The organism is Sorangium sp. So ce1014 (genome assembly GCF_051521505.1).
Classification (GTDB): domain Bacteria; phylum Myxococcota_A; class Polyangia; order Polyangiales; family Polyangiaceae; genus Sorangium.
In genome coordinates this window covers 6,440,928-6,556,270 of record NZ_CP150356.1, presented here as the reverse complement: position 1 = coordinate 6,556,270, position 115,343 = coordinate 6,440,928, and the positions used below count along the sequence as shown (strand labels likewise).

Sequence of the window (115,343 nt, the reverse complement as noted above, 5' to 3'; positions counted from 1 at the left end):
GGTCGGATTCAGGCGAGATCCATGCTGCGGTCGTCGCGAGGCACGGAGCGATCTTGAAAGAGGCAAGGCGTTTCGCGCCTTGTAAACCAGCTCAGCGCGCCTCGTTACGGCCCCTCGGTACGCCCGCATGCTCAAGGTGCCCGACCTCCTCGCCGTCCTGCAGCAGATCGTGCGGCGGGCCATGGCCATCCTCTCGCGCGCGCCGCGCGGCAGCCTGCTCGTCCGCGAGGGCGACCGCTTCGTGGCGCGCGCGCTGGTCGGGTTCGACGCGCCTCCTGGACACGGTTCGCACATGCCGGTCGCGCCGGTGCTCGCCGGCGACGGGGCCGCGCTCGCCCACGCGACGCCCGAGGCCGTGCGCGGGAGCTACGTCGTCGATGCGCGCGCGTGGTATCGGGCGTACCTGCCCTTCGCGCTCGAGATCGGCGGCGCCGTCCCGGAGGGGGCCGGCATGCTCGTCGCGCCCATCCAGATGTACGGTGAACCGGTCGGCTACCTCGCCGTCGAGCAGGCGACCCGGGAGTCTCCGGACGAGGCGCGCCGCGCCACGATCGAGGTCCTCGCGGACAGCGCTGGCGACGCGCTGGAGCGCCACCGGCTCTATGACGACAAGGCGAGCTCGGCGCAGGAGATCCGCCTCTTCGAGAGGCTGATGAACGCGGTGGGCACGACCGTCGAGCTGCACGACCTCATCGAGACCATCGCTCACGGTATCAAGAGCGTGCAGCTCGATCCGGACTGGAGCACCGTCGAGCTGTGGCTGCTAGAGGAAGACAGCCTCGCGCCTGGCCGGGGCGACCGCCGCGCCCGCGTGTACCGGGCCCCGGCGTCGGAGCCGACGACCTACTGGCAGAACGTCCGCGCCGGCGCCGACAGCGCCGCGCGGCCCCTGGGCGTCACCGTGGACTACCGGACCGGCCACGGCGGCCAGGGCGAGGGCTCGCAGCGCGCCCTGCTCGACGAGGCGATCCGCCGGCGGGTGTCCGGCATCCTCATCGCGCCCGCCAACCCCGAGAGCGCGGAGGAGGCGTTCCGGCAGGCCGCGGAGGTGGCCATCCCGGTCGTCGTGATCGACACGCCGCCGATCCCGGGCAGCCGGGCGCCGCTCTACATCGGGACGGACAACGTGGCGTCGGGCAGGCTGGCGGCCGAGATGATGAAGCGGCTGCTCCCGGGCGGCGGCGTCGTCGCGGCCCTCGGCGCCGTGGACCTCGCGCTGGGCGTCCGCGAGCGCGTCGAGGGCTTCTGCGCAGCCGCGCTCGGGTCGAACCTCACGGTGCTGCCGACCCTCGCGTGCGACTGGGATCAGGCGGCCGGGACGCGGCTCGCCACGGCGGCGCTCGAGGCGCGGCCCGACGTCGCCGGCGCCTTCGGGGCCGCCGCCGACAACGGGCCGTCCTGGGGGCTCTCGGCGCGGGCCCTCGGCAGGGCCGGAGAGCTGAAGGTCGTCGGGTTCGATCTCATGGCCGGCACGGTCGCCCTGCTCCGGCAGGGCGCGATCCACGCGACGATCGTCCAGCGCGAGCACGACATGGGCTTCCGCGCCGTCGAGGTCATCCACCGGATGATCACGCAGGGCATCGAGCCGACCCTCGCCGAGCTGCCGCCCTCGCGCGTCGTCCACACCGGCGTCGATTGCGTCACCCTCGAGCGGACGCCGTGGTCCACGACGCTGAGCGACTACCTCACGCTCGACGCGGCCCGCCGCGTCGCCGTCGGGCAGGGCGGTCGGGGCCCGTCGGTCGCTCCTGCGCTGGAGATCCTGCTGATCGGGTTCCCGCCCCCCTCGCGCTCCGTCATCGAGGACCAGGTCTCGATCCCGGCGGGCTCGCTCGTGGCCCGCGCGATCGAGGCGGGCAGCCCGCTCGTGATCGACCCTGACGAGGGCGAGGCGCGCGCGGACGCCGCCCTGCCTCCTCCCCACGCCGGCGCGCGCACCGCCGTCGCCTTGCCCCTGCAGGCCCGGGGCACCGTCCTCGGCGCCCTCGTCCTGAGCAGCCGTCACAGCGGAGCGTGCCGGCAGGGCGACGTGTCATTCCTGGTCCGCGTCGCCGGCACGGTGGCGGTCGGCGTCGAGAACGCCCGGCTGTTCCGCCGCACCTCCGAGCGGAGCGCGGCGCTCGAGCGCGCCAACGAGCAGCAGGCGGCGATGCTCCAGACGATCCGCCAGCTCTCGAGCCCCGTCGTGCCGATCGCGGACGGCATCCTGGTGATGCCCGTGGTGGGCGTCATGGACGCCGAGCGCTCCGGCGACTTCATCGAGTCGATGCTCCGCGCGATCGACGCTCAGCGCGCGCGCGTCGTGCTGATCGACGTCACCGGGATGGCGGTCGTGGACGCGTCGGCGGCGTCGCAGCTCGTGAAGGCGGCGCAGGCGGCCGCGCTGCTCGGCGCCGAGGCGGTGCTCGTCGGCATGAGGCCGGAGGCCGCGCAGATGATGGTCGCTCAGGGCCTGGACGTCGGCGCGATGGTGACGCAGGCGAACCTGGCGCGCGGCTTCCGCTACGCGCTCGCGAGGGCGCGCCGCCGCACGGCGACGCGCGGCTGATCCCGGCGGGCGGCTACCCGGCGCCGGCGGTGGGGGGCGCCTCGAGCGGGCTCGGCGGCGCGGCGCTCGCCGCGGCGGTGCGCCGCACGCGCCGCTGCTCCTGGACGATGTGCACAACCTGGTCGAAGACGACCGCGATGAGGATGACCGCGCCGATGATGATGAACGTCCAGTTCGGGTCGAGGCGCCAGATGCGCCGGACGCCGCCGTCGCTGTAGCGGACCTGGAACATGTTGATGCCGTTGTCGATGACCCGCATGATCGCCGCGCCGATGAGGATCCCGAGCGCGCTGCCCTCGCCGCCGCGCAGCGAGCAGCCGCCGAGCACGGCGCCGGCGATCGCGTAGAGCTCGTAGCCCATGCCGACCTGCTGCGACATCTGGCCGATGTAGGACGCGTAGCAGACGCCGGCGATGCCGCCCGTCGCCGACGAGATGACGTACGTCAGGACCTCCACCCGGTTCACGTTGATGCCCGAGTACTCGGCGGCCTCGCGGTTGCCGCCGAGCGCGAACATGTAGCGCCCGAGCACGGTGAAATGCAGGACGTAGGCGCCGGCCGCGAGGACCGCGGCGAAGATGACGACCGGGTAAGGGATCAGCGCGTCGCCGCCGACGTGCAGGAGCCCGCCGTTGGCGAGGCGGAGGAACGGCGAGTCGCCGAAGCTCAGCGTTCCGCCCTCCGCCACCGCCTGCGACAGGCCGCGGACGAGCAGCATGCCGCCGAGCGTGACGACGAACGGCTGCAGCTTGAGCCGCGTGATCAGGAGCCCCTGCGCGAGCCCCACAAGCACCGCGGCGGCGAGCGCCACCGGCACGCCGACCCAGAGCGGGTAGCCGAGGCACCCCATCCCGGACGACGAGAGCTTGGCGAGCAGGACGCCCGTGAGGCCGATGACCGAGCCGATCGACAGGTCGATGCCGCCGGTGATGATGACGAGCCCCATGCCCAGGGCGAAGATGCCGAGCATCGAGATCTGCCGGGAGGTGTTGACGACGTTGGACTGTCCGAGGAAGTCGGGGTTCGAGATCCAGAGCCCCGCGCACATCACGACGAGCACGAGGCTCATGCCCAGCTCACGCTTCATACCGCCACCTCACCTCCCGTGACTCCCGTGACTCCCGTGACTCCCGTGACTCCCGTGACTCCCGTGACTCCCGCGCTCCCCGTCATCAGCGCGGCGATGCGCTCCTGGGTCAGCCCCTCGCGCGGGAGCACGCCCCGGATCCGCCGCTCGTGCATGACGACGACGCGATCGCTCATGCCGAGGATCTCCTCCATGTCGGAGCTGACCATCAGGAGGGTCATCCCCTCGTCGACCAGCGCGGCCATGTGCCGGTAGATCTCGGCCTTGGTGCCCACGTCGATTCCCCGGGTCGGCTCGTCCAGGATGAGGATGCGGGGGCTCATCGACAGCCATTTCCCGAGGACGACCTTCTGCTGGTTGCCGCCGGAGAGGTTCACCGCCCGCTGGTCGAGCGTCGGCGTCTTGATGCGGAGCCGCGCGACCTCGTCGCGCGCCACGCGGCGCTCGGCCTCGCGGCGGAGCCACCCCCAGCGGCTGTAGCGGGCGAGGCTCGGCAGCGACGTGTTCTCGACGAGCGTCATCGGGAGCACGAGCCCGTGCCGCTTGCGATCCTCGGGCGCGAGGCACACGCCGCGGTCGATGGCGTCGCGCGTCGAGCGCGGCAGGTAGGGCGCTCCCCCGAGCGTCATCGCGCCGCCGAGCGCCCGGGTCGCCCCGAAGATCGCCTGCATCAGCTCGGTGCGCCCCGAGCCGACGAGCCCCGCGAACCCGAGGACCTCCCCGGCGAGCGCGGTGAAGCTCACGCCCGCGGGGGCGCCGGGCACGAGGAGGTCGCTCACCACGAGCGCGGGCTCGCGCGGCGGGCGTTCGCGCTTCTCCGGGAAGTAGCGGCCGCTGAGCTCCCGCCCGACCATCATCGTGACGATCCTGTCGTGCGTCGCCTCGGCCCGCGGGAGGTCGCCGACGTGCCTGCCGTCGCGCAGCACGGCGATCCGGTCGGCGAGGCTCATCACGTCGTCCATGCGGTGGGAGATGTAGATGATGCCGATCCCGTCTTCGCGGAGCTTGCGGACGATCGCGAAGAGCTCCCGCGACTCGCCCGCGGTGAGCGATGACGTCGGCTCGTCCATGATGATGATCCGCGCGTTCACCGAGAGCGCCTTGGCGATCTCGACCATCTGCATCTGCCCCGCGGTGAGCGCCGAGACGGGCGTGGCCTGCGGCAGCGAGAGGCCGACGCGCCTCATCAGCGCCGCCGCCCTCGTGCTCAGCTCCTCGCGCCGCAGCGGGACCAGCAGGCGGCCGCTCGACCCCTCGTTGCCGAGGAAGATGTTCGCGGCGATATCGAGGTTCGGCGCGAGCATCAGCTCCTGATGGATCAGCGCGACGCCGAGGCGCCTGGCCTCGCGCACCCCGCGCAGCGCGACGGGCGCCCCGTCGATGACGATCTGCCCCTCGTCGGGGGCGCACGCCCCGCCGAGGATCTTCATGAGCGTGCTCTTGCCCGCGCCGTTCTCTCCCACGACCGCGAGCACCTCGCCGGCGCGCAGGGAGAGAGAGACGCCGGCCAGCGCGGTGACGCCCGGGAAGCGCTTGACGATCCCGCGCATCGCGAGCAGGGGGACGGGGGGAGAATCGGGGGTGAGCGTCATCCGCAGGAGCGAGCGCTCGAGCGCGGAGGTGGCCGTCGCTCGAGCCGCCGGGGGACGGGCTACTTCTTCAGCTCGACGAGCCTGGCCTTGAAGTCCGTGACGTTTTGCTTGTTGATCACGTCGACGCCGGTGTCGACCATCTTGTTCGGGGGAATGGCGGCGATGGCCGCGTCGCCCTTGGTGGCGAGGTCGTGCATCCACTTGCTCGACAGGTAACCGAACTGGAACGGCTTCTGCACGACGGTGCAGGCGACGGTGTCGTTCTCGATGCCGCTGAGCGTCGCGTCCTCTTCATCGAACACGGCCGGGATGACCTTGCCTTTCTTCCCGAGCGCCTCGACGGCGGCGACGATGGCCGGCCCGTTGTACGACCAGAGGCCCGTCGCGACGTTGAGGTCCGGGTGGGCGTTGAGGATGTCCTCCACGTTCGCGCGCGCCTTGGCGCGATCGCCGTTGTCCTCGCGCTTGTCGACGATCTGGATGTTGTGGGGGGTGACCGCGTCGTGGATGCCCTTGAGGCGCTGGGTGGCGTTGTCGACGGCGAACATGCCGACGAAGACGGCCATCTTCCCGCCGTTCGGCAGGAGCTTCACGATCTCGTTCCCGAGCGCCTTGCCGGCCTCGTAGTTGTTCGTGCCGATGTAGAGCAGCCGGTTCGACTTCGGAGCATCGGAGTCGAACGTGATCAGCTTGACCTTCTCGGCGACCTTGTTGAGCACGGCCACCTGATCGTTCGGCGCGAGGACGGTCACGCCGATGGCGTCGTAGCCCTGGCTGGCGAGGCTCTCGAGGATCTGGTTCTGCTCCTCGGGTGTGCCGTTGGGCGGCATCTTGATGTCAACTTGAATCTTGGCCTCTTGCTCGTACTTGTGGACGCCGGCCAGCGCGATCTTCCAGAACTCGCTGGAGCCGCTCGTCACGAACGCTAGCTTGACGACCTTGGCCGTGTCCTGGCTGACTTTGCTGTTGCCGTTGTCAACGACCTCGCCCCCACCTCCCTGATCGCAGCCTGCGATCCACGCCATCGACAGCATGGCGAACGCTGCACACGCGAGCTTCCAGAGACCCTTGTGATGATTCACGGCAGTTCTCCTCTGTTCGTCCGCGACAAGCGCGCGTCGAGACGATGCCGCTGAACCGCGACATCGGTGATACCCCGAGGCGATGCTAGCGACTCACCGCGACGATGTCGCGCCTCGTCTGGACGACCCAGGCGGAATGTTCGGCGGAAGCGCCGGGCCATCAGGCGCGGCAGAGGCGTGCACGAGCCGCCTGCCCCGCAGAACAACCGATGACGGGCGCTCGCGGTGTGCGATGCGGTACGGCGATTTCAGGGCGCACGTCACCTCCTTGTGCGGGCGCCGCTGAGGATGTGTCCGCAAGGCGGCGACGTCGTGCGCCCGAGGCGCACCGGGGGCCGTGTCGGGATCGCGCGGATACGCAGTTGCCGGATGGGGAGGAGGGGAATAGGGTAGGTGGAGGGGAACGGGAGGGGGAGTGAGAACGGAAGCTGTTGTGGAAGTTGTGGTTGGCGCCGCGAGGGAAACGCCCTAGAATCACGGATCGTGTTAACACCAAAGCAGGCGCAGAGTGCTTCTTTGTTTCTCTGCGTGACGTTCTTTCCGAACGAGCGGCTGTCCACGGCGGTCTTGCGGCTGGTGTCCAGCTTTTGCGGCCAGGTGCTGGACGACGCGAATGTGAGCTCGCGGTTCTACATGGCCGCGCACGAGCTCGCCGAGAACATCACCAAGTACTCCTCCGGCTCTCGCGTGAGCCTCGAGCTCGCGCTGGAGGAGGACCAGAGCTCGCAGGTCATGAAGATCCGCGCGCGGAACGAGGCGTCGCCCGAGCGCCTGCGCGAGGTCGAGAGGCAGCTCATCGCGCTGAAAGCCGCGAGCGACCCGGTGAAGCACTACGACCAGCTCATCACGGAGACGGCGATGATCGAGGGGATCTCGGGCCTGGGCCTCGCGCGCGTCCGGGCCGAGGGCGGGCTCGACATGGACTACACGATCGAGGGAAACGAGCTGACGATCATCGCGCACGCGCCGATCGGGCGATGGGGAGCAGAGGAGCGGGTTGAAGCTTGAGCCCGCCCTCGGCCGAGCTATCAAGCCGATGAAACCTGTACGATCCGCCCTGCTCCCTGCCGTCCTGCCGACGGTCGTCAAGCGCCCGCGGTAGAACGGCGGGGCGCTGGGCGGGCGACGAGACAAGGTTGGGCGCTCGAGACCGGTCTCATGGCCCCCCTCGCGCGATCACGACATCCTGGTCCGCTGGTGGCCTCAATGGCAGGCCCTCTTGAGCCCGCGATACGTGACGCGCTGCTGGCAGAGGAGATTGCAGCTGCCGACCGGGCCTGGCTCACCGCACGCGACGTCCTCCAGCAGGTACACGTTGGATGCGTCCTGACAGGGCCCGCCGGACTCGCAGCGGACCGCGGGGATCTGCGGCTCCTCATGACCGCTGCAGTCATAATCGAAGCCGCCCCCGGGGCGGATGGGCGTGTCATGGAACGTATTCGGCTGGTCGGGGTGGACCTGCGCATGGTCGTCGTCGCAATCGGTGCCGCCGTCGCACGTGGTCGACGGATAGCCGTCCTTGTCCGCGTCGCAGTCGACGATCCCGCCGCCGCTCCCGCCCGAGCCCGAGGTCGCCCCGCCGCTCCCGCCGCCGCTCCCGCCCGAGCCCGAGGTCACCCCGCCGCTCCCGCCGCCGCCGGAGGCCGCCGCGCCCCCGCCACCCGCCGCGTCCGACGCCGCGGTGGCGCCCGCGCCGCCGCCACCAGAGCTCGCTTGCTCGGTGAAGACGGCGTCGGGGAAGCTGCACCCCGCGCTCAGCGCGGCAGTCGCAGCGGGCAGAGCGACGAGCGCAAAATATCGATGAGGCAAGGGCATCCCTGCATGGTCGGCAGGGTTCCCTCCCGCGTCAACCGTCCGTCGAGATGTGCAGTGCGGCAGTCCGGTCTCAGCCCCTCAGGTACCGTGTGGTGGAAGTGTCGCAGCGGCTCTGCTCGGCGCGCCGGGGGCGCCGCGGCGGAAGGTGGACGACGCTTCGGCCTGACGGTGACGCGGGAGCGCCGGCCAGGCGCGCGGCAGGTCGTAGAAGCTGTCTCCATGGCCCCCGTCGACGCCGAGCGCGTCTCGACGCCCACGGTCGCTGTGTCCCGACGGCGACGGTTCCGGTGCGCGAATCATGAAAGAAACGGCGCCGACGGGATGCGGCGTACGGCACGCGGGTTGCTGGCGCGCGCCGCAGCATGAACGGTGGCGAGCGTCTTCGAGGGGGGAGTCCGGCTCCGGGCACGTTCGGGCCGCGTCGGGGCCGGAATCTGGTCGCTCTTGGGCTCAGCCTGTGCGCGTGCGGGCCGGCAGCGAGCGCTCCCTCGCAGATCCCACGAAAAGCCGGAGCGCTCGGGCCGGCTGAAGCTGCCGCTCCGAGCGCGGCCGCGCCTGGGGCAGGGAGAGCGTCGCCTCTCGATGCGGTCGCGGCTGTCACGCCGCCTCGCGGCGCGGCTGCGGTCCCCGTGCTCGAATGGCGGCTTGGAGAGTACGCCGCGCGACCCGAGCCGCTCACGCCGGCGCGCACGGAGGCCGAGCTCGGCTGCGAGGCCATGGCGGCGGACGCCGCGAATCCGCCGTTCTGGGTGATCGAGGTGCCGAAGCCCCTGCGGCTGTGGGCCAGCACGGGGCCGTTCCCGTCGCCGGAGCTGACGACGACGCGCGCGCTGATCAGCGTGCAGGCGATGTCCGATACAGGCCCAGGGGACGTGCTGGCGTGCGGCCCGGCGCTGTCGGTGGAGCTCGCGCCGGGCAGGTACGCCCTGCGGGGCCGGGTTCGCTCGGCGCAGTACACCGAGTCAGGCGTGCCTCCAGGCATCGATGGGTTCGCGTACCGGATCAGCGAGCTCGCCGATCGCGCCTGTCCGACGGACCTCGCGACCCGCGGTATTCACGATTGGGACGGCCAGTTCCCGTTCACGGTGGACACCGATCTGGATCTGAACGCCGATGGCAAGCGGGACGTCCGGGTCGAGTACCAACCGGGCTTCATGAATCCCGGCACGCGGCTGCTGGTGAAGGAGGAATACCCGCGCTGCCTGCGGGTGGTGGCCGATTTGCCCGCGCGACTGCGCCCGCTTCCGACGAGGAAGCACGGCTTTTCGGATCTACGTCTCGGCTTCTGGAGGCTCCATCCCGTGGATGGCTTCGGCGGGCGCATGGTGATCGAGTACGACGGCAAGTACGACGCTTCCACGTCGGCCTACGACGTGAATCGATTCGTCCGCTGTCGCGATGGCTATCCAGGCGAATCGCCGGCGGCGGACCGCGAGCGCGAGCGGCTCTGCGAGCGGTGGTTGCGGAGCAACGACGACAGCGCCGTGCCCTACGAGCTCGTCGAGCGCTGGCTCGGCGTGCCGGCGTATCGAGACAGGCTGGAGAACCCGACCGAGCTCGCAGGGACGCAGGCGACGGCGCTGCTGCGGGCGCTCGACGCCGAGGGGGTCCGCTGGCAGTACGGCGCCGTCCGGGCGTGCGAGCCCCGCGCCGGAGAGCGCGCGTGGGTCTTCGGTCTTGAGCTCCACGCGCAGCACGATCCGCCGCAGGCGTGGAGCCGAGAGGCCTTCGTCGTCGTCCGGCAGCCCCGCGGGCAGCCCGCCCGCGTGAGCGCGGTGCTCGACGCCTCACCGTGCCCGGTGGCCGATGTGCCGAGCGACCTCGAGTCGTTCGTCGATGCCTGGCTCGAGAAGCCCTGGCGCGAAGCCAGGTCCGCGGCGAGCGGCTCGCCCGGGCTGAGCGCTCAGCACCGGCGCCTGCAGCGCGCCCGTGCCGCGGAGCGCATCGAGCTCGCCGACGTGTCCGGGTGCGCCACGCCGCCGCACGCCCCCGCGTGGCTATGGACCGCTCGGATCCCGGCGCCGCCGGCGCTCTCCGAGTACATGAGCAGCACGCCCACCTACCTCGTCATCAGGCGATCTGCCGCCGGTTTCGTGGTGGACAGCAGCACAGAAGTCCGCCCGCCGCACTGCTCGTCGTAGCTGGAGGAGCGCTCACCGCCTGCGGGGAGGAGCCTCTCCAAGGGCCTTTGCTCCCGACCGCGGCGCCTCTCCCCGTGGGTCTCGCTCCGGCGCCGGCGCGCGCCCCGCGGCCGCCGTGCGCCTTGGAGCCGCCCCGCGGCGGCCGGAGAGGGCCCGGGTCAGCCCTTCGGCCAGCGTCGCCGCGGTGTCGAGGCCGCCGAGCTCGATGTCGAGCTCGACAAGGGTCCGCGCCAGCGCGGGCGAGACGCCCACGAGCGTGCAGGACGCGCCGAGGAGCCGCGCCGCGGAGGCCGCCCCGACGAGCTGCGCGGCGGCCCGGGCGTCGAGCGCCGGCACGCCGGTGATGTCGAGCAGCACCTCCGCCGCCTGCTGCGCGGCGATCGCCTCGAGCAAGCGCTCCAGGAGCGCGTCGGCCCGCGCGTCGTCGATCATGCCCACGATGGGGAGACAGAGCACGCCGTCGGCGACGCGGATCACCGGGACGCTCATCGCCTGGATGGCGTCGCGCTGCGCCGCGATCAGCCGCACCGTCTCCTCGAGCTCCCGGTTCCGCGCCTCCAGCGACGCCTGGAGCGCCCGCTGATCCTCGATCAGGGCCTCGTACTTGTGCTGGATCTCGGCCGCCTCCGGGACAGCGAACTGGATCATCACGCCCTCGAAGCCGTCCTCGGCGTCGCGCACCGGCACGCCGAAGGAGCAGACCCACACGGATCCGCCGCCCCTGCCCGTGAGCTCCTCGACAGCGTCGGTGTCGTAGCTGATCGGCGGTATCGTGACCTCCTCGCCGCGGAAGAACCGCTCGACGTGCGGCATGATGCCGTTCTCGACGAGCTGCGGGTCCTCCAGCATGTTGTAGTTCATTTGCAAGAAGGCCTCGGCCGGGGCCCGCCAGAGCGCCTCCCATCCGGGATTGACCTGCTGCGTCCTGCCGACGGGGCGGTGGGTCGACACGCTGAGGCAGCGCGCCGCCATCAGCGCCCGCCACCTGCGGGCGTCCGCCCGCAACGCCTCCATTTCGCGCTCCATCGCCTCCACGCGGCGAGCCAGCTGAGCGCGATCCTCGTCCCCCTCGTTGCGCATACGACGGAGTGTTCCCGAGCGGCGCCGCGCTGTCCAGCGTCGCACCGGGCGAGCGTCAGGCAGCCGACATCAACGGAGCGTCGCGACGACGAGCGCAGCCGGGCGGCGCTCGTGGTCAGCGGTCCGCCGAACCATCGCGTGACGGCGCGCACCACGCTCCCGCGCCTCATCGATCCAGGCTATCCTCCGCGGCCATGCAAGCCTGGTCGATCGAATGGAAAGGCGCCCTCCGCGAGCACGTGGCTTTTTAAATCGCATCATGGAAGCAAGTCGGGCCGACACGAAAAAATATCGCGTTCCCGTACAAATGATTTCATGCTGAACTGTTCTTCGCGAGGGCATCCCACACACCCCGCGTCGGCGGATTCATGCCCGCGCTTGCGGCCTGCTCGCGGCGGCGCGATCGGTGGCAGGTGCGGAGCGGCGCCTGGCGCGGCTTGAGAGAGAGGAGGAGCAGATGACGGATTCATCGATGGAGACTCGGGTCACCGAGGTGGCTGATGGCATGTACCAGCTCCACACCCCGGTGGGGACCGGCGAGGCGGCGTTCTCGTTCAACCAGTATCTCCTTGTCGACGACGCGCCGCTGCTCTTCCACACCGGCTCGCGCTGCCTCTTCCCGGCGGTGCGCGCGGCGATCGCGCGGGTGATGCCGGTCGAGCGGCTTCGTTACGTGGCGTTCTCCCACTGCGAGTCGGACGAGTGCGGCGCCATGAACGAGCTGCTCGACGCCGCCCCGCAGGCGGTGCCGGTGTGCGGGCGGATCGCCGCGATGGTCGACGCGGACATGTTCGATCGCGCGCCGCGGGCGCTCCAGGAGGGCGAGGTCCTCGATCTGGGCCGGCGGCGGGTGCGCTGGCTCGACGCGCCCCACCTGCCGCACGGCTGGGAGTGCGGCTACCTGTTCGAGGAGTCCACCGCCACGCTGCTCTGTGGCGATCTCTTCACGCAGCCCGGCGCCGACCACCCCGCGCTCACGCGCGACGACGTCCTCGAGCCGAGCGAGGCCATGCGCCGGGCGATGGACTATTACGCACACGGCCGCGATGCGCCCCAGCTCCTCGAGAAGCTCGCGGCCACGTCCCCCCGCATGCTCGCCTGCATGCACGGCCGGGCGTACGAGGGCGACGGGGCTGCGCTCCTGCGCGAGCTCGCTCGCGCGCTCGCCGGCGCGATGTGAAGCACCATCGCGCTCGGGGTCCGCGGGCGCGGCGAGCGCTCAGCTCAGGTCGGGCTCGGGCTCTGCCTGCGCCTTTCGCTTGGCGCTGGCCGAGCGGGCGCGCTGCTCGGCGCGCCGCGCTTCATTCGCCGCGTCCTCGTACGGCGAGAGCAGCCGGTCGCGGAGGAGCGCGTGCGTCTCGTCTCTCTCGTCGTCGTACTCGGCGTGTACGTGGACCATGAGCGTGCCGTAGGCCTCGTGCCACGCCTCCACGGCCTTGATCGCCGGATCCGCGCTCTTCGCCTCGGTGACGCCGAGCTTCTGGCCGTACAGCTCGGTCCAGCGCCGCAGGCGGCCTGCCTCGGCCGAGAGCCCGAGTCGCTGCACCGCCGCCTTCACGTCTTTGCGAGGATGCACCCGCTCGGCATGAGCCGGCGGGCGAGAAATGCGGATCTGGCCATCCGGCCGGGACATCGCGCTCTCTGTGCTCCGACAAGCGCCCAGCACGTATTCGACGCGCGGCTGCGAGCCGAGGCGCGTCCCCCCATGCGGCCGTGTTATCATCGAAGCTTGTGTGAGGTGAGTCCACGTCCACTTGTCGCGCCCGTGTAGCGCTCGGGGCCCGGCGGTCGGCTGACGAAATGGATCGACCTCGGGGCGGGCAAGTGGATCGCAGCATGCAGGCAATTTCCTGCAAGGAGGGGGTCGCCGTCGCGGCGTCGATGCTCGCCGCGCTGCTCGCGCGTGACCTTCATGCCCGCCTCGAACGGCTCGTCGAGAACACGGCTGTCGCCGCCAACGACACCGCACGCGACGCCGTTCCCCCCTGCGCCGCCGCCACCGCCCCGTAGGCCCACGCGCACGGCGCTGCTCGTGATGCTCCAGGTGAGCCGCTGCCTGCCGACCCTTCTGCTCCTCGTACGCGCCGCCCACGAGGGCGATGCTCGCCTCGTCCGCCACACCACCCGCGACCTCGCCACACGGACATGCTCCGCGCGTCCCGCGACCGCAGCCGCGGCCGTCATCCCCGCCCGCTCCGCCATCTCCAAGAAATCGCCGAGCCGCTCACGCAGCCCAGGCCGCGTGACCGCAGACGGGCGGCCCGATCGCGCTGCATCTACGTCCAGGCGCCGATGTAACCGCCGAGGTGCGCCTACATGGTGCAAGAACAGAGAAGGGCGGCTTGACAGCCCGTCCGAGGACCCCAAGTGCGAAGTGTACCGATGCAATGCCTCAGTCCCACCGAGCTGCGGGACTGGCTCGACGGAGTGGACCCAAGCCATGCGCTGATCTTGCGGCTGTTCAGGGGGGAGACATGACCACCGAAGCAAAGTGGCCCATCTATTCGTTGAAGCTGAAGAAGCGAACCGAGGTGGCCGAACGAACGCTGGAGCTCCGGTTCGACAAGCCCGCGGAGATGAGCTTCAAGGCCGGCCAGTTCATGGACCTCACGCTGATCGAGCCTCCGGAGACGGACGCGGAGGGAAACGCGCGTGGCTTCTCCATCAACAGTGCACCGGACGATACCGAGCTGATTTTCACCACGCGCCTTCGAGATACCGCCTTCAAGCGCGTACTACAGACGATGCCGCTCGGAACCGAGATCAGGGTCGAGGGTCCGTTCGGCAATCTCACGCTGCACAACAACGCCAGCCGACCGGCAGTCCTCTTGGCGGGCGGGATCGGCATCACCCCGTTCCGCAGCATCGTGCGATGGGCCGCGCATGAAAAGCTGCCGCACCGGATCCTCCTCTTCTACGCCAACAGGCGTCCAGAGGACGCTCCGTTCCTGAACGAGCTCCGCGACCTCGCGCGGGAGGACCCGAGGCTCACGTTCATCCCGACGATGACGCAGATGAGCCGTTCTCACCTGCCCTGGAAGGGGGAGACCGGCTACATCGACCACGCGCTCATCGGGAAGTACCTGCAGAGCAGCACCTCGCCGGGGAACCAGATCACAGGACCGATCTATTATCTGGCTGGTCCACGCGCGATGGTCGCGGGCCTCCGCGCGATGCTGAACAAGGCCGGTGTCGATGACGATGATATCCGGACGGAGGAATTCACTGGCTACTGACGCGAACCCGAGCAGATGCCCGCACGATCGATCCCTGGAAACGCCGCCACGTACCCCGGCGAAGCGGCCGCGCAAGGGCGGCTCAGCACCCGAGCACCGTTTCACCTCGAGGCGACCGTGCGCGTTTTGCAGCGACGACCGGCAAACCCGGTCGAGGTCTGGGAGCGAGAGCGCTACCAGCGGGTAGTGGCGACGGGCGACGATCTCGCGCTGGTCGAAGTGGAGAACCACGGGACTATCGACAGCCCCGATGTTCGGTTTTTCGTCCGAGGAGGCGACCCTTCCACCGCCACGATCGCCGGGATCGAGCGGACCCTCCGTAAGGTGCTCGGCCTGGAGTTGGACCCAGAACCTCTGCAACATGTGGTCGAGGCCGAGCGCCGGCTCCGCGCCACGGCGCTCGCACTGCGAGGCATGCGACCCCCGCGGTTCGCTGACCTCTTCGAGGCGTTCGCGAACGTGATCCCCTTCCAGCAGCTGAGCCTGGACGCCGGTATCGCGATCGTCGGCCGGCTCGTCGAGCGCTTCGGCAGGTACCTCGATCAGGGCGGTCGCCGCTTCCGGGCGTTCCCCACGTCCCAGGCGATCGCGGAGGCTCGTCTCGATGCGCTGCGGCGATGCGGCCTGAGCGCCGTGAAGGCCGAATCGCTCCGGCACGTCGCCCGAGCGATCGAGTCGGGTGAGCTCTCGGAGCGAGGGATCTCGAGCATGACCACCAGCGATGCGCTCAGGATCCTCGACGAGCTACCGGGCATCGGCCCCTGGAGCGCCAGCCTGGTCCTGCTTCGGGGTCTCAGGCGTCTCGACGTGTTCCCGCCGGGCGACGTCGGTGCCCTACGCGGGCTCAGCGGGCTGATGGAACTTCGGCCTGGAGCGTCGCTGCGGCGCACCCTGGCGAGCTTCGGCGATCGCCGGGGCTATCTCTACTTTTTCGCCCTGGGAGGTGGCCTCCTCGCGAAGGGCCTCATTCACGCGGCGCCGCCGTCAACGTCTGCTCGCCCTCGGTGAGCTTGCGCCGCACGCGCCAGGGGACCGTTCGCGAGTTCTCCGCCGGTAGATGGTTGACGATCACGGGCTTGTCGCAGAAGAAGGGAAGAGGGCGCATGGCAAACGTGAAGCGACGGACGACGACGGGGAGAGTGCGGACCGCGCACCTCGGCGCCAAGAGGGCGGAGCCAGTGCGCCTCAAGCGGGCTTACGAGCGGCCGGAGGCGACGGACGGATACCGGGTGCTCGTGGACCGGCTGTGGCCGCGAGGCGTGCGCAAAGACGCGCTCGCGATAGACGTCTGGATGAAGGAGATCGGGCCGAGCGATGAGCTCCGCCGCTGGTTCGGTCACGACGCCGCGCGATGGGACGAGTTCGCGGCGAGCTATCGCGGCGAGCTCCGCCGGCAGCCAGCCGCCGGGTTCGTCGACGTGCTCGTCGCGCTGGCGAATCGTGGGAGGCTCACGCTCGTGTATGGCGCGAAGGATGAGCTTCACAATCAAGCGGCCGTCCTCCGCGAGGTGATCGAGCAGAGGGCGCACAGAACCCGCGCCCGCTCTCAGACTGCCAAGAACGCGGCCGAAGTCGCCCCCCTGGCGCAAGGTCGGGCTCTCGCGGAACCACGCCCTACCTCGTCGAGGAGGCGCCCCACGGGCGCTGCGAAGGGGCGCGCTGGAGGTGGTGCGCCGCGCACGCGGCCAACCGGCTCACGACTACGCTCGCAGTAACCCGAAAGCGTACGCGGCTGGAACTGCCACCGCGTGGCGTGGTGCAATTTGCGTGATGGAAGATCGGACATGCAGAACGGGCAGAAGCAGGTTGGCAAGCGCGAGCCGAAGCGGCGCGAGGAGGGTACCCCGGCGCGGCGCAGCGTGAAGCGTCCACTCGACAAGCAGGCAGAGGAGCGGGTCCAGCCCGTCGACGTCTTGCGCGACGTCGTGGACGAGGCGTCCTGGGACTCGTTTCCCGCGAGCGACCCGCCTGGCTGGACACCCACCAGAGCGGGCCTGTAGCGGCCGGCACGCTCTCTCGGCCGGCGGGGAGCCAGGCCCGCGACGTCAGGTCGAGAACCCCCAGGGCCGCATCGCGCGCCGCACCGTCCGCGTCGTCTCGGCACCCGAGTAAACGTGCGTGTGGAGATGGCCCTGGTGGCGCTCGCACCACAGGTTCGCTCCGCCGCTCCGGTTGCGCGCCACGAGGCAATCGGGGCAGGGCGGCTCGATCTCCGGCACGCGCCAGGAGTCGTCGTGGTGCTTGTCGCGCACGACGCAGACAGGGCACCCCGCGGTCCGCACGACGCGCTCGGCGACCGAGCCGAGCAGGACGCGCTTCACGCCGGTGCGCCCGTGCGTGCCCACCACGATGAGATCCGCGTCGACGTGCGCCGCGAGCCAGACGATCTCCCGGGCCGGATCGCCCGTGAGGAGGTGCGTGACCACGCGCTCGACGTGCGCGGGCCGCGACGGCACGGCGAACTCGTTGACGACGCTCGTCGCGAGCTCCTGGAGCCGCTGCGCGGTGTCCGCGGCGCTCGAGGTCCGGGCGAGGCCCTGCATGCTCAGCATCTCCGGCTGGCTGTCCGCCACGGTCACCACGTGGACCTCGCCGCCCGTCTCCTCCGCGTTCGCCAGCCACAGCGCGCGGAGGAGCACGCCCCGGCTCGCGGGCGAGAGGTCCACGGCCGCAAGGACGTTGAACGGCCTCGTGTCGCTCGAAGTGCTCGAAGAATTCGATTCCATGGCTTTCTCCCCTGCGATGTCCGCGTGTGTGTTCGTGATCGATCCGCACGATACGCAAGGAGCGTGCCTCTCGCCGTCTCCGCGTCGCGGCGCCAGCACACCGCGAGGAGCAGCTCGGGACGCAGCGGATGCGCCGGCCAGCGCACCTGATGCGTGGAATGCCAGGAGGTGTCGAATCGGGGCGGAAGCGGGCGAGCCCCACGCCGCCCGCCGGGGGCGCTCAGCCCGCCGCCGGGCCGGCCTTCCGCTGCGCGCTGTCGCAGACCCAGCGGACCACGCCCGGGAGCACCCCCTGCGCGATCGCGCCCACGCGCGAGCCGAGGTCGGGGTAGATCTCGAACCGGCCGCGCGCCATGCCGTCGGCCATGCTGCGCGCCACCGCGTCCGGCTCCAGCGTCTTCACTTTGCCCGCGATGGCCTTGGTCTCCGCGGGCTTGTACCGGTTCTCGAACGCGAGCTGCGGCGTGTCGGTGTCGGGCGGCATGCACACGCTCACCCGGACGCCGTGCGGCCACATCTCCGCGCGAAGCGACTGCGAGAAGCCGATCAGCGCGAACTTGCTCGCGGCGTACGGCGTGTAGCCGTAGATGCCGACCACGCCCGCCAGCGACGAGACGTTGAGCACATGGCCGCTGCCGCGCGCCACCATCGCCGGCAGCACCGCCTTGCACAGGTGGACGGCGCCGAAGAAGTTCACGTCCATCATGCCGCGGAACTCCTCGATCGGCAGCTCGAGGAAGCGCCCCGGCATCACGATGCCCGCGTTGTTCACGAGGTGATCGATCGGGCGCTCGGCTATCCGCGACTCCATCGCCCGCGCGACGTCGTCCGCCCGGCTGATGTCGAGCTCCAGGACGTCGACCCGCGCCGACGGGTGCTCCCGCCGGATGCCCACCGCCGCCTCGTCGAGGAGGGCGCGGCGGCGCGCGACAAGCGTCACCGCGGCGCCGTAGCCGGCGACCAGCCGCGCGAACGACAGGCCGATGCCGCTCGATCCGCCGGTGACGAGAACGCTCTTGCCCTGGAAGTAAGTTCGGGTGTCCATCGGCGGCGGAACCTACCCCAGGAGAGCGTCAGGCGCGAGATGCTCGTGCGGGGCCCGCCCCGGAACGCCTCAACGGGCAGCCACAGGCTTGAGGACCTCCCGACCGAGCTTGTTGAGCCTCTTCCTTTGCTCACCTGGTCAGCTCCTTCTTCATGCGCTTCAGTCCAGCGCGCTGCGGGCCATGGATTCGAGTTCAGAACACCGTACGGAGACGATGAGCCGTCGTGACGCGCATCCTGCGGACAGGGCGTTTTGCCCCGCTGTGGTGAAAATGCGCGGCCACACCCCAGCGCAGATCCGCCAGGGTGACAGCGCACGCGAGCCCGCCGCGAGGCGAGCCCACGCAAAATCGAGCCCGCCGCGAGGCGAGCCCGACGGCAGCGAGCCCGCTCCCAGGGAAGCCGCCGGGTTCCTGGTGCCGCACGGGATCGCGCCCCGCGCTGCATGGAGCTTCCGCCCGTGCTCCGGCGCTGTATGTTTTTTATCTCACATTCTGTGCTCGGTCGCGACCGGCAATGTACTGCTGTGTCCGGCCGCTCCGGGCGGACTCGCTGGCGATCGGCGCCGAGTTCGTCTACTCACCGTTGTAAGCAAGCTCATGCGAGATCTCAGGTAACACGGGAAGCCGAGATGCGCGTGGGAGATGTCATCGACCGTCGCTTCCGCATCGAGCGCCTCGCCAGCTCCGGCGGGATGGGCGACGTCTACCGCGCCCTCGATCTGGACACGAACGAGCCGGTCGCGCTCAAGGTCCTGCAGCGCCGGGGGCTCCAGGAGGCGATCCGGTTCGCGCGGGAGGTGGAGGCGCTCGAGGCGCTCACCGCGCTCCAGCACCCGGGCATCGTGCGCTACACCGCGCACGGCGCGACCGAGACCGGGCAGCCCTACCTCGCCATGGAGTGGCTCGCCGGCGAGACGCTGACCGAGCGCCTCGCCCGCAGGTCGCTCACCGTCGCCGAGACCCTCGCGCTCGGCTCGAGAATCGCCGCCACGCTCGGCGTCGTCCACCGCGCCGGCATCGTCCACCGCGACCTCAAGCCGAGCAACCTGCTCCTCGTGGGCGGCGCCATCGAGGGGGTCACCCTCCTCGACTTCGGCGTGGTGCGCCTCGGCGCCATCGACCGGCACCTCACCATGCCGGGCACGATGCTCGGCACCCCGGGCTACATGGCGCCGGAGCAGGCCCGCAGCGAGCCGAACATCGACGCCCGCGCCGACGTCTTCTCGCTCGGCTGCGTGCTCTTCAAGTGCCTCACCGGGCGCTCGGCGTTCCAGGGCACCGACGGGCTCTCGGTCCTCATCAAGGTCATCCTCGAGGACCCGCCGCGGCTCCGGGAGCTCCGCGGCGACATCCCCGAGGCGCTCGACGATCTCGTCGCGCGCATGCTCGCGAAGCCGCCGAAGGACCGGCCCCGCGACGGCGACGCGGTCGTGGCCGAGCTCCTCGCGCTCGACGACCTCGGCCCGGACGTCGTGAGCAGCCGCCCCTCGAACACCGTGCGCGGGGGCGAGATCACCACGAACGAGCGCAAGATGATGTGCATCGTGCTCGCGCGCGACGCGACCGGTGACGCCGAGGCGACGCGCTCCCAGGAAGAGGACCTGGAGCGCAGCAAGGCGCTCATCGCCGTCGCCGAGCGCTACCAGGGCGAGCTCGAGATCCTGGAGTCCCGCTCCCCGCTCATCGTGCTCTCCACCGGCGGGGCGCCGACCGACCTCGCCGCCCAGGCCGCGCGCTGCGCGCTCGCGCTGAACGCGCTGCTCGGCTGCGTGCCCGTCGCGCTCGTCACCGGCCGCGCCGAGATCTCCGCGCGGCTGCCGGTCGGCGAGCTCATCGACCGCGCCGTCCACCTCCTGCCGGCCGCCCACGCCCCGGTCGGCGCGGACGCCGTCCGACTGGACGAGGTGACCGCGGGGCTGCTCGGCTCCCGGTTCGACGTCACCCGCGACAGGGGCGCCCTCCGCGTGCACGGCGAGCGCGAGGCGCTCGCGACGACGCCGCCCCTGCTCGGCAAGCCGACGCCGTGCGTCGGGCGCGACCGCGAGCTCGCCCTCCTCGAGGCCGCGTTCTCCCACTGCGTCGAGGAGTCGACGCCGAGCGCCGTGCTCGTGACCGCGGCCGCGGGCGCCGGCAAATCCCGCCTCCGCACCGAGCTGCTCCGGCGCCTCCGCGACCGCGGCGAGGAGATCGAGGTGTGGATCGGGCGCGGCGACCCCATGAGCGCCGGGTCGGCCTTCGCCCTGCTCGCCCCGGCGCTGCGGCGCGCGATCGGCCTGTTCGACGGCGAGCCGATCGAGGCGCGGCAGCACAAGATCCGCGCGCGCGTCGAGCGGTACGGCCGGGGCGACTCCGGGCGCACCGCGGCGTTCCTCGGGGAGCTCATGGGCGTGCCGTTCCCCGACGGCGACAGCGTGCAGCTCATGGCGGCGCGGCGCAGCCCCGTGCTGATGAGCGACCAGATCCGCCTCGCGTGGGAGGAGCTGCTCCGGGCCGAGTGCTCGGCGAGGCCGGTGCTGCTCGTGCTCGAGGACCTGCACTGGGGCGACCTGCCGAGCGTGATGCTCGTCGACTCGGCGCTCCGCAACCTCGGCGATCAGCGGCTGATGGTGCTCGCGCTCGGCCGGCCCGAGGTGCGCGAGCTGTTCCCGAAGCTCTGGGCGGGGCGCGGCGTGCACGAGGTGCAGCTCTCGGGGCTGCCGCGCCGCGCGAGCGAGCGGCTCGTGCGCCAGGTGCTCGGCGACGACGTGGCGCCGGAGCTCCTCGCGATGATCGTCGACCGCGCCGATGGCAACGCGTTCTACCTCGAGGAGCAGCTCCGCGCGGTCGCCGACGGCAAGGGCGCCGACCTGCCCGAGACGGTGCTGGCGATGGTGCAGGCGCGCATCGAGGCGCTCGACGTCGAGGCGCGGCGCGCGCTGCGGGCGGCGAGCATCTTCGGGCAGACGTTCTGGCAGGGCGGCGTCTCGGCGCTCGTGGGCGGGGCGCAGGTGGCGTCGAAGCTTGTCGAGCTGGAGCAGCGCGAGGTCATCGCCCGGCGCGGCGAGGGCAGCCTCCCCGGCGAGGTCGAGTACAGCTTCCAGCACGCGATCGTCCGGGAGGCGGCCTACGGGATGCTGACCGAGGGCGACCGGCGGCTCGGGCACCGGCTGGCGGGCGAGTGGCTCTCGCGCGCGGGCGCGGCGGACGCGATGGCGCTCGGCGAGCACTTCGAGCGCGGCGGCGAGCTCTCGCGGGCCGCGGCCGCCTACTGCCGGGCGGCCGAGCAGGCGCTGCGGGCGCAGGACCTCGCGGCCGCGATCGAGCGCGCCGAGCGCGGGGTCGCGTGCGGCCCGACGGCGCAGACGCTGGGGGCGCTGCGCCTCGTGGAGGCCGAGGCGCACGTCTGGCGCGGGGAGCTCGCGCTCGCGGAGCAGCGCGGGACGGAGGCGGTGGACCGGCTGCCGGCCGGCGCGGCGCCGTGGTTCTCGGCGATCAAGCAGGTGGCGGTCGCGGCGGGCAAGCTGGGCGGCTTCGAGCGCGTGGAGCGCTGGATGGGCGCGGCGCAGGCCGCCGAGGCGGAGGCGGGGGGCGCGCTCGTGGCGAAGCACATGTGCCTCGGCGAGGGCGCGCTGCTGCTCGTGTTCGGGGGGCGCTACGCGTTCGCGGACGCGCTGATCGAGGCGATCGAGGGCGACGGGACCGATCTCGCGGAGCGGGAGGCCGAGGTGGTGGCGCGGCTGCACGAGGCGCGGTCGATCCGGGCGCTCGTGAACGGCGATCCCGGCGCCTGCCTCGCGGGGCTGTCGGCGGCGCTCGCTGCGTTCGAGCGGGCGGGCGATCGCGGCAACGCCTGCGCGGTCCGCATGAACGTGGGCTACATGCACGCGGAGCTCGGGGATTTCGCGGGCGCGGAGGAGGGGCTGCGCAGCGCGCTGGCGGGCGCCGAGCGGATGGGGCTGCACGAGCTCGTGGCGGCGACGCTGAGCAACCTGGGGCACGTCCTCGGTTACCGGGGGCGCATCGAGGAGGCGCAGCGGATCGAGCGGGAGGCGATCGCGCTGTCGCAGCGGCTCGGGGATCCGCGCCAGGAGGGGAGCGCGCGGACGTACCTCGCGCGGATCGCGCTGCTCGCCCGGGATTTCGAGGGGGCGGAGCGCGAGGCGACGACGGCGGCGGAGATCCTGCAGAGCGCGCCGCCGCTGCGCGCGGCGGCGGTGGCGGCGCGGGCGCGGGCGCTCCTCGGGCTGGGGAGGTTCGACGAGGGGCTGTCGGCGGCGGGGGAGGCGTTCTCGATGCTGGCGGCGATCGGGGTGATCGAGGAGGGGGAGTCCGCGGTGCGGCTCGTCTATGCCGAGGCGCTGGCGGCGAACGGGATGGAGGCGGACTGCGCGGCGGTGATCGCGGCGGCGCGGGAGAGGCTGCTGGAGAGGGCGGGGAAGATCAGCGATCCGGTGTGGAGGGAGAGGTTCCTCACGGTGCCGGATAACCAGAAGACGCTCGCGATGGCGGAGCGGTGGGGAAGGTAGGGAAGGGGAGAAGGGGTGCGCGGGCGAGCACGCGCGCGAGCGCGAAAGGCGGGGGCGGAGGGGTGAGGCGGGGGCTCAGTCTTCGCGGGCGGCGGGCGGGAGGCCGGCGTTCTTGCGGAGGGTGGCGATCAGGGCGTCCATCGCCTCGCGGTAGCGCTTCTGGGCCGCGGCGAGGCGCTCCTCCATCGTCTCGTCGATCTGCTTCACCTGCGTCGCGGACGAGTCGAGCATCGCCTTGCTGCGCCCGAGGTCCTCGATGCGCGCGTCCGACGCCTTCTTCTCCGCGTCGGTGCGATCGCCCGAGGACTGGAACGCGCGCTCCGCCGCCACGGCCTCGTCGATCGACGCCTTGATCGCCTCGATCTCCTCGAGCATCCGGCGGAGCCGGAGCTTGTGCTCGACCATGTCGATGTGAACGGTGTAGCTCGCGAAGCTCACGGCATCGGCCTGCCTCTCGAGCGCCGCGGCGTTCTCCTTGCCGAGCGAGGCGCGGTGACGGTCGATGCGGCGGTGCGCCTCGTTGCGGTCGCGGACGTACTTCTCGAGCTGGCGCGCGACGCCCTCCTCGAGCGCGTGGGCGGTCGCGCCGGTGACGTCGGCGTCGCACCCCTTCTGCTTGACGACGTACTGCGCGGCGCCGCTCACCTTGCGGTTGAGCTCGTCCTTGTTGTCGGCGAAGAACTCCATGGCGCCGTTCACGGCGCGCAGGCGCTCCACGTAGTCGTAGCTCCGGCCCGCCGCGTCGGCCTGCTCGATGACGTCGACGACCACCTTCCAGTCCGGCTCCTTGAGCTCATCCGGGTAGCCCGCGAGCTGGTCGGTGGCGCGCTTCGCGAGGTCCTCGCGCTCGCTGAACGACGTGGCCGTGGCCTGGAGCTCGACCGGGTAGCGCTCGGCGTAGCCGCTCTGCGGGGCCGACGAGGCGATCTCGGGCTCCGGCTTGGGGGCGCTGCAACCGAGCGCGAAGAGGTGGCCGGCCAGAAAGAGCGCGCCGGCGACGAGGCGGGGTCGGTTCATGGGAGCAGCGCTATAACCCAACTCCGACCCCGCCGGGCGCGCTCCGCGCATCCTACATCCGCGCCGCGCGGCACACGGAGAACGCAAGGCGCGCTGCGCTGAACGGCGCCGGAATCGCTTCCCATTTGGTCGCGCCCTTGGCATCGTCGCGGCCCGTTCTGCGCGCTGGGAGGTGCTCCGGGCGCGCGAGGACGGTTGCTTGATCTCGGCATTTCGAGCGCCGGAGCCGGTCACGGCGGCGCCGATCACCTTCGCGAGAGGACGTGCGGCATGGGAGCTTTGAAAGACAAGGTCGTCATCGTCACAGGCGCGAGCTCGGGCATCGGCCGGGAGACCGCCGCCGCGCTCGCCGCCGAGGGCGCGAAGGTCGTCGCGAGCGCGCGGCGCGAGGCGCAGGGGCGCGAGCTCGTCGCCGCCGTCAAGGACCGCGGCGGGGAGATCACCTGGGTCACCGCCGACGTGCGGGTGGAGAGCGACGTCAAGGCGCTCGTGGACGCCGCGGTCTCCACCTACGGCCGCCTCGACGGCAGCTTCAACAACGCCGGGGCCGGCTATCTGGCGCCGTTCATCGAGATGAGCAACGAGGACTACGACCAGTTCATGGACACGAACCTCCGCGGCGCCTTCTGGTGCATGAAGTACCAGCTCAAGGCCATGCTCGCGGGCGGCGGGGGCTCCATCGTCAACTGCGCCTCGGTGGCCGCGTCGCGCTCCTTCCCCGGGCTGTCGGCCTACGCCGCGTCCAAGGCCGGTCTCATCGCGCTCTCGCGCAACGTCGCCGTCGAGTACGCGCAGAAGGGCATCCGCGTCAACACGGTGAGCCCTGGCATCGTCGAGTCCGAGATGGCCACGGCGGGCTGGCGCCTCGACGATCCCAAGGGCCGCGCCTTCGCCGCGTCGCTCCACGCCATGAACCGCGTCGGCAAGCCGGGGGAGTTGGCCGCGGCGGTCGCGTTCCTCCTCAGCGACAAGGCCTCGTTCATCACGGGCCAGGACCTCATCGTCGACGGTGGCCTCGTCCCTGCCGCGTGGCCCGCGGGCTACGCGGGCGGGGGCTGAGCCGCGCTCCACGGCGCGGCCGGTGCGCGCGCCGCCGCGGAGCCTGCCCGCCCATCCCGGTGCGCCTGACCGCCCGCGGCGCTCGATTTCTTCCGATCCCGGGTTCCTGCGCCTCCAGCACACCATACTGCGGCCATGCGTCAGCCTGAACCTGTAGCGGCGCCGCTCCGGGGGGCGGGCGACGGCCGGCGGCCGGCGGCCTCCGCGCCGGCGCTCGTGCGCGCGCTCCGCCACCGGAACTACAAGCTGTTCTTCTCGGGGCAGCTCGTCTCGCTGGTCGGCACCTGGATGCAGTCGGTCGCGCAGTCGTGGCTCGTCTACCGCCTCACGGGCTCGTCGCTGCTGCTCGGCACCGTCGGGTTCGCCACGCAGATCCCTGTCTTCCTGCTCGCCCCCATCGGCGGCGCCGTGGCCGACCGGCGGAGCCGCCACCGCATCCTCATCGCGACGCAATCGGCCGCGATGGTGCTCGCCCTCGGGCTCGCCGCGCTCACCCTGAGCGGGCGCGTCGAGGTCGCGCACATCCTCGGGTTCAGCGTGCTCCTCGGCGTCGTGAACGCCTTCGACATCCCCACGCGGCAGGCGTTCGTCGTCGAGATGGTCGGCAGGGAGGACCTCGCCAACGCCATCGCCCTGAACTCCTCGATGTTCAACGGCGCCCGGATCATCGGCCCGGCCGTGGCCGGCATCCTGGTCGGCGCGATCGGCGAGGCGTGGTGCTTCCTCGCGAACGGGCTGAGCTTCCTCGCCGTCATCGCGAGCCTCCTCGCGATGCGCGTGCCGCCCCGGCCGGCCGCCGTCCGGCGCGGCTCGGCGCTCGCCGAGACGGCCGAGGGCTTCCGGTTCGTGGCGCGCACCGGGGCGGTCCGCGCGCTCCTCGTGCTGCTCGGGGTCGTGAGCGTCACAGCGATGCCGTACGCGGTGCTGATGCCGATCTTCGCCGACCGGATCCTCGGCGGCGGTGCGCGGGGGCTCGGCATCCTGATGGGCGCGTCGGGCATCGGCGCGCTGCTCGGCGCGCTCGTCCTCGCCGGGCGCAGGCGGCTCCGGGGCCTCGGCCACTGGGTCGCCGCGGCGTGCGCGGGGTTCGGGGTGGCGCTCGGGCTGTTCGCGCTGTCGCGGTCGTTCTGGCTGTCGGCGCTGCTGCTCGTGCCCGTCGGCTTCTCGATGATGGTGCAGATGGCGGGGTCGAACACGCTCGTGCAGGCGATGGTGCCGGACGCGCTCCGCGGCCGCGTCATGGCGGTCTACGCGATGATGTTCATGGGGATGGCCCCGCTCGGCGCGCTGCTCGCCGGCTGGCTCGCGGACCGGATCGGCGCGCCCGCGACCGTGGCCTCCGGCGGCGCCTGCTGCGTCGTGGCCGCGGCGGTGTTCGCGACGAGGCTCCCCCGGCTGCGGCAGCAGGCGCGGGAGCTCATCATCGCCCAGCAGATGGCCGCCGGGACGCCTGCGGAGCAGCTCACCCAGCCGGTCCCGGTGGAGGGATCCCCCGGAGAGCAGCGGTCGGTGCGGCCGGCGTGAGCGGGCGGAGCCGGCGTGCGCCGGCACCTCGCGTGCACGCAGCGACTCGAAGCGCGCGTGTGTGCAGGGGATGCACGGCGCACGTCGAGCGAGGGAGGGGAATCATGGGGCGCGATGAGAAGGAGCGGCCCGAGCCGCAGGCGCAGGGCAAGGGACGTATCGACGAGGTCGATCAGTCGAAGGGGATCTTCCGGCTCGACGGGCCGCACCCGAAGGACGCCGAGCTCCGCGCGCCGGGCACGCTCGGCGGCGGTCCTTACGAGGAGTCCGGTCGCGGCGGCCCGGCCGGCTCGCTCGAGCCGCGGGACCCCAGCATCGCGGCCGAGGCCGCGGCGGCGCTGCCGGAGGAGCAGGCGGCGCAGGGCGACGACGCGCCCGACGAGACGCGGCCGGTGGCGGGCGCGCTGCCGCAGCACGAGGAGCGGAGCGCGGAGGAGCGCAGGACAGCCGGGCAGGGATAGTGAGGCGCGGCGGCGGGGGAGCGCGGGTGGCGGTGGCCGGCAGGCAACGGCTGAGCGGGCGTGGTATCCTGTGTCCATGGCCGTGCCGGACCCTTCTGAGCTGGAGAAGATCCTCGCCGCAGCGCGGCGTCTGCCCCGGAAGGCGCAGGCCGAGCTTGCCGAGACGCTCCTGCGTGAGGCCGGAGCGCCTGGCGTCGAGCCGCCCGGCCAGCCCGGGCTCGAACCGCTACGAGGGATGAGCGAGACGGAGCTCGTCGCGCTGTCCAGCTCCGTCGTCGCGCTGGGCCGCCAGCGACGGATGACGGCGCTTCTGCGCAGGAGCTCGCGGGGGGAGCTCGGGGACGGTGAGCGGCAGGAGCTCGACGCATTGCTCGACGAGGCCGACCGGATTGCGCTGCTGAAGGCCAGAGCTGCGTATACGCTCGCCCAGCTGGAACGTCACCGCACGGCTGCTGCGTGACCGCCGGCCGGATCTCTCTCCGGCTACGCAAGCTGGTCCTCGCCCGCGACGCCGGCAGGTGCGCGTTCTGCCGCTGCGCCGAGAGCCTGATGGGCGTGACGTTCGAGATCGATCATGTCGCGCCCCGATCGACGGGAGGCACGACCTCGATCGACAACCTCTGCCTTTGCTGCCCGACATGCAACCGCCACAAGGCGGCGCGCAGGCACGCCCTCGATCCCATCACCGGTGAGAGCGTCCCGCTGTTTCATCCCATCCACGATACCTGGGAGGAGCACTTCGAGTGGCGCGAGGGAGCGACCCTCATCGCGGGGTGTACAGCGCCGGGACGCACCACGGTGGCGGCTCTCCAGATGAATCGACCCGTGATGGTCGAGCTCCGTCGTTACTGGGCAGCGACTGGCCTCCATCCACCGTCGGAGGGCACCGGATAGACGCTCGCGGTCCACCCGGAGGTTCCCCGCCCGGCCGTGCGGAGCCCGGCGCGATCGCCCGGCTCCCGGCCCTCCATCAGGTCGAGCCGGGGGCGGCCGCGCCGGCGCGGAGCGCGCTCACCGAGGGGCCGCGGCGCTCGCGACGCCCAGGGCGACGTATTTGCTGAGGGTGCCGAGCACGCCCATCTTGGCGCGGAAGTTCTTCATGAGCCGGTCGGGCAAGACCAGCTCGTCGAACAGGAAGCCGCCGAGCGCCGACAGCGCGCCTGTGAGCGGGCTGCTGCGCCGCCCCGCCGCGTCCAGCGCCTTCTCGTAGCCGATACCCCACACGAGCAGGCCCCCGGCGAGCACCGCGACCCCGGCCGGCGTGACGACCGGGTCGAACCGGTCGCTCGCGCGGCGCCCCCCGAGCCCGACCGCCGTCGCCATGGCGTTCATGGAGGCCCAGGGCGACCCGCGCTTGAGGGTGGAGGCTGCCATCATCGTGCACATCGTCGCTGCCGTCAGCACGGCGCCGGTCCGCAGCCCGCGCGTGACGATCTCGCCCATCCGGGTCCCCTGCTGAGGGCGCTGCGCTGCTGCGCCAGGCGACGCCTCGGGCGGCAGGGCTGTCGCCTCGGGCGGCAGCGCGCTCGCCGGGGCAGGCGAGGCCGCCGCCTCGGTCGGCATGGCCGCCGCCTCGGGTGGCAGGGCCGTCGCCTGGAGCGGTGAAGACACCCCCGCGGAAGGGGGGATCAGCGCCTCGGACTGGTCTGCCTCCGTGCCCCCCTGGCGGCCGACATGGAGATAGTCCTCGCGGCCGTCGTGATACGTGTAGGGGACCGGCTTGGGGCCCTGGTGCTCCGGCTCCGGCGTTCCTGCGGCGCGTTCCGGGTTCATTCGATTATCCATCTCACACCTTTCGACGATTCTGCGGAAACCTAGGATCGAAGGCGTGTGCCAACTCCGTGCCAGCTCCGTGTTGGCTGGTCGACGTCGCCGGGACATCGCCCCAGGAGCGGTCGACCCGGGCTCCCGCGCTCCCGCGGACGCAAGCCGGTCGCCCCGCTGACCCGGCCTATCCGCCCTCCTCCGCACGTGCCCGTGGTTTGACCCTCGCATGGCGCTCTGCCCAGGAGGACCCCATGAGCACAGCCCGCCCGCTCGAGAACGACACCCCCACCAGGACATTTCGCGCTGTGAAGACGGCCGGCGTGCTCTTCGGCATGGGCGCCGGTGGGCTGATCGACGGCATCCTGTTCCATCAGCTCCTGCAGTGGCACCACCTGATCTGCTTCAGCTGCCATCCGGGCGCCACGATCGAGGATGTGAGGAGAAACATCTTCGCAGACGGCTTGTTCAGCGTTGTCGCATTCGGTCTCACCGTGGCAGGAGTCAGCAAGCTCTGGAGCGCGCTGCGCGCGGGCGGAGATCCGCTGCCCGGGCGGATCTTCCCGGGCGCCGCCGCCGTGGGCTGGGGGGTGTTCAACCTTGTCGAGGGGGTGATCGATCATCACCTCCTCCAGATTCACCACGTCCGTCCGGGGCCCGGTCAGCTGGGTTGGGACCTGGCCTTCCTCGCGTCCGGGGCCCTGCTCGTGCTCGGCGGCCTGCGCCTGATGCGCGAGGCGCCGCCTCCCGCCGCCGCGCCGGCTCGCCTGTCAGCGCGATGAGGGGGAGCGGCGGGGCGAGCGCCGTGCCGAATCGTCTGGCCGATCAGGCCGGGCCCCTCTCGCCCTCGCCCCAGGCCATCTGCACGAGGCGGTGCAGCAGGGACAGCGAGGGCGGCTGCGCGCCCGCCTCGAGCGACGGAAACGCGCACGTCAGCTGGACCGCGGCGAACGGCGCCCTCCTGGCGATGAGCAGCTCGCAGTGGCCGCCGAACACCGCCGGGTTCCGGGGTGAAGCCGGGGAGGCGAGCGAGAGCCCCTCGGGGAGCTCCGCGAGCGCCCGCTGCAGGTCGTCGAGCTCTTCGGGCGCGAGGCGCCGCTCGCGCGGCCCGGCCGTGCCGCCCCCGCCCGGGTGAAGCAGCGCGTGCCCGCCGGCCTGCGAGCGGAACGGGCCGTCCGAGGACGGCGACAGCGAGAGCTCGACCTTGACCCAGCGGCGCCCTCCGCCGGCCGGCGCGATGCCTTCGAGGACGAGGAGCCAGTCCGGCGCCGGCCGGCGCGTCATCGCGCGCCCTGCCCAGCGCCGCAGCGCCTGGGGCCCCGCCCAGGGCGAGAGCCCGGCGTGCCACGAGCGGAACGCGAGCTCCTCGCGGTATGCCGCGCCCGGGAGCCACGCCCTGGCCACCCCGAGCGACTCCCACACCGCGAGCCCCGCCGCGAGCGCCGGGCCCACGCTGATGCACTGGACCAGCCCGGGAATGCACGCGGCGGCCGCGACGAGCACGGCGCCGCTCGCCGCGGTCGACGCCACAAGCTGGACCGCCCCGAGCCCGAGCTCCCACGGATGGCTGCCCTGGCACAGCTGCCGCAGCTCGGCGGTGCTCAGCTCGCTCGGGTCGCGCACGTCGCAGGCCGCTCTGGTCATATCCCTTGTCGCCGCCCCGGGCTCGGCCCGGAGCCGAGCTCTGCCATCCTACCGCGATCCGGCGGCGCGCGCCGTCAATCTGCGTCGCTGCCGGGCACGGCGATGGCGATGGCGCCGACCCTGGCGTTCGTCGCGCGCAGGTAGTCGCCGGGAGCGAGGAGGATCTGGGTGCCGCGCACGCCGGCCGAGATGGAGACGACGTCGAAGAGCTCGATGGTCTCATCCGCATAGACGGGATAGGCCTTCTTCGCGCCGAGCGCCGTGACCCCGCCGCGCACATACCCCGTGAGCGGCTGGACTTCCTTGAGAGGCACGGTGTCGACCTTCCGGTCCCCCGTGAGCCGCGCCATCGCCTTCAGGTCGAGCTGGGCGTTGCCCGGCACCACCGCAAGACAGACGCCGTGGCGGTCGCCGCGCGCCACGAGCGTCTTCCACACCTGCTCCGGCGGCAGGCCGATCTTCCTGGCCACCGTGCCTGCGGTCAGGTCGCCCGGATCGACCTCGTAGGCGCGCAGCTCGTACTGGATGCCGAGGCTGTCGAGGATGCGCGCCGCGTTGGTCTTCGTGGTCATGGGCCGCGCCATGCTATACGCGCCGGTGAGGGCGTCGACGACCTTCTCCCTCGAGACCACGGGGGGCTCGCTCGGTTCGGACCACGTTCATTGGGTCGCGGAGCCGTGCTCGTCGGTGAACCTGCCGGTGCCCGCGCTGCGCGCGGGGGCCGGTCAGCGCGGGCGGCGGTCGTGGAAGAGGAGCATCTCGAGGGTGCCGGCCTCGCGGAGCCAGGGCTGGTCGTGGGGGCCCGGCAGGACGCGGAGCGTGTGGGGGATCGAGCGCTTCGCGAGCTGCGCGGCGAGGGCGGCGTTCGCGTCGTGGAACGGGTCGCCCTTGCTGGTGAGCAGGTGGAGGTCGCGCGGGCCGGCCGCGGCGACGGCCCTGGCGAGCCGGTCGGCGTAGGCGGGGGCGCGATGGGCGCTGACGGCCGACTGCACGCCGCCCCAGGCGCCGAAGAGCTCGGGCCGGCGGAGGAACACCTCGATGCCGACGTAGCCCCCGAGGGAGCAGCCGTCGAGCGAGGTGCGGGCCGCGCCGTCGAGCACGGGCGCCTCGGCGCGGGCGCGGGGCAGGACCACCTCCGCGAGCCAGCGCGCGTAGCCGTCGAGCGCCGCGGAGGGGTTCGGCGCCTTGTGGACGTTGGGCGTGTACGGGCACGCGACCGCGAGGCCGCGGAACGGTTGCGCCGCGAGCGCGGCGTTGACCTCGGCGAGCCGCGCGTCGGTCCAGTCCTTCCGGCGCGAGGTGCGGCCGAGCGGCGGGCGGCGGAGCCGCTCGTAGGCGGACCCGAGGCCGTAGCGCTCGAGCCACGCGAAGGCGCCGAGGCGCGGGTCGCCGGTCTCGCCGAGGCCGTGGAGGAGCACGAGCAGCGGCACGCGCTCGCCCGGGGCGAGGTGCTTCGGGACGAGCAGCGTGAACCGCTGGCCGAGGGCGCGGTCGCCGGGGACCTGGAGGTCGCGGACGTCGAAGGCCGGCGGGGCGGCGGAGGGAGCCGGAGACAGCGGCGGGGCGGGGCCGGCCGGGTCGGCGAGGGCGGCGCGCGGGGCCAGGGCGGCGGCGCAGAGGGCCAGGAAGGGGCGCCGGGGGAGGAGCATGCGGGGAGTGTCGCAGCTCCGCGGCGGCCGACCAGCCCGCAGCGATGGGGCCTGCGGCGGCCCTGACCGGCGGTTGCGCTCGAGCTGCCCTGTCGCCGCGCCTCCCTCGGACTTCGTCCCCCGGCATTGCTCCGGCGCGTCGAGCCCCGGCCCCGGGACGCGAGCCTTCGTCAACCTCGTCCTCCCCCGGCGCACCGGGCCGAGGGAGATCGGTGATCACCGCGAAGGGGCCCAGAGCCGCCGGGGCTGACAGGAAATGCCCGCGCCGTGCGGTACAGGCTGGACGCGCCGAGCGCGCAGCGGGTAGACCGAGGCGCCCATGGCCACGACGCACGACGCAACGGACGAGACGCAAGACGAGGTGGGGCAGGCGCCCCCCGTTCGCCCTGAGGACCAGGACCCGAAGCTGTGGAGGGGCAGCGGGTGGACGGCGCGGGTCATCAAGAACGAGGACGACGACGGGTGGGCCGTCGAGATGACGTGCGACGGCCAGAGCGAGCCCTCGCTGGTGGGGCCGTGGACGATGGGGCGTGACAAGAAGAACCCGAAGCCCCTCGACGCGAACGCCTTCGCCACCCTGGTGAAGACGGCGAACGAGGTGCTGGCGCGCCACGCCCAGCAGCGCCGGGCGCAGCTGCACCGGAGCGTCACGACGGCGGTCGAGGGCGGCGCGCGGGTGCGGGTGGACCTCGACGTGGTGCCCGACGAGGACGACCCCCACGCCATCCTCACCGAGTGGGACGCGGCGGGGGAGGCCGTGCGGCGGGCGAGGGTGCCCGCGGCCTTCAAGCTCACCGCCGAGAGCGCGCGCAAGTGGCTCGACGGGGACGTTCCCGAGGCGTGACGGGGGCCGGCGCTCAGCCCGGGTAGCCCGGCGTCCAGGCCGGAGGGTCGCTCGCCGGGAACGACAGGTCCGACGCGATGTCCTCCGGATCGAGCAGCGCCTCCGACGTCCTGCGTGGCCAGAGCGCGCCCCCGCGGTCGACCGGCGTCTCCGGCGTCCGCTCCTCGCGCGCCTTCTTCCCCGGCTTCTTGAGTCCGGCCGCGGCGCCGTCGGGCGCTGCCGGCTGTCGCTTCACCGCCGCGTTCTCGTTGATTTCCATGCGTCACCCTCCGGCGCTGCCGCGTCCTCCTGGACAGCTGGGGCCGGCGAGGCGCGCCGCAAGGGGATCCCGCGCTGGATCGAGGCGGCCTTCTCTCTCCTCTCCTCGTACGCGTCCTCGCTCAGAGCGCCGGCTGAGCCCCCACGAACCGATCGAACACCGCCTTGCGCATCAGCTTCGGCGGCAGGATCCCCTGGGCGAGCACGAAATCGTGGAACCGTTGCGCGTCGAAGCGCGGGCCCATCCTGGACTCGACCTCTGCCCGGAGCTCCATCAGCCGGGTGAACCCGTAGAAATACGACGTCGCCTGTCCCGGCGCGCGGAACGTGTAGCGCTCCACCTCGGACTGCGCGAACGGCGCCGACAGCACCACCTCCTTCTCCAGGAAGGCGCGCGCTGCCGTCGGCGTGATCTTGCCGGCCTGGAGCTCCGGGTCCAGGAAGGCGCGCGCGGCCCGCAGCAGGCGGTATTGCAGCGAGACGAGCTGGCCCTCGGGCGGCATGAACGGGAGCAGGATGGCCTCGGAATAGAGACCCCACCCCTCCACATTGGCGCTGTTGTCCGCGAAGATGGCCCGCGCGATCGAGACGCCCCGCTCGACGAGCGACGCGAACTGGAGCTCGTGTCCGGGGCGCGCCTCGTGAGCGGTGAGCGTCCATGACGCCGCGGCATGGGTGAAATCGTCGATCTTCTGCAGCTCCCCCGTGGAGCCGGGCGGCCCCGGGAGGCTCAGCGGCAGCACGAACTCCCCTTGTTCTCCGTGGTTGTCGAGCAGCCGCGGCGGCCGCATGTGCGGCGCAGGCGCCTCGGCGCTCTCCGCGGCCGTGCCGAGCCGGATGCGCGCCGGTCTGTCGGGCAGGGTGACGAGGCGCTCTCTCCGGAGGATGGCCTCTATCTGGGCGAGCCGCTCCTTGTAGTGCGGCAAGATCGCCTCGCCCACCAGCTGCTCCTTCTTCAGGGCGCGGATCACGTCGCGGTGATCCGCGCTCGGCAGCTTGCGCGCGGCGGCGATCGACACCGCGAGCTTCTGCATCTGCGCCTTGAGATCGTCGAAGGCGGTGTGGGCCAGGGACGCGAGCTCGGCGGGCGGGAGATCGACGCCATACGACTCGAGCGCGAACGCATAGAGCGGCGGCGGCAGCGCGAAGCCGGTCCGAGCCCGGGGGAGCACGTCGGCGCGCAGCGCCGCGTCGTACGCCTCGAGCTGGCGAGTCAGCGCGGCGAGCGGCGCTTCATGGCCGCTGATAGCGTATTTCCTGAAGAGCTCGCCGATGCCCTCCCGCACGCGGGCGTTCGTGGCGAGGTGCCGCTCGATTTCCATCCTGGAGGGGGCGAGCAAGCCGGGCTTTCCGAGCTCGTGGGTGAGCCTGGCCCTGGCCCGCTCGGCGATGGGCGTGTAGCCCGCCTCCAGGCCGGCATAGCGGCGGAGCCGCGTGAGGGCCGCGGCCCGCCGCGCCGGGGGTAGCCGGTCGTCCAGCAGGCTCGAGATGCCCTCGAACACGAGCCCCGTGACGTGCACGTAGGTGACCCTGTGCTTCTCGTCGAGCTCCGAGCCGCGAACGGCCCGGTCCGCGGCGTCCAGCAGGATCTGCAGATCTTCGGCGACCGCCGGGGCCTTCTCGGCCTCTCGCCGCTTCTGGAGCTCGACGATGGCCGCGCGGTAGGCCGCGCGCGCCCGCGCCTCGGCCTCCGACGAGGGATCGGTGATCTCCGCGTCCGCGCGCTCGATCCCCACCGAGCCGGCGAGCTCCGGCGAGAACCGGGCGAGCACGTCGAGGAGCACCTGCGCGTGCTCGTTGCTGCGCTCCACCCACGCCGGGCGTCGTGGGGCCGCCGCGGGCGCAGCGGGCGCCGCCGTTGCCGTGCCCGCGACCGTCGGGGGGGCCGGCGAGGGCAGGGGGGCCGGCGCGGCGGCGGGAGGTGGCGCCTCGCGGGCACACGCGGCCATGAGCAGGGGAACGAAAACGACGGTGCGGAGCGCGCGCAGGGCCATATCGCACCTCTTGCACAGGCGCTGCCGTGAGCCAACCGCGACGACGGCTCAGAGGATCTCGGAGGATCTCACGAGCTCGCCGCCGGTCGCCTCGCGCGCCCACACGGGCTCAGCGGCGGCGGCGCCAGCGCAGGAGCCCGAGCGCCAGCAGGCCTGCGACGTAGGCGCCGGTGGGCCTCTCGGCGGCGCCGACACGGCATCCACAACCGGACGAAGAGGAGGAATCGGACGGTTCGGCCCCGGCGCTCCCGCCGTCGCCGGTGGATGCGGCGCCGCCGTCGCCGGGGCTGCCGCCCGCGGACGCGGTGCCGCCGTCGCCGGAGCTGCTGCTGCTGCTGCTATTGCTGCTCGATGCAGCGCCGCCGTCGCCGGATTTGCCGCCTGCGCCGCCGGACCCCGCGGGTTCACCCTCACGCGGGACGATCGTGATGGTCGCGCAGTGGTGATAGAAGCAGCCGCCCGGGTTGTTGATCGCGTGGTTTGACATGAACTGGCTGACCTGCAGCGTGCAGTTCTCGCAGGTGAGATCGTCGGGGAGCTTGATCTCGACGGATTGCGTCCCCGAGATCGCCGCCGTGTGGACGAGCAGGCCGTCCGCCACGAGGGGGAGCTGCGGATCGGTCTCGATCACGGTGGAGCCGCACGGCGTGGAGCCGGGGGTCACCTCCGGATCCGGAGGGATGGACTCCGGATCGGGCGCGATCGAGACGCGGTAATGGCCCGGGTGAAATATGGTCTCCTCGATCGTCAGGGTGATCGTCTCACCCTGGACATAGGTGGTCACGTCGCCGGTCAGCTCGACCGGCTTTCCGGGGTCCGCCTGGCCGCAGGGCGCGCTCTTCTGCGGGTCGCCAAGGTTATTCTGCTCCGAGTAGCAAGCCGGCTCGATCAGGGTGAAGTGGGCGTGAGCCACGGCCGGGTCGATCGCGGAGAGGGCCGCCGCGGCGAGGGCCGCCGCCGCGGGCGCGCGCCATGGCGCCTTGAGTCTCGTTCGTGATATTCGCATCGCATTTCTCTGGGTCAGGAGGTGGTCTCGGGCCCGCGCCCGTCGGGCCTTGCTGTTTCGTCTCGCAGGACGGCGCGGGCGGCTACTCTCCACCACCGCTTGTCCGCCGCCAAGCCCGAACCGGCACGCGGCAGCGACACATGAGCTCGATCTCGCCGCGACGACGACACCCGAGCTTGAACTCGCCGCTGTCAGCGGCCGTCGCACGGCGAGCGCGCCGCGGCCACGCCCCTGTCGCGCCTCGCGCGGGGCCGAGCGTCGGCCTCGGGACGGCAGCGCCGGGCCAGGGAGCTCGCCGTGGGATCCGGACGATGCAGCGACGTCACCGGCACGCCTCCAGGTCCCCCTCACCTTTGTGGTCGATTCTCGTTTCCTGTGGGCGTGAGGACGAGGCGCTCGCCCGGCGTTTCTCGACTGGCGATCTGCAGATCTGGCAACGCGCCGGATTGCCAGCAGTGGAAACCCGTCGTAGCGTGCTGCTCATTGCAGTTCCTTCAACACAACATCGAGGGCATCATGAGTAACCCGTCCCTGCCGCAGAAAGACTCTCCCGCGGAGCAGCAGCAGCGCAAAAACGAGCTCGCTCAAGCCCAGCAGACCTACGTCTACAACCACAACACCCGTCTGGCGCCCCTCGGGGTGGCTCAGACCGTTCCGAGCGGACAGGGCTTTGCCCCCATCCTGGTGGGGTCGGCGGCGCTCGTGGTTCTCGATCTCGTCGGCAATGTGGTGGCCAAGGCGTCCAAGCTCGTGGCCGCGGACGGCTCGCTTCGCACCGCCGACGGCGCACCGCTGGACAAGGCGACGAGCGACAGGGTCCAGGGCGTCTTCCTCGATCTGAAGCAACGCCACCGGAAGCTCACCCTCTTGCTGACGCCGCTCCACGCCGAGCCCGAGCGTGCCCCCGCGCCGCCCCCGCGCCAGCCGGCGGTGGCGCTGTTCGAGGGGGCCGCGCAGAAGCTCGTCACGGCGGTGGAGAGCCGCGTTGTGGGCAACGCCCTCGGCACGATGGACTATCCCGTCGAGAAGGTGGGCGACGTCATCAAATCGTTGCTGGAGCTGCTGCTGAGCGCCGCGGGGAAGCTCCTTCTCGATCTCGTCGGGCTGTACGGGCAGGCGACCAGCGTGTACGACTATGCCTCGGAGTTCCAGACGTTCCGCGTGCCGGAGATCGCGAGCGTCTATCAAGACGACACGACCTTCGCCTGGATGCGGGTGGCGGGGCCGAACCCGCTCGTGCTCAGGCGCGTCGCGTCGCCCGGACCGAGCTTCCCCGTGACCGACGCCCAGTATCAATCGGTGATGGGCAAGAACGACTCCCTGGCGAGCGCAGGTGAGGAGGGGCGCCTCTACCTGGCCGACTACAAGGCGCTCTCGCAGCTCGTGCCCGGGACCGCGCCGGAGCAGCAGAAATACGTCGAGGCGCCGCTCGCGCTCTTCGCGGTGCCCGCCGCGGGCTCGCCTGGCCGTCTGCTCCGCCCGGTGGCCATCCAGTGTGCGCAGACGCCGGGCGCGGCGAGCCCGATCTTCACGCCGTCGGACGGCGTGGGGTGGGAGGTGGCCAAGCTCCACGTGCAGGTCGCCGATGGGAACTACCACGAGCTGATCTCCCACCTGGGGCAGACCCACCTCGTCATCGAGGCGTTCGCGATGGCCACGCCGCGGCAGCTCGCCCCCGAGCACCCGGTGAACGTCCTGCTCACCCCGCATTTCCAGGGCACCCTGGCGATCAACAACGCTGCCGAGGCCGATCTGATCGCCCCCGGAGGCCCGGTGGACAACCTGCTCGCCGGGACGATCGCGTCGTCCACCCAGCTCGCGGTCGACTCCGTGCTGAGCTACAGCGTCAATCAGCAGTTCCTCCCGGCGGCGCTCGCGCGCCGGGGCGTCGGCGATCCGGATGCCCTGCCGATCTACCCCTACCGCGACGACGCGATCCTCCTCTGGGGAGCGATCCAGCCGTGGGTGTCGCGGTACCTCGCGGTCTATTATACCAGCGATGCGGACGTGCAGGGCGATTACGAGCTGCAGAGCTGGATCGCCGAGCTGTCCTCTCCGACGGGAGGCGCCCTGAAAGACATCGGCGAGGACGGGGCGATCCGCACCGTGGCCTACCTGGCGGATCTTCTGACGCACGTGATCTTCACCGCCAGCGCCCAGCATGCGGCGGTGAACTTTCCGCAGCGCTTCATCATGGGCTTCACCCCGGCGCTCCCGCTCGCCGCCTACGCCCCGGCGCCGAGCGTCACCACGGGTCTGCCGTCCTCGGAGATCTACCAGCACCTGCCGCCCCTGCAGCAGGCGCTGCTCCAGCTGAACGTGATGACGCTCCTCGGCGGGGTCTACTACTCGCGCCTCGGCGACTACGACCGGAACATCCCGGGCACCTATTTCACCGACGCGCGGGTCCGCGAGCCCCTCGAGGCGTTCCAGCGCGCGCTGATCGAGACCGAGACGATCATCGGCAAGCGCAACCTCCAGCGCATCCCGTATGTCGTCCTCCTGCCGTCCGAGATCCCGCAGAGCATCAATATCTGAGGCGGTCGCGGAGCGGGGACGCTGTCGTCCGAACAGAAGGAGTGCAGAAGAACCGATGCGGCACCTCGGGCGAGGAGCCCGGCTCTGCCTGACATCGCTGCTCGCCCGCTGCGGACCCTTGCCGGTGGGGATCGCCTCGCCCATGTTCCCGACCGCAGGACCGCATCGCGCTGCCGGGCCCGGGAGGCCGCGGCTGCCTCTCCGCGTGGTCACCTCGGCGAGAGAACATGGACGCATCCATCCTTGGAGTCCCGGCGCCGGGCGAGATCCTCGCGGACAAGTATCGAGTCGAGCGCGTGCTCGGGCGCGGCGGCATGGGCGTGGTCCTCGCCGCGGAGCACCTGGCGCTGAGGCAGCCGGTCGCGCTGAAGCTGCTGCTCCCGAGCTGCATGCAGTCGACAAGCTCGGTGGAGCGCTTCCTGCGCGAGGCCCGCGCGGCCGCGTCGCTCCAGGGCAGGCATGTGGTGCGCGTGCTCGACGCCGGCCTGCTCGACGCGGGCACGCCGTACCTGGTCATGGAGCGCCTGACGGGGCTCGATCTCCGGGAGGTGCTCCGCCGGCGCGGCCACCTCCCGGTCGCCGAGGCCGTCGACCTCGTCTTGCAGGCGTGCGAGGCGATCGCCGAGGCCCACGCGCGTGGGATCATCCACCGCGACCTGAAGCCGGCCAATCTGTTCCTGGCGAAGGACGAGCGCGGCGCGGCGCTCATCAAGGTGCTCGATTTCGGCCTCTCCAAGTGCACCGCGGACGACGAGACCTGGAGCCTCACGAGCCCGAACGTGATCGCGGGCTCGATCCCGTACATGGCACCCGAGCAGGCGCTCAGCTTGAAGTGGGCAGACGCGCGCGCCGACATCTGGGCGCTTGGCGTGATCCTCTACGAGCTCATCACCGGACACCGCCCCTTCGAGGCCGGGCGGACGCCGGAGAGCCTGCTCATGGGCCTGGAGTCCCCGCCGGCGGCCGTCAGCGCGTGGGGCATTGACGTGCCGGCGGGGATCGAGAGCGCGATCCTGCGCTGCCTGGAGAAGGATCGCGGCCTGCGCCCGCAGACGATCGCCGAGCTGGCCCAGTCGATCGAGCCGTTCGGGACGCCGGTGGCCCGCGAGTGCGCCGAGCGCATCCTCCGCTGCTGGACGCCGGGCGACCCCTGCGCGCCGTCGCTCGCGCCCACGGAGAAGGCCTCGCCGGCGCGAGGAGACTGGACGCGCCCCCACGACGAGGGCGCGACAGAGAGGCTGTCGCCGGACGCGAGCGCCACGCAGCGGTTGGCGGCCGACGCCCGGCCGCGCGCGCACCGGTCCGTGGCCCCGCTCGTCACCCCGGCCGCCGGCACGAGAGCGCTGGATCGGCGGCTCACCGTGGACGCCGGCGCGATCGCGCCGGCGCGGTCTCGGCGGGGCTTCTCCGTGTTGCTGGGCGGCGCCGTCGTCACCGCCGCGCTGCTCGCCTGGGCGCTCTCGCGCATGGCGCCGTCGCTCGATACGGCGTCCGACAAGATCGCCCCGGGGCGGCTCGCGAGCTTCGCGCCGCTGCCCGCCGGACCGGCGAAGCCGCTCGACCCGGCCACCGCGGCGCAGATCCGGCTGGGCCGGATGCTCTTTCAGGACCCGCGCCTGTCCGAGCACCACCGGGTGCCCAGCCTGCGCAACGTCGCCCAGACAGGGCCCTATTTCCATGACGGCTCGGTCTCCTCGCTGGAGGAGGCCGTGAGGATGATGGCGAGACACCAGCTCGGGAAGGAGCTGCGCGACGACGAGGTGCGCCTGATCGTCCTCTGGTTCGCCACCCTGACAGGCGAGATCCCCCGCGCCGACATCGAGCTCGACGAGGCGTCGCGCGCGATCGTGACGCGCCGCGCGGCGCCGTGAGCGTCGGCGCCCCGGAGCACGCCGAGGCGGCGCGATCGGGCTTCACGCGCGCTTGAAGAACGTCACCTCGCCGGTCTCCAGGGCGTACTCGGCGCCCACGATCATCATGCTCTCCTCGGCGCAGAGCCGCTCGAGCAGGCGGCTGCCGTGCCGGAGGTGATCGCACGAGTTGCGCACGTTCGCCCGCATCGCCTCGCGCAGCAGGAAGTCCCTGGAAGCGTGGCTGCCGGCGGCGCTCAGCACCGTCTCCACCGGGGATCGGCAGCGTTCGACGATATCGCGGATGTTGTCGGTGAGGGGACCGCCGTGCTCCTCCTGGAGCAGCTCGCTCAGCGTGGCCTCGATGGCGCCGCAGCGCGAGTGGCCCATCACCACCGCGAGGCGAGTCCCGAAGGCGGCGGCGGCGAACTCCACGCTGCCGATCAGCGAGGGCGCCACCACGTTGCCCGCCACCCGGATGACGAACAGCTCGCCGAGCCCCTGATCGAAGATCAGCTCGGCCGGCGCCCGGGAGTCCGAGCAGCAGAGGACGATGGCGAAGGGCTGCTGCCCGTCCACGAGCGCGGCCCGCGCCCGCTTTCCCAGCACGACATGCTCGCTGCGGATGTTGTCCACGAAGCGCCGGTTGCCCTCGGCCAGCCGCTGCAGCGCTCGTTCGGCGGACATGGCGGGCTCGGAGGGCGGAGGATTGCTGATTCCCATGCGGTCGGCCACCGTGGTGGACCCGGCGGCGGGCGTCAATGGGCGGTCTCCCGCCTCACCCGGCGCTCGCGCGGGGTCACCCCCCGACGCCGCGCCGCCGCCGCCGCATCGCGAGCGCCGCGACCGCCGTGAGCGCCCCGAGCGCGCCCAGCGGAGCGCGCGGCGCTCCCCCCGGGATCGTGCACCCGCACCCCTCCGGCGCGAGCTCCCTCGCCGGATCGACGACCACGCTCACCTGGTCGGTCGCCTCCAGGAGCCCGTCGCCGACCTTCACCTCGAACGCGAAGGTCGTCGCCGCGGCCACCTCCGGCGCCACGAAGGTCGCCTGCGCGCCCTCGCCGGTCAGCTCGACCGCCGGCCCCGCCGTCTGCGTCCAGGAGAACGTCAGCTCGTCCTCCTCGGGATCCGAGCTCCCCGACGCGTCGAGCGTCACAAGCTCTCCGATCGCGACCGCCTGATCCGTTCCGGCGTCGGCCACCGGCCCTCTCTGGCAGGAGGCGGTGTCCTCGACGAGCGTCGCGAACGGTTTGTTCTTCACGCCCGTAAACCCGATGTCGTCGAGCTCCCAGCCGGTGTCGCCCGCGGCCTCGTCGGTGCCCACGCGGAACCGCACCCGCACCGTCTTCCCGGCGAACGCGGTCCCCAGGTCGACAGACACCCTGTCGGTCTCGGGCCACGACGGGCTCTCGCCGACAAAGGCCATCCGCCTGGCCAGCGGATTGCCCGACTCGCCCGTGATCTTCCCGCTGTAGCCCGGATCCGCCGTCCTCGCGAGGTCGACCCACGTCTCGCCGCCGTCGGCGCTGATCTCGATCACCGCGCCGTCCCAGGACGTGCCGTCGCTCGCCTCGAACTGGTGCCGGTGCGCGAACGTCAGCACGAAGCGCTCGGTCTCGCTGACCTCCAGGGCCGGCGACACGAGCGCCGCGTCGGACAGGCTCCCCAGGTCCACGCCGCGCCACACGCGGTTCGGCGCGTCCCCCTCGGCGCGCGACCACACGAGCTCGCTGGAGAGCCCCTCGACGGTCCAGGTCGTGCTCTGCGTCTCCACGCCGTCGACCGCCGAGGACCCGGGGACCTCGTCGTAGTTCACGCGGCGCACCAGGGCCTCCACCCGCGTCGGCGTGCACGCCTCGGCGCTCTTCAGCGTCAGGCTGAGCTTCAGGTCCTCGGCGGGCTTCACGCTCCGGTCGAGCTTCACCGCCACGGTCGCCGTCCCGGTCGCGAACGGCGCGATGTCGCCGAACGACACGCGCGCGCCTTCCGGGAAGCTCACCCCGCCGCCCGGCCCCTCGATGGACGCCACCGCCCCGGTCAGCGGCGCCGTGCCGCGATTGACGATCTCGATCGCGACCGTGCCGGACTCCTCCGCGTCGAGCAGCCCGTCGCGGTCGCAGGAGCCGGCGCTGTCGTCGAGCTCCGCGCGGACCAGCGCGATCTCGGGCTGGATCTTGAAGCTCTCGACCACGCCGGAGAGGCCGTGCGAGTCGGCGCGCGGCGACTCGGCGCACGTGCCGGCGCCGCGCCGCGCGAACGCCTCCGCCATCGCGAGGAAGTCGCCCTGATCGCTGGCGAGCGCGGCGGCCAGCACGGCGTCGCGCTGCTCGGTGTAGGTCGGGTTGGCCGGGGCGAGCTTCATGCCCGCCACCACGTAATCGCTCATCCTCCGCCGGGTCTGCTCGAACGCGCGCGGCGGGGTCAGGCCGCCGCCGTGCCGGATCAGCGCGACATAGGCCTCGAACATCATGGCTGCCCAGACCTCACCGGCGTTGTGCACCTCGGAGTTCTGGGGAGCCGTGACGTTGAGCGGGTGGTCGGGGAGGCGCTCGTCGTCCGAGATGTGCTTGAACGTCAGCCCGTTCCTGCTGAAGTCGACGGAGTAGGGCGCGCGGCGGATGCCGAAGTAGCTGTCGCCCATCGCCGCGCTCCCGTAGCTCGAGAGCGGGTAGGCGCCGTCGAGGTCGTCGCCATCGCGCAGCGCCATGTGCAGCGCGATGAAATCCGCCCAGCCCTCGCTCTGCGCGCCGCACATCTGCGTGCCGCACGCGACCAGACGGAGGTGGATGTAATGGCCCCACTCGTGCGCCACGATGGTGTTGTCGATCGTGCCGTCGCGCTCCACGCTGGGCTCGCGGGTCATCGTGACCGCGAGCGGCGCCTGCGCCCCGGCGAGCGCCGCCTTGAGCGCGCTGCCGTCCTCGAGCGAGACGCTCTGGGCCGGCGTGGTCACCTCGGGCGCGTCGCCGGCGAGCCGCGGGGCCCCGTCGCTCACGCGGTTGTTGGCGATGATGACGCCGACGGCGCCCGCCTCCTGCGCGCTTTGCGCTTTCTCGGCGAAGGTGCACCCGCCCCGGTCGACGAGGGCGATCTTGCCGGCCACGTCGCTCGTGATCGGCCCGCACGCGTCGCCCCGGGGCGCGGCGTCGTCCTCGCCGAGGGCGAGCTCACCGGTCACCTCGTAGCGCTGGGGCCCGAACATGGCGGTGTTCGACGCGTAGTTGGCGTTCTGCGGCGTGACGCTCAGGGACCGCAGGTCCTGCCCGGACCACAGGTACATCTGCATCCGCGGCGACGCGCCGTCGTACGTCGCGTCCATGTTCGCGTTGTCGCGGCTGCCGCCGGGCGCGTCGTCCTGCGCCTCGGCGAGGAGCGGATCGCCGTCGAGGCCGCCTCGGCCGAGGTTGTCGCGCTGGCCGTTGCCCGCGGCCTCGGTGAAGCCGGAGTCGTAGTACCAGTCATGGAGCCAGTTCGTGACGTAGAAGACCTGGGTGACGGCCCCCATGATCTGCTCGGGCCCGGCGAGCGGCTCGGCGAGCGGGTCATAGGTGTGGTCGAACGCGCCCGGCCCCGAGAGCGCCGCGCGCGTATCGCCGCTGGAGAACCCGTCGGGCGCGTGATGATCCGCGTAGGCGTCGACGTTGTTGCCGCGGGTCGATGTCGCGTCCGCCGGCAGCCACGGATCGGCCTTGCCGTCCGGGCTCGTGTTGAACCCCTCGATGGAGATGAGGCTCGGCGCGATGAACCGCGGGACATGGCCGTCGGGCTGCCCGCTCGGGTGCGGCGACATGTCCTCGAGGGGCCCGCCGAGCGGGGTGTGCTTGTCCCCTTCCTCTGCCCAGACCCGGTAATCGAACGTGGCGGCGTGGGAGAGGTTTTCCCGGTAGAGATACCGCCCGTCGCTGGCCCCGAACACCCACGCATACGCCCCGGAGCTCGTGCTGCCGGCGTCGCCCGAGATGAGCTCGACGAAGTAGCCGGGCACGAGCCGGTCGGGCAGCGGAAACAGCACCTTCCTGACCCGCGCCGGCTGCGTGAAGCGCAGGCTCCCGGCGCGCTGGCGCGCGTGCGCGGTGTCCGCGAGCTCGAAGAGCCGATACCCGCCCTTCGCCTCGCCCCGGTCGCGGAGGTCAGCCGTCTTGATGTCGACGCGGTGCGCGTCGCGCACGGCGCGGACGATCGCCTGGGCCGGCGAGCCGGAGAACGCGCGGCTGCGCTTCGAGCCGGGCCGCAGCGAGCCGGCGCCGGGTGGAAGCGAGACGGCCGACGCGTGCAGGTTGCCCGCGAGCGCGACGAGCGCGAGGTCGCGCTTCATGAGCACCCCGAGCTCGCTGCGGAAGACCGGGACCCCGTCGACGTCCTGGCCCAGCGTCACGAGGATGCCGCCGCGCCCGGTGTCGTGGACGTGCCGCACGACGGCCGTGTCGAGCGCGGCCTGCGGCAGGTTGTAGAGGCGCGCGTACCGCTGCACGTACCAGCGCGCTGCGGCCTCCGCCGTGCTGTGGGTCGCGGCCGGCGGGCGGTGCTCCGGCGAGGTCGCCCACACGAAGGTCGGCACCCCGCGCTGCGGATCGGTCGACGCGACGACGACGCCCGGCGCATCCTCGTTCGCGACGCGCGCCACGCCGGCGGGCAGCGCCGGCGGCTCCTTGAAGTAGGCGTCGTGGTTCGGGCGCTCCCGCGCGTGGGCGAGGGGCCCGGCGAGCAGCGCGAACGACAGCGCGGTGTACCGAACTGAAACCTTCATGTTCCTCGATTCTCCGATTCCGAGGGAACGACGCCTATCGGACGCGCGCGCGAAGGCCGCGCGCTGCGTCCAGGGCGCCTCGCGCCCACCCGTCGAATCCGCGACGCGAGGCACCCTAGCCGCAGCGTACGTGCAGGGGAAGCGCGACGGCTCGCGCTCTGTGCGGAGTCGTAAGGTGCCTCTCATGCGATTTCGTCCCGGTGCTTGTCAGGGCGCGAGTCGGGCGGATCCAAGGCCGGAATGGAATAGCGAGGATACCTTTCGCCACACTCCATGAATCCATGAATTGCGCTGTTGTGGTCGCTGCCGACGAGTCGGGGCGAGCCGGTCGCGGCGTGTGCCGTGGCCGCCGCGACCTGGGCGACCTGGGCAGGAGCGGGGCCGTCGCGCCTGCGGCCTCATCCGGAGTCCGGCCACGTGGCCGGGCGGACGGCGGCTCCTGCGCGCGGTCTCATGGGGCGGCTGTCCTGCGGCGCGGGTCCGAGCGTGAAGGCGGGTGCGCAGTGACGCTCCGTGCGGCGCGCCTCATCGGCTCGGGCGCAGCGAGCCAGCCCACCTGCGGGTATGACGAAGCGCTGACATGCCGCGCGGGGCTCTGGAGACTATCCTCACAAAAGCCAACGTGATCCACGCTTTGCACGTCGAGACCAAGCTCGTCTCCGAAGAGCTCTGCGCTCTTCTGCGTCAAGTTGATCCCGCGGTCTTCGTCTTCCGGGACGAGCCCGAGGTGCGCGCCCGGGTCGATCGGGTTGTGTCGCGGCTCCGGGAGCTCGTCGTGGCTGCCGAGCGCGACGATGCGGCGGGCACGGTCGGGCGGCTCCGCGAGCGCCTTCGCGCGTTGCTCGCGGCGGTCGAGCGGGCGACCCCGACCGGCACGCCCTCGCCCAAGGCGGCGTGGATAGCGTTCCAGCGGGAGGTGCAGCCTGCGTACGAGTCGTTGCTGCTGACGCTGCGGGGGGTCGTCGTGGCGCCGCCGAGCGTCAGGCCGACGAACCATGCGCGCAGCCTGTGGCACGTGGGCTCGGGGCTGGCGGTGCTCGGGCTGATCCAGCTCCTGCCCGAGCGCGGCTGGCTGGTGACCGTGAGCGGCGCGTTCGCGGCGGCGGCGTGGTCGATGGAGATTGCCCGGCGGGTGAGCGAGCGGGTCAACGATCGGCTGATGCGGCTCTTCCGGTTCGTGGCGCACCCGCACGAGCGTTACCGGGTGAACTCGTCGACCTGGTACGTGACGGCGCTCCTCTTGCTGGCGCTGTTCGGGACGCGGCTGAGCCAGTCGCTCGCCGTGGTGGTGCTCGCGGTGGCCGATCCGGCGGCGGCGCTCATCGGCCGTCGTTTCGGCCGCACGCGGCTGCTCGACGGCCGCTCGCTGGAGGGGACGCTCGCCTTCTTCGCGGCCGGCGCGCTGAGCTCCCTCGCGGTGATGTGGGCGCTCGGCCCCGCGTCGCTCTCCTCGCGGCTCGTCCTGGCCGCCGTCGCGGGCCTGGCCGGGGCGGCCACCGAGCTGTTCTCGTCGCGGATGGACGACAACTTCACGATCCCGGTCGCCGTGGCGGCCGCGGTGACCGTCGCCGGCGCGGGCTGATCTCAGGGCATCTCGCCGCGGATCTCGACCGCGAGGCGGGCGAGGTACTGTCTCATGAACTCCGCCCGTCGCGCCCCCTCGCGACGCCCGGCGGCCGTCCTGAGGCTCTCGGCGGTCTTGAACAGCTTCACATGGAAGTGGTCGATGGCGTTCTCGCGGTCGTCCCACGGCCTCCGCTCGGCGAACGGATCCTGGGGATCGTAGAACCGCACGCCGAGCAGGCCGCCCACGGCGAAGCAGCGGGCGATCCCGATCGCCCCCAGCCCGTCGAGCCGGTCGGCGTCCTGGACGACCCTGGCTTCGACGGTGGTCGGCTCGATCCCCGCGCTGTAGCTGTGGGCCTCGATGGCGTGGGCGATGTCCGCGAGGAAGGCCTCGGGGTACGCGATGCTCCGGAGGAAGCGCAGCGCCTCCTCCGCGGAGAGCCGTGAGGCCTGGGAGCGCCTCGGGTCGTTCTTGGGAACGTTCACGAGATCGTGGAGCCAGGCCGCGGGGACGACGACCTCCAGCCTGGCCCCTTCGTCCGCCGCGAGGGCCTTTGCCGTGGCGACGACCCTCGTGAAGTGCGCCAGATCGTGCGCCGGATCATCGCCGAGGTCGGTCTGATCGAGCTTCCTTGCAAGGAGCGCTTCCCAGTCCTTCATCCCCCGCCTCTTATCCAAGGACACGAGCGCGGGCAATGACGACAGGACGGGCCAGCGTCTTGGCTTACGCCCAGCGGACCCCGCGCTGCGCGCCGCTCACGAAGTCTCCGCTCGACCGCGCGCGGCAGCCCGCGCGCGATCGAGCGGCAGCGGCGTCAGGCCACCGGGTGCGCCTCTGCGCCCGCGCTACGCGGGGGAGACGTCGCCGCGAGCTGGTTGATGTGCACGTGCTGGCTCGGGACAGGGAGCCCCAGCTTGCCGAGCTCCTCGCGGATGACCTTGTTGGTGGCGAAGTAGACGTCCCAGTAATGATTGCCAACGCAGAAGGGCCGGACGGCCAGCACGGGGCCGGCGAGGTTGAACTCCAGGATCTCGACGGTGGTCGCGGGCTCCTTCACCACGTTGGGGATGAGCGCGAGACGCTCCCTGAGCCGCGCGATCGCCGCCTCGTGATCCGCGCCGTGCGCGAGCTGCGCGGTGCAGTCGACGCGGCGGAGCGGGTTCGTGCTGTAGTTCTGGATGGTGTCGCTGAAGATCTTGCCGTTGCCCACGATGGTGCGGACGTTGTCGGGCGTGTCCAGCGTGGTCGCGAAGAGCCCGATCGAGTGCACCAGGCCCGTCACGCCCCCGGCCGTCACGAAGTCGCCGGTCTTGAAGGGGCGCAGGAGGACCATGAAGATGCCCGCCGCGAGGTTCGAGAGGAGCCCGGACCACGCCATGCCGATGGCGATGCCGACCGCGGCGAGCAGGCTGGCGAAGGTGGTCGTCTCGACGCCGAAGACGCTGAGCACCGCGATGACGAGAAGGATGTTCAGCAGCACCGAAGTCGCCGACTCGAGGTAATGAGCCAGCGTCACGTCGAGCTTCTTCAGCGTGGTGCTGCGCTGCATGACCGCGAGGACCCCCCGGATGATCATCCGGCCGACGATCCAGACCAGGATCGCGCCCACGATCTTCGCGCCGACGCTCACCCCGAGCGCCACCCCCATATCCACGTACCGCTCAACTCTCTCGTCCATCTCAAGCCTCCTGGCGGCGTGTGCGCCGCTCGCGGGGGCCCTGAGCAAGGCGCGTGCGCGCCTCGCTTTGTGCGAGCTTTCCCCGGGCCGCCACCTCTATCACGCCGTACGGTCGGTCCGCGAGAGGGGACACAGAGATCTTCGAGCATCAGCCTTGCGGCCTGCGCACATCAGCTGACCGCGGAGCTGGCTCCTGCCTGCACCAGGAGTCGCCGCCGGCGCCTTGCAGCTCGCCGGGGCCCGCAGACCCCCGTGAGAGCTCGTCCCCTTGCTCGCGTCTGCGGTCAGTCAGAAGGCGAGGTCGCCACCACGGACCCGCGGGTCCTACGTCGCCTGCGGCTCGACGTCCGAGCAGCAGCGGAAGCCGACCTCGTAGCCGTAGTCGTCTTCCTTGTGAAAGGTCGTCATCGGGCGGCACTGGCTCCGGACCGGACCCCACCATCCGCCCTTGAGCCCGCTGCGATAAGGGGCTTTCTGATCGGTGCGCACAACCCACTCGTTGGCGTTGCCGTTCAGATCGAAGACGCCTGCCCACGAGGCGCACGCCGCGCGTCCGCCGGCCGGCTCGCGGCCGTCCAGGCGTGACAGCTCGGCGGCGCATCGCTCGTTCTGCTGGCATGCTTCGTAGTGGAGCAGCCGCTGCGAGTGGTCCGGAAAGCGGTAGTCTCGGTCCTGATTGCACGTCTCGGCGTCCCGCTGGTAGCCGTAGGCGTAAGGCAGCGCCTCGGGGCCTTCGCAGGCGAAGTTGAACTCGGCCTCGGTGCACAGCCGCTTGCCCTCCGCCGCACAGAGATCGGCGGCTTGCTCCCACGAGGTCAGCGTGCGCGGCAGCTCGCCCGGAACGTTCGGGTACTCGTACCGGTCCATGCAGAACGAGAGGTTCTCGTTCTTCTTGGCGACGCACCGCGACGGCTCGCGGAAACGCACGCATCGGGCGGCCACACCCGGCTCACCGTGGCGCTTCGTCCACTCGGGGTGGTACTCGAGGCATTCTTGCACCACGGCGGGGCAATACTCGCCTTCCACCCTCACCATCCCGCCCGGGCACCCCTCGGTCCATCCGGGCAGGGCGACCGGCGCCTCGTTCGTCGTGGGATCGGCCAGCGGCCCGTCGGCCTCCGTCTGCGGAGCCGCGACCTCCGCCTCCACCTGCGGAGCCGCGGCCTCCGCCTGCGGAGCCGCGACCTGCGGGGGGTCGGACATCTCCCCGGAGACCTCGCGAATCTCGACGGTTCGAGCTTCGCCCACCTCCGCGTCCGAATGACTGCCGCAGCCTGAGGCCGCGACGCCGAGCAGCGTTATTACCGTGATAGCCAGGGTTCGCACGTTGACCTCTTCCCACGTTTGCCTACATTAGCGCACATGCGTGGGCCAAGATTGAGCCGAGCTCGCCTTGATCTTCCTGCGAGCGTCGGGACCTGGCTGGAGAGAGTGCAAAATCTCGGCCTGCTGCCGTGCCCCGAATTCTCGGCGCACGCGGCGGGTCGGTCTGTCGTCGTCCCGTGGTGTGGCCGCTCAGCCGGCCAGGACGGCCGGCCAGCGCGCGGCCACCTCGGCACACGCCCCGCGCGCGACATGCGCGCCCTACGTCGTTCTTGCGTGGCTGACTGGCCGCCGACGCCCCGCCTTGCCCACGCGCGATCGAGGGTCCTCGATCAGCGCGAGCGGCGGCGCCTCGGTGGGATGATCCTCGACGCGCGCACCGCGAGCAGGGACGGCGCCACCGGGCGTGGTTCCCCCGGGAGGAGCGTTACCCGCGACCGAGCGGCGCTCGGCGTTGACGCCGGCGCGAACCCAGCGCGGCGACCACGCCGAGGAGCACGAGCCCTCCGAGATCGGCCGATCGACCGTTCGTCGAGCAGGAGCACCCGGAATCGCCGCCGGACCCCCCGTCGTCCGGCGGGTCCTCGGTCGGCGGGTCGGCGCCGCCCACGCCGCTGCCCGAGGCGACCGACGAGCTCGCTGTCGCGCTCGCGGTCGATTCGCCGCCGGTCGATGAGGTCGACGTGCTGCTCCCATCCGCTCCGCCGGCACCGCCGCTGCCCCCGCCGCCGCTGCCTCCGCCGCCGCCTCCTCCGCTGCCGCCCCCGCCCTCGAAGCCGGCGCACTCGGAGGTGCACTCCGTCGAGCAGTCGTTGCACATGCATTCGATGATGCGGATATAGATGCTGGCGCCCGCGGCATGATCGCTCATGCAGCGCTCCACGCAGGCGTTGTCCTGGCAGTCGGCGTAACAGCCGGCGAAGGCCCGGCACGAGGTCGACGCGCCGCAGGCGTCATACTGCGGCCTGCAGGTGTCCGCGAGCGAGCCGTTGAAGCAGCTATCGCAGCCGTCGCCGCCGCCGCTCGTGGCGCTCGTGGCGGTCGTGACGCTCGTGGTCATGGTCTCGCCGATGGGATACAGGGTGCACACGCCCTCGACGTCGTCGTCCTCGAGCGTGCGCATCGACGCGCCGACGACGTAGTACGGGGTCATCGTCGCGCTCCGCTCGCTGGAGTGGCCGAGGCCGAGGAAATGTCCCTCCTCGTGTGTGGCGATCGACTGTGTGTCGACACAGCCGTCGTTGCCGGTGTCGTTCCAGCAGAACCCGACGTTGTTGAAGACCATGTCGGCGTCGCCGATGAAGCCGTCAAAACCCCAGGCCGGCATCGTGACGCCGATGACCGAGTTGACGTCGCCGAGCATGTTCGGCCAGGAGTCGCTGACCCAGTGGAACACGTTCTTGCGGTCGTTGTAGTTGTGACGATCGGTGGTGTCACCGAGGAGGCTGGTCTGCCACTCCGAACACCCCGTGCTCGACCACGCCTTGAACCCGGACTCGACGCGGGCGACGGCGAAGCCGGCGATCGAGCTCGGGATCGACGCGTTGTTGATGTAGTAGCTGACGGGCAGCTGACCCCAGCGGGGGACGCTGGAATCGACCGGCGTCCACGCGGCGGCCTCGGGGACCGCGGCGTGGAACGAGAGGGCGCCGAGCAAGGCGGCGAGGGCAACGGGGCGCCTCACCTCACTTCACTCCCGCGATGCGGACCACGTCCGTCATGAGGCTCTCGATGGGCTCGACTTCCTCGGCGGGCGCCTTGACGGGCACGAGCGCGCCCCCGCTCCGCTGGACGAGGTGCAGCCCCTCGAGGCTGCGCCGCGCCAGACCCTTCGTGTCGACGTGATAGACCGACAGCGCGAGCGCCGTGAAGTGCCATCGCCCCTTGTCGCCTGGGCGCAGGAAGACCACGGCGTCCTCGCCCTGCGAGAGCCTGGCGTCGCCCAGCAGCCGCTGTGTCTTGCCGTTGTAGGTCCCGCCGACCTGCTCCAGCACAATCACCTTCACGCCCCCCTTGTCCGCCTCGCCTCCCTTGAGCGGCTGAGTGATCGTGAGCTCGGTGCGGGTCACGATCGATTTCCCGTCGTCGGACTCCGTCGCGTACGACTGGCCGACGGTCACGCGCGCCACTGTCGCTGACTTGCGCACGAGGTCCTCGCGCGAGAGCAGGACGGCCGTCGTCGCGTCGGCAGGCGTGCCGAGGCACAGCAGCGCCACGGCAGCGGACAGGGAGAGCACTGCGTTCACGCTTCTCTTCATGTCGATGACTCCTTAAGATCGTCTTTTCTATCCCGAAGCGCGCCCGGCGGCTACACAGGAAGCAGCACCGATTTCGTGCTCGCGGTGCTGCGATGCGGCACATCTGTCGTGACAGCGGATCATTACGCTGTAGCGCGGCGTCACGCTGTGATCTGCGGATAGGCTCGTTGCCGCTCGCGCGGTGGTGCGCCGGCCGGCGGAGCCGGAGACGGGCTCGGCTCTTGCCGCTGCTGCACCCAGGGGACACGACATGGCCCCGGAACGCTCGATAGCGCCTAAAGCCCACTGCCTCGGCGATTCGAGGAGACGCTGTTCGTTGGCGGCGCGACGGACAGCGTCTCCTCGGGCGGGCAGCTCGGCTCGGCGCGCGGCGCTAGGGCGCGAGCGACAGGTCGCGCACGTAGTCGGCGAGCGCCCGCTCGGCGCCGGCCACCGCCTCGCGCGCGCCCGGGAGCTTCGCCGACACCGCCGCGATCCGGTCTTCCTGCTCGCTGAGCGTCCTGAGATAGCGCTCGTGGAGCGCGCTCCCCGCGGGCACGACCTCGAGGTTCTCGCGCACGCGCTCCTGCTCGCCGCGCAGCGCCGCGAGCTCGGACTCCAGCGTCGAGAGCGCGCGTTGCCGGCCTTCGATCGTCGCCCTGAGCTCCGCGATCCGCGCGAACACCGCGCGCAGCGCCTCGGGGATCTCGCGCGAGGACAGGTACACCCCGATCTGCTCGCTGGAGAGGCTCGTGAGCGCGATCGTGTGCGAGATGGGCTGCTCCAGCGCGACCGTGAGCCGCGCTGTCTCGCCCGCGGCCACCTCCCGCCGGATGCGGTAGCGGTCGCGCGTCACCTCGACGCCTTTCTTCGGCTCGGCGAGCTCCCAGCCGGCGAGGCGCGGGTGCTCGATGAGCACGACGCGCGGCTCGCGCGCGGCGCCCACGATCGTGTAGACCGTCACCTTGCGGGCGGTCCGGACGATCTCCAGCATACCGCCCTGGATCCGCGCGCGCGAGAACGCCTCCTCGGCCCGCTCCTCGCGATCGATACGCACCTTCCGGTCCACGGCGAAGCTCACGAGCCGCGACTCGCCCGGCGGCAGCGGCGCGAGGCGGGCGTCCCCCACGTAGGTGACGACCCCCCGGGCGGAGCGCTCGTAGACCGTCATCGCGCCGGGCGGCAGGCTCGTGTCGCCGTCGTTCCGCAGCCGCACCGAGGCGAGCGGGCTGCGCGCGCTCGCCTCCCGCTTGTAGAGCCCCACGCGCTCCGCCGGGACCTCGCGCTCGACGATCGGGAGGAGCGCCGTTTGCCCGCCCGCGATCGTGAGGGGCGCCGGGAAGTGGAACATGACCTGCGTCGCCGCCTCCTCGCGCTCCGGCTCGCCCTTCTCGGCGGCCGCGGGGGGCGCCTCGGCGGCCGCGCCGGCGTGGGCGCGCGCGGGCCGCGCCGCCCTGGCCGCGAGCGCCGCGGCGCCCTCGTCGAGCCGCGGCAGCACCCGCTCGGCGACGTCGACGGGCACCTCGGGGCGGGACACATAGTAGATCTCGTAGAGCGCCTGGCGGAACGTCACCGGGTTGCCCGACACCAGGGTGAAATCCACGTTGTCCCAGTCGCCGCCGCTCTGGTTCTCCACGATGGCCCACCCGGAGAGCGCGGCGGTCGTCGTTTGCGGGTCCTCCGGCACGGTCAGCCGATACGATGTCTTCCAGAGCGGCACCTCGATGACGTAGGCCACCCGGACGACCCGCTCGCCCTCTCCGGCCGTGCGCACGACGAGCTCGCGGCGGTTGCGCTCACGCCGGCTCGCGAGCCCGAGGAGCGCCGCGCTGACCTGCTGTCGCAGGCGCTCCTCGACGAGCTCCACGCCGCCCGTCTCCTCCAGGACGACCTGCTTCAGCGCGCCTTCCGACATCAGCGCGAGCCGGTGCCGGTCCTCCGAGCCGCCGCCCGGCAGCGCCACCTGCGCCGCCGTGACCGAGACGATCCGCCCGACGATGGCCCCCTCGGGCCCCCGGGTCCGCACCTCGGCGCCGCGCAAGGCGTTCAGCAGGGCGGCCTCGGATTCGAGCGCTCCCTCGTCGAACGGGAGCTCGCGGAACAGATCGCGCAGCGGCTCCCTCCCGGGAAGCGTGATGTTCCCGGTCGCGCCGCGCTCGTCGTAGACGACGATGCTCTTCAGCACGTCGTCGACCTGATCGAGCCGCACCTCGAGCGCGAGCTCGGCGTCGCCGCGGACGCGCGCCTCGTACTCGAAATACCCGACGCCGCCGGTCGAGAGCACGACCCGGCGGAGCGAGAGCGCGTCCGCCGCGGCCCCCGGCCGGGAAAAACCCATCGCGGCGGCCGCCAGCGTCGCTGTCGTCCACAATCCATTCTTCATCGTCGCCTCCCCCCGGCGGAGGCGTGCGATGGCCCCGCCGTGTGGGTTCATAACGCCCCTCTCGAGGGCGTCAACGACGGGCGACGGGTGGAGATCGGGCGCCGCTCCCGGCGCCTGTCAACCGCGGCCGGAGGCCTCGATCCGCTTCACGACGGCGAGCGCCTCCTCGACGTGCCTCGCCGCGCGGAGCTGGGAGGAGAAGACATGTCGAACGACACCCTCGCGATCGATGACGAACGTCACGCGGCCCGGGAGGAGCCCGAAGAGCGGCCTCACGCCGTAGCGCGCCGCGGTCTGCCCGCCGGGGTCGCTGAGCAGCGTCATGGGCAGGCGGTGCTTCTGCGCGAACTGCTCGTGGGATCCCTCCGAGTCGGCGCTCACGCCGATGACCTCGGCGCCGGCCTCCGCGAACGCGTCGTAATGGTCGCGGAACGCGCACGACTCCGCGGTGCATACAAGGGTGTCGTCCTTGGGATAGAAAAAGAGAACGACCGCCTTCTTGCCCCGGAAATCGGAGAGCTTCACCGCCTCTCGCCGCTGCGATTGCAGGGTGAAGTCAGGGGCGATCTCACCGACGGACAGGGTGGATTGACCGAGCATGAGGGTCCTCTACCCGATGCGCCGCGCCGCGTCCAAGGCCGCCGCGAGGCGCGCAGCGGCTCGCCGGCGCGGCCTGGCATCCGGTTTCTCTGCTCCGGAGGTCTCTTCGTGGTTTCCCGGCAGGCGCCCGGCCGCGGGTGGCGGGATCCTCTCGGAGGACCGTGCTCGCCCCCCGGGGAACCACGGAGAACTTGAGCAAGCGGTCATGAAGGCGCGCGGAGCGCGTCGGACACCGGCCGCGGGTGGGCGATCGGCTACCCTGGGCGCCCCATGGCCACCACGTTCGCTGCGTTGATCTTTCGACCCGCCGATATCCCGGACCGCGCGCTGTCCCAGGGCTTTGCCGTGGCGCTCGGCGGCTGGGGTGTCGCCTCGCCGCGCCTGTTCGTCGCGCCGCTCCCGGGCGTGCCCGGGTACTGCGCCGCGTACTACGCGAGCGGCGAGCCCGCCGGTGGCGGCGACGAGCTCGACCACCTCGTCGAGCTCTTCGAGGACGAGCTCTCCCCACCCGTCGCCGTGCTCGACGCGGCCGCCGAGCTCGATCACCCGGGGGCGACGATCTTCGTGCTCGTGTTCTCGGAGGAGGTCGTCCACGACGACGGCTGGCGCTTCGAGGCGAGCGGGTTCGTCCGCCATTTCGCGAGGGAAGGGGAGGAGGGCCTCGAGGCCGGCGTGGAGACGCCCGACCGGAGCGACCTCGTCGCGGTCGACATCGACCTCCCGGACGCCGCGACCGCGCAGGAGGAGCGCGACGCCACGGACCGGGCGATCCGGCCGCACCGCGGCTCGACGTTCCTCTCGGCCGAGCTGGGCGCCCCGGTGCTCGGCGCGCTCATGGGCGGCCTCTTCGCGCCCGAGCGCCGGGTCGAGGTGCGCCTCGTCGAGCCGGGGCCGGGGTCGATCGCCGACGAGGTCAAGCGGCTCAACCGGGTGCTCCGGCGCGAGGACGGCCGCGGCGTGCCGGCGGCGCCCCCGCCGCCTGTCCGCGGCGTCGCCCCGCCGGCCACGTACGCGGCGTTCGCGCGCGCCTACGACTGGGCCGATCCGGCGGATCCGGAGGACCTCTACAGGGAGCTCGCGATCGGCGCCGTGGAGGGCACGCTGCGCTTCCTCCGCGAGGACGAGCTCTGCAGCCACGAGCGCGAGCCCGGCTGGGACGCGGCGGCGGCGCGGCAGCTCTATCCGATCGCGCGGCTCTCGGGTTCGGCGCTCGGCGGCGGCGCGGCCCAGCGGGCGATCGTCGCGCTCGAGGCCGACGGCGAGCAGCTCTGGGTCGTCCGCGGCGGCACGAGCGCGGCGCCGGCCGGACCGACGTTCGGCGAGCTCCTGCGCTACCTCGCGCTGGGCTGGTCGCGCCGGAGCGACGCCGAGGAAGACCTCATCGGGGCGCTGATGCTGCGCGCGCGGCTCAGGTCCCTGGGGGGCTGAGCTCGACACACGGCGCGCCCGGCACCCCACGTCTGCGGAGGTGAGGCGCCGGGCTGCGCGCGGTTCGCTCAGATGAACGTGTGGTACGACGGGCGTCCGGGGCTCGCGGGGCGGACCGGGTACATGTCGGGGTCCTCAAGGACCCTGTGAAGCACGCCGGCCTCTCGTTCGCTGTGAGCGAATACGCTCACAAGGATCCTGCCCTGCTTGACGCCGGCTTCGTAGCGTTCCGCCCAGCGCTCCGGGACGCCGGCGGTGATGAGGATCTCGCGCAGGCCGCCGGTGATCCTGGCGCAGACCGCGCTCGCCACCACGGCGGCCAGCGGGCCGGCCACCACGAATTCGAGGTCGGGAACCACGGCGCTCATCGCGATCGCGGCGCCGAACGTGTGCGCCGGCGGCGTTCCGTCCGGAACCCTGAAGCACCTGTGGCGCGTCGCGTCGGTCATCAGCAGGCTGACCTCCTGTCGCGTGTAGCCGCAGTCGATGATGCGTTCCGCCGCGGCTTCCGCCTCGTCGCGCGTCTGTACCAGGCCAATTACGAGCTTCGCCATGAAGAGACCTCCTTCGCGTGAGCGCGTCCTCGCTCCGGGCCCCCACGACGGCTACCGCACGGTCCATGCCAGTTCGAAATTCTCTTGCAGCAATGCGATCGCGCCGATTTTCGCGGCCCGCACAGAGGGTGAGCGAGGCGGGATGCCGCACTGCGCCCACTGTGCCTCGTCTTCCGATGCCAAGTGCTCGCTCGCGCCGCGCGATATTCCACGTTTTGCAAGCGCATGGCGCAAGAACGCCGTGCAGGAGGTCTCGTCTGGCCGGTTCGGTGGCATCCGCCGGCGTTCGAGGTCGCCCGGAGCGGCTGGAGCAGCGCGGCAGGGCGAAGGCCGCCTCAGAAGCCGATCGTGTCCTCGAGCGGTGGGGGCGGCGGCCTCGTTGCCGCCGGGCGACCTGTCGTCCCCTGCGGTGTGACCCGGCCGCGGCCGTCCGTGACGCCGCGTGGCACCGAGGTCGCGCTGGGCTTCGTCGCCGCCTTCGCGCCTGCCTGGGGCGCCTTCGCGCCTGCCTGGGGCGCCTTCGCGCCGGCCACGGCCTCCGCCGTGGCCGCCTTCGCAGGCGCAGCCGTGGTGGTCGTCCCGGTCTCAGCGGGCTCGGCCTGCCCCGGCGCTGTGGCGCTGGCCGGCGCCGCCGCGGCGCCCTGCACAGCGGGCCCAGCCGGCTGCGCTGCGCCCGGCCCGGCTTGCCGGGCGGCCGGGTCGTCCGAGGAGGGGGACACCTCCACGGTGGGCGACCGCCTCGTCACCAGGAACACACCCACCGACACGGCTGCCCCCAGGGCGAGCGCCGCCGCCAGGATCGCCGGCGCCCATCTGCGGGACCCGTCCGTCCCCGAGGTCGCCATGCCGGCGAGCGTCCGCCCCGGCGTGCCGGTGGTCGAGAGCCGCGCGCCCGGCGCCGACGACGGCGTGCCGGTGGTCGACAGGCGCGCGCCCGGCGCCGACGGCACCGGCGTCGGCGCCCCGAACAGCACCGGCTGCGACGCGCTCCCGGGCGCGACCCCGTGGCTCACCCGATCTCCGCTGGACGAGGGATCGTTCGTGAACGGCGTGCGCGCGAGCCCGAGGACCGCGTGCTCCAGCGCCTCCGCCATCTGCCGCGCCGACCCGAAGCGCGCCGCGGGATCGAGCGCCAGCGCCTTCTTCATCCAGGCGTCGAGCGCCGGGGAGAGCTCCGGCCTCAGCGCGCTCGGCCGCGTGAAGATCCCTGTGTGAAGCACCACCGACAGCGCGCCCAGCGTCTCGCCGACGAACGGCACCTGCCCGGTGAGCGCGTGGTAAGCGACCACCGCGAGCCCCCAGAGATCGGCGCGGAAATCGACGTGCTTCGCGCTGAGCAGCTGCTCGGGGCTCATGTAGAGCGGCGTGCCGAGCACGCTCCCTGTCGACGTCATGCCGAGGTCGCCCTGGGGCGCGCCCTGGACCCGCTTGGCCACCCCGAAATCGACCACCTTCACGAACACCTCGCCCTCGACGTCGAGCAGGAAGATGTTGTCCGGCTTGATGTCGCGATGGACGATCCCGAGCTGGTGCGCCCGCCCGAGCGCCTTCGCCGTCTGCGATACGATCGTCGTGACCTCGACGGGCGGGAGCGCGCCGAGCCGCTGGATGCGGCTCTTCAGGTCCTCCCCCTCGAGCAGCTCCATCACGATGTACGGCACGCCCTCCTGCATGACGCCGTGGTCGAAGACCTGCGCGACGTGCGGGCTCTTGATCTGCGCGGCCGCCATCGCCTCCCGCCGGAAGCGCTCCACGAAGCCGCTCTGGTCCGCGTAGGCCGGCGACATGAACTTCACCGCCACCTGCGTCCCGAGCGCGAGGTGATCGGCCACCCACACGCTCCCCATCGCCCCCTTCCCGAGCTCGCGCGCCAGCCTGAGCGTGCTCGTCACGTGCTGTCCGGGGTTCATCGGGGGTCCCTCTCCAATCCGCCGAGCCGCCGACCCGAGAAGGCGTCCTGTGCGCGAAGCGCGGTCCTCCGGGCGTCTACGCGCACAGCGTACAACAAACACCCCGAACCGTCACCACCGAGCGCGCGGACCGCGGACGTGGCAGGGGCTCTCGGATAAGCTCTCGCCATGCGCGAGGGCACGCTGGTCGCAGGCCGGTTCGAGGTGCACCGCCTTGCCGGCGCCGGCGGGATGGGCACGGTCTACCGCGCGACCGACCAGCTCACCGGCCGCCCCGTGGCGCTCAAGGTCGCGCTCCCGGAGCTCGCGGCCCGCTTCCGGCGCGAGGCGCGCCTGCTCGAGGCCGTGCAGCACCCGCTCATCGTCCAGCACATCGCGCACGGCACGAGCGACGACGGCGCCCTGTGGCTCGCGATGGAGTGGCTCGACGGCATCACGCTCGACGCGCGCCTCCAGGAGGGGCCGCTCCCCGTCGCCGACGCGCTGCTCGTCGCGCACCAGATCGCGGAGGCGCTCGCCGCGGTGCACGCGCTCGGGATCACGCACCGCGACCTCAAGCCGAGCAACGTGCTCCTCCGCGACGGCAGGGTCGACGGCGTGGTCCTGCTCGATTTCGGCGTCGCGCGGGCGGCCGCGTCGACCACCCTCGTCACGGAGGCCAGCTCGCTCGTCGGGTCGCTCGGCTACGTCGCGCCCGAGCAGGCGCGCGGCGACGCCGAGGTCGACGCGCGCGCCGACGTCTTCGCGCTCGGGGTGCTGCTCTTCGAGAGCATCGCCGGGCAGCGCCCCTTCGCGGCCGACGACCCGCTCGCGGAGATGTGCCGCATTCTCCTCGAGGAGGCGCCGCGCCTCGCCGATCGACGCCCCGAGGTGCCGCCCTCGCTCGACGAGCTCGTCGCGCGCCTCCTGGCGAAGGACCCGGCCGCGCGCCCCGAAGGCGGCCGCGCGGCGGCGGCCGCGCTCGCGGAGATGCGCGCCCTGCTCGCGCGCTCGCCCGGCGAGGGCGGGGACGGCGCGCCGGCGTCGGTCACGGGCGACGAGCGGCGGCTCATCAGCGTCGTCCTCGTCGACGTGGGCGCCGCCGACCCCGAGCCGGCGAGCGATCGAGGCGTCGAGCGCGTCGTCTCGGACGTCGCGGAGGCGTTCGGCGGCGAGCGCGTGCGGCTCGCCGGCGGCACGCGGATGGTGCTCCTGTCCTCGCACGCCGACGAGGCGTTCACCGGCCGCGGCGGCTCCGGCCCGATGGTCGCCTTCGACCTCGCGGCGCGCGCCGCGCAGTGCGCCCTCGCGATGAAGGCGCGCCTGCCCGGGCGCCCGGTCGCGCTCGCCACGGGCCGCGCGCAGGTGGGCGAGCGCCTGCCCGCGGGCGACGTCATCGACCGCGCGGTCGCCCGGCTGCGCGAGGCCGGGGACGACGTGTGCATCGACGAGGTCACGGCGGGGCTCGCGGCCCCGCGCTTCGAGGTGATCGGCGACGGCCCGTCGTTCCTGCTGAAGGGCGAGCGCGACGGCACGGAGCCGGATCGCACGCTCCTCGGGCGCGTCACCGCGTTCGTCGGGCGCGACCGTGAGCTCGCGATGCTGCGCGGCCTCTTCGAGCAGAGCGCCGACGAGCCCGTGGCGCGCGCCGCGCTGGTGCTCGGCGAGGCGGGCATCGGCAAGACGCGCCTGCGCTGCGAGCTCGTCCGTGTCGTGCGCGAGGTCGACGCGCGCGCGTCGGTCTACGTGGCGCGCGGCGACCCGATCGGCGCGGGGGCGCCGTTCGGCATGCTGGGCGAGATCGTCCTCGCGGCGGCCGGCTGCCTGCCCGGCGAGGCGATCGAGGCCCGGCGCGGCAAGATCCGCGAGCACGTGGCGCGCGCCGTACCGGCCGCGGACGCGCGGCGCATCGCGTGGTTCCTCGGCGAGATCGCGGGCACGCCGCTCGACGATCCGGATCCGGAGCTCGACCTCGCCCGGGGGGACGCGGTCCTCCTGGGCGAGCAGGCGCGCCGCGCCGTGCTCGACTGGCTCGCCGCGCGGTGCGGCGAGGGGCCGGTCGTCGTGGTGCTCGAGGACATGCACTGGAGCGATCACGCCTCGGTCTCGGTGCTGGACGAGGCGCTGCAGGCGCTCTCGGATCGCCCGCTCCTCGTGCTCGGCTTCGCGCGCCACAGCGTGATGGAGACGTTCCCCGGGCTGTGGGTTCCGCGCGGCGTGCAGCACATCAAGCTCGGCGCGCTCAGCCCGCGGGCGGCCGAGCGGCTCGTCCGCAGCGTGTTCGGGGACGAGCTCGCGCGGTCCGAGGCGGCGCGGCTCGTCGAGCACGCGGACGGCCACCCGTTCTTCCTCGAGGAGCTGATGCGCGCGCGCGCCGAGGGCCGGGGCGACCTGCCGCCCACGGTGGTGGCGCTGATGCACACGCGGATCGAGGCGCTGCCGGCCGAGGCGAGGCGCACGCTGCGCGCGGCGAGCCTGTTCGGCGGCAGCTTCTGGCCGGAGGGGGTGCGCCAGCTGCTCGGCGCCGGCACGTCGGCCGAGTCGCTCGATCGCTGGCTGAAGAGCCTGCTGTCGGAGGAGCTCGTCGCCCGGCGGGGCGTGTCGCGCTACCCCGGGCACGAGGAGCTCACGTTCCGTCACGCCCTCGTGCGCGACGCCGCCTACGGGATGCTCACGGACGGCGATCGCGCCGCCGGCCACCGTGCGGCCGCGCGCTGGCTGCGCTCGGTGGGTGAGACCGACGAGCGGGTGCTGGCCGAGCACGTCGAGCGGAGCGACGAGCCCGAGCGGGCGGGCGGCGGGGCGCTCGCCGCCCGCGGCCCGGCGCAAGCGTGAGAGCGCGGCAGCGAGCAGCAGCAGAAGGACGAAAAGGACGAACGAAGGCGACGGCGCGTAAAATGGCCGGGTTGATGGATTTCCATTGACGTGATAACTGACCGCCCAGAGTATCGAGCATGGATTCGTCGGGTCTGGGCACTGTCGGTCCCTACGAGCTGCTTGTGCAGCTCGCTGTGGGTGGCATGGCCGAGGTCTACATCGCCCGTCGCGCCCGCGCGGCGGCCGTCGAGGGGGCGGGCGGCGGGAGCGGGGAGGACGCGGAGATCGAGCGCGAGCCGCTCGTCGCGGTGAAGAGGATCCGCGCCGATCTACGGTACGAGTCGGTGTATGCGGCGATGCTCTTCGACGAGGCGGGCATCGCGTCGCGCGTCGCGAGCCCGAATTTCGTGCCGGTCCTCGATTGCGGTCTGGGCGAGGGGGGCGCGCCCTATATCGCAATGGAGCTCGTCGTGGGGGTGACGCTGAAACACCTCACCCGACCTCCCGAGCTGATCGGGGTCGGCGACGCGCTCGATCTCATCGCGCAGGCGGCCGAGGGGCTGCATGCGGCGCACGAGGCGCGCGACAGCTCGGGGGAGCTGCTCCAGGTGATCCACCGGGACATCTCGCCGTCGAACGTCCTTGTCGGCGTGGACGGGCGGGCGTCCATCTGCGATCTCGGGCTCGCGTACGCCCTTCGCCGCACGACGCGGACGAAGACCGGGACGGTGAAGGGGAAGCTGAGCTATCTCTCGCCGGAGCAGGCGCACGCGCGGCCGCTGGATCGGCGCTCGGACGTGTTCTCTCTCGGGGTCGTGGCGTGGGAGGTGCTGGCGGGCAGGCGCCTGTTCGTCGGCAGCAGCATGCTGTCGATCCTCCACGCCGTGCTGGGGCGCGAGGTGCCGCCGCTCTCGAGGGAGCGCGAGGGCGTGGGTCAGGCGGTCACGGCCGCCGTGGCGCGGGCGCTCGAGCGCGATCGCGACGCGCGCTGGCCGACGGCGGCGGACTTCGCGCGGGCGCTCCGCGACGCGGCCGAGCGCGAGGGGCACGCGGCGTCGCGCGGGGCCATCGGCGCGCGGGTCACCGAGCTCCTCCCGGTGCCGCTGAAGCCGCTGGCGCCGTCTTATGCCCCCGGCGGGCCGCTCGTCACGCCGGAGATCATCGCCGCCCTGCGGTCGATGCACGTGGCGGGGGTGGTGGGCGAGAGGGACTCCAGCGGGATGCTGGCGCCGCGGCGCCCCTCGCAGGGCTGAGCGCCTTGAGCGGCCGACGCCCGGCCAGCAAATTGTGAGCGTTCACATATTCGAGGTCGAACAAAATGAACCGCGTGCGGCTGCCCTCGATCGCGGTCCTGACCGAGCGTCGCCGGAGCGCGCTCCAGACGTCGCGCACACGAGGCGCCAGCCGTCGATGCGCTGATCAGCATCGAGTTCGTCGGTCCGGCGACGACCTCGGTCCAGCGCCCGCCCGCTTGACGCGGCGCTCCGGAGGAGCCCTGTCCTCCCTCGGGATCGAGGATACGCGAGGGCCGACGGATGGCAGTTGACACCGCTTATGTGATCGTTCACATTGCGGCCAGGGGTATCCTTTCGCTTCGTTACGAACGGGTCGTCATGCGCACCGTGACCTCCGTCATCGGGTTGATCTTGGCGCCGGTTCCGCTCGTTCGGTCGTCGCGGAAGCGATGCCGATCGACGGTGTTCGGCTCCCAGTGAACGAGTTCATGAGAGTCAGAATCGGTGCGCCGGGTGGGCAGTACAGGGTGGAGGCGGAGCCGAGAACGAGAGCAGATCCACCGCCACCGTCAAAAGATTCATCTATCGCGACACGGGCGAGGGTAACACCAGGTCCCGCCTACACTCCACTCAGCGTGCCCACAGCGGGCGAAGAGAGAGAACCATGTCTAGGCCCTCAGAACATGAGCGGGCGCGTCCTCTCACAGGCTCTCGGTCAGCTGTTTCTATAGCGTTGATCCTGGCCAGTGGCTGCACGGGAAACCTGGGCGAGACTCGCACCAACGACTCCACGGACGATCCCACCAGGGACGATCCCACCACGGTGGACCCGCGCGCTTGCGAGGACGGCGCGGTGCACCCCGGGCGAGCGCCGCTGCGGCGGCTGACGCGCTTCGAGTACAACAAGACGGTTCGCGACCTCTTCGGTGACACGACCGAGCCAGCCTTTTCGCTGCCGAGCGAGGATGTCGGAAACGGCTTTGGCAATGACGCGGACGCGCTGTCGGTCTCGAGCCTGCTGGCCGAGCAGCTGAGCACCGTCGCGGAGGGCGTCGCCCGGCGCGCGACCGCCACCCGGGAGGCGCTCGCGAAGCTCGCCCCTTGCGCGGGCGATGTGAGCGCGGAGAGCGAGGAAGCGTGCGCGCGCACCCTCGTCGAGCGGATCGCGCCGCTCGCTTATCGAAGGCCGCTCGCCGCCGGCGAGGCGGACGAGCTCCTCGCGCTGTACAGCGTCGGGCGGATGGATGCGACGTTCGACGCCGGCATCGCGACGGTGATCGAGGCGCTGCTTCAATCGCCGGATTTTCTCTACCGCATCGAATGGGGCACCTCCGACCCGGAGCACCCCGAGCTTCGCCGGCCCACGGGCGACGAGATGGCGACGCGGCTCTCGTACCTGCTCTGGGGCACGATGCCGGACGAGGAGCTACGCATCGCGGCGCGGGCAGGTGAGCTCTCGACGAAGGAGGGCGTGCGCGCGCAAGCCGAGCACATGCTCGAAGACCCTCGGGCTCGGACCACGATCCGGTTCTTCTTCGACAACCTGCTCCCCATCAGCAACCTCGCGGATCTCGAGCGGAACGCGGAGGCGTTCCCGACCTTCTCTCGAGCGATCGGCGCGCTCATGCGTGAGGAGACGCAGCGGTTCCTCGAGCACGAGATCTTCGAGGGGACCGGCACCTGGGCGTCCATCTTGACAGCGCCGTACACGTTCATGAATGGACCTCTCGCGGCGTTCTACGGCGTCTCCGGCGTGACGGGCGACGAGTTTCAACAGGTGCAGCTCGACACGACCCAGCGCCTCGGGCTCCTCACCCAGGCGGGGGTGATGGCCGGGACGACGCACTCGAACACCACGAACCCCGTGGTCCGCGGCTCGTTCGTGCTCCAGAAGCTGATGTGTGAGAAGATCCCGCTCCCCACCGGCGACATCCTGGAGCGGGTGAAGCCGCCGGATCCGTACACCGGCGCGACGGCGCGGGAGCGCTTCAGCCAGCACAGCCAGGATCCGGTCTGCGTGACGTGCCACCAGTACATGGATCCGGTCGGCTTCACGTTCGAGAACTACGACGCTGTCGGGCTGTTCCGCGCGACAGAGAACGACGTCACGATCGACGCGAGCGGCTCGCTCCCGGGCACGCCGGGCACGGTGAGCGGTCCGACCGAGCTGGTGAAGAAGCTCGCCGAGGCCGAACAGGTGCATGGCTGCTTCGCGACGCGCTGGGCCGAGTACGGCTACGGTCTCACCCTGCGCGCCGAGGACGCTTGCACGAAGCAGGCGATATCGACCGCTTTCAAGGCGTCCGGGTACAACGTGAAGCAGCTCCTCATCGAGCTCACACAGACGGATGCTTTCCACTACATCACGGTTGCCCGCTAGGAGTGATGGTCATGCCCAAGTTTCGTTTGAGCCGACGTGCCATGCTGCGCGGTGCTGGCGCCATCGCCATCGCGCTCCCCTGGCTGGAGATCATGGGCCCCGAACGCACGGCGCGCGCGCAACCCGCCCCCGCCAAGCGTTTCCTTGCCATCTACACGCCGGGCGGGACCGTGATCGATCGCTGGCGGCCGACCGGCAGCGAGACGAGCTTCACCCTGGGCCCCATCCTGTCGCCGCTCGCGCCGGTGCAGGACCGGCTGCTCGTCGTCGACGGCCTCGACATGAAGAGCGCGCGCGGTGAGCAGCACCAGAGCGGCATCATCGCCTGGCTCACGGGCAGCCCTCAGGAGGGCTCCCCGAACGGCGGTTACGGGAACGGGCCGTCCGTCGATCAGGTGATCGCCTCCCAGATCTCCGCCGGTATCAAGGCGAAGGCGAGCATCCAGATCGCGGTGCGCTGGGCGACGGGCAAGTCCCACGGCCTGCTGTCGCCGATGAACGCCGCGAACTTCGAGAACGCCGCGCCGTTCAAGCCGATCCCGCCGCGCCTCGATCCGATGGAGATCTTCACCGAGCTCTTCGGCTCGCTGGATCCCAGCGCCGGCAACGAAGCCGCCCGCCGCCTCGCGCGAAAGAGATCGATCCTCGACTTCCTCGACGGGCGCTACTCCGCCCTGTCCGCGCGGCTCGGCGCCGCCGACAGGCAGAAGATCGACCAGCACCTGACGAAGATCCGCGAGATCGAGATGAGCCTCAACAACGTGCCGGTCGAGACGAGCGCGTGCAAGGCGCCGGAGAGGGTCGACACGTCCGACTACAACCCGCGCACGGGGCTCAACTCTTCCGACACCGGCTCGATCAAGGACACCTCGACCGACGCGGCGATCCCCAAGGTCGGTAAGCTCATGATGGACATGCTGGTGATGTCGCTCGCCTGCGACATCACCGCCGTCGGCACGCTGCAGTGGAGCGACACCGAGGCGAAGCACACCTTCCCCTGGCTCAACTTGACCGAGCACCACCATTTCTACCAGCACGACGGCGGCTTCAGGCCGGACGAGTGCGAGCGCATTTGCAACTGGTATTCGAAACAGCACCTCTACCTCCTGCAGGAGATGGAGAAGGTCGACATGGGTGGACACTCGCTGCTCGACGAGAGCGTCGTCTTCTTCGGGTCCGAGCTCTCGGATCCGCCGAGTCACACCAAGACGAACATGCCGTTCCTGCTGGCCGGCGGCGGCGGAGGCCTGCGCACCGGACGCTGGGTCCGGTACCCGAACCGCCCGCACAACGATCTGCTCGTCTCGATCTTGAACCTGTTCGGCGACGACCGGACAACGTTCGGCGACCCGCGGCACTGCACCGGGCCGCTCACGAACCTGACGTAGCCATCCTGAGGGCGGAGCGCCGGCTGGCTTTCTTTGCCATGCCGCCGGGGCGCGCTTCACCGGGCAACGCGCGAGCGCGCCGTGGGGCGCAGCGCGTGGGCGATGCCGCTCTGCAAGGTGCCCAGCGTGACGATGCCGGAGAGGTCTGCGCCGAGCTCGATCAGGGCCCTCGCCACCTCCGGGCGGATGCCCGTGAGCACCACGCGCGCGCCGAGCATCTGGGCGGCGCGTGCGGTCCGCGTCAGCGCGTCAGCGACGAGCGCGTCGACGGCGCGCACGCCTGTGATGTCCAGGAGCGCGGTGTGGGCGCGCTGGCGGCTGATCCCGTCGAGCAGCGTCTCCATGATCTGCCCCGCGCGCGCACCGTCCACCGTCCCGATGAGCGGCATGGCCAGGACGCCGTCGGCGAGCGGGATGAGCGGCGTCGACAGCTCCCGGAGTGCCTCCTGCTGTGCGGCGATGATCTGCTCCTGCAGCGCGGCCCGCTCCGCCTCCGCGCGCCTCAGGTCGGTGTCCTCTCGCACGACGCCGCCGACGCCGATCGGCTCGCCGCGCTCGTCGCGAACCGGGAACTTGACCGTGAAGAAATAGTAATTCTGGCTGCCGTAGTCCAGGACCTCTTCGTACTGCAACGCCCGGCCGCTCGCGAGCACCTCGCGTTCCTTCGCCACGATCATCTCGGCCACGCCGGGCGGCGTGGCGCCGAACTCATGCTCGTCCTTGCCGAGAAACTCGATGACGTGCCGCCCGATAGCGCGCGCATAATGGCGGTTGAGGAACACGTAGCGCCCCTCCGCGTCCTTGATGAACATGACGTTCGGCGAGTTGTCAACGAGCTGCAGGACCATCTGATAGCGCTCGTGCAGCAGGCGCTCTCGCTGCCGCGGATCGTCGCCTTCGTCCACGATGGCCGCGATCTCTCGCACCTCGCCTCGCCCGTCGCGCAGCACGGCGTAGGTCCACCGGCAGGTGATCGCGTCTCCCTCTCTCGTCCTGCCCGCGCTCGTGGTCGTCGCGAAGAGGCTCTCGCCAGGATCGTGGTTGAACGCCCGCACCTCCTCGGGCGAAACCGGATCCCCGGCCACGAGGTCGGAGAGCCGGCGGCCCACGGCCTCGCCCTCGCTCCAGCCGAAGAGGCACCCGGCGGCGTCGTTCCAGCGCGTCACGGTGCCATCCAGGCGCCAGTGGATCAGCGCCGGCACCTGCGTGGCGCCCCGCGCGAACGGAGGGTCGAGGTACACCGCTGCCGCGCTGACCAACCCCCTCTCGCGCCCGATCTCGCCGCGCCGACTGGCCAGCTCATTCTCCAGCTCCTCGACGCGCGCGCGCAGCGCCCCGCACTCTGCCTTGTAGTCAATGCCGTCATCGATGTGCACGGACACCCCACCCGGAGCGGGGGTCCCGTCGAGCTGGCGATGCCCGCCCGCCGTGCTCCCTGCATCCGCGCCCGCGCGCCCGCGCGGTCCGGATGTCCGCTCGCCCCTGTCGCGACTCATACTCGCTCCTCCGCGCGCTGATCCAAGAGCGCGTCGCCCGTAGTGTAACGGTTCTGCAAGTCGAGGTCTCACTAGAAATCTGACCAGGTCCGCCGCGAGCGCGCGCCTGCCGCCGCCCGCGGTGGCGATGGCCCAGCGCGAGCGCCCCCACCACCGAGCTGGGCCTGTAATCGAGCCGCCGGAGCGGATCACGTCAAAACGCGTGCAGCCGGTCGGGCCTGCCTTGACATTCCAAATGTGAACGTTCACATTGCGCGGAACGGGGTCACGACGCGCGTCCGCGCGTCCGCGCGTCCGCAGGAACACGGTGGATGCCGTCGGCTCCAGGTTCCCGCAGGTTGACCCTCTGTCATGGCCCACACGCTACAGAAGAGGTTAGGAATGCGTGCGAAGAGGATAGATATGCGTTGGCTCGGCATCTCTTCGTTTGCCGCCCTGTTCGCGGCGTGTTCCGGCGACGACCTCGGCCCAACGCCGGAAGGAAATGACGGCGGCAGCTCTGGCGACACCACAACCGTGGTGACGGGCAGTGGCGGCGCAGCGCCGATGCCGGTGACAGGAGCCACGAGCGGCGGCTCCACGAGCAGCGGCTCCACGAGCAGCAGCTCCATGAGCGGCCCGGGCGGGGACGCCACGGCCGGCAGCGGCGGTTCGGGCGAAGCTGACCCGAACATGATCACCGCCCCGGAAGGCAAGATCCCGAACATGCCAATGCCGGCGAACAAGGTCAACCTGCCGCGTCAAAACTGGCGAGACGGCCTTGTGTCGCCGACGCTCGAGAAGGACCACCACCAGAACCAGCCGATCGTCGTCAACGGCTACGTTCAAGGCGCCGGCAACGCCGAGATCGTCTTCTACGACATCGCCGATCCGACCCATCCGAAGATGCTCTCGCGCATCCAGAGCCCTGGCTTCGATCCCAGGGGAGGGCCCAAGGGCGTCGGCGAGGCGGAGTCGCACCAGACCTCGCTCGCCCGGTACGACAACAAGTTCTACCAGGTCACCACCGCGGGCGCCGGCGTCGACATCTGGGACGTCACTGACGCCCACGCGCCTCGTCACGTGACGCTCGTCCGGCTCGAGGGCATCAACTATGGGGACTTCACCGACTCCGTGTGGGGCATGTACTGGCAGGGCAGCGTCATCTACATCGGCGGCACCAACACGGGCCTACACATCCTGGACGCAGCGGATCCCGAGAACGTGCGGTTCGTCAAGAAGATCCCGATCTCGCAGTTCGGCGGTGTAAGCGCCGGTCCGCTGTGGGCCGTCGGCAATACGCTCGTCATCACGACGCCCAAGGACAACGGCGGCATCGCGACGATGGACATCAGCGATCCGATGAACCCGGTCGCGCTCGACTTCATCACCCCGAGCAAGAGCTACATCTGCGGCCTGTACGGCAAGCACGTCTACGTGCAGTCGCCGCTGCGCGTGTGGGACGTGCTGACCGATCCCACCGACATCGGCTCGGCCAATTCACCCCTCGCCACGCTGCCCGACTCGGCGTTCAGGGCCAAGGGCTACCCCGCCGGATCCGAGTACGTGAGCTTCTCCGACGGCCACCTGTTCCTGGGTCACCTGCGGCCAGATGCCGGCGTCTCCAAGATCGACGTGCACGACATCCAGCGGATGTCGATCGAGAATCGCATCTGGGGCCGGCTCGAGTTCGAGAACGGCGACGACCAGTTCTCGATCCCGGTCGGCAGCCTGCTGGTGTTGGCCGACGACGAGCTGCCCTACCGCGGCATGGTCATCGCCGCGCACTCCACGGATCCGGACACCACGCCCCCGGCGGTGGACACGGTGCTGCCGAAGAGCGGGGCGACGGGTGCGTCCAGGAAGTCGCGCATCGGTCTCAGCCTCACCGACAACATCGAGCTCGCCACGGTTCACCCGGGCAGCTTCATCGTCCGACCGGCGGGCGGCGCGCCGGTGAAGGGCAAGTTCGGCCTGTACATGAGCATCGTAAACTTTGACCCCGATGAGGACCTGATGCCGAACACCCTCTACGAGGTCGTCCTGCCGAAGGACGGCATGAAGGATCTCGTCGGCAACGGCATCGCGGCCGAGTTCAAGTCGACGTTCACGACGGGTCCCTGAGCCATGCGCTCGCTGCCGAAGCTCCTCGGCCTGCTCGGAGGCATCTGTGGGGTGGCGGCCTGGACGCCCGAGGCACGCGCCGTCACGGCCACCGTCGCCGAGCGCGTGCCCTCGCTCCTCGGCGAGGCCGTCACGTTCGACCTGACGGTCGGCGACGCAGTCGGCCCCGTGCAGGTGCGCTGGGACATGGGGGACGAGACACGCACCGAGTTCACGGTCGGCGACGTGCAGCAGGTTCACACGTACGCTGCTCCCGGTCACTACCCGGTGCTGGCGACGGTCAAAGACGACGTCGGGTTCACCAGCGTCGCGTTCGTGCACACGGTGCACCGGCCGCTCGTCACGGGCAGCGCGGCGGGCTCGACCGATCTGGTCTACGACCAGCCGAACGCGAGGATCTACACGGCCAACTACGAGAACGACAGCGTGAGCGTGTTCGATGCGAACGCGTTGACCAGGCTCGCGGAGGTGCCAGTGCTGCGCGGCCCGGTCGGGCTCGCGCTCACGGCGCAAGGCAAGCTGTGGGTGCTGCACCGCGACGCGCACTCTCTCTCCATCATCGACACCGCGTCGTTGACGGCGGAGCGCGAGGTCATGCTGCCGTACGCGTCGCAGCCGATGGGCCTCGCGATCAGCCCGACCGGGGACGCCGCCTACGTGACGCTGATGGCGGTCGGCGAGCTGCTGAAGCTGGACGTGGCGAGCGGCGCCGTCGTGGCCGAGCTGGTGCTGGGCGGCACGCCGCGAGGCGTCTCGGTGTCGCACGACGGCTCGCAGATCTACGTCACGCGCTTCATCTCCGAGGACAGTCACGGCGAGGTGGCGCGCGTCGACGCGGCGACCTTCCAGGTGAGCACGCGCTTCGAGCTCGCGGCGGACACCACGACGGAGGACACGGATCAACAAGGGCGTGGCCTGCCGAACTACCTGTTTTCGGTGGGGCTCTCGCCCGACGGCTTGTTCGCGTGGGTGCCGGGCAAGAAGGACAACGTCTTTCGTGGTCCATCTCGCGATCAGCTCGCGCTCACCGACGACAACACGGTGCGGCCGCTCGTGGCGCTGCTGAACCTGGCGGAGGGCGTCGAGGATGTCGCGCGGCGCATCGATCTGGACGATCGCAACCTACCCAACCAGGTCGTGTTCACGCCGCTCGGCGACTATGCGTTCGTCAGCGTGGCCGGCTCGGCCCTGGTGGAGGTTCGCGAAGCCTACACGGGCGAGTTCGTGACCGCGCTGAAAGAGACGGGCTTTGCTCCGCGCGGCCTGGCTCTGACCGAGACCGACAAGCTGTTCGTGCACGCATCGCTCAGCCGTACGGTGGCGGTCTACGACGTCGCCGACATCGTCAGCTCGCATGACCTCATCACCAAGAAGCTGGCCGACATTCCGACCGTCGCTGCGGAGAGGCTGGACGCGCAGGTCTTGCGCGGAAAGCAGCTGTTCTTCAACTCGGCGGACGTGCGCATGAGCGATCAGGGCTACATCAGCTGCGCGTCGTGTCACTTCGACGGCGCGGACGACGGGCGAGTCTGGGACTTCGGCAGCGTGGGGGAGGGGCTTCGCAACACCGTCTCGCTGGTCGGACGGCGCGGCACGGGCCACGGCAACGTCAACTGGAGCGGCAGCTTCGACGAGATCCAGGACGCTGACGACAACATCCGCGACCTGTTCGGCGGCAAGGGTTTCCTCAGCGCCGAGCAGCTCGCCGCGGGGACCGTCGCCACGCCGCGTGGCGACAAGAAGGCCGGCCTGAGCCCCGAGCTCGATGCGCTGGCGGCATTCCTCGGCTCGCTCGACACGCACCGCCCGAGCCCCTTTCGCAACGCCGACGGCTCGTTCACCGAAGACGGCGTCGCGGGTCGCGCCATCTTCCAGCGCCTGGGTTGTGGCTTCTGCCACACGGGTCCCGACGGGACCGACAGCGCGCGTGGCAAGCTGCACGACGTCGGCACCGTGAAGCCGTCTTCCGGCATGCGCGCCGGGGAGCCGCTGTTCGGCATCGACACGCCGACGTTGAACGGCGTGTGGGAGACGGCGCCGTACTTGCACGACGGCTCCGCGCCGACGCTGCGCGACGTCCTCGTCACGGCCAATCCCGAAGATCGCCACGCCTTCACCAGCGCGCTCAGCGAAGCTGAGCTCGGGCAGCTCATCGCCTACGTGCAGCAGCTGGACGGCACCGTCGACCCGGATCCGAACGAGGGTGACGGCGCGGGCCAGGGGCCGAGCGAGCGCCGTGGCTGCAGCGTGACGGGCGGGCAGGGCGACCGTCACGCGCCGCTCCTGGCGTTCGCGCTCATGGCCGGGTTGATGACGTTCGGCGCCCGCCGAAGGAGGTTCGCGTGAGACGCCTGCCGAGCCTGTGCCTTGTTTCGCTGCTGCTCGCGGCGTGCATCGGCGACATCGGCGACATCGCCGAGGGCGCCGTCACGGACCAGGCGATGACCGATTGGGACGCGCTGCCGCCCGTGAGCGCTCCCGACCCGGAGCTGCGGGGCCTACCCAGCCGCGAGGCGCAGTACCGCGCGCTCTGCGCGACGCCGCGCGGCGACAGCTTCTGGCAGGCGGTGTGCGCCACGCCGCGGCCGAGCATCACCGACTTCGCCAGCTTGCTCAGCGCGGCGAAGCTCGACGAAAATCGCGCCTTCGCTCTCACCGGCAACTCCACCTCGCTCGTGAAGAAGGCCGTCTCCGCCATCAATCCGCGCCTCATCATCTTTCCGCGCGTGACCGAGATGCGCGAAAAGCCGGCTGAAATGACCGCGGTCGCCTTCGTTCGCGGTGAGCCCTTCGTCGAGGTCGTGAGCCGCGACCTCTCGAGCGGTGACTACAATTTCTACCTGTTCACGTTCGAGCGGCAGTGTGACTACGACGCTGGCTGCGATCTCGCGAGCCTGCTCACCGAAGAGATCGAGCACGGCTGGACCGCGTTCAGCGTTTACAGCGAGGAAGACGTCGAAAATACGTCGTTCGACTGTCGCTCGTGCCACCAGCCCGACGGCTACGGCACGAGGAAGATCTTGCGCATGCAGGAGCTGGAGAACCCCTGGCTGCACTGGTTCCCGCAGCGGTTCGTGCAGCGCACGGAGTCCGATCGGGTGCTCACGCCGCAGTTCCTGGGAGCCCACGCGCTCGACGCGCAGTACGGCGGCGTCCCCATCGCGACGATCCAGCATGCCATCGACGAGGGAAGCGGCGCGCAGCTCGAGGCGTTGCTCGTCGCCGAGGGCCAGGCGTCGCAGCCGAACGCGTTCGACCCGCGCATCGAGGCCGAGGTCAAGGCCAGCTCGTCGAGCCCGACCTGGGAGAAGCAGTTCGCCGTGTCGTTGGCGGGTGATTCGATCCCGGTGCCTTACCCGCTCGCTGACGTGACGGATCCTGCGCTCCGCGCGGCGCGGACCACCTCCTACCTCGACGTGGTGACGGGCGCAGCCCCGCGACAATCCCTGCTCGATTTGCGCGACATCTTCTCCGCAGACGCGAAGGTGAAGGTCGGCCTGGTGCCGAGGCCGGGGGCGAGCGGGCGCACCGTGCTCACGCAGCTCTGCTCGCGCTGCCACGACGGTCGCGGGAACCCGGCGCTGAGCCGCGCCGCGTTCAACGTGAAGAACCTGGACGGCATGTCGCGAGAAATCAAGGACCGGGCCATCGCTCGCTTGCAGGAGCCCGTGACCTCGCCGCTGCGCATGCCGCCCTGGCGCGCCGCCGACGCTCTGCCACCCGCGGAGCTTGCCGCGGCCATCGAGGCGCTGCGCAAGTAGCGCTGTCCACTCGAGATCCGGCTCGACGATCCGGTTCGCGACAAGGTGGTTGGGACCGCCGTCGTGCCGAGCACGGGCGACGTGTACGCCTACGCCACCGCGACCGCCGATCTCGACGGCGCTCATGGGCGACGCGACGTCTACCGTGTCGCTACTGGGTCGCGCCGATCATGTCGAGGAAGGCGTTGTACTCGTCGACCTTGTCCCACGGGACCACGTCGAGGCCGACGTTGAACCGGCTCTCGCCGTCCATCTGCGGGGCGAGGACCTTCGTTGTCGCTTCGAGGCCGATGGTCTTGATGCCGTAGAGGATGTAGGGCACGAGGTACCCCGCGTAGTACTGCCGCTGGGTGTGCGTCGCCTTGATGAGCCCCTGGCGCATGTACTCGACGGTCTTCAGATTGTAGTCGAAGGCGACGACGGGGAGATCCGGCTGCCCTGCGGCCTCCACGGCCATCGCGCACCGGTACGAGATGTCGTGCAGGCCGAGCAACCCCACGACGGGCGGGTCCGCGGCCTCGATCAGGGCGTTCATCCCTTCGACGTCCTGGACCTCCCCGTTCGGGCCCCAGGTGACCTGACGCACCACGACCGTGTAATCGGCCTTCTCGAGGACGCTCCGAGCCCCCAGCATCCGGTTCAATCCGTCGACCCAGGACGGGTCGGCGTTGCCGTGGATGACCACCGTCCCCGGCCCCGGGGGCAGCAGCGCGCGCAGGGTCTCTCCTGCCGTGACGCCGGCCGATTGGCTGACGGTTCCGACATAGATGGAACGTTTCGAGTCCTCGGCGTCGGTGTCGAGCGTCACCACAGGGACCCCGTCGGCGACGGCCTCCTCGATGCCGGCCGCGATGGCGTCGCCGAAAGGCGAGACCCCGATCCCTTCGGCGCCGTCCGCCACCGCCTGTCCAATCTGCTCCACCTGGGCCTCCGCCCTCTGCTGCTGATCGCTCCCCTGTCCACTGGGCCCGACCACGTTCCCCGTGACCCCGAGCTCGCCCATGGCTCGGTTCGCCCCGGTGGTGACCGGCGTGAAGAACCCGCCGAGGGACTTCAGCAGGATCGCCATCTGCATCGGCTCGACGGATCCCTTGTTGATATCGGCGACGAGCGCGTCGAGCGTCGCCTCGATCTCCTTTGCGGTGAACTCGCTCATGGGCGTCGGCGCGCGCTTGATGGGCGAGACCTGCTCGCCCTCGCCGAGGGGTTCGCCCGATCCACATGCCGCTGTCATCAGCGCGAGCCCGAATGCCGCCACCCAGCGTCGTCCAATCCTTGTCATGAGACCCCCTTTGTGATCTGTGGTTCGTCCGGTCGTGCCCCGTATCCTCGCGCGAAGCTCGATCTCTAAGCGGGCTCATCACCCGGGAAAGCAGTTGACCGCGACGGGGGCGACATCGACGAAGGCGTCGCCGTCGCCGGTCCACAGCTGCATGAAGTCATCAAGAGCCCGGTCTCCAGCCAGCGCATGCGTCGTCCGCGAGGCGCGTAGCACACGCCGGCACGACGGAAGCGATGCGGCGCGGCAAGCATCCGAAGGTACATTCTTCCCCCGCGAGATACGCCATCACATCGAGCTCCGCTCTGTCAAGGACACATGAGCGCAAACGACAAATCCTGGAGCAACGACTCCCACGCTGATGCAATGCAGAACACGCACCGACCCATGCCGCTTCTCACCCACCCTGATCTTTGTCCGTCGATCGCGGTGTTCAGGCCGAGAGGTGAGCGCATGCGCGAGGGCGGAGGAGCCCCTGAGCGCGGCGCTGGAGAGGCGCGCAGCGTCGGGCGGGCGAGGTGAGCGTCAGAGATACATGCGAGCCGCCGGCGCGGCGGCCCCGCGCGCCCGGCTCACCGCCCAGGCGCGCCGCAGATGCGGTGAACCAGCTCGAGCAGGGGCTCGCTTTGGAGCGGCTTCTTCAGGAGCCCCGCGACGCAGAGCCGCGACGCGGCGCCCACACCGATGGGACCGATCCGAGTACGACGCACGGGCTCGCCGATCATGGGCCTCGAGCCGGAGCCATTCTCCAGCGAGGCTCACCGCCCGGCGATGCCGCTCAGGCGAGCATGCCGTCGATGGGCCCGGAGCCCTGACCCTCACCGAAGTTCTCCGTCCACTCGGTCTTGTCCCGAACGGCGGCGGCGATGAGGCCGTTGAAGAGGCGGTTGTTCGTGACGTTTCCGGCGTCGATGAACTCCCCCTGCTTCAGGTAGCCGCCGCCGCTTCCGGCGATGATCGTCGGCACGTTGCGGAAGCTGTGCGACGGGCCGTCCGCCACGTGGTTCGTCCACATGACGATGGACTTGTCGAACAGGCCGCGCGCCTTGAACTGATCGAGGCCGTGGAGCAGCGTCTGCATGCGGAGCACGTCGATCTCGGCGTGTGCTTGCTCGGCCGTCGGGTTGTTGCCCGAAGACGCGTCCGATTGCACACGATGGCTGAGGTGGTGGAAGGGCCAGCCGAGCCCCGCGTTCGCCGGCACCGCATACTTCGTTTGATCCGTGCCGTCGCCGTGCTGCAGCGTCGCCACGCGGTTGAAGTTGCAGGCGAATGCCAGCGCCACGAGCTCGAGGTGGAGCTTCGCGACGTCTTCTATCATGCCGTCCGTCTTGAACGCGAAGCCGCTCTCGAGCGCCTCGAGCTTCGACGTCGTGAGCCCCGCCTGGCTGCAGGCCCCGCCCATCTCGCCCATCGTGACCTCGGTGTCGCGGATGGAGTCGAAATGCTGTTGGAGGCGCTGCTTGTCGGCGGAGCTCAGCGCCGACATGCGCATCAGGCTGTTCAGCTCCTCGCCCACGAAGTCGTTCACGCTCTTGCGGCTGCGGAGGAGCTCCTCGGCGAGCGACCCGCCGCTATCACCGCCGCTGTTCGAGAGGCCGACGAGCCTGGAGTAGAGCGTGTACGGGTTGTCGTCCGCCGAGCGCACCTGCCCGGCACCACCGCTTTTGAAAGAGATGCGCTCGGCGATGTACCCGTTCCTGCGGTTGCCGGCGTAGAGCGTGAGCGGCTCGGCACCGCCGTCGTTCACCAGCTCGGCGATCACCATGTCCGCGGACACGCCGGTCGAGGCTGCCGTCTTGCCACCGCCCTGCGACGGGCGCGCGGTGAGCGCCTGACACAGGCCCTGCGCGTGGCCGCAGTTGCTGGGGCTCGACATCGGGAAGTTGATACCGCGCATGAACAGCAGGTCCGCAGCGTGAGGCGCAAGCACGTGCGTCGCCTTGCCCGTCATGGCGGCGAGCCCGTCGGTCGTGAGCGGGCCAGTCTTGTCCGGGAAGAAGCGGTCCCCCACCACGCCGCACGCCGCCACGATGTAGAGGCTGAACACGGGCGGGCTGTCCGCGGCCCAGGCGGAGCGCGACGGCAACCCCTCGAGGAACGGAAGGGCGATGGCGACGCCGCCGGCGCGCAGGAACGCGCGCCGATTGATACCGGGCCGGCGCGCCACGTGCGGACGAGTGAGGTTCGTTACGATCTTGGAGTTCACAGCGTGCCTCCCATCCGGGTCCGGAATGCTTCGTTCTTCACGAGCTCGAGCATCATCTCTTTCACCGAGCCGTCGGCGCCACGGCTCACCTCGGCGAGCGTCTCGACGAGCGGCAAGTCCGACGGGATGACGTCGCGCTGGAGCGCGAAGCTCGCGAGCTTCTTGGCGTAGCAGAGGTGAGCCTGCTCGCTCTCCGCCATGTAGTGCATCAGCTCGCCGGCGTCCGCGAACGACCTGGCTCCTTCGGAGAAGGAATAGACACCGCTGCTGTCGATCGGCAAGCCTCCGTTCTCCTCGTCCCGATACTGCCCCATGCCGTCGAAGTGCTCGAAGGCGAAGCCGACGGGATTGATGAGCAGGTTGTGGCACGCGCCACCGCAGGCGGAGGTGAGCCGCGTGATGCGTTCACGGTTCGTCTGCCCGGGCTCGAGAGGCGGGACCGGCGGAATGTCGGGGGCCGGCGAGCCGAGCGGCGTGCACAGCACGTCGAGGTTGATGCTGACGCCGCGGTGGATCGAGTCCGACTCCTCGTTCAGAGCGTTCAGCGTCAGGTACGGGAGCTGCGAAAAGAAGCCGACGCGATCGGGACCGAGATCTCGCTCCACGACGCCGCCGCCGCCCGGCGCCAGGCCGTAGAGGCTCGCCATCCCCGGCCCCACGAAGCCCTTGGTGGACGTGAGGATGTCCTTGACACCGAGACCCTCGGTGAAGATCTTTTCGAAGAACAGGTACGCGCTCTCCTCGTACTCCGCGTTCAACGACTCCTTGTAGCTCGACACGCCGACCTTGCTGATCGTGGCGTAGCGATCGAAGTGGAGCAGCTCGCGATGGAAGTACCGCATGCCCTTGACCGCCGTGGGCTCCTCCAGCATGGACTCGGCGAGCGCGCTGATCGCTTCCGGCGTCGTGAGCGTGGACGCCTTGTCGAGCAGCTCGTCGCTCGGCGCGGCGTTGCGCAGCCAGAGCGAGAGCTTCGCCGCGATCTCGTAACCGTTGAGCGGCTTGCGATCCTCGCCGAGCTCCGTGCGGTAGAGGAAGTGCGGCGACTGCAGCAGCGTCCGAATCACGAGCTGCGCGCCCTTGGCGAACGCGCTCTTCGTGCCGGACATCGCCGTGCCGGTCTCGAAGAGCGCCGTGTACCTGGCGACCTCGGCGTCCTTCAGCGGACGGCGATACGCACGGCGCCCCACGGCTTTGATGAAGCCGGCCGCGTCCGTCTCCGGGTAAACCCTGGCGAGCGCCGCATCCGAAGCCGTCACCTCCTCGGCGAGCGCCTCCGCCGCCGATTGGTAGTCGCTCCACGAGCGCTGGTTCACGCTCAGCAGGTGCTCGTTGTTCGTGAAGTCCGTCGTGCCGGCGACGGGCTTCTCGAACGCGTCGGACAGCGACGAAGGAGCGGCGAGGTTCAGCACCACCTGCACGCTGCTCGCCCACTGCGAGTTCGTGAGGCGCACGAGCCGGTGGTACTGCGGCGCGCCCGGCATGTCGATGCCGCGCGCCACGCCGCCGGTGACGGGGCCGCTGCCGCCCGGCACGGTGCCGTCGCTCCCCTCCGGATCGCCCACGGAGCCCGTGCACCCCGCGAGCAGGAGCGCCGTGACGCAGAGCCCCGCGCCGAGCGCCCGCGCGCAGCGCGGCAAGCCGGTCGTCGAAAAAGACGGTGAGTTCATCATTGTCTCCTGACCAAGCTCGGGTGACAGAGCAGCTATTTCAGCGTAGCTACAATGCAACCCTCATCCAGAAACTGTCATGTTCATCGCAAATCGAGCGCGGCATTGGTTTGACCCGCAACGTTTGGCTCGCGACGGATCGACGCTGGACAGTTCGAGCACCACCGGAGCTCGTGAGCTCGCGCCGGAGGGAAATCGCGAGAGCTTGCGCGGTCTCCGGGGGGGCGGCGCGACAGCGGGCGACCTGCGGTGCGCCGACCCGCCGTTCGCGGCGCGCACCGCCGGGCGAACGGCATGGGTGCCGAGCTCGATCGTGTGACGAACGTCCCGCCGCGCGCGACGACCCTCCAGGGCGGAAACAAAGGAAACGGGCCGGACTTAATGTGAGCGCTCACAAGGCCAGTGTCAATTCGAATCGACCCGCCCGCGGGTATCGTCCCAGCCCGGGGGAGGATACCCGCGGGCTGGGACGGCTCCTCCGGAGCGCGGCGTCAGGAGGAGCGGGCGCGAGGCGCCGCGGGACATCCGCATCGTCGGCTTCAACGACATCCCGGACGCGACATCATTCACGCCTGCGGGAGGCACGCCTGCGGGAGGCACGCCTGCGGGAGGCACGCCTGCGGGGCTCACTCGAGCGACTGGAAGAAGCGCCAGGCTCGCCCGCCCGCGCCGGACGGTACGGAGTGACCGCCGGGGTGCGTGCAGTACACGAGCGGCAGGCCCTCCTTGCAGCCTTGATACTCGACGCACCCATTGCCGAAGTCCGCCGACGGCATCGTGGTCGCCTGGCAGCCGTTCCGGCCGCGCCAGAAGTCGCGGGTGGATTGTCCCAGCGCGGGGGTCACGGTCCCGTCGGTGTCGCCTTGCGTTTGAATCACCGCGTGCGCGGCGCCGGCGTCGCTGCACGTGGGCTGGGAGCCATTGGGGCCCCATCCGGCGACCGGAGCGAGACCGCGGAACACGGAAGAGCGCTGACACCCGAGCGTGTTCGTCATGAAACCACCTTGGCTGAACCCGACCGAGAAGACGCGCTTCGTATCCACGCAGTAGCTCGCCTTGGCATGCTCGATCATGGCATCGAAGAACGCCAGGTCGGCCTCCAAGCGCGCCGGATTGGCGCTGGGCGGCGGACCGCCCCAGTTGGAGTCTGCTGTACCCCACTGCGATTCGGTGCTCGGAGGCCTGGATTGCCCATTTGCCGGCAAGCCCTGCGGGTAGATGAGCAGCGCTTGGTTTTTTGTCTCCTGGATGAGCTGGAATCCGCTGCTGTCGTGCGCGGCCCACACGTTGTTCATGTTCAGGCCGTGGATACCGAAGACCAGCGGCAGCGGCTTGCTCGGGTCGTAGTTCTCCGGCACGTGAATCAGGTAGTAGCGCGTCACCCCACCGACGGTCAGCGTCTGCTGCTGGCGAGGGTCCGGGCGCGTCGCGGCCTTGCCGCAGCCCATCGAGCCGCTGTCGCCAGGGTCCGCCGAACCGCCGGCGCCGGCCGAGTCGCCGCCCGTGCCGCCGGAGCTGCCCGTGCTCGCGGCCGTGCTCGCGGTCGTGCCCGCGCCCGTGCTCGCGGTCGTGCCCGCGCCCGTGCTCGTGCCCGCGCCCGTGCTCGCGGTCGTGCCCGCGCCCGTGCCCGCGCCTCCGCTCCCGCTTCCACCGGCTCCTCCGCCCGACGTCGCTCCCGAGGTGGAACCCGCGCTCGTGGGTTCGCCAGAAGACCCACCAGGGCCGGGGTCGACGGGATCCGACTCCGATGAGCAAGCGGCCACCCCCGTCGCCACGCCCACAGTGAAAAGAACGCTCAGTCCAAAACCAGATCTACTCATAAGGGTACAACCTCGCTAACTGGTGCTCGTCGGTGGCTCGGGCGATCGCGGGTCGTCCGCCTCGCTTCCCCGGCCGGTTGATGCAGGCACGATGAGCCGGGCGCCGCCGGACCCATCATGATTCTCAATAGGTCGAGAACAGGCTCCAGAGGAACTTGGGCGCGAACGCGGGCCAGCCGTGATTCGTGTTGCTGTAGTTCGGGTCTCCGTGCAGGCACCAATAGACCGGATAGTCCTCGTCACAGCCCTGAAACATGACGCAGTTCGAGAGCTCGTCCGTGTACCCTTCGACTGGCGTCGTGCTCGCCTGGCAGTGATTCAGATCGGTATAGAAGTCGCGCGTCTTCGGGCCGTTGTCCGTCCCGACCACCGAGTCGCGCACTCCGTGGATGACGACGGACGTGACCTGCCCGGTACACTCTCGGGTGCTGGCGTTGAGCGGATACTGGGGTACGTTCTTTGTGGCGCAGGGGCCCACCGCGCGTAGCTTGTCCGCGTGCTCGCAGCCAAGGATACTCGAGAAGTCGCCGCCCGAGCTCTCGCCTGCCGCGAACACGCGAGCCTTGTCGATGCAGAGGTTGTCCGTGATCTGGTCGTAGAACGGCTGAAAGAAAGACACATCGCTCGCCCCCCAGCCCGAGCCGGAGTTGGCCGGGTGAGGGTAGACGCGGATCCAGGCCTCCTTGGGGCCGGTCGCCTCGAAGCCCGCGTTCTGCTCTGCCCAGCTGATCGGGTTGCCCGTCGGGTTGAACATGATCATCACCGGATACGGCTTGCCGGCGTCGTAGTTGGTCGGCAGCTTCACGTAGTACTGGTGACCCGATACGGTGAGCGGGCTCTGCGCGCTGCCGGTCTGCGGATTGGCCTTGTTGCAACCCGTGCTCGGCTGCGGGGCGACCTTGCCTCCCATCGATCCGCCCGAGCCACCGGTTCCTGGCGAACCACCGCTTCCGCTCGTTCCTCCCTCACCGCCCGTTCCAGCCGCGGACGCGCCGCCGGTCGTGGTGCCGCCGCCCGTCGTGGTGCTACTGCTGCTGCTGCTCGAGACGGCGGCCCCGCCCGTTCCGGGCTCAGGGTCGTTCCCCGACGAGCTCGCGCCGTCACCACTGCAAGCCCAGAGAGCGCAAGAGCCGACCAGCGTCGCGAACAATGTGGCTCTGGCGATAATAGGTTTGTTTGTCATTTGAATACCCAGGCGCGACTTCGCTCTCATCGGCAGCGTTCCACGAGGCGCGCCTTCAGCGTGGGATCGTTTCCAGTTGATTGAAGGATCGGAGACCGGCGACGGAGCTGGGGCTCAGCGATGTCACGCGATTTTTATGTGAACAGCACCATCACCTTTTGTGAAGAGCGCTGGCTGTTTACCGCTATACCTACAATTCATTGATGCGGCGCGCCGACTACGCGCTGCGCCAATGACGCGGCGCTGACTTGCGCCACCAGCAGCCCCGGGCCCCAGGGGGTCGGCCTGCCCAAGTTGATGCAGTTTCCGAGGAGCGTCGACACCGTCAAGGAAGGGTTCACTGCGCGCACCCGCGCACGTTCCGCCGCTGGGTGCTGGCGCGCGATGCCGAGCTGGCTGCTTGATGGCCGGAAGAGCCGGCTCCGAGATGGCCATCGTCCCCCCCTAGATCTCCGCTCGCCGCGATTACGGTGAGGTACACATTGTGATCGTTCACATTTTCGATGTCAACCTTTGTCGGCGGGACCGCGGGTATTCTTGAGCCCGAGGGAGGACAGGGCTGGCGTAGCTCGTCCGACGAAGCAGCGCGTCAAGCGAGGCGGGCGCGGGGCCGTGATCATGGTCGATGTGGATTCCAGTCATGGTCGATGTGGATTCCAGTCATGGTCGATGTGGATTCCAGTCATGGTCGATGTGGATTCCAGTCATGGTCGATGTGGATTCCAGTCTTACCGCCCGATCTTCGTCCTGAAGGGCCCGTCACCGACCGCCATCTCCTCGATCTGGGCCACCGGAAGGTGCGGCACATCACCAGGTGGCCCGACTGGCTCGAAACTGACCAGAGCCATCGGGATCGCGGAGAGCCGCGGGCTGGTCAAATTTGTTGGACGGCTCGAACGTGAACGTTCACAGTCCGCTCTCGGGATGTCCTGCTACTTTGCCTTGGATGGGCCGCACTGCGCACCGTGCCCTTCGTCCTGGGCTCGGGATCGAGCCGCTGCACCGACTCTGTTCGCTCGATCGTCGCAGGCGCGAGGAAGAGTGACGTCGCGGGGGGCATCGCTCGTTCCGTACCGCGCCGGGCGCGAGGCGGCGCGCTTGGAACGGGCTGAGCACCTCTCCGGAGTGAGCATGAAGAAGCATCGATTCCCTTCGTCACTGGCCTGCATCGGTTGCGCGCTGTCGCTCGCCGCTTGCGGAAGCGATGACGCCGGCAGCGGCGCCACCTCCACCGGTCAAGGTGGCGGCGGAGCCGCCAGCACGGCGAGCGCCGCCTCTAGCGGCTCCAGCGGCGGGTCTCCTGGAGGCGCCTCGGCCAGCGCGGGAGGCCCAGCAGGCGGCGGCATGGGCGGTGGGGCGCCGAGCGGCGGAACGACGGCGGCCGGCGGCGAAGCCGGCGCCGCGGGCTCGGCGGGGACGGGCGGTTCAGACGAATTCGAGCCGGTGGTCATCTCGTTCGGGACCAGGCTCGATCCGCGCGCTCAGGTGCTCGAGGCGCGAGCGCTCGCCGAGTCCGTCGCCGATCCCAGCTCTCCGCAGTGGCGCGCGAAAGGTGACCAGCGGAGGACTTATCGCTTTCCAGCCGCTGGCGCCGACGTTCCTTACCGAGTCTGCGTCCCGGATCGCTGGGACGGCACGTCGAAGTTGCGCCTCGTGATGTTCTTGCACGGCGCTTCGAACGACGAGAGCTCGTACCTGGATCAGAACAACAAGCAGATGGTGAATCTGGCTGACCAGCATGGCGTGCTGCTGGTCTCGCCGCTCGGCTACCACGGCGCGTACGGCACCTTCCTGCGGCTGCCGGCCGTATTCGGGCGACCCGAGGAGGCGGAGAAGCTCCTGGCCGAGCGTACGCCCGAGCGCGAACGCGATCAGGAGCTCAGCGAGAAGGACGTCATCAACGTCCTGGAGCTGGTGCTGAACGAGTACCCGATCGATCGCAGCTCGATGTTCCTCACCGGACACTCGATGGGGAGCGGCGGCGCCTGGTACATCGGCGCCAAATATTCCGATTACTGGAAGGCTCTGGCGCCCATGTCCGGCCCCTTCGTCCTGGAGTCGGGCTATCCGTGGGACCGGCTGCGCGACGTGCCCATCTTCGTGACGGAAGGGACCCGCGGCACGCCTTCCCTGACCGGCAGCCGGGAGCTGCGCGACTGGATGATGGCTGGCGGCTACACGGTCACATACAAGGAAGTCGATGCGGACCATCCGGGAATGGTTCCGCTCGTGCTGCCTGACGTCTTCGACTACTTCGACCGCTGGTAGCCTCCGCGCTCGTCGCGCCGTCGTCCCGGCACCGGTGCTCGGCGTACGCGGCGGCGTTCTCTGCATGCGTGTCACTGCTGGAAAGTTCCAGTCAACACGGTCACAGGTCCATGCCAGCGTCCTCTCTCGGGCTGCCTCGGGGTGGAGGATGCCCGTGGACGGGTCGATTGGGTTTGACATCGATCATGTGATCGTTCACATTCCTCCGGAGCAGTATCCTTTTGCTTCGTTTCGGGTGGGTCGTCCATGCGCACTGAGATCTTCGTCCTCCGATGGATCTCGGCACCGGTACCGTTCGCTCGGCGGTGCGCGCCGCCGGCGGCGGATCGGCGCACAGCAGGTCGCCGGCTGTCGGGCCGCTCCCTCGAGACCGCGCGATCTCTCGTGATCGCGTTCGTGCGCGAGCTCACGAGGTCCGCTCGTGTCTGAGTCGTCCAGCGATGAACGGTTGCGGGCCACATGCAACAGGCCAGCGCGAAGCCGCGCTCGATGACGGAGGGAACAATACGGTTTCTGTGGGTCGGCTGCACCAACGGGTAGGGAGGCCCGCCTCGAAGGCGGGCTCGTCGACCCGAACATCGCCTGACGGATCAGGAGATGCAGATGTTTCGGAGCTCGCGCCGCTGCCTATCGGCTCGCCGCTCCAGGGATCACCAACTTCAATCGCTCAACTTGCGGAAGTCCAACATGAACAAGAACCGTTCTTCTCGATGGCTGTGCGGCACGACGTGGATCGCGCTCGGGGTCGCGACTCTCTTTGGATGCGCCGATGGGAGCGACGGCGGTGACGGTGGCGCGGGCGGCTCGGGGGGAGCTGACAGCACAAGCGTCGGCACGACCGGCCCCGGCACGACCGGCCCCGGCACGACCGGCCCCGGCACGACCGGCCCTGGCACGACCGGCCCCGGCACGACCGGCCCCGGCACGACCGGCCCCGGCACGACCGGCGCCGGCGGATCGAACGAGGGCGGCGGCGGTTCAACCGCCTCGAGCAGCGCGTCCACCGGAGCTGGCGGCTCCGAGCCCACGGGGAAGTTTGTCGGCAACATCACGACGCGCGGCGCCGTGCGCGACGGCTTCTCGAAGTACTGGAACCAGATCACGCCCGAGAACGAGGGCAAGTGGGGCTCCGTCGAGAAGTCCCGCGGGAACAGGGACTGGGCCGCGCTCGACAGGATCTACAAGTACGCGCAGGACAACAACATCATCTTCAAGCACCACGTCTTCGTGTGGGGCTCCCAGCAACCCGACTGGATCGGGAGCATCTCCGGGCCGGACCAGCAGGCGGCCGTGCGGGATTGGATGAAGTCGTTCTGCGAGCGCTACCCCAAGACGAAGTACATCGACGTTGTCAACGAGCCGCCGCCCCACACCACGCCCTCCTACAAGAACGGCATCGGCGGAGACGGCGCCAGCGGCTGGGACTGGATCGTCAACTCGTTCAAGTGGGCCCGCGAGTTCTGCCCGAACGCGGTCCTGATCCTCAACGACTACAACAACATCGAGTACCAGAACGACCACAACAACTTCATGAGGATCGCGAAGGCGGTCATCGACGCGGGCGCCCCGGTCGACGTCATCGGCGCGCAGGCCCACGACGCGTACAAGATCAACACAAACACCGTCAAGGGCTACATCGACGCGCTCGCCTCGCTGGGCAAGCCCGTGCACATCACCGAGTACGACATCGGCATCGCGGACGACAACCAGCAGAAGAACGTGATGCAGGAGCAGTTCACGATGTACTGGAATCACCCCTCGGTCCAGGGCATCACCTTGTGGGGTTACATCGTCGGCACCACCTGGCGGGACAACACCGGCATCCAGCATCCGGACGACAGGATGCGGCCGGCGATGCAGTGGCTGATGGACTTCCTGGATCGGTGATTGACGTCACGCTCAAGCGGTGATCCTGGGCGACCGGGGGTGCGGCCGTGCTGCCGGCTGGCCAGCCCGCCATGTCGTGCTGCTCAGCGGAGCTCGCCCGAGAGACGTCCGTGAAGCAGGAGCCCCCGCCAGCCTTGGCCTCCCTCGGGCTCAAAGAACAGCACCCTCTTCAATCGCGCCCGACGGGCTGAACGCTGGCTGGGGCAGCCTTGCCCTTTCTCGGGCTCAAAGAACAGCACCCTCTTCATCGCGCCCGACGGGCTGAACGCTGGCTGGGGCAACGCGAACGGAGCCGCGGGAGCGGGCCGAGGCGTAGGCCGAGGCGCGCTCCCGCTCGCGGGCGACGTCGAACGAGATCGCCAGGGCGCGCGGTCAGGGCTGCGTCTTCTCGACGGATTGAACGTCGAGCTGTATGAACTGGCCGACGAAAGGCGCGGGCGCCGGCGGGACACCGTCCACGACCAGATCCTTGAAGTTGGCGATCATGACCTGATTTGGATCGTCGCCCAGGAAGGATACGCTGGCTCCGCCCCGGACCGGGATGGTCTTCGTGTGGTCGATGATGAACACGTCGTGACCCACGGTGGGGCTGTCGTTGAGGTAGTAGACCTCGGGCGGATCGGAGACAGAGAAGCTGTAGACGTTGTACGTCGGGTTGTCGGGTGTACCGCCCACGCGAAAGTGCATGCCGTCGGGCGTGCCGTCCCGGTACGTCTCCGGCTCGACGACGCCGCGGAGACGGACGGTCACCTGGTAGATCGTGTCGGGCGAGCCGCCGAACGTCCGGGTCTCGTCGACCCGCGTGGACGTCGTACATTCGTCACTGTTGCCCGGGTCCTGGTCGCACGGCATCTCCCAGCGAAATCCGTCGATGTCGGCGGCCGCCGCGAGCAGGTCTTCGCCGCCGCTGCCGCCGGCTCCGCCGCCGCCGCCGCCGCCGGCCCCGCCGCCGCCGCCGGCCCCGCCGGAGCTCGCGCTGCTGGAGGCGCTCGTGCTGACGCCCGTCGAGGCTCCTCCGCCCGAACCTCCAGCGCCGGTCGAGCTGGAGGTCGCCTGATCGGCCGGAGGCGGGTCGGTATCGGAGCCGCAGGCAAGAAGGACCGTGATGGCAGGTACCACGAGCAGAGAGATTCTCATTTTACACCCGTCCGGCGAGAACGCCGGCATGGAAGCTACACCCGTCCGGCGAGAACGCCGGCATGGAAGCTGGGAACACCGAACTTCGGCTGGTTGACATGGCGTCTCGTTCGAAGGGCTATGCCAGCTTCGTGAGCGGCCCGGCGCCCCTCCGGGGCGAAGCAAAAGATGCCAACTAGGCCGAATGTGAACGATCACATTTTTCGTGTCAATCCAGATCGACCGGCCCGAGGTCTCCTCGTGCCCGAGGGGCGACGGGGCTAGAGCACCGATCACGTTGCGCGACCGAGAGATGGACCGCCAAGGCGCCAAGGACGCCAAAAATTTGTTCTCTTCTTGGCGTCCTTGGCGCCTTGGCGGTTCGAAATTCCGCTCCTTTCAGGCGGTTTCAACCCGTTTGTCGCTCTAGATGGTCCTGGACGAGAGCACACGGCAGCCAGGCCGTGACCGCCTGCTGGCAAGCAGCCCTGGGCGCGGGGGAGGGGAGACGCTGGAGGACCCCCCCACGGGAGGGTCGATCGGGGTTGACGCCGGTCATGTGAACGTTCACATTCTCTCCGAGCGGCGTCCTCTGCTTCCGGCTTCGCCCCGGATGGGGCGTCGTGCGCGCCGAGACCTTCGTCGTCCGTTCGGCCTCGGCAACCCCCGCGCTCGCTCGGTCGTCTCGGAACACGTTCGCGACGACCCTGATCGTGAGGGGTGCCGCACACGCGCAGTCGAGCACCACGGCGCTCGGCGCGCTTCGTCGGAGAGGATCCGTGCGTGAGGGCTCGGGCGTCGTCTGCCGCCGATCTTTTCATCTCTCGCGGAAGACAATCACTGCCAGATCGCCCGGCGGGCTGGCTTGGCGAATCACCCCGCCGAGACGCGCCGGAGGGTCATGCACCGAGCGATCTGCGACATTGGCAACACCTGACGAGGTTTCAGGAGAGCACAAAGGATTCAGGAATGACAACGATCACTGCATCCCTCCAGCGTAAGCTCCTCACGGCGGCATTGTCGATCTGTGGCGTGACCGGGCTGCCGTCCGGCGCCCTGGCAGACAATCCCATCGTACAGACTTTTTATACCCCCGATCCTGCTCCCTTGGTCCACAATGACACGGTATATCTCTATACCGGACACGACGAGGACAGCGCCACGGACTGGTTCGGGATGAACGAATGGAGAGTGTATTCCTCCACGGATATGGTGAACTGGACGGATCACGGTTCACCGCTGAGGTACAGCGACTTCAGCTGGGCAAAGGGAGACGCGTGGGCGGGCCAGGTCATCCACAGAAACGGAAAGTTTTACTACTACGTTCCTGTGACGAGCCGCTCGCTCAACAGGCACACCATCGGCGTGGCCGTGTCGGACAGTCCCACCGGTCCCTTCAAAGACGCCCTGGGAAAGCCGTTGATCACGGCCAATTGCGGCGACATCGATCCGACGCCGTTCATCGACGACGACGGCCAGGCCTACCTGTACTGGGGAAACCCCGAGGTGTGCTACGTGAAGCTGAACGAAGACATGATCTCCTACCAGGGGGACGTCGTACACGTGCCCATGACGGCGGCGAGCTTCGGGCAGAGCACCGGGCGTAAGAGTGATGATCGCCATAAAACCAAGTACGAAGAAGGTCCGTGGCTCTACAAGCGCGATGGCTTGTACTACCTGGTGTACGCGGGGGGGCCTATTTCCGAATATATCGCCTACTCCACGAGCAGCAGCCCCACCGGCCCGTGGACTTACCGGGGGGTCATCATGCCCACGGAGGGCAGCAGCTTCACCAATCACGCGGGCGTCATCGACTTCAAGGGGAACTCCTACTTCTTCTATCACAACGGTGCCTTGCCGGGCGGTGGAGGCTTTCACCGATCGACGGCCGTCGAGCGATTCACCTTCAACCCCGATGGTACCTTCCCGACGATCAGGATGACCGAGGCGGGCGCGCCTGGCGTCGACAACCTGAATCCGTATGTCATGAGGGAGGCTGAAACCATCGCCTGGGAATCCGGGATCGAGACCGAGGCATGCGGCGAAGGCGGAATGAACGTCACGTCGATCGAGAACGGGGACTACATCAAGGTGAAGGGCGTCGATTTCGGTTCCGGCGCGGTGTCCTTCGACGCAAGAGTGGCCTCGGCGACCAGCGGCGGTAGCATCGAGCTGCGCCTCGACAGCACGACCGGCACGCTGGTGGGGACCTGTACAGTCCAGGGGACCGGCGGCCCGCAGACATGGGCTACCACGTCCTGCGCGGTCGACGGCGCGACAGGGATCCACGACCTCTACCTGAAGTTCACCGGTGGAGGCGGCCCCCTGTTCAATTTCAACTGGTGGAAGTTCACTCCGCTCGACGCCCCGGACCCGGATCCGACGGGCTCCGGGGGGGCTCCCAGCATGGGTGAAGGGGGAGCCACGGGCAGCGGCGGCTCGGGCGGGGGGGCGAGCAGCAGCAGCAGCGCGGCAACGACCGGCAGCGGAGCAACGGCGGGCAGCGGCACGGGCGGCGCTGGCGGTACCCCGCCTGACGACGCCGGCGAGGACGGGGGCGGGTGTGCATGCCGGGTCAGATCGGGGCCCAGCTCCCCCGCGGGCGTGCTCGCCGCCTTGTTCGCGCTGGGCGCGGCCGCCGCGCGGCGGCGTCGTGCGCGAGGAGCCGGGCGGAGCGGGGCCGCCGCGAACTGACGCTCACCAGGCGAGGCCCTGACACGTGGAGCCGACGATGAACTATCGCACGGGCGCGGCCCATGTTAACGTTCACATCGGAGGTTCCAGTATGTTCACGAAATTCCGCGCGGGTCTGATGCTCGCCGCTGCCTCGCTGGCGCTCGCGGTGAGCTCGACCGCAGTCGCGAAGCCTTACAAGGGAGCAGAGCTTTACACTCCCCAGGGCGTTCTTCATGGTCGCATCGAAGTGCGCATGCGCATGGCGCGCGGGAGCGGCATCCTCTCGACTTTCTTCACCTACAAGGACGGCTCCGAGCTGTCCGGTGCATTCTGGGAGGAGATCGACATCGAGGTCTTCGGGAAGGACAACGCCCGGGGCTGGCAGTCCAACATCATCACCGGGATGGGCACGAGGGTGACGTCGGAGGAGGTGCACCCGACGGACGTCTCCCTCGCGGACGGCTATCACACCTACGGGCTGGAGTGGACGCCGGAATACGTCGCCTGGAGCTTCGACGGACGAGAGGTCAGGCGGACGACGGGTGCGCAGGTGGGCACCCTGAAGAATCCCCAGTCCCTGCGCATGAACACGTGGTCGTCCGATGTCACCGAGTGGGTCGGACCGTTCGATGATTCCGTCCTCCCGCAGCACCAGTTCGTCAACTGGATCAAGGTCTACCGCTATAGCAACGGCGGTTTCGAGCTCGCATGGCAGGACGAGTTCGACTCCCTGGACGGCGCGCGATGGAGCAAGGCGGACTGGACGTTCGATGGGAACCGCGTCGACTTCGACCCACAGAACGTGACGGTGAAAGATGGCACGCTTGTGCTGTCGCTGACACGGGAGGGGCAGGTCGGATTCACCGGAGCTGTGCCCCGCGATGAGGGCACCGAGCCAGGCACCGGCGCGGGTGCGGGCGGGGCGACGACGACGACGACGAGCGCCTCCTCCGGGGGCGGGGCGGGCGGGGCGGCGACGGCGAGCGCCTCCTCCGGGGGCGGCGCCGGTGGGGCGGGCGGGGCGGCGACGGCGAGCGCCTCCTCCGGGGGCGGGGCCGGCGGGGCGACGACGGCGAGCGCCTCCTCCGGGGGCGGCGACGCGGCGGGCGAGGGAGGTGGGATCGGCGGAACACCGCCGGACGAGGGGGCCTCCGACGGAGGTTGCGGGTGCGTCGTCGCCGGAGCCAGCTCCACGACGAGCCCGTGGGCCGCGGCGCTCGCCGTGGGGCTCTCCGCCCTGGCGATGCGACGGCGCCGGACCCGTCGCTGACCTTGCAGGAGGCTCGCAGGCGCAGCGGGGCGGGGCGTCCTCGCCGTCGCGGCCGTGACGACGCCGGGCGCCGCGGGCGCCGCTAGATCTTCTCCCAGCGCCCGCTCTCGGCGGAACGGAAGAGCGCGTCGATGACCCGCATGTTGCCGGCCGCGACCTCGATCGGGTTCTCGACGGGGCCTCCCGTGCGAATGGCGCGCGAGAACGCCTCGCTCTGGAGGTGGTACTGGTCGACGACGTCAGTTGAGGTGACCTTGGCCGAGCTGCAGTTCAGCGTCGAGCCGTCATCGAGGAAGAGCTTGCATGGCTGGTCGGCGGGCGCGTTGAACGGGATCTCGATCTCGATACGGCCCCTGGTACCGAGCGCGTTCACGCGCTGGTAGGCCACGGCCTGCGTGCTGCACGTGAACGTCAGGTGCGCGCCGCCGTAGTCGAGCAGGCCCGAGGTCAAGCGATCGGTGCCGAACTCGGGATCGCGCTCGACGAGCGCCATCGCCCGCAGGGGCTCGCGTCCGAACAGGAAGCGCGACATGTTCACCGCGTAGCAGCCGATGTCGTAGAGCGCGCCGCCCCCGACTTCCCTCCTGTTGCGGATGTTCACGGCGTCGCGGTTGAAATACGAGAACGCCGCCTGGACGCTGACCAGGCCGCCGATCTGGCCGCTTTGCACCCAGTCCCTGGCCTGATGCCACTGCGGGTGGTAGCGGATCATGAACGCTTCGGCGATCCGCTTGCCCGTCTCGTGCTGGACGTCGACGAGCGCCGCGGCGTCCTTGGCGCTGAGCGCGATCGGCTTTTCGCACAGGACGTGCTTGCCGGCGCGGGCCGCGCGCGCCGTCCACTTCACGTGCAGGTGGTTGGGAAGCGGGTTGTAGATGGCCTCGATCTCCGGATCGTCGAGCAGCTCATCGTAGCTGCCGTACGCCTTCGGGATCCCGAGCGACTGCGCGGCGGCGCGCGCCTTGCCGATGTCGCGCGACGCCAGCGCGGCGAGCTGGGTCAGGGGCCCCCGCCTCATGCTGGGCAGGCTGACCTTCAACGCGAAGCTGCTCGCCCCGAGCACGCCCCAGCGCACGGGGGTGAGGGGTTCGCTCGACTTCGGACCTTGGGCAGATGTGGGCATGGGCACCTCGCAGCGCGCGACGCCGGTGGCCGACGGCGCGCCTGTCAACGCTCGATGTGAGTCGACCCGACGGGTAGGGCCAGGGGCCGGAAGGAGAGCGCGCGCCCTGCGCGAGGAGCGGAGAGGGCGAGAGCAGGGCGCGGCGCCTCAGAAGGTGGCGTCACGGTGCTTCGCCTTGTACTCCGCCTTGTACAGATCGTGGCAGGCCTTGCAGCTCGCCTTGGCGCCGTCGATATCGCCCTTCTTGGCCTTCTCCGCGCCTTCCTTCGAGATCGCGACCCACTTCGGCATCCCGGGCGGCGGCTTCGACGCCACGTAGTCCAGCGCCGACGCGATCTTCGCGCCGTCGCCGCTCGTGGTCGCCGACTGCATCACCGTCTTCATCCAGCCCTGCATGGGACAGGCTTTCTGTCCTTTTGCGCCGCAGCCGAAATCCTTGCCCTCGGCGACCGTCGCGGGGACGTCCGCCGTTCGCTCCGCGGCCCACGCTGCACCCGCAAAGCCGCCGGCAAAGCCGACTGCAAAGCCAATGCCGACGCTCATGATCACGGCACCCATCAGCTTCATGCTCCTCGACATCGGACGTCTCCTGACCAGGTGAAGGCCAAGCTCGGCCACCTCATCGCAGCTCGTCAAATGTGAACGCTCACATTTCGCACGTCAAACCAAATCGACCGATGCGGGGCGAGCTTCCTGGCCGGAGCACGCGCCCGGGTCGCCGCGTACAAGAGGCGATACCCAGGGCGCTGGCCGCCTGCGGCGTCGGGCGCCAGCGGTCGGTGCGCTGGTCGGCGTCGAGCGCATCGGGCCGGCGATCATCCTGGCGATCACCGCGGTCCGGCGCCCGCCCCCCGTGACGCGGCGCTCCGGAGGAGCCCGCCGGCGTTGTCCGCACCTCGGGCGCGAGGATCCCCGTCGGGCCGGTCGTTTGGGTTTGACATACGAAATGTGATCGTTCACATTTTGCACGGGGTATCCTTTGGCTTTGCCCTGCGGGGTCGTCCTGCGTGCCGAGGCCTTCGTCGTCTGACCGGTTCGGCACGGGTTCCGTTCGGTCGTCGCGAAAGCGATCGCCGATAAGGGTGCTTGGCGTTCTGCCAGCGGTGATCCACCCGGGGACCACGGTCAGGTGCTCTACGTTCCGTCACGCCGGGCGAGATGGGCATCGTAGTGCGAGCAGTTGCTCTCAGGCATCGTCGCCAGATGTGGGTACCCGTGCGTCGTCACCCCTCGCAGTATCGGAGAGCAAGATGAAGAAACCGTCCGGGCACGAGCTCCGTTCCTCAAGAGAAGTCGCCGCCGTTTGTGCGCTCGCGTTCGCGGCCGCGTGCACGGGCACGCTGGGTGATTCGGTGGATGGCGCTGGGGGATCCCCCGCCGAAAACGATGGACCGTCGACGGGCTCGGCCCCTCCGCCGTTCCAACCCGCGGTCGGGATGCTGCGTCGTTTGACGAGAACGCAATTCGGCAACGCCGTGCGCGACGTGTTCGGCGTGGAGGTCAATCTCGATGCGCTCGACTCCGACAGCTGGAACGGAAACTTTGCGGTCATCGGCGCCGCGACCGTCGTGACTTCGGAACGAGGCGTCGAGCAGTACCACACAGCCATCGAGAGCGCGGTGGACGCGGTGTTCAAGGATTCCGCGAAGCGGGAGCAGTTCATCGGTTGCACGCCCAGCGGCGCGCAAGACGACGCTTGCGTACGCGGTTTCCTCCAGGTGCTGGGGCTTCGAGCGTGGCGCCGCCCGCTCGAGACAGCCGAGGTCGACAGGCTCGCGGCGGTCGCCAGCGAGGCCGCGACCGAGCTCGGCAGCGCCGTCGAGGGGGCCCGCTGGGCGACGGTGGCTCTCTTCTCGTCGCCGAACTTTCTGTATCGTCCGGAGCTCGGAGCTCCGAGCGCCGATGGGTCGCTTCGCGTGACGGGCTACGAGATGGCGTCCCGGCTCTCGTTTCTCGTGTGGAACAGCCTGCCGGACAAGGCGTTGCTCGACGAGGCCGCGAGCGGGATGCTCGACACCGTCGAGGGTATTCGTGCCGCGGCGACGCGGCTGCTCGACGCGCCCGCTGGACGCGAGGCCATCGGTGCCTTCGCCGAGGAGTACATGCGGCTCGATCGAATCGGCACGCAGGCCAAGGACTCGGCGCTATTTCCGGAGTACGGCGCCGCGCTGAAGGCGGCGATGGTTCGCGACATGCGGGGCACCTGGGAGGTCCTCGCGTTCGATGAGCAAGCGAGCGCGCTCGACCTGTTCTCGACCACGAAGGTCGTCGTCAACACGGAGCTCGCCGAGGTCTACGGCCTCGACACGACCGGCCTGAGCTCCAGCACCTTCGAGGTTCGCTCGTTGCCCGCGGACGGCCCGCGCGTCGGGATCCTCGGCAAGGCCGGCTTCCTCTCGCAGTTCGCCAACCAGAAAGAGGGGTCGCCCACGTTGCGCGGCAAGTTCATGCGTGACGCCCTCATGTGCACGCCCGTACGGCCGCCCCCCGGTAACGTCGCGCTCGAGCTCCCGGAGCCGCCTGCGGACAGGCCCCTCACGAAACGTCAGCGGCTCGAGGCCCACCGGACCGCTCCTGCCTGCGCCGCCTGTCATGCCTACATGGACCCGCTCGGCCTGCCGCTCGAGACGTTCGACGCGATCGGCCGTTACCGCACGACCGACCATGGCCTGCCGATCGACTCCAGCGGCGACTTCGACGGGGAGCCGGTCGCCGACGCGCGCGAGCTCGGGATGACCGTCAGCGCGAGCGACGAGGTCGCTCGATGCCTCGTCCGCAAGTACTACTCGTATGCAGCAGGCCACGAAGAGCGACCCGTGGACGGCAGCGTGCTGAACACGCTGGCCGCTTCGTTCGAGGCGTCGGGGCTCAAGCTGCGCGACCTCGTCCTCGACGTCGTGACGAACGAAGCCTTTTCATCCGTCGCCCCCCAACCCTGAACGCACGGTACCCCCATGACCATCAAAGCCTTGAACCGACGAACTGTTCTCCGGGGCATGCTGGCGACGGGCGCCGCCGTCACCCTCCCGCTCCCGCTGCTGGAGATCATGCTGAACCAGAGCGGCACGGCGCTCGCCCAGTCGAATACGCCGGTTTCGCCGCTCTACGTCACGTGGTTCTTCGGGAACGGTACGCTGCCCGGCCGCTGGAAGCCGGCGCGCACGGGCTCCGGTTCGGCCTGGGAGCTCAGTCCCCAGCTCCAGCCGCTCGCGGAGCACAAGTCTCATCTCACGGTGATCAGCGGCCTCGAGAACAAGCTCGTTGTATCCGGCTCCGAGCACCCCACGGGGTCGGCGGGGGCCACGACCGGCGCGCCGCTCAGCGGGAACGCCGTGCGGGCCCCATCCATCGACCAGGTCGTCGCGAACCTCATCTCCGAGGGGGCGCCGTACCGCTCTCTGGAGGTGGGATTGACGCCGGCGACGCCGGGCGGCGCTCCGGACTCGCTGCATACGGTCTCACACAAGGGACCGAACTCGCGCAACAACCCGGAGTTCGACCCAAGGGCCGTGTTCAATCGGCTGTTCATGGGCGGCACGCCCGTGCCCAACGACGAAGAAGCGGACCAGGCCACGAAGCTCGCGAACGTCCGGAAGAGCGTGCTCGACTCGATCCTGCAAGACGGCGCGAGCCTGCAGCAGCGGCTCGGGGCGGCCGACAGGCAACGCGTGGAGCAGCACCTCGAGTCGATCCGCGCCATCGAGCGGCGCCTCGAGACGACGACGACGCCCGGCGGCGGCTCGCCGCCCGCATGCAGCAGCCCGACGGCCCCCACCGCCGGCAAGGACTCGCAGAGCGAGGCGCCCCCGCAGGTGAACACCGCCATGGTCGAGCTCTCGGCGCTCGCGCTCGCCTGCGAGAGGACCCGCGTGCTCTCGTTCATGTTCTCGCTGCCCGCCGCGCACGTCTATTACCGGCACCTCGCGCAGGATATGAACGACGACTTTCACGACACCATCTGTCACGGGGATGCCGGAGATCAATCGAGTCAGCCTCGCGTCGACAAGGGCGTGATTTACACGATGCGCTGCCTGAACGAGCTCTTGACGAAGCTCAAGAGCACGCCACACGGCAGCTCGAACCTGCTCGACAACACGCTCGTGTACGTCACGTCCGACACCGCCTGGGGCAAGGTACACACGAAGGCAGAATGGCCGGTGCTCCTCGCGGGGAAAGCCGGAGGACGGCTGCGCGGCGACGAGCATCACAACTTCCCCGGCGATAACCTGAGCAAAGCGCTCCTGACGATCGCCCAGGTCATGGGCTCGACCGCGACGGAGATCGGCCTCGACGCGGGGCGGGTCACGTCACCGCTCGCGGGCATCCAGGTCTGAGCGCGGCGTCGCGGCGCCCGGAAGACGCGCGCTGCAGGCGCTCGGTGTGCCCGCCAGGGAGCGGCGCGCCCCTCAAGCGACGCTCCGCGGCGGATACCCGAACGTGCGCTTGAACGCATGGGCGAAGGCGCTCTGCGAGCCATAGCCGACCTCGGCCGCCACGCTCGCGATGGGGGCCCGCCCCTCGCTCAGCAATCGTCGCGCCAGCACCATGCGCCAGTGAGTGAGATAATCGAGCGGCGGCCGGCCAACGCGCGCCACGAAGCGGGCTGAGAAGGCGGAGCGCGACATGCCGACACGCGCCGCCAGCCTGGCCACCGTCCAGGGCTCGGCCACCTCGCCGTGCATGAGCCGGAGCGCCGCGCCGACCTGCCGGTCTGCCAGGGCGCCGATCCAGCCGACGCGATCCTCGGCGCCCATCGCGATATAGGCACGGATCGCCTCGACCAGGAGGATCTCCGCCAGGCGGTCGATGATGAGCGGGGCCCCCGGCCGGTCCTCGCCGGTCTCTGCCTCCAGGCACGCCAACGTCCGCGCGACGGCTCCCGCCCCGGGCGAGGCGCGATCGACGCGGAGGAACGCGGGCAGCGCCTCCAGGATGAAGGCCGCATCGCCATCGGCGAAGTCGACGCTCCCGCCCAGAAGGCCTGTCTGGAGGCCGTCGCCCAGGCGCAAGACGTCATGGCCCGGCTGCGCGTAGAAGGGCGCGCCGTCCACCGGCTCGATCGCAGGGTCGCTCGCTGCCGTATAGGGAGTATCGCCGATCAGGAACACGTCGCCCGCTGTCAGCGCCTCCGGCGGGTGGTCGGGCAGGAGCATCCAGCACCGCCCGCGCAGGAGGGCGACGAACTTCAGCCTGGCCTTGCCGGGAAAGGCGAGCGCCCAGTCGCCCGACGCCTCGAAGCGCGTGGACCTGACGCTGCGCACGCCCAGGGCCGACAGCACATCGGAGAGGGGATCCAGCGTCTCTCTGGACGATCGCGACAAAATCATGGCCGAACAATCATGGAACGACCGGCCTCGCCCGACTAGCCTTTTTGGAACACAACCCAGGAGGCATCACATGACCATCGAGGGCAAGGTCGTCGCGATCACGGGCGGCGGCAGAGGGATTGGCCGGGCCACAGCAATTCTTCTGGCCTCGCGCGGCGCGCGGATCGTGATCGGCGCCCGGCGCGAAGCGGAGATCGCGGCGGTCGCGGGAGAGATCGAGGCGGCCGGGGGGCGCGCGGTTCATCGAACCACCGACGTCACCAGGCGAGCGGACCTCAAGGCGCTGGTGGACCTCGCCTGCGACCGGTTTGGACGGCTCGACGTCCTCGTCAACAACGCGGGAATCGCCCCGATCTCGCGCTTCGACGCGCTGCGCGTCGATGATTGGGACGCGATGATCGACGTGAACCTCAAGGGCGTTCTTCACGGCATTGCCGCCGCGCTGCCCGTCTTCGGTCGGCAGAAGAGCGGCCACATCGTCAATGTCGTCTCCGTCGCCGGCCTCAAGGTCGTGCCCACCATGGGCGTCTACGGCGCCACCAAGAACGCGGTCCGCACGATCACCGAGGCGCTGCGCCAGGAGTCCGGGCCGAACCTGCGCGTCACCGAGATCTCCCCCGGCATGATCGCGACGGACCTCACGGACACGATCACCGACGAGGCAACGCGGAGCGCGATCCGGTCGACCGCCGATGCCATCGCGATCCCGGCGGACTCGATCGCCCGCGCCATCGCCTTCGCGATCGAGCAGCCGCCCGAGGTCAACGTCGGCAGCGTGGTTGTGTGGCCCACGGCGCAGGGCTGAGGACGGGGCGAGGCGGAAGGGGCCTGGCCCGATCGGCGGGCGGCGAGGTGTGCCTCGCCTGGCTGGGACCTTGATCTGGTGGGCAATGCGTTCGTCGGGCCGCACGGAGAGGCGGCCCGGGGCAAACGCCGGTCGAGCACCTTTCGGAGACCGCTCGATGTCGACCGGTTTCTCTGGCGGGATCTCGGGCGCGCGAGGCTAGCGCTCCGCCTGCAGCAAGCCGAGGCGATACGGGAGCTGCGAGTATTCGCCGCCCGAGCTCGGATTGCGTCCTTGATACAGGAACTGCAGATTGCAGGTGTCGATCGTCGCGGTCTCGTCGTTGCCATCGCGCACCAGCTCGCCATGGCTGATGTCATCGCTCCAGTCAGCCACGCCCGCCGCGTAGGTGACGTTGTTTTGACCTGCGAACGGCGCGTTCCAGGTATGCGCGAGCGGGGTCCACGTGCCATCGAGGCGATCCGCGGTGAATGAGCGATAGAACCTGGCGCCCGTCGGGCCGATGGCCTCGATCAAGGTCAAGTACTTGTTCATGCCTTTGATCTTGTACGTGGAGCTCCCCTCGAACAGATTGTTGCGATTCGAGTCCTGAAGGGCGATCGAGATCGGGCCAAACCCGTTCGGAAAATTCTGCACGGTGGTCTGGCTGCGGTACATCCGACCGTCGTCGCCGGTGAAGAAGAGGTAACAGCTGGCGCTGTCGCAGATCACCCAGTAATCGATGGGCAGGCTGGGCATGCCGGCCGGCGTGGACCCGAAGAAGTTCTGGGGTCTGGTCCAGGTTTCCGGGCGACTCGGGTCGCTGGTCGTGGAGAACTGCGGCGGCTGCGATTGATAGATGAGGTACCACTTGTTCTGAGGCTTGAAGAAGAACATCTGCGGCGCGCACCGATAGCCGCTGAAGCCAGGCGTGCGATCCATGTAGTAATGCGGCGCGGACGCGGCCTGGGACCAATCGGTGAAGCTCAGGTGAGTCATCTGCCAGTTCCCGGCGGTGTTCGCCGTGGTGGCGTAGATGTGCCATCGATCGTTGAAGAAGGAGACCGTCGGATCTTTGATGGACACGATATTGTGAGTCGCGTCGGACTTCGGGCTCACCAGCGTGCCGCTCGACTTCCAGCGGAAGGTGGTGGGCAAGCCGCAGCCTTCGCCGCCCCCGCTGCCGCCGCCGCCCCCGCTGCCGCCGCCGCCGCCGCTGCCCCCGCCGCTGCCCGCGCCGCCCGCGCCCGAGCTCACGGGTGTGATTCGGAATTGCTGATTGGTCCCGCCGTTCGACGCCCATTGAATCACGGCGGTGCCGTCCGCGGTGCCGCGGCCGTAGACGTCCAGGGACTTGCCGCTGCTGCGCGCGGTGAGGCGCACGAGGCCGCCGGCGACGTCCGTGAACGACCACTGCTGGTTTTCCCCACTCCAGCAGGAGTATTGCTGGATGCGGGCGCCGTCGCTGGTGGAGGCGCCCGCGACGTCCATGCACCGGTTGCTGTTGACGTTGCGGATGCGATAGTAGCCGCCGCCTGTCGATTCCATGCGGAACTGTTGCCGCGTCGAGCCGTTGCAGCTGGCGATCTGCAAGGCCGCTGCGTCAGCGGTGCTGCCTCCAGCCACCTCGACGCATTTTCCACTCTGGACGCCGACGATCGTGTAGGTCGCCGCGGTGTCGATGGTGACGCTTTCAGCCAGTTCGCCGAACTCGTGGCCGTCTTCATCGAGCGGCTCGGCGGAGACGCACGCAGCCGTGGCGGCGAACGTCGTGACCAGCGACCATCGTCTGAATCGGATTCTCATCATTATCCCCTCTGTTCAAAGGCATACGAAGCGGGAAGCAAGACTCATTCGAAGGCGCCCGGGATCGGCTGCGCAAACTCTGGCCCTACGGGTAGACTCCGCGACCTGCGACCAGGCGGGCGAGTCTGCGCAGCGAGCTCCGGACGCGCGGATCTCGACGATACGCGCGTCAGCGCCCCAGGGTGTTCATCAGCCAGGACATGGCGGGCCGCATCTGGCCGCTGCTGCTCATGAGCCCTGTGTTGGCCACCCACGTCTGGCCGCTGACGTACCCCCACAGCGTGATGCCTCTCACGCTCGGATGGTCGTAGAACATGGGGAACTGGCTCTGCATCACGCTGAGCTGCTGCGCGTCGTTCGCCAGGGCGATATCGTACTCGGTGATGTAAACCGGTAGACCGGTGGCGGCGAGCCGGTCGAGGAAGCCTTTCACCGTGCTGGTCGGCATCGAGAACGCTGCGTGGGCTTGAGCCCCGATGCCGTCGATGGGAGCCCCTGCCGCCCGAATACGGTTGACGATATTGATCGTGTTCTGATTGTCACTGCTGTACTCGATGTTGTTGTAGTCGTTGAGCAGCAAAGTGGCGTTCGGGCAGTACTGCCGCGCCCATTTGAACGATTGCACGATCCAGTCGTGGCCGCTCGATCCCGCGCCGCCGAGGGCGTTCATGTACACCGGGGTGGTGTGCGGGGGCGGCTCGTTCACGACGTCGATGATGGCGACGTCCGGGTAGCGCTGGCAGAACGCCTGGATCCACTCTTCTACCTCTGCGCGTTGCTCGCTTTGCGACAGACCGGCGAGCCAGCCCGGCTGCTGGGCACCCCAGATCAGGGTGTGGCCCTTGTAGGGGATGCCCTTTTCGCGAGCGTAATTCCGGACTCGGTCCATGCCGGCCCAGTTCATGACGTCCCGCGTGGATTCGACGGAGCCCCACTTGCCCTCGTTCTCCGGGGTGATCTGGTTCCAGTATCGGGACAGATCCGCTCGCACCTGCCCGCCGGTGGTGATGTTACCGACGAACTTGCCGCCGCCGCCACCACCGCCGCCGCCGCCGCCGCCGCCGCCGCCGCCCGCGCCGGAGCTCACGGGCGTGATTCGGAATTGCTGATTGGTCCCGCCGTTCGACGCCCATTGAATCACGGCGGTGCCGTCCGCGGTGCCGCGGCCGTAGACGTCCAGGGACTTGCCGCTGTTGCGCGCGGTGAGGCGCACGACGCCGCCGGCGACGTCCGTGAACGACCACTGCTGGTTTTCCCCACTCCAGCAGGAGTATTGCTGGATGCGGGCGCCGTCGCTGGTGGAGGCGCTCGCGACGTCCATGCAACGGTTGCTGTTGACGTTGCGGATGCGATAGTAGCTGCCGCCTGTCGATTCCATGCGGAACTGTTGCCGCGTCGAGCCGTTGCAGCTGGCGATCTGCAAGGCCGCTGCGTCAGCGGTGCTGCCTCCAGCCACCTCGACGCATTTTCCACTCTGGACGCCGACGATCGTGTAGGTCGCCGCGGTATCGATGGTGATGCTTTCAGCCAGTTCGTCGAACTCGTAGCCGTCTTCATCGAGCGGCTCGGCGGAGACGCACGCGCCGAGCGCGAGCGTCGCCAGCAGGGGCCATCGTTCAAATCGCATTCTCATGAGGTTCTCCTGTACCCAAGCGGGCATGTCGTAGGCTGTGGCGTGAAGGCGGCCCCTTCGACCCATGGATGAGTCGTTGATATGGTGTCGCTTTCCCATGGGGCCGGATCACATGGAAAGATGCTCTGTCAACCCAGGGCAGCTCCCGCAGTTGGGGCTTGACGTCTCCGAAGCGGTTGGACCTCCTCTCCTCCACCGCGTCGGTCAGGTGTCCTTTGTCGAGCCGTTGTCGGCAGAGTCGAGCCCCGTGCGCGGGCTGTCGTCCGACGTGCCGACCCCCCTCGGGACGGCATCGTCGCGGCGCTGAGGCTCAGCGCTCCGAGGAGCTCGGTGGAGATCTAAATCTCATCGTTCGAAGCAAAAGAATACCGACGAGCGTCAATGTGAACGCTCACATGACGGATGTCAACTCCAGAAGGCTGTTGAGTGGAGGCCGCCCCTTCGATGCATAGATAAGTTGTTGTTGCGGTGTCGCTTTTCCAGAGAGGCCGGATCGCATAGAGAGATGTTCTGTCAACCCAGGGCAGGGCCCGCAGCTGGGACTTGACGTCTCCGAAGCGTTTGAACTTACCTCTCTCTCTCCTCCACATCGAACTTCCTTTTCCCACATCGAACTTCCCTGTCCTCCCTCCATCGGGCTTCCTTCTCCCCGGCGCGACGGTCGGTCACCGGTAGATCCCGAGCCCTCTCGAGGGCCGCGCCGGACTCGAGATTGCGACCGCGGCGCCAGCAATCCGGCGCTTCACGCCTGGGCGCGCGCCCGGCGGGGAGGATAGGATGGCGGAGGATGGAGCCCATTTTCGTCCTGATGATCCTCTCGGGAATCGCGGGGCTCGCGAGGTGCTTCGCGCAGGCGCGTCAGGACGCAAGGCGGGCAGCCGAGGCCCGATGGCGGATCGCGCGGCCCATCTGGCAGCGCGCCGCGGCCCTGGTCGGCGGCGAGTTCAAGTCAGGGCCGGGCCAGCGGGGAGACCCCCGGATGCAGATCTCGGTGGTCTTCGAGAACGTCGCGTTGCTCGTCGACCACGACATCGATCACGGCGACGCGGCCGTCGTGCGGTACCACACCCGCATCACCGGCTCGGCGCGGAACCCGTCGGGCCTCAGGCTCCGGGTCCACGAGCAGCGGCTGCGCCGGGCGAGCGGCGGGGCCTTCCGGGCGAGGCAGGTGGACGTCGGCGACCCGGCGCTGGACGGCGCCTTCGTCGTCAAGGCCAGCATCCCGACGCTCGCGCGCTGGTGGCTCTCGCCGCCGCTGCGCGAGGCGCTCCGCGCGGCCGCCGACTACCAGCTCACGCTCGAGTCGCACCGGCTCACCGCCCTCCGCGCCGGGCTGGAGGACGACGCCGAGAAGCTCGTGAGCGCCATCCGCGCCGCCGCGCTCGTCGCGGGCCGCGGCCGGGCGCTCACGAAGGAGCTGCGGGCGCTCTCGCAGGAGCTCGGCGGGCGCCTGCTGTCGGGCGCCGCCTCGTCCGAGGGCGAGATGACCATCGAGATCGAGCACCGCAGCAGGCGGCTCACCGTGGAGTTCGGCCGGGAAGGGAAGACGGGCGCCTTCGGCACCCGCGTCCGCGCCGCCCGCGCCGCGTCGCCCTCGGAGCGATTCTCCCTGAGGCGACGGCCCAGGCGCGGCTCGGCCAGGGAAGGCCGAGGGCCGTCCGGCGACGACGCTCTGCCGCGGGCCTACGAGCTGCAGGCGGACGCGCCCGACCGGGTGGCGCAGCGCCTCGGCGACGAGCTGCGGCGCGAGATCGCCGCGCTCCGCCCGGCGGCGGTCGTGGGCGACGAGGCCGCGGTCACGCTCATCTTCGGCCAGCTCGAGACGGGGCGGGACCGGATCGAGCGCGCGATCGCGATCGTCTCCGCGCTCGCGGCGCCGAGCCCGCACGGGCCGTATCGCTGATCGCCCCGCGCGGCGGCCGGCCGGCGGGCGGAGCTCGAGGCGCGGCATCACCGCGACACCGCTGCTCACCGCGATCAGGCGACCCTGACGTCCCGGGGGCGCGCCGCGCCCGGCGACACGGCCGCGAGGCACCATGAAGCGCCGCAGGCCGGCGGGGCATGGTAGATCGTCGACCTGGGGCATGCAGGCACAGGTCGACTTCCCGGCGCCGCCTCCGCGTGCGTCCTCCCGCGGGCGGAGAGCGGCGCCATGAGCGCGGCGCGCGACGAGCCGACGACGCTGGTCCGTACCCAGCGGCGCGCCGGCTCGGGCGCCGAGCCGCGGCCGTTCCTGTTCCTCGTCTTGCAGTGCCAGCGGCCGCTGGACGCGCCGGCGCGGCTGCCGCTCGACGGGGTCGACGAGGTGGGGTTCGGGCGAGGCCCGGTGCGCTCGATCAGCCGGCGGACCGAGGGGGAACGGGCGCTGCTCGACGTGCGCCTCGAGGACGGCTGGGTGTCGTCGCGGCACGCGCGGATCACGCGCGAGGGCGGCCGGCTCCGCCTGGAGGACCTCGGCTCGACGAACGGCACCTTCGTGAACGGCGTGCCCCAGCGGAGCGCGCTCCTGGCCGAGGGGGACCTGATCGAGCTCGGGCACACGTTCTTTCTGTTCCGCGAGATCGCCGCGCCGGACGAGGCGCTCTGCGACGCGACCTCGGCGCCGGATCAGCCGTTCGGGCTCGCCACCTTCTCGCCCGCGCTGGCCGAGCGCTTCGCGTCGCTCCGGGCCGTCGCGCCCGCGAGCATCCCCGTCGTCCTCCAGGGCGAGAGCGGCACCGGCAAGGAGGTCGTCTCGCGCGCCGTCCACGCGCTCTCGGGGCGGCCCGGGCCGTTCGTCGCCATCAATTGCGGCGCGCTGCCCGACAGCCTCATCGAGTCCGAGCTGTTCGGCCACAGGAAGGGCGCCTTCTCGGGCGCGGGCGAGGACCGGCCCGGCCTCATCCGCAGCGCCGATCGGGGCACGCTCTTCCTCGACGAGATCGGCGACCTGCCCGCGGCGTCGCAGACCGCGTTCCTGCGCGTGCTGCAGGAGTCGGAGGTCGTGGCGGTCGGCGCGACGCGCCCGGTGAAGGTCGACCTCCGCGTGGTCGTCGCCACGCACCGCGACCTGCCGGCGATGGTGGAGCGCGGCGACTTCCGGGGCGATCTCTTCGCGCGCCTGTCGGGGTTCGTGCTCGAGCTGCCGCCCCTGCGAAAGCGCCGGGAGGACCTCGGCCTGCTCATCGCCGCCCTGCTCCGCCGCGCCGCCCCGGACCGGGCAGGGGAGATCTCCCTGAGCTGCGAGGCGGCGCGCGTGCTCCTCCTGCGCGAGTGGCGGCTCAACGTCCGCGAGCTGGAGAAGTGCCTGGCGACCGCGATCGTGCTCGCGGGCGGCGGCCGGGTGGAGCTCGATCACCTGCCGCCGCCCGTCGCCGTCCCGCGCAGCAGCCTCCCGCCCGAGGCCTCGAGGCCCGAGGCCCCGCCGAGCGAGCGGCCGCGGCCCGGCGCGGACGATCCGGAGCGGCGCGAGGCGCTGATCCGCCTCCTCCGCGAGCACCGGGGGAACATCAGCGCGGTGGCGAGGGCGATGGGCAAGGGGCGAACGCAGATCCACCGCTGGATCGCGCGCCACGGCATCGAGCCCGGCGACTACCGGGACGGCTGAGCGCCCCGCGGAAGGGCCGAGCGCGCCGCGGGACGGCCGAGCGGCCGCCGCTCAACGGCAGAGCGGCGCGTCGATGAACAGCGCGCCGGACACGAACCGCGCAAAGGGGGAGTCCCGGATGACGTCGGACGGGTGGTTGAGATAGACCGTGATCGGATGGTGCCATGTGCCCCCAAGGCTGCCCTTGCACTCCTGGAAATCGCCGTCGCCCTCGACGAGCCCCCCGTCGGCGACGGAGCATTGATCGAGCGGCGGACAGTCCGTGAAGGCGTGTGCGTCGCCGCAGGCGCCCACGGAGATCGCGACGCAGTCTTTTTCCTCCCCGGCGCCGGCGCAGAGGCGGTGTTCCACGTAGGCTGCCTGATCGGTCCAGTATTCGCCCGTGCAGGCGAAGGCATGTCGAAACACGGATTGTCCGGAGGCCCGAGCACCATGGAATACGCCGTCTTTCGTCACCTCGTTCAACCCCGCCGTGAGCAGGTCGTTGAGCGGGTTCTCGCCCCAGAAGCTCCCGTAGAACGCGCCCTCGCGCCAGCGAAAGACGCGCGCCTCCGGCGCCGGATACTCCGCGTCCTCGAACGATGCCTCGAGGATGGAGACGGCGCCGGGCGGCGGCGTGGGGTGCGGCCGCGGGTGGCTCGTGACGCTGAAGCGCTTGTGCTGCTGGACCAGCGCGCCAAGGACCCTCCCCAGGCCCGGGGCGCCGGCGGCGGGGCCGCTCGTCCGCGGGCCGTTCATGACGCTGAAGTGGCCGCTGGCGGGGCAGACGAAGTGGAGCGCGGGCTCGCTGCGCCCGCTGCACCGCGCCTCGCCCGGCTCGATGTGGTCGGGTGAGCTGGTGTCGCAGCCGCGGATGCCGCTGCAGACGCGGACGACCGTGTCGCCGGGAGACAGCCCGACGGCGCTCGATGGGTCGGCATCACAGTCGCCGAGCGGCTCGCCGCCGACGCCGAGGTACACGTGCGAGCCCGGGGTGCAGGAGCCGATGTGCCCGGCCGTCCAGCCACAGTCGCGCGATGCGCCCGAGACCTCGGTCGTGCACCGCGCGAAGCTCGGGATGACATCGCTGTTCTCCGTGACGGTCACCGCGCGTACGGACGGCGCCGGCGTGAGGAGCCCGGGCCGATGCTCCGGGAACGCCTGGCCTCGCATCGAGAGGGTGACATTGCGGCCCACGGCGTTCACCCGCGAGAGCAGGCACGCCGTGATGAGCTGCCGGCACTTCGCCCCCGCCGGGCCCGTGGCCCACTGAGGGCAGATCCCGATCTCGCCCGGAAATGTGGTCTTCTCGCCTGTCGATGTGTCGGTATACGAGAGGCTCTGGTCCGGCTCCAGGGCGCAGGAGGCGAGATAGCGCATCACCTCGCGCGTGGGCTCGTGGCGGAGCTGGAAGAGGAGCTCGGGCTCACCGCCGATGTCGGCGTAGCTCTCGGTCGCGAGCGGGACGCGCACCATGACGGGATTGGCGCGCGCGTTCGTGATCAGCGCGTTGCGGGTGAGCGCCCTGGCGGAGAGGCCGTTGCCATACACGCCCTGCACCGCGTCCACCCACGACGCGACAAGATCGCCGGCCGACGCGCTGCCGGCCGGCCCGGTGCCGGCCGGCCCGGTGGGGGCCGGCCCGGTGCCGGCCCCCCGCACGGAGACCAGCGGCCCGTCGAGCGAGGGGGCGTCGCCGTCGGAGACGACGCACCCCGCGCCTGCGCCGGCGATCGAGAGCCCGAGACAGAGCACAAGCCATCCATGGATCCGGTAGATCATGACGTGGTCAGATTCCTTTCTGTGTCCCGGCGAAACGGCGGACCGGTTCACGCGGTGACGGGCGATCCGGGCGTGAGGAGCGCGCGTTCGATCTCGTCGAACCGCTGCTCCCAGAAGCCCGCCGAGACCGCCCTCGCCTCCTCCAGGAACACGAGCGCCTCGCCCGCGGCGCCCGCCCGGAGGGCGGAGAGGACCGCGCCGTACAGCGCCTCGGCGTGCTCATGGAGGATCGCGGTGTGCCGCGCCTCCTGCACGAGCGCGCGCCACGCCGCAGCGTCGAACCGACCGGCTGCCCGGTCGTCCAGGGCCTGTTGCACCAGGCGTGCCAGCGTCCGGGCACAGGGGGTGAGGTCGAGCGCGGGGAGGCTCGCGCGGGCCTCGGCCAGGTGCCTGGCCGCCTCGTCGTACGCGCCGCGGGCGAGGTGGATGCGGGCGAGGAGGAGGGCGTCGTCCGGCGAAGGGCGCTGGTTGAAGAAGCGTCGCTGGAGGTCGAGGCTGCGGCGCGCGAGCGGGAGGGCCTCGTCCAGCGCGCCCATCCAGTAGCGCAGCTCGGACAGGTTCAACGTGGCCATGCGCTCGAGCTGGGCGTGGCCGAGCTCGCGGGCGAGGCGGACCGCCTCCCGCTGGTCCTCGAGGGCGCGGCCCTCGTCGCGCCGCTTCACCCACATGAAGAGCCGGTTGATGTACGCGGTGCAGAGGTGGAAGGCGTCGCCGGCGCGCAGGCAGGCCTCGACGACGGCCTCGCCGTGGCGCTCGGCCTCGTCGAGGCGGCCGGCCACCGAGAGGGAGCCGACGAGCAGCAGCCGCGCGATGACGTGCGCCTCGTGGTCGCCGAGGGCGAGCGCGCCGCGGGCGGCCTGCTCCAGCCTGGGGATCCCGTCGTCGACGCGCTGGCCGCGGCAGTCCGAGCGGCCGCTCCCGAGCAGGCAGCGCGCGTCGAGGCGGGCGTCGCCGAGGCCCGCGCAGAGCTCGGCCGCGCGCGCCGCGGCCGCCGCGGAGGCGGGGAAGTCCTCGAGCCAGTCGAGCGCGGTCGCCTCCTCGAGCAGGAGCTCGGCCGCGCGGGCCCGGTCGCCCGCGGCCTCGGCGAGCGCCCGGGCGGCGCGCAGATCGGCGAGCGACTCGCCGAGGCGCTGCAGGCGGTACCGCGCCCGGCCGCGGCCCGCGAGGGCCCGGCCGCGGGCTGCGGCGTCGCCGCCGTCGAAGAGGCGCAGGGCCGCGGTGAAGCGCTGCTCGGCCTCGACGACGTCGTGCCGGGCGAGCGCCTCCTCCGCGAGGTCGGCGTGCGCCTCCGCGGCGGTGGCGGCGTCGCCGGCGGCCGCGGCGTGGCGGGCGATCCGGGCGCGCGATCCCGCGGCGGACGGCGCGCCGAGGAGGCGCCGGAGGACGGCGGCGTGCAGCGCGCGGCGGCGGGCGGGCGGGATGCGCGCCTCGACGGCCTCGCGCAGGAGCGGGTGCCGGAAGGCGTACCGCGGCGGCGACGTCGGGAGCGCGACGAGCACGCCGGCCCGGGCGAGGCGCGCGAGGCCGACGCCGGGGTCCAGCGCGCCGGCCGGCGGCGGCGCGCCCGGGGCGTCGAGGGCGCCCTCGATCTCGGCCGGGGAGAGGTCGTCGCCGAGGATCGCCGCGCGCTCGAGCAGGTCCACGAGCGGCGGCGGCAAGGCCGCGAGCGCGCGCGCGGCGAGGCGCTCGCCGAGCGGCGCGGCGGAGAGGGAGAGCAGCTCGTGCGGCGCGAGGGTCCAGCCCTCGCCGCCCCGGGCGCGCCGGATGGCGCCGCCGACGCGCAGGGCGCAGGCGACCTCCACGAGATCGCGCGGGACGCCGCGCCCGAGCGCGCGCAGGTGATCGAGCGCGGCGCGCGGGACGAACTCCACCGGGCGCAGGTGGTCCTGGAGGAGCGCGCCCGCGGCCTCGGCGTCGAGCGGGCCGAGGTCGAGCGTGAGGCGGCGGGCGGCGCGCTCGCCCAGGCCCGGACGGAGCGAGGCGATCGACGGCCGGGCGGCGAGCACGATCGCGAGGCGCGCCGGGCTGCCCTCCGCGGTGGCCAGCTCGAGCGCGTCGAGCGCGGCCGCGTCCGCGCGGTCGGCGTCGTCGAGCAGCAGCGCGAGCGGCGCGGCGGCGGCGAGGACGGCGGCGAGCGCCCGCGCCTCGGCGTGGCGGCGCGCGCCCGCCGCCTCGAGCAGGGGCGCGGCCGCGGGAGCCCGGCCGGCGATCCGCCCGAAGGCGAGCCCCACGGCTGGCCACGCGCGGGCGGCCTCCGGCGCGCCCAGGCGGCGGGCGAGCGCCGCGTCGACGGTCGCGTCGAGCGCGCCGCTGGCCGGGAGGTCCAGGGCGGCCCGCAGGAGCGCGACGAGGGTCGCGCCGCGCTCGGCCTCTTCCGGTCCGGGGGCGTCCGCGGCGTGCACGGTCGCGCCGCCGGCGCGGAGCGCGGCCGCGAGCGCGCCGAGGAAGCGGGTCTTGCCGTGCCCCTCCGCGCCGAGCACGGTGACGAGCGCCGGCCCGCCGCCGGCGAGCGCCTCCGTCACGGCGGCGACGGCCGCGGCGAGCGCGGCGTCGCGTCCGCGCAGGGCGGTCTCGCCGGGCTCGCCGGGGGGCGTGTCGTGCGGATCGGGGGGCGTGTCGTGCGGATCGGCGGGCGTGTCGTGCGGGTCCTCCGCGAGCGCGCGCTGGGCTTCGGCCGTGAGGAGGATCGGCGGCGCGGCGCCCGCGTTCTCCGGGCCGGCCCCCCACGCCTCGGCGGTCTCCAGCGCGGTGCCCGCGAGCGTGATGCCGTGCGCGCCCTCGCGCACCCGGAGCTGCGCCAGCTGGACAACGAGCGGTGGCGCCGCCAGGCCGGCAGCGAGGAGGCGCCGGGCTGCGCGCACCGCCGCGCGCACCCCGGCGCTCGGCCCCGCGGCGGCGGGGAAGGCGAGCACCGTGTGCTCCCCGCGAAAGCGCGCCAGGATGCCGCCTTCCGCGCGCGTTGTGGCGACGACGGCGAGCGCGCCGGTGCGCTCGCCCGCGCGCAGGGCGAGCAGCGCCACCGGCCGGCGCTGGCCGGTGGCGGGCGCGCGCGCGTCGGCGCTGGCTGCGCGCCCGCTGGACGAGGCCGCGCGCGCCTCCAGCGCCGCCGTGAGCGCGCGCGCCACGTCGCTCGCGCGGGCCGGGCGAGCTTCGGGGTCCTTCGCCAGGCAGCGGAGGACAGCCTCGTCGGCGGCCGGCGGGAGCCGCGCGAACGACGAGGGCGGATCCGGCCGGCGCGCCACATGGGCCTGCCGCACCTCCGCCGCCTCGCCCACGAACGGCGGCCGGCCGGTGAGCAGCTCGAAGATCACCGCGCCGAGCGCGTAGACGTCCGCCCGTGGGCCCACGCCGCCCGCGCCGAGGCACTGCTCCGGCGCCATGTACGCCGCCGTCCCGAGGACCGCGCCGGTGCGCGTCAGGTCGGGCCCGAGCGCGCCCTTCGCGCCGTCCGCATCGCGCGCCGGCGCCGCGAGGCCGAAGTCGATCAGCGCCACCTCGCCCCCGGGCCGCAGCCACACGTTCTCGGGCTTGAGGTCGCGGTGCACGAGGCCGGCGTCGTGCACCGCGTCGAGCGCCGCCGCGAGCGCGTGCACGAGCGCCGCCGCCTCCTCGAGCGGCATCGCGCCCGCGCCCGGCAGATCCGCGAGGCGCGACGCGAGCGAGCTGCCCTCGAGCCGCTCCAGCGCGAGGAACGGGCGGCGGTCGGCGGCGTGACCGCGGCCGAGCAGCGCGGGCGCCAGCGGGGGCGCGAGGCGGGCGAGCGCTGCGGCCTCGCGCGCGATCCGTCCGTCGTCCTGCCGCCGCGCCACCTTGAGCGCCACGGCGCGGCCGTCGTCCTCGCGCGTCGCCGCGTAGACGCGCGCGAACCCGCCCTCGCCGAGCATCTGTTCGACGCGGAACCCCGGGATGCGCGGGGGCGGCTGCGGATCGACCGCCTCGGCGGCGCCGCTCACCGGCGGCGGCGCGAGCGGGTGCCCCGGGCACGCGGCGCCGGCCTGCCCGGGCAGGCGGCGATGGCACTCGGAGCAGCGCATGAGGCGCGAGTATACTGGGGTAGGTTGCCATGGTGCCGCCTGCCGAGCTCATCCCTGAAGAGACCGCCGTCATCTCGGGTCGCCCGGAGGAGCTGCAGACGACCGCCGCCGGCGACGCGCTCCCCGCCGGCGCCGTGGTCGGGGGCTACCGGCTCGACGAGGTGCGTCTCGCGGGCGGCTTCGGCGTCGTGCACCGCGCCTGGCCGCTCGGGGGCGGCGCGGCGGTCGCGCTGAAGGTGCTCCGCCGCGAGCTGTCGCTCCTGCCGGCGATGCTCCGGCGCTTCCAGCAGGAGGCGGAGGTGCTCGCGCGGCTCAGGCACCCGTCGATCGTCGAGGTCCGCGGCGTCGGCGCGCTCGATGACGGCCGGCCGTACATCGCGATGGAGTGGGTCGAGGGCCGGAGCCTCGCGGCCGAGCTGCGCGCGCGCGGCGCCCTCTCGCCGCCCGAGGCGGTCGCGCTGCTCGAGGAGGTCGGCGGCGCGCTCGCGGCCGCGCACGCGATCGGCGTCGTGCACCGCGACGTGAAGGCCCAGAACGTCATGATCCGCCCTGTCGCCGGCGGGGGCGGCGCGCGGGGCATCAAGCTCGTCGATTTCGGCATCGCCAAGCTCCTCCGCCCGCCTGGGAGCGGGCGCGGTGGCGAGCGCGGTGGCGAGCGCGGTGGCGAGCGCGGTGAAAAGAGCAGCAGCCTGATCCTCGGCACGCCGCTCACGATGGCGCCGGAGCAGATCCTCGGCGGCGCGGTGGACGCGCGGACGGACATCTATGCGGTCGGCCTGCTCGCCTACCAGCTCGTGACGGCCGAGCTGCCGTTCCAGGGCGCGGATGCGGTCGAGACCGAGGAGATGCACCTGCGCGCGCCGCCGCCCCGCCCGAGCGAGCGCGCCCCCGTGTCGGCCGCGTTCGACGCCGTGGTGCGCCGCTGCCTCGCGAAGGAGCCGGCGGACAGGTACGCGAGCGTCTCCGAGCTGCTCGCGGCCCTGCGCGGGGCCGTCGCCGCGCCGGGCGCCGGGGGCGCGGCGCCGGCGCCCGGCGGCGTCGACGAGCCGCGCGGGCCCGGCGCCGCGCTGCTCGTCGAGGCCCGGCTGGCCGCGCCGGACGACGCCGGCGACGAGGCGCTCGCCGACGTGGAGCGCCTGCTCCAGGCGGCGCGGGCGGCGCTCTTCCGGATCGGGGCGACGCTCGTGGTCGAGAGCGCCGACGCGCTGCTGGCGACGCTGCCCGCGCCGTACGAACGCGCGCCGGAGCGGGCGCTCGGGTGGGTCCTCGAGCTCTGGGCGGAGCTCGGCGCGCGGGCCGGCGCGAGCCCCGAGGTCCTCCCGCGCCTTCTGCTGCACGCGGCCGTGCCCGAGGCGCTGCGCCGCTGGGCGCCCGGTCCGACCGGGGCGGGGGTATTCGTGACCGACGCGTTCGCCGGGAGGCTCGCCGGGACGAGCGAGCGCGCGCCGCTCCCGGCCGCGGGCGGCGCGCTGCGCCGGGTGGCGCCCTGAGCGGCGCCGCGGCCGGGTACGGGGGCGCGCTGCCACTGTCCCTGCCACAGGGGGTGTGACAGGGGGCGATGTGACAGGGGGCGATGTGACAGGGGCGATGTGACAGGGGACAGCCGGCGTGTGTCAGGGGGCGCCGGCGTGGCGCTGCCGTGCCGCGAGGGCCGCATTCATGGCATCCGCCGCGCGCCGACGAGCGGGCTGCCGGGTCGAGGGTCTTCCGCGGAGCGCGCGGCGCCGCCGCGATGGCCGTGGCGGGTGCCACGGCGTCGCGTCCGCCCGGCGCTGGCAAGGTGCTTGCGATGTCGCGGCGTCGCGGGGCGCTGCCGCGACCGGGCCATCCTGGCCCGCTGGGCGGCCGGCGCCGCTGCCTCGACAACAAGATAGCTGAGGAGACATCGTCATGCGCATCGTTCGCTCTGCATTCGCGCTCTTCGCCCTGTTCGCGGCCGGCTGCGCCGTCGACGCGACCGACCCCGAGCTCGCGGTGGACGCCCCGCCCCTCTCGGAGAGCTGGACCGTCAGCACCGTCGCGTCGAACACGACGTGGAATTCGGGCCTTGTCGCGAATCTCGCCTCGGGGTTCATTCACTGCAACCTCGACTACGGTGAAGGATACATGCTGACTGACCTCAGCGTGAACGAGGAGCCCATCGCCAATCCGGCCGAGTTCATCGCCAGCATGAACGGCATGTGTCGGGAGTTCGACCTCCCGGCTCCCGCCCTTCCGCGGACCGGCAATCTCGGGTACGCGAACATCTTCTCTGCGGCCAGCTACCGCCCCGGCCTGCGCTGGGCTCAGGTCCCCGCGATCGACTCTTATCCCATCGGATTGCAGCTCAGGGTGGGCGGCGGCAACACCCACGTGAAGGACGTGCGCATCGCGTACGCTCACAAGGACGCGACCGGGATGGCCCTCGACGTCGCCGCGCCTTCCTACACGCCCTGGGCGATCGGGTACGCCGGGAGCATCGTGACCCTGAGCTGCCCGGCCCAGGAGGTGATGGCGGGCCTGGATCTCCGGTACGACACGGTCGCGGGGCAGATCCGGAGGGTCGAACTTCACTGCCGAGCGCTGGCTTACTGAGCGAGCCGGCGGCCGGCGCGTCTTCCGGGGGCTCGGCCTCCGGCGGCGCCGGACCGGGCGGCGCCGGATCGGGCGGCGCTACCTTTCCACGGCGGGATCGTGCACCATGCCGCGAGGGTGCCCCGGGGGTGCGAGCCGAGCTCCCGCGGTGGCATCGGCCGGATGACATGACGACATGACGACCCTCCTGCTCCCCGAGGACGCGCTCGCGCGCCTGCGCCGCGCCGGGCTCGCCACCCAGATCGACGCCGCGGTCTTCGCGGCCGCGTGCGACGAGGAGCGCGCCGGCGCGCCGCTCGACGCCGAGGTCGCGCTCTCGGCCCTGGCGTCGATCTACGGCGTGCGCGGTCCCACGGAGGCGAGCGCCTCCGACGGCGTGTTCGTGGTGGACGAGCACGCTGCTTCCGACCCGAAGGTCCTCGCGGCCGTGTGGCTCACCTTCGAGCGGTGGCTCGAGCGCGCGATCCCCGTCTCGGTGGCGACCGACCTCGACGAGCTCGTCTCGTACGCGGGCGACATGTGCTTTCTTCGCCGGCACGCGAGCGAGGCGGGGGAGGCGCCCTGTCTCTATTCCATCGACGGGTGGCGCACGGGCGACGACGCGTCCTTCTCGCTCTATGTGCTGCGGCGCGACGGCGAGCCGCTCTATGCGCTCGGCGTGCCGGTCCAGTTCCACGTGCACCCGGACACGGAGGCCGCGGCCGCCGGCATCTTCCGCGTCGACGGCGTCACGGACAGCTACCGCGAGCACGCCCCGGCGTGCGCCGTTTGCCGCGACGCGCTCCGGAGCGCCGCCGATCGGGGCGTCCTGCCCGACGAGTTCCGGCCGCTCCTCGGCTGATCAGCCCCGCTATGCGGCTGGGCGCAGCGTCGGGTGCATCCGCGGGTTGGGCCGTCTACTCCAGCACCTTGGTCGCTGAAGGGGTGGCGTAGCCCGTTTCTTGGCAACGGGAAGCCGGAATTTAACGCAAAGGCGCAAAGGCGCAAAGGCGCAAAAAAGCAAGGGAGGGGGAAAGTCATTCCTGCAATCCGTTGACCACGGAGCAGCCCCGGACCTCCAAGGCTGCGATGCACCTCGAGCGCCGCGTCGCCGACGATCTTGGCCATCTCATTCTCATTTATTTCCCCCTCCGTTGTTTTGCGCCTTTGGTGCGCCAGGCAAGCCTGGGCGAGGAGGAAGCTCATGTAGAAAGCTGAAACCTTGCGATGGAACCCATGGAGGTCCTGCGGATCTCCCCGGCCAAGGCTAGCCCCCAGCCGGAAGCGAGTCTTGCGTGGTCCGGAG

The 115,343-nt window shown here is 70.9% G+C and carries 81 protein-coding genes; 40 read left to right on the top strand and 41 right to left on the bottom strand.

Annotated features, from left to right (window positions below; all coding sequences use genetic code 11):
- Window positions 1–127: 127 nt before the first annotated feature.
- Entirely contained in the window at window positions 128–2,548 is a 2,421-nt protein-coding gene (locus WME75_RS24640; RefSeq protein ID WP_437475827.1) for a substrate-binding domain-containing protein, read from the top strand.
- Window positions 2,549–2,561: 13 nt separating this feature from the next.
- Here the strand turns inward: WME75_RS24640 and WME75_RS24635 are convergent, their stop codons facing one another.
- Genes WME75_RS24635 through WME75_RS24625 form a run of 3 tightly spaced genes read right to left on the bottom strand, consistent with a single transcriptional unit; the run spans window position 2,562 to window position 6,309 of the window.
- Window positions 2,562–3,635, bottom strand: a complete 1,074-nt coding sequence (locus tag WME75_RS24635) for an ABC transporter permease (protein WP_437475826.1) — start codon at window positions 3,633–3,635, stop codon at window positions 2,562–2,564.
- Entirely contained in the window at window positions 3,632–5,227 is a 1,596-nt protein-coding gene (locus WME75_RS24630) for a sugar ABC transporter ATP-binding protein (RefSeq protein WP_437475825.1), read from the bottom strand. Before WME75_RS24630 ends, WME75_RS24635 begins: the two co-directional genes overlap by 4 nt.
- 59 nt (window positions 5,228–5,286) lie before the next feature.
- Window positions 5,287–6,309 carry a sugar-binding protein gene (locus tag WME75_RS24625; protein ID WP_437475824.1) on the bottom strand — a complete coding sequence of 341 codons (1,023 nt, stop codon included), beginning with the start codon at window positions 6,307–6,309 and terminating at the stop codon, window positions 5,287–5,289.
- A 528-nt stretch (window positions 6,310–6,837) separates the two neighbouring features.
- Between WME75_RS24625 and WME75_RS24620 the strand changes: the two genes are divergently transcribed.
- The gene (locus WME75_RS24620) at window positions 6,838–7,317 is read left to right on the top strand and encodes a hypothetical protein (RefSeq protein ID WP_437475823.1); all 480 of its coding nucleotides are present in this window, start codon (window positions 6,838–6,840) and stop codon (window positions 7,315–7,317) included.
- Window positions 7,318–7,512: 195 nt separating this feature from the next.
- Here the strand turns inward: WME75_RS24620 and WME75_RS24615 are convergent, their stop codons facing one another.
- Entirely contained in the window at window positions 7,513–8,124 is a 612-nt protein-coding gene (locus tag WME75_RS24615; protein WP_437475822.1) for a hypothetical protein, read from the bottom strand.
- Window positions 8,125–8,753: 629 nt separating this feature from the next.
- Here WME75_RS24615 and WME75_RS24610 point away from each other — a divergent pair.
- Window positions 8,754–10,265, top strand: coding sequence for a hypothetical protein (locus tag WME75_RS24610; protein ID WP_437475821.1), 1,512 nt, complete (start codon window positions 8,754–8,756; stop codon window positions 10,263–10,265).
- 12 nt (window positions 10,266–10,277) lie between these two features.
- Here the strand turns inward: WME75_RS24610 and WME75_RS24605 are convergent, their stop codons facing one another.
- Window positions 10,278–11,345: an STAS domain-containing protein gene (locus WME75_RS24605; protein ID WP_437475820.1), complete on the bottom strand. Its 1,068-nt coding sequence runs from the start codon at window positions 11,343–11,345 to the stop codon at window positions 10,278–10,280.
- Window positions 11,346–11,802: 457 nt separating this feature from the next.
- On the opposite strand from WME75_RS24605, the gene WME75_RS24600 reads away from it, so the two are divergent.
- Window positions 11,803–12,525 (top strand): MBL fold metallo-hydrolase, encoded by a 723-nt coding sequence (locus WME75_RS24600; RefSeq protein WP_437475819.1) that lies wholly within the window; start codon window positions 11,803–11,805, stop codon window positions 12,523–12,525.
- Between the two features lie 39 nt (window positions 12,526–12,564).
- On the opposite strand, the gene WME75_RS24595 is transcribed toward WME75_RS24600, so the two are convergent.
- Window positions 12,565–12,921 carry a hypothetical protein gene (locus WME75_RS24595; protein ID WP_437475818.1) on the bottom strand — a complete coding sequence of 119 codons (357 nt, stop codon included), beginning with the start codon at window positions 12,919–12,921 and terminating at the stop codon, window positions 12,565–12,567.
- Between the two features lie 260 nt (window positions 12,922–13,181).
- Here WME75_RS24595 and WME75_RS24590 point away from each other — a divergent pair, with 260 nt between their 5' ends.
- From WME75_RS24590 to WME75_RS24570, 5 genes are all read left to right on the top strand, one after another.
- Entirely contained in the window at window positions 13,182–13,355 is a 174-nt protein-coding gene (locus WME75_RS24590; protein ID WP_437475817.1) for a hypothetical protein, read from the top strand.
- 566 nt (window positions 13,356–13,921) lie between these two features.
- Window positions 13,922–14,581 carry an FAD-dependent oxidoreductase gene (locus tag WME75_RS24585; RefSeq protein WP_437475816.1) on the top strand — a complete coding sequence of 220 codons (660 nt, stop codon included), beginning with the start codon at window positions 13,922–13,924 and terminating at the stop codon, window positions 14,579–14,581.
- A gap of 15 nt (window positions 14,582–14,596) precedes the next feature.
- The gene (locus tag WME75_RS24580) at window positions 14,597–15,589 is read left to right on the top strand and encodes a DNA-3-methyladenine glycosylase 2 (RefSeq protein ID WP_437475815.1); all 993 of its coding nucleotides are present in this window, start codon (window positions 14,597–14,599) and stop codon (window positions 15,587–15,589) included.
- A 95-nt stretch (window positions 15,590–15,684) separates the two neighbouring features.
- Window positions 15,685–16,296 (top strand): DUF488 domain-containing protein, encoded by a 612-nt coding sequence (locus WME75_RS24575; protein WP_437475814.1) that lies wholly within the window; start codon window positions 15,685–15,687, stop codon window positions 16,294–16,296.
- 69 nt (window positions 16,297–16,365) lie between these two features.
- A complete protein-coding gene (locus tag WME75_RS24570) occupies window positions 16,366–16,581 on the top strand; it encodes a hypothetical protein (RefSeq protein ID WP_437475813.1) in 216 nt (71 codons plus the stop codon).
- A gap of 45 nt (window positions 16,582–16,626) precedes the next feature.
- Here the strand turns inward: WME75_RS24570 and WME75_RS24565 are convergent, their stop codons facing one another.
- Together WME75_RS24565 and WME75_RS24560 are read right to left on the bottom strand one after the other, a co-directional pair.
- Window positions 16,627–17,307: a universal stress protein gene (locus WME75_RS24565; protein WP_437475812.1), complete on the bottom strand. Its 681-nt coding sequence runs from the start codon at window positions 17,305–17,307 to the stop codon at window positions 16,627–16,629.
- Window positions 17,308–17,527: 220 nt separating this feature from the next.
- Entirely contained in the window at window positions 17,528–18,352 is an 825-nt protein-coding gene (locus WME75_RS24560; RefSeq protein ID WP_437475811.1) for an SDR family oxidoreductase, read from the bottom strand.
- A 630-nt stretch (window positions 18,353–18,982) separates the two neighbouring features.
- Between WME75_RS24560 and WME75_RS24555 the strand changes: the two genes are divergently transcribed.
- Window positions 18,983–22,858 carry a serine/threonine-protein kinase gene (locus WME75_RS24555; protein ID WP_437475810.1) on the top strand — a complete coding sequence of 1,292 codons (3,876 nt, stop codon included), beginning with the start codon at window positions 18,983–18,985 and terminating at the stop codon, window positions 22,856–22,858.
- A 75-nt stretch (window positions 22,859–22,933) separates the two neighbouring features.
- On the opposite strand, the gene WME75_RS24550 is transcribed toward WME75_RS24555, so the two are convergent.
- Window positions 22,934–23,875, bottom strand: a complete 942-nt coding sequence (locus tag WME75_RS24550) for a hypothetical protein (protein WP_437475809.1) — start codon at window positions 23,873–23,875, stop codon at window positions 22,934–22,936.
- Between the two features lie 270 nt (window positions 23,876–24,145).
- Here WME75_RS24550 and WME75_RS24545 point away from each other — a divergent pair, with 270 nt between their 5' ends.
- From WME75_RS24545 to WME75_RS24525, 5 genes are all read left to right on the top strand, one after another.
- On the top strand, window positions 24,146–24,934 hold the full coding sequence (locus WME75_RS24545) for an SDR family NAD(P)-dependent oxidoreductase (protein ID WP_437475808.1): 789 nt from the start codon (window positions 24,146–24,148) through the stop codon (window positions 24,932–24,934).
- A gap of 135 nt (window positions 24,935–25,069) precedes the next feature.
- A complete protein-coding gene (locus WME75_RS24540) occupies window positions 25,070–26,458 on the top strand; it encodes an MFS transporter (protein ID WP_437475807.1) in 1,389 nt (462 codons plus the stop codon).
- Between the two features lie 104 nt (window positions 26,459–26,562).
- Complete coding sequence (locus tag WME75_RS24535) at window positions 26,563–26,919, top strand: hypothetical protein (RefSeq protein WP_437475806.1); 357 nt, start codon at window positions 26,563–26,565, stop codon at window positions 26,917–26,919.
- A gap of 76 nt (window positions 26,920–26,995) precedes the next feature.
- On the top strand, window positions 26,996–27,379 hold the full coding sequence (locus WME75_RS24530; protein WP_437475805.1) for a hypothetical protein: 384 nt from the start codon (window positions 26,996–26,998) through the stop codon (window positions 27,377–27,379).
- Window positions 27,376–27,813: an HNH endonuclease gene (locus tag WME75_RS24525; RefSeq protein WP_437475804.1), complete on the top strand. Its 438-nt coding sequence runs from the start codon at window positions 27,376–27,378 to the stop codon at window positions 27,811–27,813. Before WME75_RS24530 ends, WME75_RS24525 begins: the two co-directional genes overlap by 4 nt.
- Before the next feature lie 117 nt (window positions 27,814–27,930).
- On the opposite strand, the gene WME75_RS24520 is transcribed toward WME75_RS24525, so the two are convergent.
- Window positions 27,931–28,692 (bottom strand): hypothetical protein, encoded by a 762-nt coding sequence (locus WME75_RS24520; RefSeq protein ID WP_437475803.1) that lies wholly within the window; start codon window positions 28,690–28,692, stop codon window positions 27,931–27,933.
- A gap of 245 nt (window positions 28,693–28,937) precedes the next feature.
- Here WME75_RS24520 and WME75_RS24515 point away from each other — a divergent pair, with 245 nt between their 5' ends.
- Window positions 28,938–29,465: a DUF2243 domain-containing protein gene (locus WME75_RS24515; protein WP_437475802.1), complete on the top strand. Its 528-nt coding sequence runs from the start codon at window positions 28,938–28,940 to the stop codon at window positions 29,463–29,465.
- A gap of 43 nt (window positions 29,466–29,508) precedes the next feature.
- Here the strand turns inward: WME75_RS24515 and WME75_RS24510 are convergent, their stop codons facing one another.
- The 3 genes from WME75_RS24510 to WME75_RS24500 all read right to left on the bottom strand — a co-directional run bounded on the left by WME75_RS24510 (window position 29,509) and on the right by WME75_RS24500 (window position 31,976).
- Window positions 29,509–30,327: a hypothetical protein gene (locus WME75_RS24510; RefSeq protein ID WP_437475801.1), complete on the bottom strand. Its 819-nt coding sequence runs from the start codon at window positions 30,325–30,327 to the stop codon at window positions 29,509–29,511.
- 74 nt (window positions 30,328–30,401) lie between these two features.
- Window positions 30,402–30,899: a Cys-tRNA(Pro) deacylase gene (gene ybaK / locus WME75_RS24505; protein WP_437494915.1), complete on the bottom strand. Its 498-nt coding sequence runs from the start codon at window positions 30,897–30,899 to the stop codon at window positions 30,402–30,404.
- Between the two features lie 153 nt (window positions 30,900–31,052).
- Window positions 31,053–31,976: a hypothetical protein gene (locus WME75_RS24500; protein WP_437475800.1), complete on the bottom strand. Its 924-nt coding sequence runs from the start codon at window positions 31,974–31,976 to the stop codon at window positions 31,053–31,055.
- A 319-nt stretch (window positions 31,977–32,295) separates the two neighbouring features.
- On the opposite strand from WME75_RS24500, the gene WME75_RS24495 reads away from it, so the two are divergent.
- Window positions 32,296–32,820 (top strand): hypothetical protein, encoded by a 525-nt coding sequence (locus WME75_RS24495; RefSeq protein WP_437475799.1) that lies wholly within the window; start codon window positions 32,296–32,298, stop codon window positions 32,818–32,820.
- A 13-nt stretch (window positions 32,821–32,833) separates the two neighbouring features.
- Here the strand turns inward: WME75_RS24495 and WME75_RS24490 are convergent, their stop codons facing one another.
- The 3 genes from WME75_RS24490 to WME75_RS24480 all read right to left on the bottom strand — a co-directional run bounded on the left by WME75_RS24490 (window position 32,834) and on the right by WME75_RS24480 (window position 36,078).
- Complete coding sequence (locus WME75_RS24490) at window positions 32,834–33,079, bottom strand: hypothetical protein (RefSeq protein ID WP_437475798.1); 246 nt, start codon at window positions 33,077–33,079, stop codon at window positions 32,834–32,836.
- A gap of 121 nt (window positions 33,080–33,200) precedes the next feature.
- Window positions 33,201–35,072 (bottom strand): DUF885 domain-containing protein, encoded by a 1,872-nt coding sequence (locus WME75_RS24485; protein WP_437475797.1) that lies wholly within the window; start codon window positions 35,070–35,072, stop codon window positions 33,201–33,203.
- A 109-nt stretch (window positions 35,073–35,181) separates the two neighbouring features.
- Window positions 35,182–36,078 (bottom strand): SCE4755 family polysaccharide monooxygenase-like protein, encoded by an 897-nt coding sequence (locus WME75_RS24480; protein ID WP_437475796.1) that lies wholly within the window; start codon window positions 36,076–36,078, stop codon window positions 35,182–35,184.
- Window positions 36,079–36,594: 516 nt separating this feature from the next.
- Between WME75_RS24480 and WME75_RS24475 the strand changes: the two genes are divergently transcribed.
- Together WME75_RS24475 and WME75_RS24470 are read left to right on the top strand one after the other, a co-directional pair.
- Window positions 36,595–38,616 carry a lipoxygenase family protein gene (locus WME75_RS24475; protein ID WP_437475795.1) on the top strand — a complete coding sequence of 674 codons (2,022 nt, stop codon included), beginning with the start codon at window positions 36,595–36,597 and terminating at the stop codon, window positions 38,614–38,616.
- A 227-nt stretch (window positions 38,617–38,843) separates the two neighbouring features.
- On the top strand, window positions 38,844–40,487 hold the full coding sequence (locus WME75_RS24470; RefSeq protein ID WP_437475794.1) for a protein kinase domain-containing protein: 1,644 nt from the start codon (window positions 38,844–38,846) through the stop codon (window positions 40,485–40,487).
- 42 nt (window positions 40,488–40,529) lie between these two features.
- On the opposite strand, the gene WME75_RS24465 is transcribed toward WME75_RS24470, so the two are convergent.
- Window positions 40,530–41,153: a carbonic anhydrase gene (locus WME75_RS24465; RefSeq protein WP_437475793.1), complete on the bottom strand. Its 624-nt coding sequence runs from the start codon at window positions 41,151–41,153 to the stop codon at window positions 40,530–40,532.
- Between the two features lie 112 nt (window positions 41,154–41,265).
- Window positions 41,266–45,213, bottom strand: a complete 3,948-nt coding sequence (locus WME75_RS24460) for a M36 family metallopeptidase (protein WP_437475792.1) — start codon at window positions 45,211–45,213, stop codon at window positions 41,266–41,268.
- Window positions 45,214–45,835: 622 nt separating this feature from the next.
- Here WME75_RS24460 and WME75_RS24455 point away from each other — a divergent pair.
- On the top strand, window positions 45,836–46,795 hold the full coding sequence (locus tag WME75_RS24455) for a diacylglycerol/polyprenol kinase family protein (RefSeq protein WP_437475791.1): 960 nt from the start codon (window positions 45,836–45,838) through the stop codon (window positions 46,793–46,795).
- Window positions 46,796–46,797: 2 nt separating this feature from the next.
- On the opposite strand, the gene WME75_RS24450 is transcribed toward WME75_RS24455, so the two are convergent.
- The 7 genes from WME75_RS24450 to WME75_RS24420 all read right to left on the bottom strand — a co-directional run bounded on the left by WME75_RS24450 (window position 46,798) and on the right by WME75_RS24420 (window position 55,001).
- Window positions 46,798–47,439 (bottom strand): HD domain-containing protein, encoded by a 642-nt coding sequence (locus tag WME75_RS24450; protein WP_437475790.1) that lies wholly within the window; start codon window positions 47,437–47,439, stop codon window positions 46,798–46,800.
- Window positions 47,440–47,594: 155 nt separating this feature from the next.
- Window positions 47,595–48,458, bottom strand: a complete 864-nt coding sequence (locus WME75_RS24445) for a mechanosensitive ion channel family protein (protein ID WP_437475789.1) — start codon at window positions 48,456–48,458, stop codon at window positions 47,595–47,597.
- Between the two features lie 324 nt (window positions 48,459–48,782).
- Complete coding sequence (locus tag WME75_RS24440) at window positions 48,783–49,661, bottom strand: SUMF1/EgtB/PvdO family nonheme iron enzyme (RefSeq protein WP_437475788.1); 879 nt, start codon at window positions 49,659–49,661, stop codon at window positions 48,783–48,785.
- A 547-nt stretch (window positions 49,662–50,208) separates the two neighbouring features.
- Entirely contained in the window at window positions 50,209–51,465 is a 1,257-nt protein-coding gene (locus tag WME75_RS24435) for a matrixin family metalloprotease (RefSeq protein ID WP_437475787.1), read from the bottom strand.
- A 1-nt stretch (window position 51,466) separates the two neighbouring features.
- The gene (locus WME75_RS24430) at window positions 51,467–52,039 is read right to left on the bottom strand and encodes a hypothetical protein (protein ID WP_437475786.1); all 573 of its coding nucleotides are present in this window, start codon (window positions 52,037–52,039) and stop codon (window positions 51,467–51,469) included.
- A gap of 373 nt (window positions 52,040–52,412) precedes the next feature.
- A complete protein-coding gene (locus tag WME75_RS24425; protein ID WP_437475785.1) occupies window positions 52,413–54,401 on the bottom strand; it encodes a DUF4139 domain-containing protein in 1,989 nt (662 codons plus the stop codon).
- A gap of 117 nt (window positions 54,402–54,518) precedes the next feature.
- Window positions 54,519–55,001: a peroxiredoxin gene (locus WME75_RS24420; protein ID WP_437475784.1), complete on the bottom strand. Its 483-nt coding sequence runs from the start codon at window positions 54,999–55,001 to the stop codon at window positions 54,519–54,521.
- A gap of 270 nt (window positions 55,002–55,271) precedes the next feature.
- On the opposite strand from WME75_RS24420, the gene WME75_RS24415 reads away from it, so the two are divergent.
- Window positions 55,272–56,429: a hypothetical protein gene (locus WME75_RS24415; RefSeq protein WP_437475783.1), complete on the top strand. Its 1,158-nt coding sequence runs from the start codon at window positions 55,272–55,274 to the stop codon at window positions 56,427–56,429.
- A 68-nt stretch (window positions 56,430–56,497) separates the two neighbouring features.
- Here WME75_RS24415 and WME75_RS24410 read toward each other — a convergent pair whose 3' ends face one another.
- Together WME75_RS24410 and WME75_RS24405 are read right to left on the bottom strand one after the other, a co-directional pair.
- Complete coding sequence (locus tag WME75_RS24410; protein ID WP_437475782.1) at window positions 56,498–56,983, bottom strand: hypothetical protein; 486 nt, start codon at window positions 56,981–56,983, stop codon at window positions 56,498–56,500.
- A 335-nt stretch (window positions 56,984–57,318) separates the two neighbouring features.
- Entirely contained in the window at window positions 57,319–58,893 is a 1,575-nt protein-coding gene (locus WME75_RS24405; RefSeq protein WP_437475781.1) for a serine/threonine-protein kinase, read from the bottom strand.
- Window positions 58,894–59,061: 168 nt separating this feature from the next.
- On the opposite strand from WME75_RS24405, the gene WME75_RS24400 reads away from it, so the two are divergent.
- The 4 genes from WME75_RS24400 to WME75_RS24385 all read left to right on the top strand — a co-directional run bounded on the left by WME75_RS24400 (window position 59,062) and on the right by WME75_RS24385 (window position 66,692).
- Window positions 59,062–61,707, top strand: coding sequence for a protein kinase domain-containing protein (locus tag WME75_RS24400; RefSeq protein ID WP_437475780.1), 2,646 nt, complete (start codon window positions 59,062–59,064; stop codon window positions 61,705–61,707).
- Between the two features lie 119 nt (window positions 61,708–61,826).
- Complete coding sequence (locus WME75_RS24395; protein WP_437475779.1) at window positions 61,827–62,942, top strand: serine/threonine-protein kinase; 1,116 nt, start codon at window positions 61,827–61,829, stop codon at window positions 62,940–62,942.
- 805 nt (window positions 62,943–63,747) lie between these two features.
- Complete coding sequence (locus WME75_RS24390) at window positions 63,748–65,304, top strand: DUF1592 domain-containing protein (protein ID WP_437475778.1); 1,557 nt, start codon at window positions 63,748–63,750, stop codon at window positions 65,302–65,304.
- 41 nt (window positions 65,305–65,345) lie between these two features.
- On the top strand, window positions 65,346–66,692 hold the full coding sequence (locus tag WME75_RS24385) for a DUF1552 domain-containing protein (RefSeq protein WP_437494913.1): 1,347 nt from the start codon (window positions 65,346–65,348) through the stop codon (window positions 66,690–66,692).
- Window positions 66,693–66,748: 56 nt separating this feature from the next.
- On the opposite strand, the gene WME75_RS24380 is transcribed toward WME75_RS24385, so the two are convergent.
- Complete coding sequence (locus tag WME75_RS24380; RefSeq protein WP_437475777.1) at window positions 66,749–68,188, bottom strand: PAS domain-containing protein; 1,440 nt, start codon at window positions 68,186–68,188, stop codon at window positions 66,749–66,751.
- 402 nt (window positions 68,189–68,590) lie between these two features.
- On the opposite strand from WME75_RS24380, the gene WME75_RS24375 reads away from it, so the two are divergent.
- Genes WME75_RS24375 through WME75_RS24365 form a run of 3 tightly spaced genes read left to right on the top strand, consistent with a single transcriptional unit; the run spans window position 68,591 to window position 74,052 of the window.
- Window positions 68,591–70,291, top strand: a complete 1,701-nt coding sequence (locus WME75_RS24375) for an Ig-like domain-containing protein (RefSeq protein WP_437475776.1) — start codon at window positions 68,591–68,593, stop codon at window positions 70,289–70,291.
- A 3-nt stretch (window positions 70,292–70,294) separates the two neighbouring features.
- Window positions 70,295–72,637 (top strand): PKD domain-containing protein, encoded by a 2,343-nt coding sequence (locus WME75_RS24370; protein ID WP_437475775.1) that lies wholly within the window; start codon window positions 70,295–70,297, stop codon window positions 72,635–72,637.
- Window positions 72,634–74,052 carry a hypothetical protein gene (locus WME75_RS24365; protein ID WP_437475774.1) on the top strand — a complete coding sequence of 473 codons (1,419 nt, stop codon included), beginning with the start codon at window positions 72,634–72,636 and terminating at the stop codon, window positions 74,050–74,052. The genes WME75_RS24370 and WME75_RS24365 overlap by 4 nt, the downstream gene beginning before the upstream one ends.
- A gap of 151 nt (window positions 74,053–74,203) precedes the next feature.
- Here the strand turns inward: WME75_RS24365 and WME75_RS24360 are convergent, their stop codons facing one another.
- From WME75_RS24360 to WME75_RS24340, 5 genes are all read right to left on the bottom strand, one after another.
- Window positions 74,204–75,334: a substrate-binding domain-containing protein gene (locus WME75_RS24360; protein WP_437475773.1), complete on the bottom strand. Its 1,131-nt coding sequence runs from the start codon at window positions 75,332–75,334 to the stop codon at window positions 74,204–74,206.
- 775 nt (window positions 75,335–76,109) lie between these two features.
- Window positions 76,110–77,540 (bottom strand): DUF1552 domain-containing protein, encoded by a 1,431-nt coding sequence (locus tag WME75_RS24355; RefSeq protein WP_437475772.1) that lies wholly within the window; start codon window positions 77,538–77,540, stop codon window positions 76,110–76,112.
- The gene (locus tag WME75_RS24350) at window positions 77,537–79,210 is read right to left on the bottom strand and encodes a DUF1592 domain-containing protein (RefSeq protein ID WP_437475771.1); all 1,674 of its coding nucleotides are present in this window, start codon (window positions 79,208–79,210) and stop codon (window positions 77,537–77,539) included. Before WME75_RS24350 ends, WME75_RS24355 begins: the two co-directional genes overlap by 4 nt.
- A gap of 626 nt (window positions 79,211–79,836) precedes the next feature.
- Window positions 79,837–80,973: an alpha/beta hydrolase family esterase gene (locus WME75_RS24345; protein ID WP_437475770.1), complete on the bottom strand. Its 1,137-nt coding sequence runs from the start codon at window positions 80,971–80,973 to the stop codon at window positions 79,837–79,839.
- Window positions 80,974–81,154: 181 nt separating this feature from the next.
- Window positions 81,155–81,940: an alpha/beta hydrolase family esterase gene (locus tag WME75_RS24340; RefSeq protein WP_437475769.1), complete on the bottom strand. Its 786-nt coding sequence runs from the start codon at window positions 81,938–81,940 to the stop codon at window positions 81,155–81,157.
- A gap of 1,617 nt (window positions 81,941–83,557) precedes the next feature.
- Between WME75_RS24340 and WME75_RS24335 the strand changes: the two genes are divergently transcribed.
- Window positions 83,558–84,481, top strand: a complete 924-nt coding sequence (locus WME75_RS24335; RefSeq protein WP_437475768.1) for a hypothetical protein — start codon at window positions 83,558–83,560, stop codon at window positions 84,479–84,481.
- 687 nt (window positions 84,482–85,168) lie between these two features.
- Window positions 85,169–86,368: an endo-1,4-beta-xylanase gene (locus tag WME75_RS24330; RefSeq protein WP_437475767.1), complete on the top strand. Its 1,200-nt coding sequence runs from the start codon at window positions 85,169–85,171 to the stop codon at window positions 86,366–86,368.
- Between the two features lie 372 nt (window positions 86,369–86,740).
- Here WME75_RS24330 and WME75_RS24325 read toward each other — a convergent pair whose 3' ends face one another.
- The gene (locus tag WME75_RS24325) at window positions 86,741–87,505 is read right to left on the bottom strand and encodes a hypothetical protein (protein ID WP_437475766.1); all 765 of its coding nucleotides are present in this window, start codon (window positions 87,503–87,505) and stop codon (window positions 86,741–86,743) included.
- Window positions 87,506–88,453: 948 nt separating this feature from the next.
- Here WME75_RS24325 and WME75_RS24320 point away from each other — a divergent pair.
- Together WME75_RS24320 and WME75_RS24315 are read left to right on the top strand one after the other, a co-directional pair.
- Complete coding sequence (locus tag WME75_RS24320) at window positions 88,454–90,178, top strand: glycoside hydrolase family 43 protein (RefSeq protein ID WP_437475765.1); 1,725 nt, start codon at window positions 88,454–88,456, stop codon at window positions 90,176–90,178.
- A gap of 91 nt (window positions 90,179–90,269) precedes the next feature.
- Window positions 90,270–91,430: a family 16 glycosylhydrolase gene (locus tag WME75_RS24315; protein ID WP_437475764.1), complete on the top strand. Its 1,161-nt coding sequence runs from the start codon at window positions 90,270–90,272 to the stop codon at window positions 91,428–91,430.
- A gap of 82 nt (window positions 91,431–91,512) precedes the next feature.
- Here WME75_RS24315 and WME75_RS24310 read toward each other — a convergent pair whose 3' ends face one another.
- Window positions 91,513–92,553 (bottom strand): Gfo/Idh/MocA family protein, encoded by a 1,041-nt coding sequence (locus tag WME75_RS24310; RefSeq protein WP_437475763.1) that lies wholly within the window; start codon window positions 92,551–92,553, stop codon window positions 91,513–91,515.
- Between the two features lie 147 nt (window positions 92,554–92,700).
- On the bottom strand, window positions 92,701–93,171 hold the full coding sequence (locus WME75_RS24305) for a hypothetical protein (RefSeq protein ID WP_437475762.1): 471 nt from the start codon (window positions 93,169–93,171) through the stop codon (window positions 92,701–92,703).
- A gap of 830 nt (window positions 93,172–94,001) precedes the next feature.
- Between WME75_RS24305 and WME75_RS24300 the strand changes: the two genes are divergently transcribed.
- Together WME75_RS24300 and WME75_RS24295 are read left to right on the top strand one after the other, a co-directional pair.
- On the top strand, window positions 94,002–95,492 hold the full coding sequence (locus WME75_RS24300) for a DUF1592 domain-containing protein (protein ID WP_437475761.1): 1,491 nt from the start codon (window positions 94,002–94,004) through the stop codon (window positions 95,490–95,492).
- Between the two features lie 30 nt (window positions 95,493–95,522).
- Window positions 95,523–96,887 (top strand): DUF1552 domain-containing protein, encoded by a 1,365-nt coding sequence (locus tag WME75_RS24295; RefSeq protein WP_437475760.1) that lies wholly within the window; start codon window positions 95,523–95,525, stop codon window positions 96,885–96,887.
- 72 nt (window positions 96,888–96,959) lie between these two features.
- Here the strand turns inward: WME75_RS24295 and WME75_RS24290 are convergent, their stop codons facing one another.
- Window positions 96,960–97,880, bottom strand: a complete 921-nt coding sequence (locus WME75_RS24290) for an AraC family transcriptional regulator (protein ID WP_437475759.1) — start codon at window positions 97,878–97,880, stop codon at window positions 96,960–96,962.
- Between the two features lie 70 nt (window positions 97,881–97,950).
- Between WME75_RS24290 and WME75_RS24285 the strand changes: the two genes are divergently transcribed.
- Window positions 97,951–98,685, top strand: coding sequence for an SDR family oxidoreductase (locus tag WME75_RS24285; RefSeq protein WP_437494911.1), 735 nt, complete (start codon window positions 97,951–97,953; stop codon window positions 98,683–98,685).
- Between the two features lie 198 nt (window positions 98,686–98,883).
- On the opposite strand, the gene WME75_RS24280 is transcribed toward WME75_RS24285, so the two are convergent.
- On the bottom strand, window positions 98,884–100,473 hold the full coding sequence (locus WME75_RS24280) for a non-reducing end alpha-L-arabinofuranosidase family hydrolase (protein WP_437475758.1): 1,590 nt from the start codon (window positions 100,471–100,473) through the stop codon (window positions 98,884–98,886).
- 166 nt (window positions 100,474–100,639) lie between these two features.
- Complete coding sequence (locus WME75_RS24275) at window positions 100,640–102,103, bottom strand: endo-1,4-beta-xylanase (protein ID WP_437475757.1); 1,464 nt, start codon at window positions 102,101–102,103, stop codon at window positions 100,640–100,642.
- Between the two features lie 787 nt (window positions 102,104–102,890).
- Here WME75_RS24275 and WME75_RS24270 point away from each other — a divergent pair.
- Together WME75_RS24270 and WME75_RS24265 are read left to right on the top strand one after the other, a co-directional pair.
- Window positions 102,891–104,006 carry a hypothetical protein gene (locus WME75_RS24270; RefSeq protein WP_437475756.1) on the top strand — a complete coding sequence of 372 codons (1,116 nt, stop codon included), beginning with the start codon at window positions 102,891–102,893 and terminating at the stop codon, window positions 104,004–104,006.
- A gap of 249 nt (window positions 104,007–104,255) precedes the next feature.
- On the top strand, window positions 104,256–105,689 hold the full coding sequence (locus WME75_RS24265; protein WP_437475755.1) for a sigma 54-interacting transcriptional regulator: 1,434 nt from the start codon (window positions 104,256–104,258) through the stop codon (window positions 105,687–105,689).
- Window positions 105,690–105,740: 51 nt separating this feature from the next.
- Here the strand turns inward: WME75_RS24265 and WME75_RS24260 are convergent, their stop codons facing one another.
- Window positions 105,741–107,450: a hypothetical protein gene (locus tag WME75_RS24260; RefSeq protein ID WP_437475754.1), complete on the bottom strand. Its 1,710-nt coding sequence runs from the start codon at window positions 107,448–107,450 to the stop codon at window positions 105,741–105,743.
- A 47-nt stretch (window positions 107,451–107,497) separates the two neighbouring features.
- Window positions 107,498–111,484 carry a protein kinase domain-containing protein gene (locus WME75_RS24255; RefSeq protein ID WP_437475753.1) on the bottom strand — a complete coding sequence of 1,329 codons (3,987 nt, stop codon included), beginning with the start codon at window positions 111,482–111,484 and terminating at the stop codon, window positions 107,498–107,500.
- A gap of 29 nt (window positions 111,485–111,513) precedes the next feature.
- Here WME75_RS24255 and WME75_RS24250 point away from each other — a divergent pair, with 29 nt between their 5' ends.
- The 3 genes from WME75_RS24250 to WME75_RS24240 all read left to right on the top strand — a co-directional run bounded on the left by WME75_RS24250 (window position 111,514) and on the right by WME75_RS24240 (window position 114,899).
- A complete protein-coding gene (locus tag WME75_RS24250) occupies window positions 111,514–112,974 on the top strand; it encodes a serine/threonine-protein kinase (RefSeq protein ID WP_437475752.1) in 1,461 nt (486 codons plus the stop codon).
- A 400-nt stretch (window positions 112,975–113,374) separates the two neighbouring features.
- On the top strand, window positions 113,375–114,058 hold the full coding sequence (locus WME75_RS24245; RefSeq protein WP_437475751.1) for a hypothetical protein: 684 nt from the start codon (window positions 113,375–113,377) through the stop codon (window positions 114,056–114,058).
- 175 nt (window positions 114,059–114,233) lie between these two features.
- Window positions 114,234–114,899, top strand: coding sequence for a hypothetical protein (locus WME75_RS24240; protein ID WP_437475750.1), 666 nt, complete (start codon window positions 114,234–114,236; stop codon window positions 114,897–114,899).
- The last annotated feature ends 444 nt before the right edge of the window (window positions 114,900–115,343 follow it).

Coding starts and splice junctions, on each gene's coding strand:
- WME75_RS24290 (WP_437475759.1), bottom strand. CDS start 97,880: ATGATTTTGTCGCGATCGTCCAGAGAGACGCTGGATCCCCTCTCCGAT.
- WME75_RS24640 (WP_437475827.1), top strand. CDS start 128: ATGCTCAAGGTGCCCGACCTCCTCGCCGTCCTGCAGCAGATCGTGCGG.
- WME75_RS24325 (WP_437475766.1), bottom strand. CDS start 87,505: ATGAGAATCTCTCTGCTCGTGGTACCTGCCATCACGGTCCTTCTTGCC.
- WME75_RS24240 (WP_437475750.1), top strand. CDS start 114,234: ATGACGACCCTCCTGCTCCCCGAGGACGCGCTCGCGCGCCTGCGCCGC.
- WME75_RS24315 (WP_437475764.1), top strand. CDS start 90,270: ATGTTCACGAAATTCCGCGCGGGTCTGATGCTCGCCGCTGCCTCGCTG.
- WME75_RS24415 (WP_437475783.1), top strand. CDS start 55,272: ATGGCCACCACGTTCGCTGCGTTGATCTTTCGACCCGCCGATATCCCG.
- WME75_RS24480 (WP_437475796.1), bottom strand. CDS start 36,078: ATGCGAATATCACGAACGAGACTCAAGGCGCCATGGCGCGCGCCCGCG.
- WME75_RS24425 (WP_437475785.1), bottom strand. CDS start 54,401: ATGAAGAATGGATTGTGGACGACAGCGACGCTGGCGGCCGCCGCGATG.
- WME75_RS24380 (WP_437475777.1), bottom strand. CDS start 68,188: ATGAGTCGCGACAGGGGCGAGCGGACATCCGGACCGCGCGGGCGCGCG.
- WME75_RS24575 (WP_437475814.1), top strand. CDS start 15,685: ATGGCAAACGTGAAGCGACGGACGACGACGGGGAGAGTGCGGACCGCG.
- WME75_RS24350 (WP_437475771.1), bottom strand. CDS start 79,210: ATGAACTCACCGTCTTTTTCGACGACCGGCTTGCCGCGCTGCGCGCGG.
- WME75_RS24400 (WP_437475780.1), top strand. CDS start 59,062: ATGCGCGAGGGCACGCTGGTCGCAGGCCGGTTCGAGGTGCACCGCCTT.
- WME75_RS24570 (WP_437475813.1), top strand. CDS start 16,366: ATGCAGAACGGGCAGAAGCAGGTTGGCAAGCGCGAGCCGAAGCGGCGC.
- WME75_RS24335 (WP_437475768.1), top strand. CDS start 83,558: ATGGGCGGTGGGGCGCCGAGCGGCGGAACGACGGCGGCCGGCGGCGAA.
- WME75_RS24405 (WP_437475781.1), bottom strand. CDS start 58,893: ATGAACCCCGGACAGCACGTGACGAGCACGCTCAGGCTGGCGCGCGAG.
- WME75_RS24340 (WP_437475769.1), bottom strand. CDS start 81,940: ATGGGAGGCAAGGTCGCCCCGCAGCCGAGCACGGGTTGCAACAAGGCC.
- WME75_RS24500 (WP_437475800.1), bottom strand. CDS start 31,976: ATGCTCCTCCCCCGGCGCCCCTTCCTGGCCCTCTGCGCCGCCGCCCTG.
- WME75_RS24370 (WP_437475775.1), top strand. CDS start 70,295: ATGCGCTCGCTGCCGAAGCTCCTCGGCCTGCTCGGAGGCATCTGTGGG.
- WME75_RS24520 (WP_437475803.1), bottom strand. CDS start 28,692: ATGAACCCGGAACGCGCCGCAGGAACGCCGGAGCCGGAGCACCAGGGC.
- WME75_RS24515 (WP_437475802.1), top strand. CDS start 28,938: ATGAGCACAGCCCGCCCGCTCGAGAACGACACCCCCACCAGGACATTT.
- WME75_RS24245 (WP_437475751.1), top strand. CDS start 113,375: ATGCGCATCGTTCGCTCTGCATTCGCGCTCTTCGCCCTGTTCGCGGCC.
- WME75_RS24410 (WP_437475782.1), bottom strand. CDS start 56,983: ATGGCGAAGCTCGTAATTGGCCTGGTACAGACGCGCGACGAGGCGGAA.
- WME75_RS24535 (WP_437475806.1), top strand. CDS start 26,563: ATGGGGCGCGATGAGAAGGAGCGGCCCGAGCCGCAGGCGCAGGGCAAG.
- WME75_RS24560 (WP_437475811.1), bottom strand. CDS start 18,352: ATGGACACCCGAACTTACTTCCAGGGCAAGAGCGTTCTCGTCACCGGC.
- WME75_RS24495 (WP_437475799.1), top strand. CDS start 32,296: ATGGCCACGACGCACGACGCAACGGACGAGACGCAAGACGAGGTGGGG.
- WME75_RS24395 (WP_437475779.1), top strand. CDS start 61,827: ATGGATTCGTCGGGTCTGGGCACTGTCGGTCCCTACGAGCTGCTTGTG.
- ybaK (WP_437494915.1), bottom strand. CDS start 30,899: ATGACCACGAAGACCAACGCGGCGCGCATCCTCGACAGCCTCGGCATC.
- WME75_RS24540 (WP_437475807.1), top strand. CDS start 25,070: ATGCGTCAGCCTGAACCTGTAGCGGCGCCGCTCCGGGGGGCGGGCGAC.
- WME75_RS24445 (WP_437475789.1), bottom strand. CDS start 48,458: ATGGACGAGAGAGTTGAGCGGTACGTGGATATGGGGGTGGCGCTCGGG.
- WME75_RS24280 (WP_437475758.1), bottom strand. CDS start 100,473: ATGATGAGAATCCGATTCAGACGATGGTCGCTGGTCACGACGTTCGCC.
- WME75_RS24555 (WP_437475810.1), top strand. CDS start 18,983: ATGCGCGTGGGAGATGTCATCGACCGTCGCTTCCGCATCGAGCGCCTC.
- WME75_RS24285 (WP_437494911.1), top strand. CDS start 97,951: ATGACCATCGAGGGCAAGGTCGTCGCGATCACGGGCGGCGGCAGAGGG.
- WME75_RS24250 (WP_437475752.1), top strand. CDS start 111,514: ATGGTGCCGCCTGCCGAGCTCATCCCTGAAGAGACCGCCGTCATCTCG.
- WME75_RS24260 (WP_437475754.1), bottom strand. CDS start 107,450: ATGATCTACCGGATCCATGGATGGCTTGTGCTCTGTCTCGGGCTCTCG.
- WME75_RS24330 (WP_437475767.1), top strand. CDS start 85,169: ATGAACAAGAACCGTTCTTCTCGATGGCTGTGCGGCACGACGTGGATC.
- WME75_RS24635 (WP_437475826.1), bottom strand. CDS start 3,635: ATGAAGCGTGAGCTGGGCATGAGCCTCGTGCTCGTCGTGATGTGCGCG.
- WME75_RS24475 (WP_437475795.1), top strand. CDS start 36,595: ATGAGTAACCCGTCCCTGCCGCAGAAAGACTCTCCCGCGGAGCAGCAG.
- WME75_RS24360 (WP_437475773.1), bottom strand. CDS start 75,334: ATGACAAGGATTGGACGACGCTGGGTGGCGGCATTCGGGCTCGCGCTG.
- WME75_RS24275 (WP_437475757.1), bottom strand. CDS start 102,103: ATGAGAATGCGATTTGAACGATGGCCCCTGCTGGCGACGCTCGCGCTC.
- WME75_RS24440 (WP_437475788.1), bottom strand. CDS start 49,661: ATGTCCGACCCCCCGCAGGTCGCGGCTCCGCAGGCGGAGGCCGCGGCT.
- WME75_RS24385 (WP_437494913.1), top strand. CDS start 65,346: ATGCTGCGCGGTGCTGGCGCCATCGCCATCGCGCTCCCCTGGCTGGAG.
- WME75_RS24375 (WP_437475776.1), top strand. CDS start 68,591: ATGCGTTGGCTCGGCATCTCTTCGTTTGCCGCCCTGTTCGCGGCGTGT.
- WME75_RS24545 (WP_437475808.1), top strand. CDS start 24,146: ATGGGAGCTTTGAAAGACAAGGTCGTCATCGTCACAGGCGCGAGCTCG.
- WME75_RS24255 (WP_437475753.1), bottom strand. CDS start 111,484: ATGCGCTGCTCCGAGTGCCATCGCCGCCTGCCCGGGCAGGCCGGCGCC.
- WME75_RS24565 (WP_437475812.1), bottom strand. CDS start 17,307: ATGGAATCGAATTCTTCGAGCACTTCGAGCGACACGAGGCCGTTCAAC.
- WME75_RS24600 (WP_437475819.1), top strand. CDS start 11,803: ATGACGGATTCATCGATGGAGACTCGGGTCACCGAGGTGGCTGATGGC.
- WME75_RS24270 (WP_437475756.1), top strand. CDS start 102,891: ATGGAGCCCATTTTCGTCCTGATGATCCTCTCGGGAATCGCGGGGCTC.
- WME75_RS24320 (WP_437475765.1), top strand. CDS start 88,454: ATGACAACGATCACTGCATCCCTCCAGCGTAAGCTCCTCACGGCGGCA.
- WME75_RS24530 (WP_437475805.1), top strand. CDS start 26,996: ATGGCCGTGCCGGACCCTTCTGAGCTGGAGAAGATCCTCGCCGCAGCG.
- WME75_RS24615 (WP_437475822.1), bottom strand. CDS start 8,124: ATGCCCTTGCCTCATCGATATTTTGCGCTCGTCGCTCTGCCCGCTGCG.
- WME75_RS24465 (WP_437475793.1), bottom strand. CDS start 41,153: ATGTCCGCCGAACGAGCGCTGCAGCGGCTGGCCGAGGGCAACCGGCGC.
- WME75_RS24265 (WP_437475755.1), top strand. CDS start 104,256: ATGAGCGCGGCGCGCGACGAGCCGACGACGCTGGTCCGTACCCAGCGG.
- WME75_RS24550 (WP_437475809.1), bottom strand. CDS start 23,875: ATGAACCGACCCCGCCTCGTCGCCGGCGCGCTCTTTCTGGCCGGCCAC.
- WME75_RS24450 (WP_437475790.1), bottom strand. CDS start 47,439: ATGAAGGACTGGGAAGCGCTCCTTGCAAGGAAGCTCGATCAGACCGAC.
- WME75_RS24590 (WP_437475817.1), top strand. CDS start 13,182: ATGCAGGCAATTTCCTGCAAGGAGGGGGTCGCCGTCGCGGCGTCGATG.
- WME75_RS24430 (WP_437475786.1), bottom strand. CDS start 52,039: ATGAAGAGAAGCGTGAACGCAGTGCTCTCCCTGTCCGCTGCCGTGGCG.
- WME75_RS24580 (WP_437475815.1), top strand. CDS start 14,597: ATGCCCGCACGATCGATCCCTGGAAACGCCGCCACGTACCCCGGCGAA.
- WME75_RS24460 (WP_437475792.1), bottom strand. CDS start 45,213: ATGAAGGTTTCAGTTCGGTACACCGCGCTGTCGTTCGCGCTGCTCGCC.
- WME75_RS24310 (WP_437475763.1), bottom strand. CDS start 92,553: ATGCCCACATCTGCCCAAGGTCCGAAGTCGAGCGAACCCCTCACCCCC.
- WME75_RS24470 (WP_437475794.1), top strand. CDS start 38,844: ATGGACGCATCCATCCTTGGAGTCCCGGCGCCGGGCGAGATCCTCGCG.
- WME75_RS24630 (WP_437475825.1), bottom strand. CDS start 5,227: ATGACGCTCACCCCCGATTCTCCCCCCGTCCCCCTGCTCGCGATGCGC.
- WME75_RS24485 (WP_437475797.1), bottom strand. CDS start 35,072: ATGGCCCTGCGCGCGCTCCGCACCGTCGTTTTCGTTCCCCTGCTCATG.
- WME75_RS24510 (WP_437475801.1), bottom strand. CDS start 30,327: ATGACCAGAGCGGCCTGCGACGTGCGCGACCCGAGCGAGCTGAGCACC.
- WME75_RS24585 (WP_437475816.1), top strand. CDS start 13,922: ATGAGCTTCAAGGCCGGCCAGTTCATGGACCTCACGCTGATCGAGCCT.
- WME75_RS24420 (WP_437475784.1), bottom strand. CDS start 55,001: ATGCTCGGTCAATCCACCCTGTCCGTCGGTGAGATCGCCCCTGACTTC.
- WME75_RS24490 (WP_437475798.1), bottom strand. CDS start 33,079: ATGGAAATCAACGAGAACGCGGCGGTGAAGCGACAGCCGGCAGCGCCC.
- WME75_RS24605 (WP_437475820.1), bottom strand. CDS start 11,345: ATGCGCAACGAGGGGGACGAGGATCGCGCTCAGCTGGCTCGCCGCGTG.